At 70.4% G+C, this 111,812-nt stretch carries 101 protein-coding genes, 3 tRNA genes and 3 pseudogenes (1 of these 107 cut by a window edge); 56 read left to right on the forward strand and 51 right to left on the reverse strand.

The window, feature by feature from the left end; translation table 11 throughout:
• The 3 genes and pseudogenes from AB0L75_RS08825 to AB0L75_RS08835 form a co-directional block, all read right to left on the reverse strand.
• On the reverse strand, positions 1 to 1,460 hold the 5' portion of the coding sequence (locus AB0L75_RS08825) for a sodium:solute symporter family protein (RefSeq protein ID WP_365177328.1). 94 nt of this gene lie to the left of the window's left edge; the window shows 1,460 of its 1,554 coding nt (coding positions 1-1,460); its start codon is at positions 1,458 to 1,460; its stop codon lies beyond the left edge, outside the window.
• A 127-nt stretch (positions 1,461 to 1,587) separates the two neighbouring features.
• A complete protein-coding gene (locus AB0L75_RS08830; RefSeq protein WP_365177331.1) occupies positions 1,588 to 2,376 on the reverse strand; it encodes an SDR family oxidoreductase in 789 nt (262 codons plus the stop codon).
• Positions 2,377 to 2,480: 104 nt separating this feature from the next.
• A pseudogene (locus tag AB0L75_RS08835) lies at positions 2,481 to 3,073 on the reverse strand (transposase); the annotation flags it as partial.
• A gap of 102 nt (positions 3,074 to 3,175) precedes the next feature.
• Here AB0L75_RS08835 and AB0L75_RS08840 point away from each other — a divergent pair.
• Entirely contained in the window at positions 3,176 to 4,015 is an 840-nt protein-coding gene (locus AB0L75_RS08840) for a hypothetical protein (RefSeq protein ID WP_365177333.1), read from the forward strand.
• Positions 4,016 to 4,056: 41 nt separating this feature from the next.
• Here the strand turns inward: AB0L75_RS08840 and AB0L75_RS08845 are convergent, their stop codons facing one another.
• A complete protein-coding gene (locus AB0L75_RS08845) occupies positions 4,057 to 5,955 on the reverse strand; it encodes an MFS transporter (protein ID WP_365177336.1) in 1,899 nt (632 codons plus the stop codon).
• 198 nt (positions 5,956 to 6,153) lie between these two features.
• Positions 6,154 to 8,478: a D-alanyl-D-alanine carboxypeptidase gene (locus AB0L75_RS08850; protein ID WP_365177338.1), complete on the reverse strand. Its 2,325-nt coding sequence runs from the start codon at positions 8,476 to 8,478 to the stop codon at positions 6,154 to 6,156.
• A gap of 181 nt (positions 8,479 to 8,659) precedes the next feature.
• Here AB0L75_RS08850 and AB0L75_RS08855 point away from each other — a divergent pair, with 181 nt between their 5' ends.
• From AB0L75_RS08855 to AB0L75_RS08865, 3 genes are all read left to right on the forward strand, one after another.
• Positions 8,660 to 9,415: a GPP34 family phosphoprotein gene (locus AB0L75_RS08855; RefSeq protein ID WP_365177341.1), complete on the forward strand. Its 756-nt coding sequence runs from the start codon at positions 8,660 to 8,662 to the stop codon at positions 9,413 to 9,415.
• A gap of 256 nt (positions 9,416 to 9,671) precedes the next feature.
• Entirely contained in the window at positions 9,672 to 10,529 is an 858-nt protein-coding gene (locus AB0L75_RS08860; protein WP_365177344.1) for a helix-turn-helix transcriptional regulator, read from the forward strand.
• A gap of 189 nt (positions 10,530 to 10,718) precedes the next feature.
• A complete protein-coding gene (locus AB0L75_RS08865; RefSeq protein WP_365177347.1) occupies positions 10,719 to 10,910 on the forward strand; it encodes a DUF397 domain-containing protein in 192 nt (63 codons plus the stop codon).
• Positions 10,911 to 11,036: 126 nt separating this feature from the next.
• Here the strand turns inward: AB0L75_RS08865 and AB0L75_RS08870 are convergent.
• The 3 genes and pseudogenes from AB0L75_RS08870 to AB0L75_RS08880 all read right to left on the reverse strand — a co-directional run.
• Positions 11,037 to 11,228: pseudogene (locus tag AB0L75_RS08870) on the reverse strand (hypothetical protein); the annotation flags it as partial.
• A 148-nt stretch (positions 11,229 to 11,376) separates the two neighbouring features.
• Entirely contained in the window at positions 11,377 to 11,865 is a 489-nt protein-coding gene (locus AB0L75_RS08875) for a glutathione peroxidase (RefSeq protein ID WP_365177350.1), read from the reverse strand.
• Complete coding sequence (locus tag AB0L75_RS08880) at positions 11,862 to 12,890, reverse strand: winged helix-turn-helix domain-containing protein (RefSeq protein WP_365177353.1); 1,029 nt, start codon at positions 12,888 to 12,890, stop codon at positions 11,862 to 11,864. Before AB0L75_RS08880 ends, AB0L75_RS08875 begins: the two co-directional genes overlap by 4 nt.
• A gap of 106 nt (positions 12,891 to 12,996) precedes the next feature.
• Between AB0L75_RS08880 and AB0L75_RS08885 the strand changes: the two genes are divergently transcribed.
• Complete coding sequence (locus tag AB0L75_RS08885; protein ID WP_365177355.1) at positions 12,997 to 14,193, forward strand: MFS transporter; 1,197 nt, start codon at positions 12,997 to 12,999, stop codon at positions 14,191 to 14,193.
• On the opposite strand, the gene AB0L75_RS08890 is transcribed toward AB0L75_RS08885, so the two are convergent.
• Complete coding sequence (locus AB0L75_RS08890; RefSeq protein ID WP_365177358.1) at positions 14,132 to 14,965, reverse strand: slipin family protein; 834 nt, start codon at positions 14,963 to 14,965, stop codon at positions 14,132 to 14,134. The genes AB0L75_RS08885 and AB0L75_RS08890 overlap by 62 nt on opposite strands.
• Positions 14,966 to 15,126: 161 nt before the next feature.
• Between AB0L75_RS08890 and AB0L75_RS08895 the strand changes: the two genes are divergently transcribed.
• From AB0L75_RS08895 to AB0L75_RS08910, 4 genes are all read left to right on the forward strand, one after another.
• Positions 15,127 to 16,545, forward strand: coding sequence for a protein kinase (locus AB0L75_RS08895; RefSeq protein WP_365178053.1), 1,419 nt, complete (start codon positions 15,127 to 15,129; stop codon positions 16,543 to 16,545).
• Positions 16,546 to 16,621: 76 nt separating this feature from the next.
• The gene (locus tag AB0L75_RS08900; protein WP_365177361.1) at positions 16,622 to 17,374 is read left to right on the forward strand and encodes a CPBP family intramembrane glutamic endopeptidase; all 753 of its coding nucleotides are present in this window, start codon (positions 16,622 to 16,624) and stop codon (positions 17,372 to 17,374) included.
• 24 nt (positions 17,375 to 17,398) lie between these two features.
• Positions 17,399 to 18,676, forward strand: a complete 1,278-nt coding sequence (locus AB0L75_RS08905; protein ID WP_365177364.1) for a histidine kinase — start codon at positions 17,399 to 17,401, stop codon at positions 18,674 to 18,676.
• Positions 18,628 to 19,272, forward strand: a complete 645-nt coding sequence (locus AB0L75_RS08910) for a response regulator transcription factor (protein ID WP_365177367.1) — start codon at positions 18,628 to 18,630, stop codon at positions 19,270 to 19,272. Before AB0L75_RS08905 ends, AB0L75_RS08910 begins: the two co-directional genes overlap by 49 nt.
• 60 nt (positions 19,273 to 19,332) lie before the next feature.
• Here the strand turns inward: AB0L75_RS08910 and AB0L75_RS08915 are convergent, their stop codons facing one another.
• Positions 19,333 to 19,647 carry a hypothetical protein gene (locus AB0L75_RS08915; RefSeq protein ID WP_365177370.1) on the reverse strand — a complete coding sequence of 105 codons (315 nt, stop codon included), beginning with the start codon at positions 19,645 to 19,647 and terminating at the stop codon, positions 19,333 to 19,335.
• A 465-nt stretch (positions 19,648 to 20,112) separates the two neighbouring features.
• Between AB0L75_RS08915 and AB0L75_RS08920 the strand changes: the two genes are divergently transcribed.
• On the forward strand, positions 20,113 to 22,608 hold the full coding sequence (locus AB0L75_RS08920) for a peptidoglycan recognition protein (RefSeq protein WP_365177373.1): 2,496 nt from the start codon (positions 20,113 to 20,115) through the stop codon (positions 22,606 to 22,608).
• A 123-nt stretch (positions 22,609 to 22,731) separates the two neighbouring features.
• Here the strand turns inward: AB0L75_RS08920 and AB0L75_RS08925 are convergent, their stop codons facing one another.
• Positions 22,732 to 23,319 (reverse strand): rhodanese-like domain-containing protein, encoded by a 588-nt coding sequence (locus AB0L75_RS08925; RefSeq protein ID WP_365177375.1) that lies wholly within the window; start codon positions 23,317 to 23,319, stop codon positions 22,732 to 22,734.
• A gap of 91 nt (positions 23,320 to 23,410) precedes the next feature.
• On the opposite strand from AB0L75_RS08925, the gene AB0L75_RS08930 reads away from it, so the two are divergent.
• Positions 23,411 to 23,698 carry a metal-sensitive transcriptional regulator gene (locus tag AB0L75_RS08930; RefSeq protein WP_365177378.1) on the forward strand — a complete coding sequence of 96 codons (288 nt, stop codon included), beginning with the start codon at positions 23,411 to 23,413 and terminating at the stop codon, positions 23,696 to 23,698.
• Between the two features lie 10 nt (positions 23,699 to 23,708).
• On the opposite strand, the gene AB0L75_RS08935 is transcribed toward AB0L75_RS08930, so the two are convergent.
• The 3 genes from AB0L75_RS08935 to AB0L75_RS08945 are packed head-to-tail and all read right to left on the reverse strand — an operon-like array spanning position 23,709 to position 26,251.
• On the reverse strand, positions 23,709 to 24,455 hold the full coding sequence (locus tag AB0L75_RS08935; protein ID WP_365177381.1) for a sulfite exporter TauE/SafE family protein: 747 nt from the start codon (positions 24,453 to 24,455) through the stop codon (positions 23,709 to 23,711).
• Complete coding sequence (locus AB0L75_RS08940; protein ID WP_365177384.1) at positions 24,452 to 24,826, reverse strand: rhodanese-like domain-containing protein; 375 nt, start codon at positions 24,824 to 24,826, stop codon at positions 24,452 to 24,454. The genes AB0L75_RS08935 and AB0L75_RS08940 overlap by 4 nt, the downstream gene beginning before the upstream one ends.
• 60 nt (positions 24,827 to 24,886) lie before the next feature.
• Complete coding sequence (locus tag AB0L75_RS08945; RefSeq protein ID WP_365177387.1) at positions 24,887 to 26,251, reverse strand: MBL fold metallo-hydrolase; 1,365 nt, start codon at positions 26,249 to 26,251, stop codon at positions 24,887 to 24,889.
• Between the two features lie 276 nt (positions 26,252 to 26,527).
• Between AB0L75_RS08945 and AB0L75_RS08950 the strand changes: the two genes are divergently transcribed.
• Positions 26,528 to 27,802 carry a hypothetical protein gene (locus AB0L75_RS08950; RefSeq protein ID WP_365177389.1) on the forward strand — a complete coding sequence of 425 codons (1,275 nt, stop codon included), beginning with the start codon at positions 26,528 to 26,530 and terminating at the stop codon, positions 27,800 to 27,802.
• Positions 27,803 to 27,998: 196 nt separating this feature from the next.
• Here the strand turns inward: AB0L75_RS08950 and AB0L75_RS08955 are convergent, their stop codons facing one another.
• Positions 27,999 to 29,426, reverse strand: a complete 1,428-nt coding sequence (locus AB0L75_RS08955) for an FtsW/RodA/SpoVE family cell cycle protein (RefSeq protein ID WP_365177392.1) — start codon at positions 29,424 to 29,426, stop codon at positions 27,999 to 28,001.
• Positions 29,427 to 29,548: 122 nt separating this feature from the next.
• On the opposite strand from AB0L75_RS08955, the gene AB0L75_RS08960 reads away from it, so the two are divergent.
• Positions 29,549 to 30,496: a heavy metal transporter gene (locus AB0L75_RS08960; RefSeq protein ID WP_365177395.1), complete on the forward strand. Its 948-nt coding sequence runs from the start codon at positions 29,549 to 29,551 to the stop codon at positions 30,494 to 30,496.
• Between the two features lie 28 nt (positions 30,497 to 30,524).
• Here AB0L75_RS08960 and AB0L75_RS08965 read toward each other — a convergent pair whose 3' ends face one another.
• A complete protein-coding gene (locus AB0L75_RS08965) occupies positions 30,525 to 32,162 on the reverse strand; it encodes an LCP family protein (protein ID WP_365177397.1) in 1,638 nt (545 codons plus the stop codon).
• 294 nt (positions 32,163 to 32,456) lie between these two features.
• On the opposite strand from AB0L75_RS08965, the gene AB0L75_RS08970 reads away from it, so the two are divergent.
• Positions 32,457 to 32,753, forward strand: coding sequence for a twin-arginine translocase TatA/TatE family subunit (locus AB0L75_RS08970; RefSeq protein WP_365177400.1), 297 nt, complete (start codon positions 32,457 to 32,459; stop codon positions 32,751 to 32,753).
• A 63-nt stretch (positions 32,754 to 32,816) separates the two neighbouring features.
• On the opposite strand, the gene AB0L75_RS08975 is transcribed toward AB0L75_RS08970, so the two are convergent.
• On the reverse strand, positions 32,817 to 33,251 hold the full coding sequence (locus tag AB0L75_RS08975) for a Sec-independent protein translocase subunit TatB (protein ID WP_365177403.1): 435 nt from the start codon (positions 33,249 to 33,251) through the stop codon (positions 32,817 to 32,819).
• Positions 33,252 to 33,448: 197 nt separating this feature from the next.
• On the opposite strand from AB0L75_RS08975, the gene AB0L75_RS08980 reads away from it, so the two are divergent.
• Positions 33,449 to 34,234, forward strand: a complete 786-nt coding sequence (locus AB0L75_RS08980; protein ID WP_365177406.1) for a hypothetical protein — start codon at positions 33,449 to 33,451, stop codon at positions 34,232 to 34,234.
• A gap of 50 nt (positions 34,235 to 34,284) precedes the next feature.
• On the opposite strand, the gene AB0L75_RS08985 is transcribed toward AB0L75_RS08980, so the two are convergent.
• Positions 34,285 to 34,551: a GlsB/YeaQ/YmgE family stress response membrane protein gene (locus AB0L75_RS08985; RefSeq protein ID WP_365177409.1), complete on the reverse strand. Its 267-nt coding sequence runs from the start codon at positions 34,549 to 34,551 to the stop codon at positions 34,285 to 34,287.
• Positions 34,552 to 34,786: 235 nt separating this feature from the next.
• On the opposite strand from AB0L75_RS08985, the gene AB0L75_RS08990 reads away from it, so the two are divergent.
• From AB0L75_RS08990 to AB0L75_RS09005, 4 genes are all read left to right on the forward strand, one after another.
• Complete coding sequence (locus AB0L75_RS08990; protein ID WP_365177413.1) at positions 34,787 to 35,878, forward strand: TerD family protein; 1,092 nt, start codon at positions 34,787 to 34,789, stop codon at positions 35,876 to 35,878.
• A 100-nt stretch (positions 35,879 to 35,978) separates the two neighbouring features.
• Positions 35,979 to 36,341 (forward strand): metalloregulator ArsR/SmtB family transcription factor, encoded by a 363-nt coding sequence (locus tag AB0L75_RS08995; protein ID WP_365177416.1) that lies wholly within the window; start codon positions 35,979 to 35,981, stop codon positions 36,339 to 36,341.
• Positions 36,342 to 36,408: 67 nt separating this feature from the next.
• A complete protein-coding gene (mgtA, locus tag AB0L75_RS09000; protein ID WP_365178056.1) occupies positions 36,409 to 39,021 on the forward strand; it encodes a magnesium-translocating P-type ATPase in 2,613 nt (870 codons plus the stop codon).
• 70 nt (positions 39,022 to 39,091) lie between these two features.
• Complete coding sequence (locus AB0L75_RS09005) at positions 39,092 to 39,769, forward strand: lytic transglycosylase domain-containing protein (protein WP_365177418.1); 678 nt, start codon at positions 39,092 to 39,094, stop codon at positions 39,767 to 39,769.
• A gap of 68 nt (positions 39,770 to 39,837) precedes the next feature.
• Here the strand turns inward: AB0L75_RS09005 and rodA are convergent, their stop codons facing one another.
• The 6 genes and pseudogenes from rodA to AB0L75_RS09035 all read right to left on the reverse strand — a co-directional run bounded on the left by rodA (position 39,838) and on the right by AB0L75_RS09035 (position 44,825).
• Positions 39,838 to 41,037: a rod shape-determining protein RodA gene (rodA, locus tag AB0L75_RS09010; RefSeq protein WP_365177421.1), complete on the reverse strand. Its 1,200-nt coding sequence runs from the start codon at positions 41,035 to 41,037 to the stop codon at positions 39,838 to 39,840.
• 471 nt (positions 41,038 to 41,508) lie between these two features.
• Positions 41,509 to 41,813 (reverse strand): annotated as a pseudogene (locus AB0L75_RS09015) (HD domain-containing protein); the annotation flags it as partial.
• A 418-nt stretch (positions 41,814 to 42,231) separates the two neighbouring features.
• Positions 42,232 to 42,294 (reverse strand) — tRNA-OTHER (locus tag AB0L75_RS09020).
• Positions 42,295 to 42,437: 143 nt separating this feature from the next.
• Positions 42,438 to 43,190: a hypothetical protein gene (locus tag AB0L75_RS09025; RefSeq protein WP_365177424.1), complete on the reverse strand. Its 753-nt coding sequence runs from the start codon at positions 43,188 to 43,190 to the stop codon at positions 42,438 to 42,440.
• 202 nt (positions 43,191 to 43,392) lie between these two features.
• Positions 43,393 to 44,070 carry an AAA family ATPase gene (locus tag AB0L75_RS09030; RefSeq protein ID WP_365177427.1) on the reverse strand — a complete coding sequence of 226 codons (678 nt, stop codon included), beginning with the start codon at positions 44,068 to 44,070 and terminating at the stop codon, positions 43,393 to 43,395.
• Complete coding sequence (locus AB0L75_RS09035) at positions 44,067 to 44,825, reverse strand: GntR family transcriptional regulator (protein ID WP_365178058.1); 759 nt, start codon at positions 44,823 to 44,825, stop codon at positions 44,067 to 44,069. The genes AB0L75_RS09030 and AB0L75_RS09035 overlap by 4 nt, the downstream gene beginning before the upstream one ends.
• Positions 44,826 to 45,524: 699 nt before the next feature.
• On the opposite strand from AB0L75_RS09035, the gene AB0L75_RS09040 reads away from it, so the two are divergent.
• The 12 genes from AB0L75_RS09040 (at position 45,525) to AB0L75_RS09095 (ending at position 55,029) form a co-directional block, all read left to right on the forward strand.
• Positions 45,525 to 45,788, forward strand: coding sequence for a DUF6284 family protein (locus AB0L75_RS09040; RefSeq protein ID WP_365177430.1), 264 nt, complete (start codon positions 45,525 to 45,527; stop codon positions 45,786 to 45,788).
• Positions 45,785 to 46,789, forward strand: coding sequence for a DUF2637 domain-containing protein (locus AB0L75_RS09045; protein ID WP_365177433.1), 1,005 nt, complete (start codon positions 45,785 to 45,787; stop codon positions 46,787 to 46,789). Before AB0L75_RS09040 ends, AB0L75_RS09045 begins: the two co-directional genes overlap by 4 nt.
• Positions 46,789 to 47,172 carry an RRQRL motif-containing zinc-binding protein gene (locus AB0L75_RS09050; protein ID WP_365177435.1) on the forward strand — a complete coding sequence of 128 codons (384 nt, stop codon included), beginning with the start codon at positions 46,789 to 46,791 and terminating at the stop codon, positions 47,170 to 47,172. The genes AB0L75_RS09045 and AB0L75_RS09050 overlap by 1 nt, the downstream gene beginning before the upstream one ends.
• A 23-nt stretch (positions 47,173 to 47,195) precedes the next feature.
• Positions 47,196 to 47,690, forward strand: coding sequence for a hypothetical protein (locus AB0L75_RS09055; RefSeq protein ID WP_365177438.1), 495 nt, complete (start codon positions 47,196 to 47,198; stop codon positions 47,688 to 47,690).
• Between the two features lie 17 nt (positions 47,691 to 47,707).
• The gene (traA, locus tag AB0L75_RS09060) at positions 47,708 to 48,331 is read left to right on the forward strand and encodes a plasmid transfer protein TraA (protein ID WP_365177441.1); all 624 of its coding nucleotides are present in this window, start codon (positions 47,708 to 47,710) and stop codon (positions 48,329 to 48,331) included.
• A gap of 12 nt (positions 48,332 to 48,343) precedes the next feature.
• Positions 48,344 to 50,395, forward strand: coding sequence for a plasmid transfer protein TraB (gene traB, locus AB0L75_RS09065; RefSeq protein ID WP_365177444.1), 2,052 nt, complete (start codon positions 48,344 to 48,346; stop codon positions 50,393 to 50,395).
• 169 nt (positions 50,396 to 50,564) lie between these two features.
• The gene (locus tag AB0L75_RS09070) at positions 50,565 to 51,023 is read left to right on the forward strand and encodes a hypothetical protein (protein WP_365177447.1); all 459 of its coding nucleotides are present in this window, start codon (positions 50,565 to 50,567) and stop codon (positions 51,021 to 51,023) included.
• A gap of 85 nt (positions 51,024 to 51,108) precedes the next feature.
• Complete coding sequence (locus AB0L75_RS09075; RefSeq protein WP_365177450.1) at positions 51,109 to 52,011, forward strand: bifunctional DNA primase/polymerase; 903 nt, start codon at positions 51,109 to 51,111, stop codon at positions 52,009 to 52,011.
• Positions 52,008 to 52,361 (forward strand): hypothetical protein, encoded by a 354-nt coding sequence (locus tag AB0L75_RS09080; RefSeq protein WP_365177452.1) that lies wholly within the window; start codon positions 52,008 to 52,010, stop codon positions 52,359 to 52,361. The genes AB0L75_RS09075 and AB0L75_RS09080 overlap by 4 nt, the downstream gene beginning before the upstream one ends.
• Positions 52,358 to 53,506 carry a DUF3631 domain-containing protein gene (locus AB0L75_RS09085; protein ID WP_365177455.1) on the forward strand — a complete coding sequence of 383 codons (1,149 nt, stop codon included), beginning with the start codon at positions 52,358 to 52,360 and terminating at the stop codon, positions 53,504 to 53,506. Before AB0L75_RS09080 ends, AB0L75_RS09085 begins: the two co-directional genes overlap by 4 nt.
• Before the next feature lie 180 nt (positions 53,507 to 53,686).
• Positions 53,687 to 53,884, forward strand: coding sequence for a helix-turn-helix domain-containing protein (locus AB0L75_RS09090; protein WP_365177458.1), 198 nt, complete (start codon positions 53,687 to 53,689; stop codon positions 53,882 to 53,884).
• Positions 53,884 to 55,029, forward strand: a complete 1,146-nt coding sequence (locus AB0L75_RS09095; RefSeq protein ID WP_365177461.1) for a site-specific integrase — start codon at positions 53,884 to 53,886, stop codon at positions 55,027 to 55,029. Before AB0L75_RS09090 ends, AB0L75_RS09095 begins: the two co-directional genes overlap by 1 nt.
• Before the next feature lie 67 nt (positions 55,030 to 55,096).
• Here the strand turns inward: AB0L75_RS09095 and AB0L75_RS09100 are convergent.
• The 3 genes from AB0L75_RS09100 to AB0L75_RS09110 form a co-directional block, all read right to left on the reverse strand.
• A tRNA-Arg gene (locus tag AB0L75_RS09100) sits at positions 55,097 to 55,172 on the reverse strand.
• Positions 55,173 to 55,395: 223 nt separating this feature from the next.
• Positions 55,396 to 57,009 (reverse strand): IclR family transcriptional regulator C-terminal domain-containing protein, encoded by a 1,614-nt coding sequence (locus AB0L75_RS09105; RefSeq protein WP_365177463.1) that lies wholly within the window; start codon positions 57,007 to 57,009, stop codon positions 55,396 to 55,398.
• A gap of 166 nt (positions 57,010 to 57,175) precedes the next feature.
• The gene (locus AB0L75_RS09110) at positions 57,176 to 58,411 is read right to left on the reverse strand and encodes a M6 family metalloprotease domain-containing protein (protein WP_365177466.1); all 1,236 of its coding nucleotides are present in this window, start codon (positions 58,409 to 58,411) and stop codon (positions 57,176 to 57,178) included.
• 540 nt (positions 58,412 to 58,951) lie between these two features.
• Between AB0L75_RS09110 and AB0L75_RS09115 the strand changes: the two genes are divergently transcribed.
• Together AB0L75_RS09115 and AB0L75_RS09120 are read left to right on the forward strand one after the other, a co-directional pair.
• The gene (locus AB0L75_RS09115) at positions 58,952 to 59,599 is read left to right on the forward strand and encodes a helix-turn-helix domain-containing protein (RefSeq protein ID WP_365177469.1); all 648 of its coding nucleotides are present in this window, start codon (positions 58,952 to 58,954) and stop codon (positions 59,597 to 59,599) included.
• 276 nt (positions 59,600 to 59,875) lie between these two features.
• Entirely contained in the window at positions 59,876 to 61,414 is a 1,539-nt protein-coding gene (locus AB0L75_RS09120; protein ID WP_365177471.1) for an MFS transporter, read from the forward strand.
• A gap of 50 nt (positions 61,415 to 61,464) precedes the next feature.
• On the opposite strand, the gene AB0L75_RS09125 is transcribed toward AB0L75_RS09120, so the two are convergent.
• The gene (locus AB0L75_RS09125; RefSeq protein WP_365177474.1) at positions 61,465 to 61,974 is read right to left on the reverse strand and encodes a MarR family transcriptional regulator; all 510 of its coding nucleotides are present in this window, start codon (positions 61,972 to 61,974) and stop codon (positions 61,465 to 61,467) included.
• 105 nt (positions 61,975 to 62,079) lie between these two features.
• Between AB0L75_RS09125 and AB0L75_RS09130 the strand changes: the two genes are divergently transcribed.
• Positions 62,080 to 62,871 carry a class III extradiol ring-cleavage dioxygenase gene (locus AB0L75_RS09130; protein ID WP_365177477.1) on the forward strand — a complete coding sequence of 264 codons (792 nt, stop codon included), beginning with the start codon at positions 62,080 to 62,082 and terminating at the stop codon, positions 62,869 to 62,871.
• A gap of 141 nt (positions 62,872 to 63,012) precedes the next feature.
• Here the strand turns inward: AB0L75_RS09130 and AB0L75_RS09135 are convergent, their stop codons facing one another.
• On the reverse strand, positions 63,013 to 63,531 hold the full coding sequence (locus tag AB0L75_RS09135) for an N-acetyltransferase family protein (RefSeq protein WP_365177480.1): 519 nt from the start codon (positions 63,529 to 63,531) through the stop codon (positions 63,013 to 63,015).
• 192 nt (positions 63,532 to 63,723) lie between these two features.
• Between AB0L75_RS09135 and AB0L75_RS09140 the strand changes: the two genes are divergently transcribed.
• Positions 63,724 to 64,722 (forward strand): sigma-70 family RNA polymerase sigma factor, encoded by a 999-nt coding sequence (locus tag AB0L75_RS09140; RefSeq protein ID WP_365177483.1) that lies wholly within the window; start codon positions 63,724 to 63,726, stop codon positions 64,720 to 64,722.
• Positions 64,723 to 65,387: 665 nt separating this feature from the next.
• Here AB0L75_RS09140 and AB0L75_RS09145 read toward each other — a convergent pair.
• Positions 65,388 to 66,521 carry a MerR family transcriptional regulator gene (locus tag AB0L75_RS09145; RefSeq protein WP_365177485.1) on the reverse strand — a complete coding sequence of 378 codons (1,134 nt, stop codon included), beginning with the start codon at positions 66,519 to 66,521 and terminating at the stop codon, positions 65,388 to 65,390.
• Positions 66,522 to 66,673: 152 nt separating this feature from the next.
• Here AB0L75_RS09145 and AB0L75_RS09150 point away from each other — a divergent pair, with 152 nt between their 5' ends.
• Positions 66,674 to 67,555 carry a TetR family transcriptional regulator gene (locus AB0L75_RS09150; protein WP_365177488.1) on the forward strand — a complete coding sequence of 294 codons (882 nt, stop codon included), beginning with the start codon at positions 66,674 to 66,676 and terminating at the stop codon, positions 67,553 to 67,555.
• Between the two features lie 93 nt (positions 67,556 to 67,648).
• Here the strand turns inward: AB0L75_RS09150 and AB0L75_RS09155 are convergent, their stop codons facing one another.
• Positions 67,649 to 68,611 carry a YafY family protein gene (locus AB0L75_RS09155; protein WP_365177491.1) on the reverse strand — a complete coding sequence of 321 codons (963 nt, stop codon included), beginning with the start codon at positions 68,609 to 68,611 and terminating at the stop codon, positions 67,649 to 67,651.
• A 242-nt stretch (positions 68,612 to 68,853) separates the two neighbouring features.
• Here AB0L75_RS09155 and AB0L75_RS09160 point away from each other — a divergent pair, with 242 nt between their 5' ends.
• The 5 genes from AB0L75_RS09160 (at position 68,854) to AB0L75_RS09180 (ending at position 75,194) form a co-directional block, all read left to right on the forward strand.
• Complete coding sequence (locus AB0L75_RS09160) at positions 68,854 to 70,299, forward strand: MFS transporter (RefSeq protein WP_365178061.1); 1,446 nt, start codon at positions 68,854 to 68,856, stop codon at positions 70,297 to 70,299.
• Between the two features lie 289 nt (positions 70,300 to 70,588).
• On the forward strand, positions 70,589 to 71,350 hold the full coding sequence (locus AB0L75_RS09165; RefSeq protein ID WP_365177494.1) for a DeoR/GlpR family DNA-binding transcription regulator: 762 nt from the start codon (positions 70,589 to 70,591) through the stop codon (positions 71,348 to 71,350).
• Positions 71,347 to 72,294 (forward strand): 1-phosphofructokinase, encoded by a 948-nt coding sequence (gene pfkB / locus AB0L75_RS09170; RefSeq protein WP_365177497.1) that lies wholly within the window; start codon positions 71,347 to 71,349, stop codon positions 72,292 to 72,294. Before AB0L75_RS09165 ends, pfkB begins: the two co-directional genes overlap by 4 nt.
• A 283-nt stretch (positions 72,295 to 72,577) precedes the next feature.
• Entirely contained in the window at positions 72,578 to 74,824 is a 2,247-nt protein-coding gene (locus tag AB0L75_RS09175) for a fructose-specific PTS transporter subunit EIIC (RefSeq protein ID WP_365177500.1), read from the forward strand.
• 118 nt (positions 74,825 to 74,942) lie between these two features.
• Positions 74,943 to 75,194, forward strand: coding sequence for a hypothetical protein (locus tag AB0L75_RS09180; protein ID WP_365177503.1), 252 nt, complete (start codon positions 74,943 to 74,945; stop codon positions 75,192 to 75,194).
• A gap of 74 nt (positions 75,195 to 75,268) precedes the next feature.
• Here AB0L75_RS09180 and AB0L75_RS09185 read toward each other — a convergent pair whose 3' ends face one another.
• From AB0L75_RS09185 to AB0L75_RS09200, 4 genes are all read right to left on the reverse strand, one after another.
• Positions 75,269 to 76,015, reverse strand: a complete 747-nt coding sequence (locus AB0L75_RS09185) for a DUF6227 family protein (RefSeq protein WP_365177506.1) — start codon at positions 76,013 to 76,015, stop codon at positions 75,269 to 75,271.
• Between the two features lie 169 nt (positions 76,016 to 76,184).
• On the reverse strand, positions 76,185 to 77,402 hold the full coding sequence (locus AB0L75_RS09190) for an Ig-like domain-containing protein (protein ID WP_365177509.1): 1,218 nt from the start codon (positions 77,400 to 77,402) through the stop codon (positions 76,185 to 76,187).
• Between the two features lie 199 nt (positions 77,403 to 77,601).
• The gene (locus AB0L75_RS09195) at positions 77,602 to 78,627 is read right to left on the reverse strand and encodes a P1 family peptidase (protein ID WP_365177512.1); all 1,026 of its coding nucleotides are present in this window, start codon (positions 78,625 to 78,627) and stop codon (positions 77,602 to 77,604) included.
• Positions 78,628 to 78,664: 37 nt separating this feature from the next.
• Positions 78,665 to 79,903: a low temperature requirement protein A gene (locus AB0L75_RS09200; protein ID WP_365177515.1), complete on the reverse strand. Its 1,239-nt coding sequence runs from the start codon at positions 79,901 to 79,903 to the stop codon at positions 78,665 to 78,667.
• A gap of 168 nt (positions 79,904 to 80,071) precedes the next feature.
• Between AB0L75_RS09200 and AB0L75_RS09205 the strand changes: the two genes are divergently transcribed.
• A complete protein-coding gene (locus AB0L75_RS09205) occupies positions 80,072 to 80,248 on the forward strand; it encodes a hypothetical protein (protein ID WP_365177518.1) in 177 nt (58 codons plus the stop codon).
• Positions 80,249 to 80,266: 18 nt separating this feature from the next.
• Here the strand turns inward: AB0L75_RS09205 and mscL are convergent, their stop codons facing one another.
• The 6 genes from mscL to AB0L75_RS09235 form a co-directional block, all read right to left on the reverse strand.
• Positions 80,267 to 80,725, reverse strand: coding sequence for a large conductance mechanosensitive channel protein MscL (mscL, locus tag AB0L75_RS09210; RefSeq protein WP_365177521.1), 459 nt, complete (start codon positions 80,723 to 80,725; stop codon positions 80,267 to 80,269).
• A 138-nt stretch (positions 80,726 to 80,863) separates the two neighbouring features.
• Complete coding sequence (locus AB0L75_RS09215; protein WP_365177524.1) at positions 80,864 to 81,523, reverse strand: hypothetical protein; 660 nt, start codon at positions 81,521 to 81,523, stop codon at positions 80,864 to 80,866.
• A 222-nt stretch (positions 81,524 to 81,745) separates the two neighbouring features.
• Positions 81,746 to 82,579: an S-methyl-5'-thioadenosine phosphorylase gene (locus AB0L75_RS09220; protein ID WP_365177527.1), complete on the reverse strand. Its 834-nt coding sequence runs from the start codon at positions 82,577 to 82,579 to the stop codon at positions 81,746 to 81,748.
• A gap of 99 nt (positions 82,580 to 82,678) precedes the next feature.
• A complete protein-coding gene (locus AB0L75_RS09225) occupies positions 82,679 to 82,978 on the reverse strand; it encodes an FmdB family zinc ribbon protein (protein WP_365177530.1) in 300 nt (99 codons plus the stop codon).
• Between the two features lie 196 nt (positions 82,979 to 83,174).
• On the reverse strand, positions 83,175 to 84,479 hold the full coding sequence (locus AB0L75_RS09230) for an MFS transporter (protein WP_365177532.1): 1,305 nt from the start codon (positions 84,477 to 84,479) through the stop codon (positions 83,175 to 83,177).
• 277 nt (positions 84,480 to 84,756) lie between these two features.
• Positions 84,757 to 86,343: a potassium/proton antiporter gene (locus tag AB0L75_RS09235; RefSeq protein ID WP_365177535.1), complete on the reverse strand. Its 1,587-nt coding sequence runs from the start codon at positions 86,341 to 86,343 to the stop codon at positions 84,757 to 84,759.
• Positions 86,344 to 86,529: 186 nt separating this feature from the next.
• Between AB0L75_RS09235 and AB0L75_RS09240 the strand changes: the two genes are divergently transcribed.
• On the forward strand, positions 86,530 to 89,364 hold the full coding sequence (locus AB0L75_RS09240) for a penicillin acylase family protein (RefSeq protein ID WP_365177538.1): 2,835 nt from the start codon (positions 86,530 to 86,532) through the stop codon (positions 89,362 to 89,364).
• Between the two features lie 115 nt (positions 89,365 to 89,479).
• Here the strand turns inward: AB0L75_RS09240 and AB0L75_RS09245 are convergent, their stop codons facing one another.
• Positions 89,480 to 90,061 carry a 5-formyltetrahydrofolate cyclo-ligase gene (locus tag AB0L75_RS09245; protein ID WP_365177540.1) on the reverse strand — a complete coding sequence of 194 codons (582 nt, stop codon included), beginning with the start codon at positions 90,059 to 90,061 and terminating at the stop codon, positions 89,480 to 89,482.
• 133 nt (positions 90,062 to 90,194) lie between these two features.
• Here AB0L75_RS09245 and galU point away from each other — a divergent pair, with 133 nt between their 5' ends.
• The 7 genes from galU (at position 90,195) to AB0L75_RS09280 (ending at position 95,861) form a co-directional block, all read left to right on the forward strand.
• On the forward strand, positions 90,195 to 91,106 hold the full coding sequence (galU, locus tag AB0L75_RS09250; protein WP_365177543.1) for a UTP--glucose-1-phosphate uridylyltransferase GalU: 912 nt from the start codon (positions 90,195 to 90,197) through the stop codon (positions 91,104 to 91,106).
• Positions 91,103 to 92,425, forward strand: a complete 1,323-nt coding sequence (gene glp / locus AB0L75_RS09255) for a gephyrin-like molybdotransferase Glp (protein ID WP_365177546.1) — start codon at positions 91,103 to 91,105, stop codon at positions 92,423 to 92,425. Before galU ends, glp begins: the two co-directional genes overlap by 4 nt.
• Positions 92,426 to 92,554: 129 nt before the next feature.
• The gene (gene moaC / locus AB0L75_RS09260; RefSeq protein WP_365177549.1) at positions 92,555 to 93,034 is read left to right on the forward strand and encodes a cyclic pyranopterin monophosphate synthase MoaC; all 480 of its coding nucleotides are present in this window, start codon (positions 92,555 to 92,557) and stop codon (positions 93,032 to 93,034) included.
• A complete protein-coding gene (locus AB0L75_RS09265) occupies positions 93,031 to 93,531 on the forward strand; it encodes a MogA/MoaB family molybdenum cofactor biosynthesis protein (protein WP_365177552.1) in 501 nt (166 codons plus the stop codon). Before moaC ends, AB0L75_RS09265 begins: the two co-directional genes overlap by 4 nt.
• Positions 93,532 to 93,551: 20 nt before the next feature.
• Positions 93,552 to 94,271: a GNAT family N-acetyltransferase gene (locus AB0L75_RS09270; protein ID WP_365177555.1), complete on the forward strand. Its 720-nt coding sequence runs from the start codon at positions 93,552 to 93,554 to the stop codon at positions 94,269 to 94,271.
• A 173-nt stretch (positions 94,272 to 94,444) separates the two neighbouring features.
• A complete protein-coding gene (glpR, locus tag AB0L75_RS09275) occupies positions 94,445 to 95,701 on the forward strand; it encodes a gephyrin-like molybdotransferase receptor GlpR (RefSeq protein WP_365177557.1) in 1,257 nt (418 codons plus the stop codon).
• Between the two features lie 86 nt (positions 95,702 to 95,787).
• A tRNA-Ala gene (locus AB0L75_RS09280) sits at positions 95,788 to 95,861 on the forward strand.
• Positions 95,862 to 95,933: 72 nt separating this feature from the next.
• Here the strand turns inward: AB0L75_RS09280 and AB0L75_RS09285 are convergent.
• Genes AB0L75_RS09285 through AB0L75_RS09305 form a run of 5 tightly spaced genes read right to left on the reverse strand, consistent with a single transcriptional unit; the run spans position 95,934 to position 99,238 of the window.
• Entirely contained in the window at positions 95,934 to 97,157 is a 1,224-nt protein-coding gene (locus AB0L75_RS09285) for a site-specific integrase (RefSeq protein WP_365177560.1), read from the reverse strand.
• Complete coding sequence (locus tag AB0L75_RS09290) at positions 97,154 to 97,360, reverse strand: excisionase family DNA-binding protein (RefSeq protein ID WP_365177563.1); 207 nt, start codon at positions 97,358 to 97,360, stop codon at positions 97,154 to 97,156. The genes AB0L75_RS09285 and AB0L75_RS09290 overlap by 4 nt, the downstream gene beginning before the upstream one ends.
• A complete protein-coding gene (repSA, locus tag AB0L75_RS09295; protein ID WP_365177566.1) occupies positions 97,357 to 98,778 on the reverse strand; it encodes a replication initiator protein RepSA in 1,422 nt (473 codons plus the stop codon). The genes AB0L75_RS09290 and repSA overlap by 4 nt, the downstream gene beginning before the upstream one ends.
• On the reverse strand, positions 98,775 to 98,978 hold the full coding sequence (locus AB0L75_RS09300; RefSeq protein WP_365177568.1) for a hypothetical protein: 204 nt from the start codon (positions 98,976 to 98,978) through the stop codon (positions 98,775 to 98,777). The genes repSA and AB0L75_RS09300 overlap by 4 nt, the downstream gene beginning before the upstream one ends.
• Positions 98,979 to 98,980: 2 nt before the next feature.
• A complete protein-coding gene (locus AB0L75_RS09305; protein WP_365177570.1) occupies positions 98,981 to 99,238 on the reverse strand; it encodes a hypothetical protein in 258 nt (85 codons plus the stop codon).
• Between the two features lie 181 nt (positions 99,239 to 99,419).
• On the opposite strand from AB0L75_RS09305, the gene AB0L75_RS09310 reads away from it, so the two are divergent.
• Complete coding sequence (locus AB0L75_RS09310) at positions 99,420 to 99,779, forward strand: winged helix-turn-helix domain-containing protein (protein WP_365177573.1); 360 nt, start codon at positions 99,420 to 99,422, stop codon at positions 99,777 to 99,779.
• A 125-nt stretch (positions 99,780 to 99,904) separates the two neighbouring features.
• Here AB0L75_RS09310 and AB0L75_RS09315 read toward each other — a convergent pair whose 3' ends face one another.
• Positions 99,905 to 101,122: a helix-turn-helix transcriptional regulator gene (locus AB0L75_RS09315; protein WP_365177576.1), complete on the reverse strand. Its 1,218-nt coding sequence runs from the start codon at positions 101,120 to 101,122 to the stop codon at positions 99,905 to 99,907.
• An 803-nt stretch (positions 101,123 to 101,925) separates the two neighbouring features.
• Entirely contained in the window at positions 101,926 to 102,402 is a 477-nt protein-coding gene (locus AB0L75_RS09320; protein WP_365177579.1) for a GNAT family N-acetyltransferase, read from the reverse strand.
• 83 nt (positions 102,403 to 102,485) lie between these two features.
• On the opposite strand from AB0L75_RS09320, the gene AB0L75_RS09325 reads away from it, so the two are divergent.
• Positions 102,486 to 103,289: an exodeoxyribonuclease III gene (locus AB0L75_RS09325; RefSeq protein ID WP_365177582.1), complete on the forward strand. Its 804-nt coding sequence runs from the start codon at positions 102,486 to 102,488 to the stop codon at positions 103,287 to 103,289.
• Between the two features lie 59 nt (positions 103,290 to 103,348).
• On the opposite strand, the gene AB0L75_RS09330 is transcribed toward AB0L75_RS09325, so the two are convergent.
• The gene (locus AB0L75_RS09330) at positions 103,349 to 103,984 is read right to left on the reverse strand and encodes a MerR family transcriptional regulator (protein WP_365178064.1); all 636 of its coding nucleotides are present in this window, start codon (positions 103,982 to 103,984) and stop codon (positions 103,349 to 103,351) included.
• 242 nt (positions 103,985 to 104,226) lie between these two features.
• Between AB0L75_RS09330 and AB0L75_RS09335 the strand changes: the two genes are divergently transcribed.
• From AB0L75_RS09335 to AB0L75_RS09350, 4 genes are all read left to right on the forward strand, one after another.
• Positions 104,227 to 105,837 carry an NAD(P)/FAD-dependent oxidoreductase gene (locus AB0L75_RS09335; protein ID WP_365177584.1) on the forward strand — a complete coding sequence of 537 codons (1,611 nt, stop codon included), beginning with the start codon at positions 104,227 to 104,229 and terminating at the stop codon, positions 105,835 to 105,837.
• Positions 105,834 to 106,775: an alpha/beta hydrolase gene (locus tag AB0L75_RS09340; RefSeq protein ID WP_365177587.1), complete on the forward strand. Its 942-nt coding sequence runs from the start codon at positions 105,834 to 105,836 to the stop codon at positions 106,773 to 106,775. The genes AB0L75_RS09335 and AB0L75_RS09340 overlap by 4 nt, the downstream gene beginning before the upstream one ends.
• A complete protein-coding gene (locus AB0L75_RS09345; RefSeq protein WP_365177589.1) occupies positions 106,772 to 107,656 on the forward strand; it encodes an SDR family oxidoreductase in 885 nt (294 codons plus the stop codon). The genes AB0L75_RS09340 and AB0L75_RS09345 overlap by 4 nt, the downstream gene beginning before the upstream one ends.
• 117 nt (positions 107,657 to 107,773) lie before the next feature.
• Positions 107,774 to 108,031, forward strand: coding sequence for a hypothetical protein (locus AB0L75_RS09350; protein WP_365177592.1), 258 nt, complete (start codon positions 107,774 to 107,776; stop codon positions 108,029 to 108,031).
• 135 nt (positions 108,032 to 108,166) lie between these two features.
• Here the strand turns inward: AB0L75_RS09350 and AB0L75_RS09355 are convergent, their stop codons facing one another.
• Positions 108,167 to 111,721 carry a S41 family peptidase gene (locus tag AB0L75_RS09355; RefSeq protein ID WP_365177595.1) on the reverse strand — a complete coding sequence of 1,185 codons (3,555 nt, stop codon included), beginning with the start codon at positions 111,719 to 111,721 and terminating at the stop codon, positions 108,167 to 108,169.
• Positions 111,722 to 111,812 lie beyond the last annotated feature (91 nt).

Genomic DNA, 111,812 nt, shown 5'->3' on the forward strand with positions numbered 1-111,812 from the left:
TCCGGCGTGTCCTCCGGCTTCACATAGCCGATGGCGATGTACAGGACCAGGGACACCGCCAGCGGGACCGAGACCTGGTACTGGAGGGGGACTCCGCCGGAGACGTTCCAGTTGACGGGGTAGTTGACCAGCCAGAACGCCAGCAGCCCCGCCGCCCAGCTGGTCAGCGCCGCCGTCGGGCCCGAGCGGCGGAACGGGCGGAGCAGACCCAGCATCATCGGGATGGCGATCGGCCCCATCAGACCGGCGACCCACTTGATGACGACCGTGATGATGTCCTTGAACGCGGGGGAGTTGACCTGGGTGGCCACAGTCATCGACAGGCCCAGGAAGAGGACCGTCGTCACGCGCGCCGCGATCAGTCCCGAGCGCTCGCTCCAGGCCCGCGCGCGAGCGGACAGCACCGGTGCCACGTCCCGTGTGAACACCGCCGCGATCGCGTTCGCGTCGGAGGAGCACATGGCCATCGTGTGGGAGAAGAAGCCGACGATGACCAGGCCCAACAAGCCGTGTGGCAGCAGCTGTTCGGTCATCAGGCCGTAGGAGTCGGAACCGTCCGGCTTCTGGGCGTGGACCAGGAGCGGGGACATCCACATCGGGAAGAACAGCACCACCGGCCAGATCAGCCACAGCGCCGCCGACAGGCGGGCCCCGCGCTCGGCGGCGCGGGCGCTGCCCGTCGCCATGTACCGCTGCGCCTGGTTGAGCATGCCGCCGTTGTACTCGAAGAGCTTGATGAACAGGAACGCGAGGAGGAAGACGGTGCCGTAGGGGCCCACCAGCGGTCTGCCGTGGCCGTGCAGCGCCGGTTGGTTCCAGGCGCCGAGGAAGCCGATGTGCTTGTCGTTCAGCTTCAGTACGACGGCCACGAACATGGAGATTCCGGCGAGCAACTGGATGGCGAACTGGCCGAGTTCGGTCAGCGCGTCCGCCCACAGGCCGCCGATCGTGCAGTACACGGCCGTGATCGCACCGGTGATGAGAATGCCCTGGTTCAACGACACGCCCGTGAACACCGACAACAGGGTGGCGATGGCCGCCCACTTGGCGCCGACGTCCACGATCTTCAGCAGCATGCCGGACCAGGCGAGGGCCTGCTGGGTGGGCAGGTTGTAGCGGTTCTTCAGGTACTCCAGCGGCGAGGCCACATGGAGCCGGGAACGCAGCCGGTTGATGCGGGGCGCGAACAGCCTGGACCCGATGGCGATGCCGAGCGCGATGGGGAAGGACCAGGTGACGAAGGAGGTGACGCCGTAGGTGTAGGCGATACCCGCGTACCCGGTGAACATGACCGCGCTGTAGCCCGACATGTGGTGCGAGATGCCGGAGAGCCACCAGGGCATCCGGCCGCCGGCCGTGAAGAAGTCGGAGACGTTGTCCACGCGCTTGTGCGACCAGACGCCGATCGCGACCATCACACCGAAGTAGCCGATGAGCACGGCCCAGTCGAGACTGTTCATGTGCTCGATCGTGGGTGCGGTCACATGAACACGACAAGCAAGCGTAAGGTCAAGTCACAGCAAAAATGTTCTACTTGATGACTCGTGTTCATCTACATGAACAGCCACTCGCTGGGTGCGAGCGAGGTCAGCGCATCAGCTCTCCCGCGTTGACCAGGAGCGACTGGCCCGTGATGGCGCGCGCCCGGTCCGAGGACAGGAACACCGCCGCGTCCGCCACATCCCCGTCCGTCGCCAGCTCCGGCAGCGCCATCCGCTCGGTCAGCCGCCCGAGCACCTCCTCCTGCGGCACCCCTTCCGCCTGCGCGGTGAACGTCACGTACGCCTGCACCGGCGGCCCCCACATCCAGCCCGGCAGTACGGTGTTGACGCGGATCCGGTGCGGCCCGAGTTCCCGCGCCAGCGAGTACATCGCGCTGGTCAGCGCCCCCTTCGACGCGGCGTACGCGGCCTGCTTCACCTGGGAGGGCGCGGCGAGGGCCGACTGCGTCCCGATGAAGACCACGCTGCCGCCCCCGCCCGCCTTCAGCGACGGCAGGCACGCCCGCGTCATCCGCAGGGTGCCCAGCAGGTTCACGTCGATGACCGACTGCCAGGTCGTGAAGTCCGCGTCCTCGACCCCGCCGAAATGGGAGTCCCGGGCCGCGACATGGACCACCGCGTCGATGCCGCCGAACCGCTCCCGCGCCAGCGCGGCCAGCCGCTCGCACTGCTCCTCGTCGGTGATGTCCGTCGCCCGGTACGCCGTACGCGCACCCGCCGGATCGATCTCGGCCGCGCTCTTGGCGAGGTTCGCCTCGGTACGCGCCCCGAGCACCGCGTTCCCGCCGTCCCGTACGACGGCGGCGGCGACCTGATGGCCGAGCCCGGCCCCGACCCCGGAGACGACGACGGTCTTGTCTGCGAGCAGAGACATTCCGGCCTCCCGGCACCTGGTGCTATATCTGACGGAGCGTCAGAGTATGGGTGACCGCAGGAAAGGGGAACCGCTTGACTTCGTCCCCCTCCGAAGGAGGGTTCCTACGGCTCGCGCTGCAGGGGTTCCCGCTTCATCGCCGACTGCCCGCCCGGAGAACTCCGTTGAGGTCTTGCACCGGTTCCACAGGCCGACACCGCCAGCCCGGCGGCCAAGGTGTTCCGCGCCGCATTCACGTCGCGGTCATGGGTGATGCCGCACTCGCAGGTCCAGGTGCGAACGTTCAGCGGCATCTTGTCCTGCAGGCTTGCGCAGTTCGAGCACAGCTTGGAGGAGGGGAACCAGCGGTCGACCGCGATCACTTCGCGGCCGTACCACTGGGCTTCGGCGAGGTGTGCCCGGTCGCGCCGCTCGTGCCGAGGGTTGGTGATCTTCTCTCCGGTGGACAGGGTCATCAGGTGGTCGAGCCCGGCGTCCACGCCGACGGCCGCATCCGTGGCGGGCAGCGGCTTGATGCTGGGGTCCTCGACCAGGAGGGACACGAACCCGCGACCTGGACTGGGGCGTCCCGGTCCCGGCGGACACCTGGCCGGAGCTGGCGGCGCAGGGCCTGTTGGAGTGGGACGGAGGAGACGTCGTTGAGGTACGCGAGTTCCTCGGTCTTCTTCCATGCGGTCAGCATCGCCGAGGTGGCGTTGTTTTCCCGGTCGGTTCCGGCAGCGCACCGGCCATCCCCTCCTTGCTCAGCAGGATCCGTTTCCTCCCCGGCTATAGGCCGGGTGTCCACGGAGGAGAGTCGATGAACGACGACACCCGCAGCGAGACGTACGCCGAACTGGCCGCCGTAGGCCCGTACGGCGTCCGCCCCGGCCATGCCCTGATCACCATGGTCGAGCCGCACCCCGGCCACGAGTACGCCTACAACCGCTGGTACGAGGACGACCACTACTACGCCGGCGCGATGGCCATGCCCTGGATGTACGCGGGCCGCCGCTGGGTGGCGACCCGGGAGCTGCAGCTCCTGCGGTATCCCGAGAAGTCAGCCGTCGCCCGGCCGGTGACCGCCGGCTGCTACCTCTCCACCTACTGGATCACCGACGGCCGCTACGCCGACCACATGAAGTGGACCGTCGCCATCAACAGGCGCCTCAACCGCGACGCCCGCGTCTACCACGACCGCACCCACGTCTTCACGGCCTTCCAGGACCACGAGACGACGGTGTACCGGGACGGCGCGGCCGGGCCCAGGGACTTCCACGCCCTCGACCACCCGTACGCCGGGCTGGTACTGGAGGTGATCGACAGCGAGTCGGCCGGGCAGCGGGCGGAGCTGCTGGACTGGCTGCGCGCCCGCCGTCTGCCCAGGCGCCTCGCCGCCTCCCCGGCCGCGCTGGTGACCGTGTTCCGGCCCACCCCGCTGCCCGGCGACCGGATGACCTACGTCAAGCAGGTCGAGGGCGTCGACACCCGGCTGACCCTGCTGTGGTTCCTGGAGAAGGACCCGCGGGAGTGCTGGGAGGAGCACTTCACCGGGCTCGACGCGGACGTCTCGGACTCCGGGCTGGGCAGGGTGGAGCTGGTGGCGCCGTTCATACCGACCATCCCGGGCACGGACACCTACGCCGACCGGCTGCGCTGAGCGGGCTCAGGGTTCGGGTCCCAGGGCTCAGGGCTCAGGGCTCAGGGTGACTTGAGCGCGTCCGGGCAGGGGGTTCCCCGGGGCAGCTGGTACGGCGCCGCCAGCCGGTAGGTGCCGGGCTTCGGCGCCAGCAGCATCGTCCACTTGTCGCCCTTGGCGTCCTCCGGCGTCTCCATCAGGCAGCCGTTGGTGTTGACGTACGTCTTCGCCGACGTCTGCTGCGGAGCCTTCAGGCTCTTTCCGTGCTCGTCGACGATGCTCAGCCACGGCGAGTACGGGATCCTGATCAGGATCCGCCCGGCCCTGTGCACCTGAAGCGTCATCTCGCCCTGCCCGGCGCGGTCCACCACCGTGTCGGGCTCGGCGAGCGGCGTCGCGTCGGTGACCTGGAACAGCTGCCAGTTGGTGTCGCCCCAGACCTGCTTCAGATACGGCATCCCGCGCCGCAGCAGCTGCCGCTCGCGCTCGCCGCCGTCGCCGTCCGGGTTGTCCTTCGGCAGGACGACGAAGTGGATCGCCCAGCGCTGCAGCCACTCGTGGTAGTTCGCCGAGTTCAGGGTGTCGTCGTAGAAGAGCGGGTTGCGCTCCATGTCGGCCTGCCGGTTCCAGCCGCGGGCCAGGTTGACGTACGGCGCGAGCGCGGAGGCCTCGCGGTGCGAGCGGGCCGGGACGACCTCGACCCGGCCCTTCTCGGCGCCGGCCTTCTGCAGCTGGTGGACGAGCGGGGCCAGCTCACGGGCCCAGGACGCGGCCGGGGTGGTGTGGATGATGTCGTCCACCGACTTGAAGCCGATCCAGCCGGCGAAGCCGAGCAGCGCCAGCACGGTCGCGTACCACTTGCGTGACTTCCGCACCGTGAACGGCAGCGCGGCCACCAGCGTCGCACCCGCGAACACCATCGGCAGCCGGGAGATGTTCGAGCCGATCTGCGAGTTGATCAGCCACACCAGGACCACGCCAAGGCTGTAGACGGCGGCCGTCAGCCGGACCGTCACCCACTGCCTGGGCACGAGGAACAGGCACAGCAGGCCGTACGACAGGGGCAGGATCACCGAGCCGATGGTCATCGGCTGGGTGCCGGAGAAGGGGAAGAGGAAGTACGAGGCGGCGACCACGAGCGTCGGGGCGAGCCCCAGCGCCCAGGCGCCCGGCCGCCGCTTCTGCAGGAACAGCGCGACCGCGACCAGGCCGACGAACAGCCCCGAGACCGGCGAGGCCATGGTGGACAGCCCGGCCAGCGGGGCGGCCACCACCGCCTTCGCCCAGCGTTTGTGCCGCCACCGGTACGGCCAGCAGAAGACGGCCGCGACGGCACCGAGCGCGAACATCGTGCCGAGCCCGAAGGTCACCCGGCCCGAGATCGCGTTGCACAGCAGCGCGACGACCCCGGTGAGCGATGCCCACAGCGGGTTCTTCACGGCCCGGCTGCGGATCAGGACCAGCGTCAGCAGGCCCGCCGACACCGTCCCGGCGATCATCATCGTCGTACGGACGCCGAGGACGGCCATCAGATACGGCGACACCACGCTGTACGACACCGGGTGCATGCCGCCGTACCAGGCGAGGTTGTACGCCGAGTCCGGGTGCCGGCCGACGAACTCCGCCCAGGCGTCCTGCGCCGCGAGATCGCCACCGCTGTTCGCGAACGTGAAGAACCAGATGATGTGCAGGACACCCGCGAGGGCCGTTATGCCCAGCACCGGGTGCTGCAGCAGCCGCCGGCGCAGGGGCTCGGCGGCGACGAGCAGCCGCGCGAGCACGCGCGGGCGTACGTCGTCACGGTCACCGCCGGTAGGGCTGTCCGGGGGACCGCCGTCACCGGCGCTACCGGTGCGGTCCTCCGGTTCGGCTTCGGACAGGCGTATTCGCGGGCCGGATCCCGAGCCGGATCCCGAGCCCGGATCGGCGTCGTCGGCGCGTGTCGGCTCCGCTGTGGCCACCTGAAGGCACTCCCCGTGTCCCGTCTTCTGTTCTCGGCCGTGTTCCACGGAGTTTCCGGCCGCTTCCCGTCCAGTTCGCGGCCCTGTCCCGTGACCGGCGACCTGCCCCGATTCGTGACGCTAGCACGCACCCCGCCACGGGGCCCCCGGGTGGGGCCCCGCCGACGGGGTGCGCGGGGCGGGCCGGCGACGGTGCGATCAGCCCAGGCGGGTCAGCTTGGCGCCGAAGCCGGGCTCGGCCAGATCCTGCTGCAGGGCCACCGGGACCTTCACGGCACCGCCCGAACCGTCACCCACGGTGAGCGAGCCCACCCGGGTGCCGGCCGTCGCGGTGTGCGGCACCTTGCCCGCGGCGAAGGACAGCTTCACCTTCAGCCCCGACCAGCCGACCGCGACGACGTCCTTGGTCACCACGATCGGGGTCTGGCCGCCGAGCTGGTCGTCCACATAGCCGACCACGTCGCCCTTCTTCAGGATCTTCGCCGAGGTCAGCGCGGACTGGGCGGCGAGCAGCGCGGTCTTGCTGACCGTGTTGACCGTTTCGATGATGCGCGGCTTGTGCTGGCCGAGGATCGCGCCGACGATCGTCACGGTCTGCCCGCCGACCGTCTTGCGGGAGGCGAAGAGCAGGTTGCCGCCGGCCGCGGTGGTGCTGCCGGTCTTGATGCCGATCGCGCCCATGACGTACGGCAACTGGTTGACGTTGGGCCAGTTGTGGCCGGAGGGGTCCGTCCAGCTGGCCGCGCTGGTGATGGCGACCAGGGCGGGGTTCTTGACGACCATGCGGCCGAGCTTCACCTGGTCCTCCGCCGTGGAGACGGTGGTCTCCTTCAGACCGGAGGGGTCGGTGTAGGTCGTGTTGGTCATCCCCAGTTCCTTGGCGGTGGCGTTCATCTTCTCGACGAACGCCGCCTCCGAGCCCGCGTCCCAGCGCGCCAGGAGCCGGGCGATGTTGTTGGCGGAGGGGATCATGACGGCCGACAGGGCCTGCTTCTCGGTGAGGGACTGACCGGCCTTGACGGTGTTGAGGGTGGACTCGTCGCCGCTCTTGTCGTAGCCGCCCTCCTTCTCGGCCTGCGGGTCCACCTTGATCCTCGCGCCTTCCTGGCCCGGCTTGAGCGGGTGGTCCCGGAGGATGATGTACGAGGTCATGGTCTTGGCGACCGAGCCGATGGCAACGGGCGTCTGCTTGCCGAAGCTGCCCATCGTGCCGATGCCGTCGCCGTCCATCCACCCCTGGCCCTCGTTCGGCCAGGGCAGGTTCACCGTGCCGCCGCCGAACGTGTAGCTGTCCTTGGCGCTGAGCGCGAGGGCGGGGGAGGGCAGCGGGCGCATCGCCTGCACGACCGCGAAGACGATCGCCAGGAGCAGGACCAGGGGGGTCCAGATCTTGACCCGGCGCACGATCGTACGGACCGCGGTCTCCGGGGGCGGGGGCGTGTTCGTCAGCTCCGCCAGGAGGTCCAGCGGGGGCTTCGGGGGAAGGGGCTGCTGGGTGGTGCGCTCGGGGCCGACCTGGGGGACGGGGGTGGTGGCGTCCGGCTTGGAAGTCGGCTTGGGGGCCGGCTTGGGAGCGGCCGGCTTGGGAGCCGGCTTGGCAGCCGGTGCCATGTCGTTCTTGAGCGCGACGAACTTGCTGGTGCGCTCGGAGTCGGACTCGGGGGCCTTGGGGGCCTTGGGCGCGTTCGGCTTGCCGCCGAGCTTGAGCATGGTCGTCGGCTGGTCGACCTGCGGGGCGCGCTTGGGCTCTACGGTCTTGAAAACGGCGGTGGGCTGATCGACCGGCCCCGCCTCGGCTCCGCCCTCGGCGTCCTTGCCGCTGCCACCCTCACCGTCGGCGTCCGCGCCTCCGGTCTCCGACCCGTCCTTGGCCTCCGGCCCGTCTCCGGTCTCGGGGGTGTCCTTGGCCTCCGGCGTGGCCTGGGGCTTCGGCTTGTCCTCGGTCTTTGGACCGTCCTTGGCGTCCGAGGCGTCCTTGCCCTCCGGACCCTTCTCGGCCCCCGGTGCCTCAGCTTCGGCTTCCGCTTCGGCTTCGGCTTCGCTCGCCTCTGCCTTCGGGTCTGCCTTCGCCTCGGCGTCACCGTCCGACGCGTCCGCGTCCGCCTTCGCGTCGGCGTCCGCCGCCTCGGTGTCGGCCTCGCCGTCCTCTGCCGCGCCCTGCTCGGTCTCGGCGGTTGCCGTCGGCTCTGTGGTGGCGTTGTTTGCAGGTGTGTCGGAAGTGTCTGCGGGGGCGGCCGTGCGCACCCAGGCCGATACCGCCTTGCGGAGGGCGACGTCCTCCGCCGGAGTCTCCTCGTCTTCCGGATCTTCCGGCTTCGGCGCGGTGGCCTTCACGTCCGATATCGACAGGATCTTCGTCGCCGTATCCACACCCGTCGGCGAGGAATCCTTTTCGCGGGTGACCGCGAGCCGCGGATCATGCGCCTCGGGAACCGGACCCGCGCTCCCCGACGTCGGTTCTGCCGACGACTCGCGCTGCTTCGACCTGTCGGGGGACTCGCCCGCCACCGATGCCTCCTCCATGCGCCGCACGCCTACGCGCGCGCCCTGTCCGAACCATGTACCAGTGTCCTGTGTGAGGGCTTGGCCCCTGCGGTAGACGAGAACGACATACCTACCGGTTCCCTCACGAACCGGTCACGCACCCTCGACAGACCAATGTGAGAGGGGTCACCCTGTCATTCATCCACGCGGGGAGGCATGGATGGGCAGGAGCCGCAGAACACTTCCGGAGGAGCTTCTGCTGCTGGCACTGGACCCGGCCACGGGTACCACTGCACAGCCGCAGTCGCTCGACCTCGGTCTGGCCGGTGCACAGCTAGTGGAGCTGGCGCTGGCCGGACGGATAGCCCCAGACGGGGATCGTATCGCCGTGGTGGTACCACGGCCGACAGGAGATCCGACTCTGGACTGTGCGTTGGAGTTGCTGCGCAGGCGCGGCGCTCCGGTACGGGCCGTCCACTGGATCGGAGGGCCCCGGCTGGGGCTCAGGCAGACCTATCTCTCGCATCTGGAGCGGTGCGGCATGGTCGCCGCCGTGCCGGGACAGATGTGCGGGGTGCTGCCGACGACGCGCTATCAGGCGACGGACACCGCCATCAGCCGGGAGATCCGAGCCCGGCTGGATTCCGCGATCCGCACCGGCGTACCGCCGGACCCGCGGACCGCGGCGCTCGCCGCCCTGGCGCACGCCGTCGGACTCGGCAAGCATCTGTATCCCGGGAACGAGGGCCGGTCCTCCAGGTCCCGGTTGCGGGATCTGATCCGGCACGACCCCATGGGCGGTCTTGTCGCGCACGCCGTGATGGACGTGCAGAACGGTGCGGTCGCGCAGCCGCGCCGGGGACCGGCCGCCACCGGCCGGCAGGGCGCGGCGGGCGCCCGGACCGCGGCGGAACCGGCACGCGGGGTTCCGATGCAGCCGCACCGCGGATCCATGGCCCGCGCCGTGGCCCACTGAGCAGCAATAACCCCGGTCCCCACAGAACCGGTTCGGGAGCCGCTGGTCGGAGCGGGGCGATGAGACGCGTGTGGTCTCATCGCCCCGCTCGACTGCGTCCAGGGCACCCCATCGGGTGGCGTGCCCTGGCGAACTGACGCGTACGCGCCGCATATCCACCATTTCCCAGCGGTAGAAAGCACCTTGGTGGCAGTCTGCTCAGCAGCAGATACGGAAAGTGTTAAGGAACAGGCAGGCAGCCGGAGGTGCACGTCCCGTGGCGTCCAATGTCAATCCCACCGTCAGGCGACGCCGGCTGGGCCAGGAGCTGCGCAGGCTCCGTGAGCTCAAGGGCATGACGGCCGAGGAAGTGGCCGAGCGACTGCTCGTGTCGCAGTCGAAGATCAGTCGGCTGGAGAACGGCCGCAGAAGTATCAGTCAGCGCGACGTGCGTGATCTGTGCGGCGTGTACGAGGTCGAGGACCAGCGGATCGTCGACTCGTTGATGGAGATGGCCCGGGATTCCAGGCAGCAGGGGTGGTGGCACACCTTCGGGGACATCCCGTACAGCGTCTACATCGGGCTGGAGACCGACGCCGAGTCGCTGCGGGTCTATGAACCCCAGCTGGTGACGGGTCTGTTGCAGACCCGCGCCTATGCGGAGGCCCTGGTGCAGGGTGCGTTGCCGGAGACGTCGACGAACGAGATCGAGAAGCGTGTGCAGGTGCGCATGCGCCGACAGGAACGTATCACCGCCGAGAGCAACCCGCTCCGGCTGTGGGTGGTGCTGGACGAGGCGGCGCTGCGCCGGGCCGTCGGCAGCAGGCTGGTGATGCGCGAGCAGCTGGACCATCTGATCGAGATGTCCCAGCTGCCGCACGTCACCGTGCAGGTGCTGCCCTTCGAGGTGGGCGCGCATCCGGGGCTCAACGGTCAGTACGCGATCCTGGAGTTCACCGACGCGGCCGACTCCAGCGTGGTCTATCTGGAGGGCGTGACGAGTGACCTGTACCTGGAGAAGGCCCAGGACGTACAGAAGTACGCCGTGATGTACGAGCATCTGCGGGCACAGTCCCTCAATGTGGAGCAATCCCGACAGTTCATTGCGAAGGTGGCCAAGGACTACGCCGAATGAGCTGCTGTCACAGAGGGCGCCGGATTTTACACCGTCGGTCCGCCCGAGTGGAAGGCTCCTCTGGAATATGCCATCCGGTTGAGTGAACGACTACTCCAGCGGGGGCAGTTGCCCGGTAGCGTCGATCACGCCAATCAGACGACAAGGTTGGCGTGAACCGCACTACCGCAACTCGCAACAGGAGTGGACATGGCACTGATTCAGGGCGCTTCGGAGACGTGGATGAAGTCCTCCTATTCCGCGGGCAACGGCGCCTGCGTCGAGGTCAAGTCGCCCACCGCCGCGGAACTCGCCGTCCGCGACTCCAAGGTCACCGAGGGCCCGGTCCTGGCCTTCCCCGCCGGCGCGTGGAACGCCTTCGTGGCCTCGGTCAAGGCCTAGGGAGCCCTCCCTGACCTTCGTCCGTAAAGAGCCCCGACGAAAACAACTTCACAAGCACCACCAGAAGAGCCCTCTCGACCAGTCGCCGTCCTTGCCGAGAGGGCACCTTCTGTAACCGGGGTACGGTCACGCCGTCCCCGTGGAGCGCACCACGGGGAACGCCACATCCCACACCGGGTCGTGCGGGCCCGCCGCGTCCCAGTCCGCGAAGTAGATCTCGCGGGAGGGCCCGGCCATCTCCAGGCCCTCGCTCTCCATCGACACCTCGGAGTGGTAGACCACCAACGGCGCGCCGGTCATGCCCCCGCACGGTTCCTGTTGGCACCGGTCACATCAGCCGACCTGAAGGGGCGCGGGGCTGTGTCTCAGGCGCCCGGCCAGCGGTCCGGAGGACTCGGCAAGGGTCCGCATGTCCGGCTGCCGCAGCAGGGCCACCAGCCGGGCACGCGCGGCGAACGCGCAGTGCTCAGCCGAGCTGGGCCTCGATGGCCGTGACGACCACGTCCGACTCCGGCTCGGTCTGCGGCGAGAAGCGGGCGACGACCGCGCCGTCCCGGCCGATCAGGAACTTCTCGAAGTTCCAGCGGATGTCGCCGCTGTGCCCCTCGGCGTCGGCGAAGCCCACCAGGCGCTCGTAGAGCGGATGCCGGCCCTCGCCGTTCACCTCGACCTTCTCGGTGAGCGGGAAGGTCACGCCGTACGTCGCCGAGCAGAACTCCGCGATCTCCTCGGCGCTGCCGGGCTCCTGCCCGAGGAACTGGTTGCAGGGCACGCCGAGCACGGTGAAGCCGCGCTCGGCATAACGCTCCTGGAGCTTCTCCAGGCCCGTGTACTGGGGGGTCAGGCCGCACTTGGAGGCGACGTTGACGATGAGGACGGCTTTCCCGGCGTACCGGGGGAGGTCCGCGGGGCCGCCGGTGAGGGCGTCGATCTCGACATTCAGCACGTTGGTCATGCCTGGATGCTAGGCGCTGTGCGGGTCGGGCCGTCAGCGGCGGTCCTTCGACTGCCGGCCCGCCCCGGTGCCTCCACCAGGACATCCCCGGCCGCCGTCCTCGCGTACAGCACCGACCGCCCGGCCCTGCGCCGCTCCACCAGGCCCGCTTCCCTCAGCACCTTCAGATGGCGGCCCACCGAGCCCAGCCCCTGCCCCGTCACCGCCGTCAGCTGGGTGGTGCTCATGGGGGAGGCGAGGAGGGTCAGGACCTCGGCCCGGGTCGTGCCGAGGAGCGCGTCCAAGGCGTACGGCACGGTCCTCGTACCGGCGTCGGCGAGGGCGCCGGAGCAGGGGTAGACCGCGGCGTACCGCACCCCGTCCTCCCAGGCCACCCACCCCGCCCGCTGCACGGTCACCGGTACGAGGAGCAGCTCGGCGCCGGAGATCTCGCGGGGCGGGTACTCGTGCAGATTGATCTGCAGCAGGTTCTTGCCGAGCCAGCGGGTGCGTCCGGGCCGCAGGTCGTCGAGCACACTGGCCCAGCCGCCCCGGCTCACCTGCGCGGTGCGCGCGACCACGTCCGCCTCCAGCACCCGCCGGCGCCGCTCCCAGGACGGCTCTACGGTCGCCTCCCACACCCGCTCCAGGAGTACGGCCGCCCGTTCGGGCAGGTCGTCGCGGTCCAGCTCGGCGGGGAGCGGACCGGCGAGCGCGGTGCGCAGATGGGCGCGGGCGATATCCGGGTGGGTCGCCCGGACCCGGGCCACCCCGTCGCCGAACCCCTCGCCGTCGCGGGGCGTGGGCGTCAGGAAGTCGGCGATCCACTCCCGCCCGAGTCCCGCCCGCACCAGCCGTGCCGTCACCGGTTCGGCCGCGAGCCACGCCCGGTAGGCGGGCAGATGGGTGCGCAGCCACTCGTGCTCACCGGGATGCGCCGGGTCCCCGGCGTGCAGCAGCTTCAGGCACGCGAAGGTCTCCGCGAGCGGCGAGATGACGAACCGGCTGCGGGCGAGCGTGTCCGCGTTGAGCCGCCACAGCCCCACCCCGGCACCTCCCCCTCACGGCCGTACGACCTTTCGCGCCGTACGACCTTTCGCGCTGCGGCGAAACAATAACGAGCCCGCCCGTGGGCCGCCGAGACTCCCCGGCATGTCCAGCTATCGATCCCTGTTCCGCACCCCTGAGTTCACCCCGCTCTTCCTCGGCTCGGCCGCGCAGACCGCCGCACAGACCGTCGGCGGGCTGGCCCTCGCCACGCTCGTGTTCCGGGCGACCGGGTCGCCGCTGCTGTCGGCGGTGAGCATGTTCGGCCCGTCGCTCGCCCAGGTGCTGGGCGCGACGGTCCTGCTGTCCGGTGCCGACCGGCTGCCGCCGCGTACGGCGCTGTCCGCGATCGCGCTGGCCTTCGCGGCCGGTACGGCGGTGCAGGCGCTGCCCGGTCTGCCGGTGGGCGCGGTCTTCGCGGTCGTACTGGTGCTGGGGCTCGTGGCCTCGCTGGGCGGCGGGGTCCGCTGGGGCCTGCTGAACGAGGTGCTCGACAACGGCGGCTATCTGCCGGGGCGTTCGCTGTTCAACATGATGAGCGGGCTCATGCAGATCGCCGGGTTCGCCACCGGCGGCGCCCTGCTCGCCGCGCTCTCCCCGCGGGTGTGCCTGCTGCTGGCGGCGGCCCTGTATCTGGCGGCGGCGCTGGTGCTGCGGCTCGGTCTGACCGCCCGCCGGCCGCGGACCGCGGGCCGTCCTTCGGCGGCGGCGACCTGGCGTACGAACGCCCTGCTGTGGTCGTCCCGCCCGCGCCGCCTCACCTATCTGGGCCTGTGGCTGCCCAACGGCCTGGTCGTCGGCTGCGAGTCGCTGTACGTCTCGTACGCGCCGCACGCGGCCGGCACCCTGTTCGCCTGTGGTGCGCTCGGCATGTTCGCCGGGGACGTGACGGTGGGCCGGCTGCTGCCGCCCGCGGTACGCCGCCGCCTGGCCACGCCCCTGCTGCTGCTCCTGGCGACCCCGTACCTGGTGTTCTGCGCGCACCCGCCGCTGCCGGTGGCGGCGGTGTGCGCGACGGTCGCCTCGGCGGGCTTCGGCGCGAGCCTTGTCCAGCAGGAGCGGCTGATGGAGCTGACGCCGGACGAACTGGCCGGTCAGGCGCTCGGGTTGCACTCGGCGGGCATGCTGACCCTGCAGGGCGTGAGCGCGACGCTGGCCGGTGCGGTCGCCCAGCTCACCTCGCCCGCCGCGGGGATGACCGCGCTGGCGGCGGGCTCGGTGTGTGTGACGCTGGCGTTGGCTACGGCTGCTCGGCGCTCTCCGCGGCCGCGGCGGGAGCCTGCTCCTGCCGAGGCGCACTGAGGTCGCTGCCGATCTTCTGCGCAGCCCGGTCGAAGTAGCGCAGCAGCTCGACGGGGAACGGCATGACGAGGGTCGAGTTCTTCTCGGCGGCCACCTCGACGACGGTCTGCAGCAGGCGCAGCTGCATGGCCTCCGGGGTGTCGGACATGATCCGGGAGGCGTTGGCGAGCTGCTGCGCGGCCTGGAACTCACCGTCCGCGGTGATGACCCGGGCCCGCCGCTCCCGCTCGGCCTCGGCCTGCCGCGACATGGAGCGCTTCAGTGACTCGGGCAGCTGGACGTCCTTGATCTCGACGCGGTCGATGTGGATGCCCCAGCCGGCGGCCGGGCTGTCGATCATCAGCGCGAGCCCCTCGTGCAGCCGCTCCCGGTCGCTGAGCAGGTCGTCCAGATCGCTCTTGCCGATGATGGACCGCAGCGAGGACTGGGCGACCTGGCCGACGGCGAAGACGTAGTCCTGCACCTCGATGGAGGCGCGGATCGGATCGATCACCCGGAAGTAGACGACCGCGTCGACCTTGACTGACACGTTGTCCTTGGTGATGCCCTCCTGGGTCGGCACCGGCATCGTCACGACCTGCACGTTCACCTTGCGCATCCGGTCGGCGAACGGGATCAGGAAGGTGACGCCGGGCTCCCGGTGGCCGGGCAGCGCCTTCCCCCACCGGAACACGACCCCGCGCTCCACCTGGTTGACGACCCGCATGCCGCTCTTCAGCACGAGCAGCACGAGCACGGCCACGATCACCACTGCGACGACGGTGCCTTCCATGGCACTCCCATCTCCGACGCTCATTCGTCCGGTACAGGACAAGGTGGAGGACACCAGGGCGGGGGCCGACGGATGCGGCCCCGACGTCAGAGAAACGTAAAGAAACCTCGCGCCGTAAGCTGCGCCGGGTTTCTGATTCACGGGAGGCTTGGGTGGGGGATATGGTCCTCGGCGGCCGGTACGAGCTGGCCGAGAAGCTCGGTCAAGGTGGCATGGGAACGGTCCATCGCGGGGTGGACCGCCGGCTGCGCCGCACCGTCGCGGTGAAGCTGCTCTCCTCGGTGCTGGCCCATGACCCGCAGTCGCGAGCCCGTTTCCGGCGTGAGGCGCACGCGGCTGCCGCGCTGAACCATCCAGCGGTGGCCACCATCCACGACGTCGGCGAGGAGCCGCATCCGGATGGCCCACGGCCCTACCTGGTCATGGAGTACGTCCAAGGCGCCACTCTCGCCGAGGTCCTGCGAGAGGGCCCACTGCCTGTCGTCGACGCCGTCAACGCGGCGTGCGCGGTGCTGGACGCGCTGGCGCACAGCCATGAGTGCGGAATCGTGCACAGGGACATCAAGCCCTCGAACATCATGCTCACCGGGCCCGACACCGTGAAGGTCCTCGACTTCGGCATCGCCAAGGCCTTCACCGAGACCGCCACCCGTATCACCGGCAGCGGTGCGGCGATCGGCACTCCCGCCTACCTTTCCCCCGAGCAGATCAACGGCTCGGAGATCGACCACCGGGCCGATCTGTACGCGATGGGATGTCTGCTGCACGAACTGCTGACCGGGCAGCCCCCGTTCCGCGGCGAATCGCCCTTCGCCATCATGCATCAGCACCTGTTCGCCACACCCGAGCCGGTCACCCGGATCAGGCCGCAGATACCGCCGGCGGTGGAGGCGGTGATCCTGCGCGCCCTCGGCAAGGACCCGGAGGAACGGTTCGCCGATGCCGGGCAGATGCGCGCGGCCCTCGCCGACGCCCTGACCCAGACCTTCATGCCGACGGTCCAGGCCACCGCGCCCGCGCCCGCGCCCCCGGCGCCGCCGACCGGCGGCCGGACCGCTCTGCGGGACAAGTTCCGTATCTCACTGCGCCCTTCCACCGACAGCGCTCTGGCCCTGCTCGGATGCCTCCTTTCGCTGCTGTGCGCACGCGGCCAGCTGGTGGACACCGCCCACTTCGGCCGGGTCGCCATCGCGGCGGGAGTGCTGGGTCTGGTGACACTGCCGTGGTCGACACGCCTGTCGTGCGCGCTGGGCTGGGGGCCGGTGGCCGAGGCCGTGGCGGTCAACTCCGAACTGCGGCGCGCCGACATCGGGTGGTACCACTCGTACGTCGCCCTCGCCGCCCTGCTGGCAATGACCGCCGCCTGCTGCCTCGTCAGCGCGGCACGCGGCCGGGAGCGCGGCGCCGGCGCACTGGTCGCCTTCTGGTTCAGCGCCACCGCGTCGATCTGGTACTTCCTCGACGACCTGCGCAAACTCTTCGTCTTCTACCTGCTCCTTGCGCTGGTCGCCCTTGCCACCGTGTCGTGGGAGACCCTCGAACGCGTGCGCCGACGGGCCGCCGGATCACCGGCACGATGAGGCATGTACCTGAGTACACCCCCTTCGGTATCCAGGTGCAGTTCGCGCGCCCGGGCAGCCCGGCATCGTCAAGGTCATGCGGACGACAAGAACGAGAGCAGCGGTCTATCTGACGGTGGCCTTCCTGGCGGCCGGAGCGCTGGGGGCCCTGCAACCCGCGACGGGGATCCCGACCGAGGTGGTGCAACTCACCCAGTTCGGCCCGGCGCTGGCGGTGGCCGTTGCGGCTCTGCTGTGGCCGGTGGGCACGCGGGCGCTGGTCCGCGGGCCCCGGGCACGGCCGACCCCCGCATGGCCGCTGCTCGCCGCGCCCTTCCCGATCATCCTGCTGTCGGCGGGGCCGTACGCCCTGCTGACGGGCGCGCCCCACGCCACCGACCCGCGCACGCTGCACCACTCCTTCCTGCTCATCGCCCTCGCGCAACTCGTCGGCGCGTGCGGTGAGGAGATCGGCTGGCGCTGCTTCCTGCAGCCTCTGCTGCGCACCAGGTTCGGCCCACTCACCGCTTCGGTGACGGTCGGGGCGGTGTGGGGCCTGTGGCACGTCCAGGTGCTGACCGAGGCCCCGGCGTACGCGGCGGGCTTCCTGCTGGCCACGATCGCCATGTCCGTCGTCCTGGGCCTGGCCCTGGAGGAGACGGGCGGCCTGGCCCGGCTGCTCCTGGCGGGCGCCTTCCACGCCCTGGTGAACCTCGGGATGCTCCTGTTCATGGACGAGGAGACGGGCCGGACGGAACCGATGGTGCTGTTCGGGGTCGCGTCCGCGCTGCTAGCGGGGGCATGGGTGCGGGGACGCGGGACGGTTACGATCCCCGCGGCGGTGGAATGAGGGGGCGGGGGCAGGGGCTTGAGGGTGAAGGCGTCGTGGCGCGGCGACGCGGTCGCGCTGGGCCGATGCCAACTGACCGGCCTGTCGGGCTTCGAGGCGGCCGGCGCCGGGCTGCTGGCGGGCCTCGCCCTGCTGCTCGTGCCCATCGGCCTCGGCCTTCGGCTGCTGCCACCCGCCGCCGCCTTCCTGCGCCGCGTCGCCGACCGCCACCGCACTCGCATCGCCCATCGGAGCGGCCGCCCCCTCAGCCCGCCCGAGCCTCTGCCCGACGGCACGTCGGCGCGTCGCACCGGCGCCGCGATCCTCGGCGACGACGGCTTCTGGCACGATCTGCGCTGGGCCTGGCTCGAACCGTTGACGGGCGGCCCGCTCGCCTCGGTGCCGCCGGCGCTGGTCGGGTACGGGGCGTTCGGCGCTCTGGTCCAGCCGTTCCTCTGGCGGCGGCTGGGCGACGGCGACTGGTACGCCTTCGTACCGGTCACCTCCACACCGACGGCGCTGGCGGCACTGCTGCTGGGCCTGGCCTTCATGGCAGCGGGCCTGCGCCTTTCGGTTCCCGTCCTGGCCCTGCACGGCCGTCTGGGCCGCCGCCTGCTCTCCGCCCCGCGTACGACGGAGTTGGCCCGGCGGGTGGCGCGGCTCACCGACAGCAGGACCATCGCCCTGGATGCGCACGCGGCGGAGATCACCCGTATCGAACGCGATCTTCACGACGGCGCGCAGGCACGGCTGGTGGCCCTCGGGCTGACCCTGGAGCAGGCGACCGGAATGCTCGACACCGACCCGGCGACCGCCCGCGCCCTGCTCCTGGAGGTCCACGCCGCCTCCCAGCACGCCCTGCAGGATCTGCGCGACCTGGTGCACGGCATCCACCCGCCGGTCCTCGCCGACCGGGGCCTGACCGACGCCGTCCGCTCCCTCTCCCTGGCCCTGGACAGTCACTTGGACGTCGAGGTCCTCGCGAGCCCGCCCCCGCCACGCCTGCCCGCTCCCGTCGAATCGGCGGCCTACTTCGCGGTGTCGGAGCTGCTCGCCAACGCGGCCAAGCACGCGGAGGCGACGAGGGCGGACATCACCCTGGCCCATGACGGCACGCACCTGCGCATCACGGTCACGGACGACGGCCGGGGCGGTGCCGACCCGGCCGGTGGCACCGGGCTGACCGGACTGCGCCGCCGGTTGGATACCTTCGACGGCACGCTCGCCCTGCACAGCCCGCCGGGCGGACCGACCACCGCGACCCTGGAGATCCCGTGCGCGTCGTCCTCGCCGAAGACCTCTTCCTCCTCCGCGACGGCCTGACGCGCACCCTGCGCGAACACGGCTGCGAGGTCGTCGCCTCGGTGGACAACGGCCCCGAGCTGCTGCGAGCCCTCACGGACAGGGAGTTGGACGTGGCGCTGATCGACATCCGCCTGCCGCCGACCCATACGGACGAGGGTCTGAAGGCGGCGCTGGAAGCCCGCCGCGCCCGCCCCGGCCTCCCGGTGCTGATCCTCTCCCAGTACGTCGACCAGCTCTACGCTCAGGAGTTGCTGTCCTCGGGAGAGGGCGCCGTCGGCTACCTCCTCAAGGACCGGGTCACCCGTAGCGCCCAGTTCCTCGACGCCCTGCGCACGGTCGCCGCCGGCGGCACGGTCATGGACCCCCAGGTGATCGCCAAGCTGCTGTCCCGCAGCGAGAAACGCGGTCGCATCGACTCGCTGACCCCCCGCGAACACGAGGTCCTCGCCCGCATGGCCGAGGGCCACTCCAACGCGGCCATCGCCCGCACCCTGCACATCAGCGAGAGCGCCGTGGCGAAACACATCGCGTCGATCTTCGGAAAACTGCGTCTGGAACCCTCGCCGGAGGCGAACCGCAGAGTGCTGGCGGTGCTGGCCTACCTGAGGAGCTGAGGAGCTGAGGAGCTGAGGACCGGCGCCGGGCGTGTGGCTCGGCGCCGGGACCCCTGTGAGCTACTTGCCGAGGACGATGGTGTTGTCGCATCCCAGGGTCGAGCCGACGTTGGTGCTCTGCGTGCCGGGTGAGCCCTTGCCGTGGGACTTGTTGCCCTGCATGCCGTTCTCGAACCCTGACTCGCCCTGTACGTCGGTGTTCTCATCCTCCGTGGAGCATGTGGTGCTCTGGTTCATGACGATCGTCTTGGTCTCTCGACCCTTGCGCTCGTGACCGTGCCCGTGCCCTCCGTGGGCGTAGGCGGTGCCGGCACCGAGGAAGCCGACGGTGCCGAGGAGGATGGCCACGACAGCGTTCTTGCGAGTCTTGCGCATGTCTTCTCCGAGCGTTGAAGCGGACGCGTACGCGTTCCGCCACGTCATAAGGTGACGAGAGGTTAATTCGCAAATGTCCGATATCTGCTCGTCGGCACGCCGGATCGTCCGATCAGTAAGTGCGGGCATATGCCCGGTAGAACACCCCAAGTCCCTTTTGCGATCAAGGAATCCGGGCGCCGAACGCGGACGTAGGCACTCCGCGCAGAACCACCCGTGTGGCCGCGCCGCGAGCGTGCGGCGGCCTGGGCCATTCGGCGCTGAACGAGGGGCGCCGGCGAAACTCCCGTGCGGCGCTGCCGAGTTCGCCTCGCGACGTCGCGGCCCGCCCCTGCCCTGGTCCGGGACTTGTGACGCTTGAACGTCCGGATGCGCTGGTATTCCAGGGCACTCCTGTGACAGCTGTGCCCTGTCAATGGCTGTGATGACAACGATGACAACGGCAACGGGGTTTCAGGGTGGGGCATGAGAACTGAACACGGAGTTCGGCGCGGTCGTCGTCGAGCCGGTCTGAAAATACGCACGTGGCTGGCGCTGGGGGCGGTCGTCGCCGGCGGCGGCGTGGCTGTGGCGACCGTCGCGATGGCCGGATCGGGAGGCCGTGCCGGGGCGTCGGCCGCGCAGGGACCGGTCAAGACGCATGTCCACTCGCTGTCCTTGACCGGGGCCAGTGCGTCGCTCAAGACGCTGGGGGCCCGGTCCACCGCTCCGTTCAGCATGGTGGGTGTCACCTGGAACGGCGCGCACGCCAAGCTGCGCGGCACGGTGGAGGTGCGGACCCGTTCCGCCGCCGACGGGCACTGGACACCGTGGCTGAGGATGCAGCAGCCGGACGACCTCCCCGACGCCGCCGAGCTGGACCGTCCCGGGGTGCGCGGCGGCATGTCGCCGATGTGGTCCGGGCCGTCGAACGGAATCCAGGTCCGCGCGACCGGCGCTGGCAAGGCGACCGTGCTGCCCGGCGGGCTGCGGGTGGACCTGGTCGACCCGGGCAAGCCCACCGCCGGCGGGACGCGGGACTCCGGCATGGGCCTGGCGGGATACGCCATGGACGCGACGGCCACCGACACCGCGACGCCGACGGACAGCGCGACGGCCCCGGCGGGAAGCGACACTTCGGGCACCCCGATCCCGACGGACTCCGCCCCGCCGACGGACACCCCCACCCCCACGGACACCCCCACGGCCACGGACTCGGCATCCGTCGCGCCGTCCACCGGGACGTCCGTCTCCGTCTCCGCCTCCCCCTCCGCCTCCCCCTCCACTTCGCCCAGCGCGTCCCCGACGTCCTGGCCGAGCCAGCTTCCGTCGCTGTCGGAGGCGTATCCGTCCTGTGCGGCCTCCTCCAGCAGCCCCTCCGCGTCGTCGTCGCCGACCCCGCCGGACCCGATGCCGGCCGGGACCGCCTCGACGGTGGCGCCGCCCACCGTGGTCACCCGGGCGGGCTGGGGCGCGGACGAGTGCGCGCGGGAGTCGGGTTACCCGACGTACGGCTCGGGGGTGAAGGTGATGTTCGTCCACCACACGGACACCACCAACGACTACTCGTGCGCCGACTCCCCGGCGATCGTGCGCGGCATCTACGCCGAGCACCTCAACCAGGGCTGGCGCGACCTCGGTTACAACTTCCTCGTCGACAAGTGCGGCACCGTCTTCGAGGGCCGCTTCGGCGGGATGGAGCTGCCGGTCGTGGGCGCCCAGACCTACGGGTTCAACACCAACAGCATGGGCGTGGCCGCCATCGGCACGTACACCGACCTCAGCGGCGGCGACTCCACGGCCAGCACCTTCCCCGGGGCCGCACCGAGCCAGGCGATGCTCGGCTCCATCGCCCGCCTCGCGGCCTGGAAGTTCGGCATGACCGGCGTGAACCCCGGCACCGGTACCGCGTCGCTGCCCGAGGGCGCCTCCGACAGCTACGGCTTCACCCTGGGCAACAGCTACAGCTTCAACGTGGTCTCCGGGCACCGTAACGGCTTCGCCACCGACTGCCCCGGCAATCAGCTCTACAACGCCCTGAGCACGATCCGCTCCTACGCGGCCGGCCCGGTCGGCGCGGTCTCCGTGACCGGGATGTCCGGCGGGGCGGCCAAGTCCGGGACGAGCTACTACACCAAGGGCGCGGCCACGGTGAGCTGGACGACCGCCACGCCGTCCGCGGTGATCTCCGGCTTCGATGTCCTGGTCGACGGCAAGGCCGTGGCGCAGGCCTCCGGATCCGCCCGCTCCGCCTCGATCTCGGTCGCCTCCGGCAGCCACACCGTCCAGGTCCGCGCCACCCATGTCAGCGGGTCGACCACGCTGTCCGGCCCGGTCACCCTGGTCGGCGACACGACCGCGCCCACCTTCCCGACCGCTCCCGGCGTACAGCTGCGCACCGGCACGGTGAACTCCACCGTGGTCCCGGTCACGGTGACCTGGAAGGCCGCCGACAACGCGGCGCTCGCCAAGGTCATGGCGACCTCGCCGTCCTCGGCCACCTTCGGCCCGACGGCGACCTCCTGGCCGGCCGGCGCCAAGCCCGGCTCGTCGGACCTGTTCGCCCTGAAGGCGTACGACGTGGCCGGCAACACCGGTGGCGCCTCCGTCTACCGGACGCCGAACATCATCCAGGAGACCTCCACCACCCGGACCGGCACCTGGAGCCACCGCAGCGGCACCAGCTACCTGGGCGGCTACTCCTACAGCTCCTCGTCCGCCGGGGCCTCCATCAGCTGGACCTTCACCGGGCGCTCGGTGGCCTGGATCGTCTCGCGGGCCTCGACCTCGGGCCAGGCGTACATCTACGTCGACGGTACGAAGGTCACCACGGTGGACCTGAAATCCTCCACCACCCTCTACCGCCAGGCGATCTGGACCAAGACCTGGTCCGGCTCCGGCAAGCACACCCTGAAGGTCGTCGTGGTCGGCACCTCGGGCCGCCCGGCCGTCACCACCGACGGCATCGCGACCATCGGCTGACCGGTCGGCCGCACCTCACCCAGGAGCCCTCTGCCCGCGAGAAGTCCGCGGACGGAGGGCTCCGCCGTATGCCGCTTGCCTCGGCCGTGGTGGTCTTCCGGGGTCGGACCGGGCCGCTCGGGCTCAGCGCCCGCGCAGCGCGCCGAGCGTGGCGTCGAAGTCGGCCGCGCGGGGGCGGTTGTGCGGCAGCTTGCCGAGCATGACCGCCATGCCGCAGGTGTCGGTGAGGGCGGAGAAGACGAGACCGCCCGCGATGCCGGCCGACAGCAGCTGGAGAGCCGGGTGCACGAGCAGGCCGAGGAGCAGGCCCAGCAGCACCAGCGTGCCCGCGGTGAAGCGGACCTGCCGTTCCATGCTCCAGCGGGCCCGGGTGTCGCAGGCCGCGGGCCGGTGCAGGTCATGCCCCTGCGCGGCCCAGCCGGTGGTGCCGCCCGCGAGGGTGGCGGTCGGTATGCCCTGTTCGGCCAGGGCCTTGCAGGCGTTCTCCGAGCGGGCGCCGGAGGCGCACACCACGAGGACGTCGCCGCGTCGGGCCGCGTGCCGGATCTCTGGCAGTGCGCGGCGGATCCGGTCCAGGGGGATGTTGAGGGCGCCGGGCAGGTGGCCGGAGGCGTATTCGCCGGGGGTGCGGACGTCGATGACGGTGAGTTCGTGCAGTCGCTCGCGGGCCTGGTCGGTGCCGAGCGTGGTGGGGGTGACGGGGCTGGTCATGACAGCTGTGATCCTTCGTCGTACGTGATGGTCGCCGCCGTCCCGAACCGGGACGTACAGTACCCCTAGGGGTATATGCAGAGGAGTGATCGTGGAGCTGGAGCTTGAGGGCACGTCCCTGAAGGCCGTGCTGAATCGGCTGCGCCGGGCGCAGGGGCAGATCTCCGGGGTGATCCGGATGATCGAGGAGGGGCGGGACTGCGAGGACGTCGTCACGCAGCTGGCCGCGGCCTCACGGGCGCTGGACCGGGCGGGTTTCGCGATCATCGCCACCGGGCTGCAGCAGTGCGTGGCGGACATCGAGTCGGGCAGGAGGAACGGCGAGGACGCGGAGGCGATGCGCGCGCGGATGGAGAAGCTGTTCCTGTCACTGGCGTGAGGACGGCCGTTCACGCCACCGCGTCCACCAGCATGAACCCGGCCACCGCCAGCAGGACGAGGGCGAACACCCGCTGAAGGGTGTGCCCGGGCAGCTTCGCCGCCAGGCGCTTGCCGTCCCACGCGCCCAGGATCGCCGCCCCGGCGAACGGCCCTATGACAGCCCAGTCGAGGCCGCTCGCCGTTCCGGCGCGCATGGCCAGCGCGGCGAGCGAGTTGACGGTGATGACCAGCAGGCTGGTGCCCACCGCCGCCCGCATCCGCATGCCGAGGACGTTGACCAGTGCTGGTACGGCGAGGAAGCCGCCGCCGACACCAAGGACGCCGGTGACCGCGCCGAGCCCGGCACCGGCGGCCGCCGCCCGGACGGGCCGTACCGGCACGGCGGTCCGCGGCGCCGGACGGGGCCGCAGCATGCGGATCGCGGCAACGGCCGCGACCACGGCGAAGGCGACGGCCAGCGCGGCTGCCGGCAGACGCCCGGCGAGCGCTCCGCCCAGCATCGCCGGACCGACCCCCGCCGCCGCGAACAGCAGCCCCGTACCCCAGCGGACGTGGCCGTCGCGGGCGTGCGCGGCCAGCGCGGTGGCGGAGGTGACGGTGACGATGACCAGGCTGGCGGTGGTGGCCGCGACCGGAGTGAATCCGAGCAGGTAGATCAGGGCGGGGACGGCCAGGACGCTGCCGCCTCCCCCGAGCGCGCCGAGAGCCAGACCGATGACGGCTCCGGCGATCAGGGCGACCATCACGGCACTCATGCGACGGTCCCGTCCCTGCCGTGCGCGTCCACCACCGGCAGTCCGGCAGCGGCCCAGTCCCGCATGCCGCCGATCACATCGACGGCCTCCGCGCCTCTGGCGTGCAGCAACTCGGCCGCCTGCTGCGAGCGGTTGCCCGAACGGCAGATCACGACGACGGGCCGGGCCTGTGCCCCGGCGGGCAGCCCGGCACCGGCGGCGAGCGCCGTGAGGGGCAGGTGGACGGCGCCGGGCGCGTGCCCGGCCTGCCACTCGTAGGGTTCGCGTATATCGAGCAGCAGGGCGTCACCGCCCCCGGTGGCGGCGTGCCCGGTGCGGACCGCAGCTTCCTGCACCGTCACCCGCCCCGGGACGCTTCCGCTGCTTCGCATGCTTCGAATGAGGCTCATCGTGGTTCTCACTCCTGTGCGTCCTCGGTTCCCGGGCCCTGGTCAGAGGGTGCTGACGGTGAGCCCGGCCTTCTCGGCCGAGTCGAAGGAGTCGTCCACGGCCACCACCTCCCGGCCGGCCGCGTCCAGCAGGGACGCGGCGATGGCGGCGCGCATACCGCCCGCGCAGTGCACCCAGACCTGACCTGCGGGAATCTCGTCGAGACGGTGACGCAGGGCATGGACGGGGATGTGGACAGAGCCCTCGACGAAGCCGGTCGCCCGTTCCGAGGCCCGGCGAACGTCCAGGACGACGACGTCGTGCCGGGACTGCCCTGCGAGGTCGGCGAAGGTGGCCCGCCGGAAGGAGGCGAGGGGCAGCCCCTCACGCGTCCACCCGGCCGGCTCTCCGGTGGCCGCGGCGGCCGGGCGATCGATACCGACGCGGACCAGCTCGCGCTGGGCGGCGGCGAGTTGCTCGGGTGACTCGGCCAGCAGGGTCACCGGCTTGCCCCACGGGATCAGCCAGGCGAGGTAGGTGGCGAGCTGTCCTTCGGCCTCGAAGTTGAAGGTCCCCGCGACATGGCCCTCGGCGAAGGCGATGCGGTTGCGCAGGTCGACCACCCACTCGCCGGCGGACAGCCGGTCGGCGATCTCCTCGGCGTCGGCGACGGCGGGCGGGGTGAGGTCGACCGGAGCGGGCCCGGCGGCGTTGGCCGGACCCATGTGGGTGTAGTAGGCGGGGATGTCGTCCAGCCCGGCCAGCAGGCTAGCGACGAAGGTGTCCACATCCTGGGCGAGCGCCTCGTTGGCCGCCTTCTCCTTGCCGATCGTGGTGGACTCTCCCGCCGCCTGGGACGAGGAGCAGAAGCTGCCGAAGCCATGGGTGGGCAGCACCGCCGTCTCGTCGGGCAGCTCGGCGGCCAGCCGGTGCGCGGAGGCGTGCTGGGCGCGGGCGAGGTGCTCGGTCAGCCGCGGTTCGACCAGGTCCGGCCGGCCGACGGTGCCGATCAGCAGCGAACCCCCGGTGAACGCCGCGACCGCCGTGCCGTCCTCCTCCAGGACGTAGGAGGTGTGGTGGGGGGTATGGCCAGGGGTGGTCAGCGCCCGCAGGACCAGTCCGGCGGTGGCCTCGATCTCCCAGCGGTCACCGTCGTGCACGGGTACGCGCTCGTAGGAGACGTCGGCCCCGGCCGGAACGAGATAGGCGGCGCCCGTGACCCGGGCCAGCTCAAGGCCGCCGGTGACGTAGTCGTTGTGGACGTGCGTCTCGACCACGTGGGCGATCCGCACCCCGCGCCGCGCCGCCGCCGCGATCACCTGCTCGATGTCACGCGGCGGATCGACCGCCACCGCCGTCCGCTCACCGCCGGCCAGGTAGCTGCGGTTGCCGAGACCGGCGATCTCAAGGGTGTCGACGAAGAACACGTGATGCTCCCTCCAGTGAAAGATTTACCCCCGGGGGTATACGTTCGACAGTAACACGAATACCCCCGGGGGTATTCCGAGGAGGGTGTGCCTGCGTGTGCATGGCTATGGCGCCATGCCGCTCGTGCGGGACGCGTGAGGCGGGTGATCCGCGGCGGCGGTCAGGATGAACCGGAGAAGGCAGAGGCATCTGTGGCCTGAGTCGCCGCAAGCCAGGCCGCAGCAGGCGACTACGCAGTCAGGTTGTGTACAGGTTTGTCGAGCCAACCTCGTCGCATGACAACGACAAGCGAGGCCCGCACGCGCACCGGGAGACTCCTGCTCAACAAGGTTCCCGAGGTCACCGTCTGGTTCTGGGTGATCAAGATCCTCTGCACGACCGTCGGTGAGAGTTTCGCCGACTGGATCAACATGAAGCTGGGCGTCGGCCTGGTGAACACGGCCTGGATCTTCACCGGGGTGTTCGTGGTGGTCCTGGGCGTCCAGCTGCGGCTGAAGCGGTACGTCCCGTTCCCGTACTGGCTGACCGTGGTCGTTGTCAGTGTCACGGGCACGCTGTACACCGACATCCTGACCGACCAGCTCAACGTGCCGCTGTGGATCAGCTCCGCGGTGTTCTCGGCCCTGCTCGCCGTGGTCTTCGGCGTGTGGTGGCTGCGCGAGCGCACCCTTTCGATCCACTCGGTCACGAAGCTGTCGCGTGAGTCGTTCTACTGGCTCACCGTTCTCGTCACCTTCGCGCTCGGCACCGCGACCGGCGACTGGACCCTGGAGCTGACCGGCTGGAGCCCGGGAGCCTCGGTCCTGCTGCCGCTCGGCCTCATCGCGGCGATCACGCTGCTGTGGAAGTTCGGCGCGAACCCGGTGCTGTCCTTCTGGCTCGCCTACATCCTGACCCGCCCGCTCGGGGCCAACATCGGCGACTGGCTCGCCTCCCCGAAGGTCGCCGAGAACCCGGGCGACCCGACCGGTCTTGCGCTGGGCACCTTCACCACCAGCCTGATCTTCCTCGGCCTGATCCTGGCGACTGTCATCTACCTGACGGTGACGCGCTCCGACGTGACCGAGACCTACGAGGCGGCGCACGCCCCGCAGAACACCGCCGACCCGCGCAGGGAGCGCATCGGACTGGCGGGCTTCGGCCTCCTCGCCGTTGCCACCGGGGGCCTGCTGGTCTGGGCTCACAGCCAGCCGCACGTCGGCCCGGCGCCGGAGACCGACGCCACCTCCACCGTTCAACTCGCCCCTGGCCAGGCCGTGAAGAAGTTCCCTCCCGCGAAGGTCGACGCGCTGAAGGCACTCGCATCGACCTCGCTCAGGGACGCACGCTCGGGGAACGCGACCGGGGCCCACGCCGCCGCCCAGTCCCTGCGTGATCTCTGGGACACCGACCAGGCCTCGTTGCAGCCGCTGGACAACACCGGCTGGACGTTCATCGACGCCCAGATGGACCGCGTCCTGAAGACCTTCGGCATCGACCACCCGAACCCGCCGATGCCGCCGTCACAACAGGAAGCCGAACTCAACACCCTCCTCACGGACCTGCGCTGACGGACCTGATCGGCACGGGAATCGCAGCCGCCGGCCTTGAACGGCGGGCCGTATTCACTCAGGCGCGGCGGCGGTGCGCGATCAGGGCCGGTCCGACGCCGAACTCGTCCACGCCGTCGACGACGGCACCTAGGAACTCGCCACCGCCGGTGTGAGTGGGGCAGCGGCGCCGGACTCCCCGAGAGAGGACGCGGTCTTACGGCCGTACGAGCTGGGTGTCGGCCGCGCTGACGTCGGCGGCCGGGACCGGCGGGGGCCGCCGGGCCGTGTCGCTGACCTTGATCAGAACGGCGACCAGCAGCCAGTTGGCGACCATGGACGAGCCGCCCTGGGCGAGGAACGGCAGGGCCTTGCCGGTGAGCGGGATGAGCCCGGTGACCCCGCCTACGACGACGAAGACCTGGAGGACGAGCGCCGAGGCCAAGCCGCCGGCGAGCAGCTTGCCGAACGGATCGGTGACGGTCAGGGCCGTGCGCAGGCCGCGCTCGGCGAGCAGTGCGTAGAGCAGGATGACGAGCGTCACGCCGACCAGGCCGAGTTCCTCGCCGACCGTGGTGAGGATGAAGTCGCTGCGCCCGGCGAAGCCGATGAGTTCCGGGTGGCCCTCGCCGAGGCCGCTACCGAGGATGCCACCCGAGCCGAAGCTGAACAGGGCCTGGGCGGCCTGGTCCGAGACCAGCCCCGGCGGGCGCTTGTCGGGTGGGAGGAAGATGTCCATCGGGTGCAGCCAGGCGACGACACGGCCATGGACGTGCGGTTCGAAGGAACCGACGATGAAGGCGCCGACGGCGAACATGACGACGCCGAACACCACCCAGCTGGTCCGCTCGGTGGCGACGTACAGCATGATCACGAACAGGCCGAAGAAGATCAGCGAGGTGCCGAGGTCCCGCTCGAAGATCAGCACGAGCAGGCTGAGTATCCATACGGCCGCGACCGGGCCGAGCTGCCGCCCGCGCGGCAGATACATGCCCATCAGACGCCGTCCGGCGAGCGCGAGGGCGTCCCGGCGCATCGTCAGATACCCGGCGAAGAACACGACGATGACGATCTTCACGAACTCGCCGGGCTGGAAGGACAGCGGACCGATGAAGATCCACCGCTTGGCGCCGTAGACATCGCCGGGATAGAACGCCGGCGCCATCAACAGGACCAGTCCCACGGTGATCGTGACGTACGGATAGCGCTGAAGCCTGCGGTGGTCCTTGAGCAGCACCACTGCCCCGGCGAACACCGCCACCGCGATGCCGCACCACATCAACTGCCCCGGTGCCGCAGTCGCCGAGTGGTGGTAGTGCGCCGCGTAGGCGATGTCGAGACGGTGGATCAGGACCAGCCCCAGACCGCTGAGCAGGGTGGCCAGCGGCAGGATCAACGGATCGGCGTGCGGCGCGAACCGGCGGACGGCGAGATGGCACACCGCGGGCAATACGGCTGCGGCGAGGCACGTCAGTGCCATACTCGGCGGCAGCTGCCCGCTGACGGCGAGGCCCGTCTCGGCATATCCGTAGCAGCAGATGATGATGGCGCCGAGCAGCAGGACCAGCTCCAGGTTCCGGTCGCTCAGGCGTCCTGACCGGCCTGGCAGCACTGCCAGCTTCGCCGGTCCCCGCCGACCAGTCATGTGCCTCCCCCTTCGGTCGGGTCTACCGCCGGGATCCCGCTCCGGCCACAGACAGCAAGGTTATATGGTTGCGCAATAACGCAACTGAACTGTAGCTGAGGGTGGGTAAGAGGAGGGTCGGCGTGGCGGCAGCACGCAGGTGGGGGCGCCGCAGGCGGTGGCCGGTGGTGATCGGGGTGGGCGTGGTCCTCGCGCTCGTGGGCTATCTCGCCGTGAGGTTCATCCGTTCGGCGACGTCCGACGAATGCACGGCGCGCGGTACGGACGGTACGACCGTCACGCTCGATCTGGACCAGGCATCCCATGCCGCGACCATCGCGGCGGTGGCCCACGCACGCGGTCTGCCGGAGCGGGCCGTCACCATCGCCCTGGCGACCGCGATCCAGGAGTCCAAACTCCGCAATCTCGCGAACGGGGACCGGGATTCCCTCGGCCTGTTCCAACAGCGCCCGTCCCAGGGCTGGGGAAGCCCCGCCCAGATCCGCGACCCCGTCTACGCGGCGGGCAAGTTCTACGACGCACTGGTCAAGGTGCCGGACTATGTCGACCTGCCGGTCACTGTTGCCGCGCAGAATGTCCAGCACAGTGGTTACCCGGAGGCCTACGCATCACATGAGGCCACGGCGGCGACGCTGGCCGACGTGCTGACGGGACAGGACGGGCCCGCACTGACCTGCACGGTGAGCGGCGAGGGCAGGAGCGATGCACATACCGTCCGGGCCGACGGAGGAAGCGGCACCGACGACGCCGGGGCGGGTCGGGGCAGTGGTACGGCGGGTGTCCTCCGTGAGGGCGGCGACGGCGGCAGTGTCGCCGCAGCGGTCCGGCGGGAGTTCGGCAGAGTACCCGCCACCGTCCCCGCGGCCGGCGACAGCGTCAGCTACCCGGTCTCCGGGACGGCCACAGGTTGGTCCCTCGCCCTGTGGCTGGTCTGTCACGCCGGCGCGCTGCACGCCACGTCGGTCACGTTCGACAACCGCCGGTGGAGCAGTGGAGCGTCGGACCATGGCTGGACGCGCATCTCGCCCCCGTCGGCGGCGTCCGCGACGGTGGCGGTGAGAATGAGCTAGGACGTGGACACCAGCGGCGACGACCGGTTCAGGAGTCGGAGTCGGGCTGGTTGCGGGCGGCGGCGTATGCCTGGGCGGGGGTCATGCTGACGCCGTTGAGGGAGACGGTCCTGTAGGGGCTGACCTGGGCGCAGCTCTTGGACTGGTCGGCCGTCTGGGCGTGGGCGTTGGAGACCGCGGCGTGGGTGTCGGCGGGGGCGGGTGACGAGGTCCCGGCGCTGCTGCTGTTGCGGGGGTAGCTGGTGCCGCCGGGCCAGTCAGCGCCGATGACCAGGGTCAGACCGCTACCGCCGCCCTGTTTGAGGTGTGAGGAGGGCAGGCCGAGGGCGTCGGCCACCGCCTGGGCTTCGGGTTTCTGCCCGGTGCCGTAGGTGAGGGTGGTGGTGGCCGCGGTGGCGGGGGCGTTGGCTGTGGTGGTGCCCTGGCTGAAGCCCTTGTCTGTCAGGGCGACGGCCAGCTCGGAGGCGCGGCCGCCGACGGTGGTGCCGTTCTCGATGGTCACGGCGATCCGGGAGGGGGCGACGGCCTGGGCGGTGGCGGAGGCCACTGCGGACTTCTCGCCCGAACCGGTGGTCAGCGACTGATCGTTGGCGATGGCCGCGAACAGTGACTTCGCTCCGGCGCCCGGTACGACGCGTTCGCTGTTGCTGGGGTCGGGGGCGGTCTGCATGGTGGTGAAGGTGATCCGCTTGGAGGGGACCTTGTCCAGGTCGGAGGCGAGACCCACCAGCTTGGCGACACTGCCGAGGCCGTCGTCGACGGTGAGCGCCTTGGTGGCCGCGTCGGCGAGGTCGTAGACCTTCGTGGGGTCGGTCAGAGTGCCGGCACTCTTGAACTTGCGGATCATCGCGCCGAGGAACATGTGCTGCGAGACGGTACGACCGAGGTCGCTGCCGTCACCGAAGCCGTGCCGGGAGCGGACGAATTCCAGGGCCGCGACGCCCTTGAGGGTATGGGTGCCCTTGGACAGCTTCAGGTGCGAGTAGGTGTCGTAGACGTTGTCACTGACGCACACGTCCACGCCGCCGACCGCGTCGGACATGCTGACCACGCCGGAGAAGTCGAGCTTGACGAAGTGGTCGATCGGGACGCCGGTGAGCTGGTGGATGGTGGCCACCTGGCAGGCCGGGCCGTACGAGAGGGCGCTGTTGATCTGTCCGTAGTAGCCGGCGGTGGACTGCTTCGACGTGGGATCGGTGCAGGCCGGGACGTTGGTCATGGTGTCGCGGGGGATGCTCATCACGGTGGCGTTGGAGCGGTCGGCGGCTATGTGGACGACCATCTCCACGTCCGCGTTGCCGTTGCCGGTCTGCACGCCGGTCTTCGCGCAGCCGCCGCCCAGCTTGCAGTCGGCGGCGCTGGTGCGGGCGTCCGAGCCCATCACCAGGATGTTGATCGGTGTGCGGCCGAAGGCATCGGCCTTCTCGCTACCACCCTTCCCGTCGAGCGCGATGCTGTTGATGTTGCCGTTCAGGTGCTCGTAGAACCACCAGCCGACGCCGGCCGTCACCAGGATCAGGAAGGACAGGCATGTCCCGGCGATCCGCAGTGCCCGCCTGCCCCGGCGCACCGGCCGGACACGGCGGCGTGAGTTCCCACGGCCGGAGGGGCGGGAGGCTGCCCGTACCGCCGCCCGGCCGGCGGAACCGTCCCTCAGGTCACTCATCTCCCACTCCCACGAACGGTCGGGCCCAGCAGGCCCTCGGGTGTTCGGCAGCGGTCTGCGGCCGGTCCGTCGGGCGAAGTGGGGCGGCACCTCGATTGCGTGATTGCGCAATCTAGCAAACATGTGCGCCACTACTCGCCCGCCTGGAGCGATTCACAGGTGACTGGTCCCATGAGAGGGGGGATGGAGACGGCGAGGGCGTGCTGGTGGTCGGCGTAGCCTCACCCCACGGTTGTACAGTTGCGCAATATGGCAATTACAGAAGCTGCTCGGTGAAGAGGAGGGGGGAGTCGGGTGCTCGGTAACGGGCTGGAACCCTGGCAGCTGCTGATCGTAGCGATCGTCGTCATTCTTCTCTTCGGTCCCAAGGAGCTGCCCGGCACGGCCCACGGGCCGGGCAGGTTGATGCGCATTCTCCAGGGCAAGGCCAGATCCGCGAAGGGCGAGGGCGGGGCACGGTCCGTCGGCGCCTCGATCGAGAGTATGACGACGCCCGCCTCCACGGAGAGCGCTGGCCGCGTCCTTCGGGCGGCCGTTCCGAGTGGCACCGCCACGGTCCGTCCGGTCACCAAGGGGCGCAGGGCGCGCTGAGTCTCGCGTGGTCGAATTGCCGCGGTGGTAGTGCGCGCCACTCGGGGGGCTTGCAGCCGCTGCTCAGGTGGCGTCAGGGTCGAACACCGCGTGCGTGTCCGGTTCTGCCGCCGTGTCCTTCGGCAGTGGTGTCCGGCTCCCGGTCGCCGGCGTCGCGCTCTGGCTTCCGTTCGCTGCACCGTGCACTGCGTCGGCGACTTCCGAAAGCGCGTCCCTCGGGTCCAGCGCGCTGCGGATCTCGTCGATCCCGAGGTCGTCGCCATCGAGCACGTGCTTGCGGATGAACGTCTTGGGGTGCAGGTCCTCGAACTCGAAGTCCTTGAACTGAGGCCCCAGTTCGGAGCGGACCTCGTGTTTGGCGCTCTCCGAGAACTCCCGCACCTTGCGCAGGAACCCGACGACGTTCTGGATGGCCTCGGGCAGCTTGTCCGGGCCGAAGAGCACAACCACGAGGATTGCCAGCGTCAGGAGATCCAAGAGGCTGATGTTGGGGAACATCCCGCGCCCTCACCTTCGCGTCGGTCGGCCCGCCCCGTGCGGGGCCAGTCCCGGAAAACTTTAGAGGTTGCGCAATCATCGGAACCATGGCGGGGCGCTGCCTGCGCGGCATCGCGGGCTGACGCCGGCATCGACATCCGAGGGAAAACAGTTGCTGACTTGCGTAATGCTGCAATCATCTGGCGAGAATGAGGCCCATGACCGCCCATGACACTCCGCCTCCGCAGCGCCCCGGCCCCGAGCACTGGACCGAGCTGCTGCACATCCGCCTGGAACGGATCGAGGGCCTGCTCGTCCCGGCCGATCAGGCAACCGCGTCCGAGCGTCCCGCGTGGCAGCGGCACACCCGGGGCGAGCAGCGCTGGGCTGTGATGGCGGCGCTGCTGGTCGCCGTCTGGGTGCAGTGGGCGCTGCCGGCACGGCTCAGTATCCACCCGCACTGGCTGCTTCCCGCCCTGGAGCTGGTCATGATGGCGGCGCTGTGGGTGGCCCATCCGCACCGGCGGATCGAGTACAGGTCCCGCCTGCTGCGCGTGCTGGGCCTGCTGCTGGCCGGTGCGGTCAGCCTCGCCAACGGCTGGTCGGCCGTCATCCTGGTCCGCGACCTGCTGCACGGCACCGAGGGCTCCAATGCCGCGGCGCTCCTGACCGCCGGCGGCGGCATCTGGCTGACCAACGTCATCGCCTTCAGCCTCTGGTACTGGGAGTGGGACCGAGGCGGTCCGGCGGCCCGCGCCCTGGGCGCGCACCAGCACCCGGACTTCCTCTTCCCCCAGATGCAGCAGGAGGGCATCGCGCCCGACGACTGGGAACCGCAGTACATGGACTACCTCTACGTCGCCCTCACCAACGCCACGGCCTTCAGCCCCACCGACACCATGCCGCTGTCCCGCTGGGCGAAGCTGCTGATGGCCATGCAATCCACGATCTCACTGCTGACCCTGGCGCTGATCATCTCGCGCGCGGTCGGGGTCCTGCAGTAATCCCGGCAGGGCTGGTCAGCAGCCCGTTCCCGGCCCGCTCGGCGCTCGGGTCAGTCGCGGGAGTTGCCGAAGAGGATGCGGTAGCCGATGAGGAGCACCAGGGAGCCGGCGATCGCCGCGCCCCAGGTGTAGAGGTCGAAGAAGTGCTTCTCCACCGAGCGGTGGAGGAAGCGGGCGGAGAGCCAGCCGCCGAGGAAGGCGCCTGCGATACCGATGAGAGTGGTGCCGATCAGGCCGCCCGGGTCGCGGCCGGGCAGCAGGATCTTGGCGATCCCGCCGGCGAACAGGCCGAGGATGATCCAGCCGATGATGCCCACTTCGTTGTCCTCCAGTCGGATCGGGTCGGGCGGGGTCCGCCGGACGCCGGTGCTTCGGATTGCTTGTTTGCGCAAGCCTATGGAGGGCTGCGGGAAGCCACCAGCGCCTGTGTGCGATTGATGATGAGCCGTTGAAGTGCTGTCACTCGTTCATAACATTGCGCAAGTCGGGAACTGGAAGGCTTGGGTTCACGTTGATGACGACGGGAAGCGGAAGCAGCTGCGGAGGACGTGCATGAGTATGTCCCTGACCAAGGGCGGCAACGTGTCGCTCAACAAGCAGGCCCCCGGCCTGACCGCGGTGACGGTCGGGCTGGGCCGGCAGGCGAACACCGGCTACGAACTGGACGCCAGCGCGCTGTTGTGCGACCAGTCGGGGAAGGTGTTGTCCGACGAGCACTTCGTCTTCTTCAACAACCTGACCAGCCCGGACGGTTCGGTCCGTCACTCCGGCAGTGGCAGCCCCGCCGGCGCGGACCGCCAGCAGATCCATGTCGACCTCATGCGGGTCCCCGCGCAGGTCGAGAAGATCGCCTTCCCGGTGTCTCTCTACGAGGCGGCTTCCCGCAGACAGACCTTCGGGCAGGTGTCCCGGGCGCACATCCGCGTCCTCGACCAGGACAGCGGCACCGAACTGGCCCGGTACGACCTCGCCGGCGGTGGCCTGTCGAGCGAGACGGCGCTGGTCTTCGGCGAGCTGTACCGGTACGGCGCGGAGTGGAAGTTCCGTGCGGTCGGTCAGGGCTATGCCTCCGGGCTGGCCGGGATCGCGACCGACTACGGGGTGGATGTCCTGCGCGAGACGGCCCCGGCCGACCCGGCCCCGGCCACCCCGCCGCCGGTGAGCACGCGGACGTACGCTCCGTCGACGTCCACAGCACCGCCGCCGACCGTCGTCTCCCCGCCCACCCCGGCGCACGCAGGATCACCGCAGCCCGCAGGGAGTCCTTCCGTGACGTGTTTCTTCGACCCCGACCACGGTCCGGGCATGACGACGGTGACCTGGTCCCCGCAGTGGGGCGTGGCCCGGCCGGTGCAGGCGTGCGACGGCTGTGCACAGCGGATGCGGACCACGGCGCCGCCCTTCTACACGCCCCCTCAGCAGGGGTATCCGCAGGCGACGGCGCCGCAGGGGTATCCGCAGCAGGGGCACGGACAGCCGTACCAGGACCACCACGACCACCAGCAGCAGGGTGGTGGCCGCCGGTTCGGTGCGGGCGCGCTCATCGGCGCCGGCGCGGCCGGTCTCATCGGCGGCGCGCTGCTGAACGAGGCGTTCGACGACGATGAGCCGGACGTGGTGGTCAACAATTACTACGAGGACTGAACCGCTGCGCGCCTCGGTGCGGGGACGCCCGGCATGCAGCCGCCTACACTGGGTGGGCGCATGGGTGTCGGCAGCGCAGTGGGCTGGACGGGAGAGGGCTGTGACGGAGAACGTCGGTGGTTACGAGGATCCGTCCGCCGAGGTTCTCGCCCAGGCGGCTGCCGCGTTCGGACTGCTCGCCTCCGCAGCCCGTCTGCATCTGATGTGGGCTCTGTCGCAGGGCGAGAGCGACGTCACGCATCTCGCCGACCGGGTCGGCGGAGCGCTGCCCGCCGTCAGCCAGCATCTGACCAAGCTGAAGCTCGCCGGGCTCGTGAATTCCCGTCGTGAGGGCCGACGTCAGGTCTACTACGTCGACGATCCGGACGTCGTCACCCTGGTGCGGGTGATGGTCGGACAGCTGACGGCACGGTCGCAGTACGCCCTCGCGCCGGTGCGCGAGCTGCGCGGGACCGGTGGCTGAGACCACCGCGGCACCGGGGCAGGACGCCGAGCCGCCTGGCCCGTCGGCCGCATTCGCTTCCGACGAGGTGGCCCCGCCGGTACTGTCCACGCCGACCGTGCTGGAGACGTTTCGCGGGCTGGACAGCGGGCCACGCGGCCTGACCGAGGCGCAGGCCGAGGAACGGCTGGCCCGGCTGGGGGAGAACATCGGCCCGGCCTGGCGGGAAGCCTCCTGGCCACGACTGTTCCTGAGAAGCCTGCGGGACCCGTTCACCGCGGTGCTGGCCTGCCTCGGCCTGGTTTCGGCGGCCGTCTTCGCCTGGAGCACCGCCTCGGTGATCCTGCTGCTCGTCGTGGTGAGCTGTGTCCTGCGGGCCTCCGGGGAGCACCGGGCCGACCGGTCCACGGCCGCGCTGCGTGAACTGGTCGCCACGACCGCCACCGTGCTCCGTCGGGCCGACGAGGAGGCCGCAGCGGCGACCCGCGAGCTGCCCGTGGCCGAGCTGGTCCCGGGCGACGTGATCCGGCTGGGGCCGGGCGACCTGGTCCCGGCGGACGTACGACTGCTGCGGGCGAGCGGCCTGAGGGTGCACCAGGCGGCGCTGACCGGGGAATCCGCACCCGTCGCCAAATCGGCTGACGACCTGACTTGTGCGGTCGGCGGCGGGCTGTTCGAGCAGCCGCAGCTCTGTTTCCAGGGCAGCAGCGTGGCGTCCGGCAGTGCCACGGCGGTCATCACCGCGACCGGCGCGCACACCCGGTTCGCCGCGGCGCACGAGCGTAGGGCCGTCCGGCCGGAGGCCAGCGCCTTCGACCGTTCCGTCCACGGCATCTCCTGGATCCTGATCCGGTTCATGCTGATCACCCCGCCGCTGGTGTTGATGTCGAACGCGGCGCTGCGCGATCGCGGCCTGGAGACGCTGCCGTTCGCCGTGGCGGTCGCGGTAGGTCTGACCCCGGAGATGCTGCCCGTCCTCGTCACCCTCTGCCTGGCCCGTGGAGCCTCGCTGCTGGCCCGCACACACGGAGTGATCGTCAAGCGTCTGCCGGCCCTGCACGACGTCGGTGCCGTCGACGTGCTGTGCCTGGACAAGACCGGCACCCTCACCCAGGACCGTCCCGTCACCGATCGCGCCCTCGGACCGGACGGCCAGGACGACCCCGAGGTCCTGCACTGGGCCGCCGTCAACGCGTGGTGGACCCTCCAACTCGCCGACCTGCCGGAACCTGACGCCCTCGACGAGGCGATCCTGGACGCGGCCGACGAGGACGCGCTCACGGCGTACGACGGTGTCGCGGCCGTGCCCTTCGCCCCGGACCGCAGGCTCGCCGTGGCGGTCGTGCGCACTCCTGGCCGGCTCGGCATGTACACCCTGGTCGTCAAGGGAGATGTCGAGGCCGTATTGGATCGCTGTGCCCTCGCGGACGGGGAACGGGACCGGCTGCGCTCTCTCGCCGCGCGGCAGGCCGAAGGGGGGTTGCGCGTTCTGGCGGTCGCCACCGTGGAGCGCACCTCCCGCCGGCGCGACTACACGCTGACCGATGCGCGCGGCCTGGCCTTCCGGGGCCTGATCACCCTGCGGGACGCGCTCGCGCCCACCGCCGCCGACGCCTTGAAGGTCCTCACCGACCGAGGTGTCACCGTCAAGGTCCTCACGGGCGACCATCCGGGAACGGCGGTCCGCGCCTGCCTCGATCTGGGCATCGCGCTGACCGATGACGCAGTGCTCACCGCCGACGGCATCGACCTCCTCACGGACGCCGAACTCACCGAGGTTGCCGCCCGTACGACCGTCTTCGCGCGCTGCACTCCGGAGCACAAGGCCCGGATCACCGAGGCCCTGCGCACCGCCGGGCACACCGTGGGCTTCCTCGGCGACGGGGTCAACGACCTGCCCGCGTTGCGCGCCGCCGATGTCGGCATCGCTCCCCGGGATGCTGCCGATGTGGCCCGGGAAGGCGCGGACGTGGTGCTGGCGGAGAAGGACCTCACCGCGATCGCGCACGCCGTCGCCGCTGGTCGGCATGCGGGCGGCAACATCGTCACCTATCTGCGCATCACGCTGTCGTCCAACCTGGGCAACGTCCTCGCGATGCTCTCCGCCGGACTGCTGCTGCCCTTCCTGCCGATGCTCCCGGCCCAGGTCCTGCTGCAGAACATGTGCTTCGACGCCGCTCAGCTCGCTTTCGCCCACGATCGTCCCGACCCTGCCGCGCTGCGCCGGCCGGCCGTGCTGGACCCACGGGAGCTGCTGCGCTTCATCACCGGCTTCGGCGTGCTCAACGCCGCCGCCGACCTGGCCACTTTCGGTGTCCTCGCGCTCGCGGCGCACGGGCCGGGAACGGGGGGCGAGGAGGCGGTGTTCCACTCCGGGTGGTTCACCGAGAACCTGGTCACCCAGGCCCTGGTCATGGTGCTACTTCGCGTCGGCCGCCGTACGGCTGAATTCCGCAGGCCGGGTCCGGTCGCCTGGGCCGCGCTGACGCTGGCCGTCATCGGCGTGGTGCTTCCCCCCTCACCGCTGGGGCCGATGCTCGGCCTGACGGCTCTGTCTGCCGTGTACTACGTGCTGCTCACCGCTGTTCTGATCCTCTACGCCGCAGGTCTTCTGGCGGCCAGGGCACGCCTCGGGCGTCGTGGCGGCAGCGGTTCCGCTCCGGCGGACCGACCCAGGCGATCACCGATGCCCGGTGGCTGACTCACGCCCGTCTTAGTCTTCCTGCTGTACAAGGTTGTCGGCCGAAGGCGGGGTAGGAGAGAGGCGCGATATGACGGAGTCCCGGGCCCCGAAGCGCCGACGGTGGCTGCCCGTGCTGGTCTTCGGCCTGGTCGTGTACGTCATCGTGCGCGCGGCCGACACCTCGCAGGGAGATCCGCCGCCCCACGGGAAGGCGTCCGCCTCGCCATCGACCCCGTCGGCCGGCCCCACCGCCCCATCCGCGTTGCCTACGACCTCGTCGTACGACCCCGCCGACTACGCCGCCTCGGTCCGTACCCGGGCTCGTCAGACCGGCGTGAGCGCCCAGTTGGTGATGGCGATCCTCTACAACGAGGCGTACAAACCACATGACGCGTCCTTCGAGCGCGCATGGCAGAAGTACAAGCCGGATGCGGCCTTCGGCATCGCCAACATGCACCGCGCCACCTTCGACGAGGTCAAGAAGGGCCGGGACTTCGCCGACCGCCGTTGGGAGCAGCTGCCGGACGACCGGGACCTCGCCGTTGAAGCCGAAGCCTGGTATCTGCACGACCTGACGGAACAACTGCCTGCCCACTGGACCGCCCACTACACGCAGAGCGACCTGCTGGCCCTCGGGTACAACACCGGCGTGGGCAACATGCTCGCCTTCGCCCGCGGTGCGACCCCGGACAGCCAGGCCCGCTCGTACCTTGAACGGCTGCATGCGAGCTGGGCCAAGGCGGGAAGGGCTGCAGAGGCATCCTGATGCACCTGGCTTGCGGACTTGCGCACTAACATGCGGACTCGCGCAATAAACTGCTTGCCCGCCGTCTTCTAGGCCGACGCAGGACGCTGGACCTTGATCGACTGCAGGAGCCCCACGGCCACCCACACCGCGAACATGGACGAGCCCCCGTAGGAGACGAACGGCAGCGGGATGCCCGCCACCGGCATGATGCCGAGGGCCATGCCGATGTTCTCGAACGACTGGAAGGCGAACCAGGCGACGATCCCGGCGGCGACGATCGTGCTGTACAGCTCGGTCGACTCGCGCGCGATCCGGCAGGCCCGCCACAGGATGACCCCGATCAGGGCGATGATCAGGATGCCGCCGGCGAAGCCCAGCTCCTCCCCGGCGACCGTGAAGACGAAGTCGGTCTGCTGTTCCGGTACGAACTGCCCGGTGGTCTGCGCGCCGTGGAAGAGTCCCTGCCCGGTCAGTCCGCCGGAGCCGATGGCGATCCGGGCCTGGTTGGTGTTGTAGCCCACGCCTGACGGATCCAGAGTCGGATCGGCGAAGGCGGCGAAGCGGTTGATCTGGTACTGGTCCAGCAGATGAAACTGCCAGATGGCGATCGCGCCACCGACGCCGACGGAGAGCAGCCCGAAGATCCACCGGTTGGACGCGCCCGAGGCGAGCAGGACACCGAGGATCGTGACGGTCATGACCATGGTCGAGCCGAGGTCGGGCATCATCATCACGACCATGATCGGTACGGCGGCCAGGCCCAGCGCCTGGATCACGGTGCGGTTGTCGGGGTACGTCCGGTCACCCGCGTCGACCTGGGCCGACAGCAGCATCGCCATGCCCAGGACGATCGAGACCTTCACGAACTCCGAGGGCTGGAGCGAGAATCCGCCGCCCAGCACGATCCAGTTGCGGTTGCCGTTGATGGTGGCACCCAGAGGCGTGAGTACCAGCAGCACGCCGAGGACGGAGACACCGTAGAGGACCGGCACGGCGTTGCGCAGGGCCCGGTGGCCCAGCCAGATCGTGCCGGTCATCAGGGCGAGCCCTATGCCGAGGTTCATCAGATGCCGGATGAGGAAGTAGTGCGGATCGCCCTGGTTGATCTGAGTGCGATTGCGGGTGGCGGAGTAGACCAGGAGAGAGCCGATGCATGACAGGGCCACGGCCGCCAGCAGTATCGGCCAGTCCAGACGGCGAACCAGCGAGTCGCGGGCGTAGAGCCGCGTCCACCTGGACCGCTCGGGGCCGTACCCCGAGACGGAGAAGCTCTTCACGCTGGTCATGTCGGCATCCTCCGGCTTCCCTGCCGCTGTGGTCGCCTGTGGGTGGTTCGGTTGCCAGGTCGCCGGGGGGGGGACTTGAGCCCTCGGCACCGCCCGTCCAATTTTCAGAGACCGGAAGAGCGCCTGCCGAGATATTAGCTGCATAGTTGCGCAATGCGGCAACTGCGCCCGTGCTCGCGACACAGTAGTGGTGTTCGTGGCCAAGTGCCTCGTCGGCCGGTGCGGTACGAGCATCCGCGGGTGGGCTGCTGTCCGCGTACGATCACGTCAACCGAGACCAGAACTGAAGCCGCGGAACCAGAGGTTCGAAGCGGCGCAAAGACTCGTGACCGGCTGGCCCGGTGAGGGCTTGGGCGACCTGCCGGGGCCGAGCGGACCGCCTCGACTGGCTTCGACGAGTACCACGTGACCATGGCGAAGCGACCTGACAGGGGCGGCCGAGGGCTGAGTACCGGTAGCCGCCGCACGAGGTCAGCCCTGCGTCTCCCCAAGGGCTGCGCGCAGCCAGCCCAGAGAACCGGTCGCAAGCACCCCGTCGGCGAGATCGTCGGCCGACTTCGCCGTAAGTCGGCGACGGCTGTTGCCGATCCAGCGCAGCGCTGCGCTGCGCGTCTTCGTAGCCCTGCGCCTTGTACGCGATGCCTTGGATCACGCACTCCAGCTTGTCTGCGTCCCGGGCACAGACGGCCTCCGGGGACTTCCTTCGCCTCGTACTCCGCGACGAGCTCGCGCACCGCGGTGGCCAGCGCCTCGGACACGCCCGCGACCTGGTCCGCGAGGCCACCGAGGCGGTAGCGGCCCTGGAGGACGATGCCGCGTGATGCGTGCCGGATCCGTGCCTGATCCGTGCCGGGGAGCCGCAACCGAAGGGGCCGCCCCACCGCGCTGATGCGGTGGGGCGGCCCCCTGCGTTTTCCTCGGCTCAGGTCAGCCGCGCGGCCGGTGGCTCTCCTGCCGTGCCCGGTCCATCGCAGCAGCGGCCGCATCGCCGGCCAGCCCCTCGATCTCCTCGGGCGCCTCCCGCTCGCCGAGCACGAAGAGCCCACCGGCGCCTGGCCAACCCGTCCCTGACGGGCATCCCGCACAGCTCCCCACCATCCGTGCGCACGGCGCGTGTGCCATATGCGTGCTGCAAGCGCAGAGGCCCTCCCGCCCGCTGGACGGAAGGGCCTCTGACCAGGTGTTGCCCTGTGCCCCCGGCAGGATTCGAACCTGCGACACCCGCTTTAGGAGATCATCCGGGCGATCCATTGATCAGGGATGCGGCCTTCCTTGCCTGCTCTGCCTGGTCCGCTGCTGGTTCTCCTGATACGGCAATGTGCGCCAGTGTTGCCGTCAAGAAGTGCCGTCAAGCCAGCGCGGTGGGCTGCGGTTTCGCCCGTGAGGCCCCGCTGCGCCAGTCAGCTACCCGTAGGCTGCCATCGCCCGCACCCCTCGCTGTCGAAGGAGTAGTCGTTAGCGTGGATGGTCACCTGGACCCGCTTCGCTGCAGTGACAAAGTTGTTGTCGATCGTCTCCCCGTTGCCGTCGGTCCGCTCCCAGTAGCACCCCTCAACGTCAGTGACGTAGTAGGTTCCCGGCTTGATCTCAGAGCCAACGCGGTAGACACCATCGCCGAAGACCCGCCCCTCGTCTTCAAGTTTGTTGCGATTCGCAGCGCTTCCAACCAGCTTTTCGACCTTGCTCTTGTCCGGGTGGTCCGGGCACAGGAGCAGGGCGCCTCGCACTTCCGCAAGCTGCTCCTTGGAACCTGCCTGCTGTAGGTACGACCAGCTGTCCGAGCCGGACTGCGCACAGATTCCGTACAGGGTGGCAAGGCTGTCGAGGTCTCCCTCATCGCCGTATGCGACCTGCAAGGCTTTCTCTTCCCTCTTGCTCATCTCCGTCCCGCTGAGGGTCGCATCGCACAAGTCCTGCTCGTCCGCCCATGCGTCCTCAACGGTGGAGTAGTACTCACCGGAGCAGTCGATCTCGTCTAGCGCGATGGGATCCGATGCATCGGCGGTCTCGGTGTCCTCAGTCGGGCTCTCAACGGCATTGGTAGCGACTGCGCTTGACGCCTTCTTTGAACCCGTGTGCGGAGTCTTTTCCGACGTGCTGGAGCACCCCGCAAGCAGCAGACTTACTGCCGCAACAATCATGATCTTTTTCATTGTTCCGCCCCCACTTGCGCACCGGGGCACTCATGCTTCCCCTGCTGGCGCCCCGGTTACGCTGCACAGTAGACGACGAGGGACTGATCGACGAGACCTTGCCAGTTCCTTCACCGTCCTAAGCCGTGCGGCCGCTTGAGAGACAGCGCGGTAGCCCGCCCAGATCGATCCGGAACGGGCTACCGGTGTGAGGCTGAGGAACTCAGGGGCGCGTGGTGTCCAGAGCCGCAATGACGGCCTTGGGGTCGCCGTCATATGTGACGTGGGGTTCGTCGGATTCCGGGGGCACGAAGCGAGTGCGGTACCGCTGAAGGTCACTCTCGGAGAAGTAGATCGAATTGGGATCGTGCGCGTGGTCTTCGTTGCGCTTTTTGATCCTCGACCAGAGTTCATCGTGGCTTGCTGCGAGATAGACCAGCACCGGAGTTGCCCCGGCGTCGGAGGCGATGGCTCGCCATCGGGCGCGATCGTCCGGGGTCCAGAAACCATGGTCAACTACGACGTCCTTCCCTGCGTTGAGCTGCTCCCGAAGCTCAACCGCCACGTCCTCAAGGACTGGACGCTCAAGGGTCGGGAAGACGCCCCGCGGGAAGTCCACCCCGTACACGCCGTGGCGGCGATACATCTCCTCATCCGGGCAGAGGCGAACGAACCCGCGAGCCGTTAGCGCACGGGAAAGCGTGGTCTTGCCTGAGCCGGGGAGACCAGCCATGAGGACACAGAACGGCGGGCGTGAGGACATTGGTCTCGTCAGGGTCCGGGAGATCGCAGACATCTCCGCTTCGGCTTCGGGGGTAAGCGGCTCGGCACGGTGAGCGGCAAGCAGTGCGTCCATGCGGTCTTCAAGCACGCTCAAGAGCGTGTCGTCGACGGCCGTCACTGGGAAACCTCCGATTCCGTCCGCCATGTACGGCCAGGGCCCCCGAGGTCGACACCGTACTCCACGACGTTGCCTTCACTGTCGATGAACTTCGCTGTCATCACGACCACCGGTTCCGCCGGCGGGTTCTCAGCTTCCAGCTCCAAGAGCTGTGCGTCCTCTGCCGTCAGCAGGCGCGCCGAGGCCGTGTCGATCCGATGGCTGATCGGGAGGCCGGTCGCCTCCGCAATGAGCTGGAGCGATGTACCCCCCGTCAATCGCTCGCTGTTTGCCAACTGGGGGATGAGCTTCCCGTACTGAGCCGGGATCCATGACGTGCTGTGCGCCACGATGCCGTGTCGGTCCCGGTACACCCGGCGTCGGCGGATCACGTCGGAACGAGGATCAATACCCAGGGCTTGGGCCACGTCTGGGGGCGCAGGAACAACTGCGGCCTGGTGGGAGTCGGACCGTTCCCCTGATCCCCAACTTGATCCGGTACGGCGGCCCCGGTCCTGACGCTGAGATCCCGAAGACATCGGAGCGGGACGGTCGAGGACCTCTGTCCCGATCCCGTGGATGCCCCTAACTAGCCCCTCGTTGCGCAGCTTGCGCAGCGCCTTCTCGGCCGTCGCGGTGCTTACGCCCCACTCCTCCGAGAGGTTCTTGATGCTCGGTAGCAGCGATCCCGGTTGTAGCTGACCAGACGTGATCAGCTCCGTGTAGTGGGCGGCAATCCGCGCGTACGGCGCTCGATTGTCGGCTTGACCAGCCATTTCGTGGGCTCCCTCGTCTTCCCTCATCTCCGGTTCCCTGCGGTTCCCTAGCTTACCGCTTGACACCGCAGGGAACCCTAGGGAACCCTAGGGATGTGCCCGCCGGTCGGGTCGGTGGCCGAAGGTCACCGCACCCCGGTGTGCCCGCGGTCAACGCGGGTGTGCCGGTCCGGAGCGGCACTAGCGCTCGGAGGAAAGCCCCGCCGGGGTCAGTACGAAGACAGCGTCCGTTGATTGAGAATTCAATAGGGCTTCAATTTGGCGGGGGCCTTGAGTCCCCGTCCCCGCAACGGCCTGGGTGATGGCCGTCGGCGGCCACTTCGCGGCGGGTGAACCTGTCCCGCCCTGCGTGCCGGCTCTGGATGAACACCGCGGGGATCATCCCTCCATTGCTGGAGGTCAACCCCGCGTGTGCCACCTGGTACGCGCCGCCCTGCTGGCGTCAGAGCAGTGATGATGACGCACCCGATTCCCCGGCTCGGGATTGGTGCTCCGTGGCAACGGCGCATCGGTGAAGCCCGGTCTCGCTTCCTTCTGGCTTCGCAGTGTCGATCGCTGCGGCCGGTTGCCTCCGCTGCTCGTCTCGTACGAGCAGCGCTGAGGGGAGCCGGATCTACCGACTTCAACGGCGTGAGCCCCCGGAGGTGCAACTCCGGGGGCTCTGTTCGGGCCGTTCACCCTTCGAGAGGAACACGACCCATGGACCACATCGTGACTGTTCAGGACGTTGTTACCGCGTTCGCCGACTGGAACGAGCCGACGGATGTTGAGCTGGACGCGATCGACCGAGAGATGCCGGTCATCCTCGCGGACATCGACCTGTTGGACGCGTACATCGTCACCCTCGACCGCACGCCGACCGAGCTGGACGAGCGGCGCCTTCGCCGTGCCCGTCGCCGGGCGCTGGCCGCGCGGGTGGAGCTGACCAACCACGCGGTCACGGCCGCGGGGGTCGGGGCGTGAACGCCGTTCAGATCCGTTCAGCCGAGCGCGCGTTGTCGGTCGGCACGTGGCTGATCGTCGCGGGCGCCATGCTCTATTCGATCCTCACCGTCACCCCCCTGGCCGCCGCGCACACGCCGCACAAGTGGGAGTGGACGGCGCCGATCCTGCCCCTAGTGGTCGATGCCGCGGTGGTGATCGTGGTCCGGCTCGATGCGGTGCTGGCCCGGCTCGGGGGACACGGTGGCCGGTGGCCGATCGTCCTGCGCTGGATGACCGGCTGCATGACCCTCGCCCTCAACGTCGCGGACTCCGCGCTGCAAAAAGACCTGGTGGGCGTGGCCGTGCACGCTGTCGCACCGCTGCTGCTGATCGTCACTGCGGAAACCGGCCTGGCCTACCGGCGTGCGATCGCCGCGGCCGTGACCGCGCTGGAGGAGCGGCAGCAGGCACAGCGCGAAGCCCGCGAGCAGGCGGCTGCCGAGCGCCGCGAGACGGCCGTACGGCTGGCCCGTGAGGAGCGCGAGCACGCCGCCCTGCTCGCGCGTGAACAGCGTGAACACGAAGCCCGCCTGATCCGCGAGCAGGCCGAGCGCGACGAACGGGCGCGCCGCGAGGAACGCGAGCAGGCCGCTGCCCGTGAGCAGGCTGAGCGGGCCGAGCGTGAACGGGCGGAGCGCGAGCGTGAACAGCAGCGGCTGGAACGTGAACGCGCTGAGCGCGAGGAGGCCGAGCGCCGCGAGCGCGAACGGCAGCAGCGCATCGAACGTGAACGCCGTGAACAGGCCGAGCGTCAGGCACGGGCCGAGCGTGAACGCGCCGCGCTGCTGGCCGCCGGGCCCGCGGCCGAGAAGCTCCCGGAGGAGCAGGCGCGGACAACCGTCCAGGCCGCGTTCGAGGCAGGGCTGTCGGTCCGGTCCACGGCCGAATTGTGCGGCTGGTCGGTCGGGTGGGTCTCCACCCGCTACCAGGAGCTGCGGGACGCCGGCCACCCCACGTTGGCTGACAGGGCGATGGCCTGATGCCCACCGCCTACACGAAGTGCTTCGACCCGAACGGGGCCCGCTACGGCATACCCACCTACCCGTGGCGCATGGCCCCGGACGGCTACGCCACCCGCCGGCAGCTCCGCGCCCGGGGCTTACGGCCCGGCGGACAGCCGGTTGCCGCACAGCTCATGCTCATCAACCGCCGGGCTGGCTCGCCGCGGGTCGCCTACCTGTACCGGCTCGACCTGGCGAAGCCGGTTAGGCCGATGACGTCGCGTAAGTGGGGCGCTCTGGCGCTGGCGATGCTCGCCCGCCGTACCTGCCCCCGCTGCCAAGTCACCTTCAGCTACTGCCTGTCGACCCGGCACGGCGTCTGCGGCCTTTGCCTGGCCACTGAGGAACAGCGCGCCGCCTGACCCTTCAACCTGGGAGTTTCGCTGTGTCCAGCCGAACCCGTTCCCGTGGCATAAAGACGGCCGCGGGCATCCACACCGTGCACATCCCGCGCCAGCGCGGGCGCCGTTCCCAGCCGTTCGTGGTCGTCGTGCCCGAGCACCCCTCCCTGACGCGCGAGGCACTCGGCTTCCTGGGACGCCTGCTGTGGCGCTTCCGCGGCGCCCTGGCTCCGACCGGCCTGGCGCTGCTGGCGTGGCCGCTGACCGCGCTCCTGCACGCCCTCGCCTGGTGGTCCGGTCTCCTGCTCGCCCCGGTCGCTGCCGCGCCGCTGCTGTGGCTGGGCATCATGCAGCGCCGCCACCCTGCCCGCACGTCCGTGCTGGCCTGGCGTAGCGGCCTGACCGTGCTCGTCACCGCCGCCCTGGCCTGGGTGGCGTTCGCCGCGGGGTTCGGGCCGCTTGCGGGTCCCCTGCCGCTGATCTGGCTCCTGGCCTGGCTCACCGCGCAGACCGCCTGGCTCATCGTCCGCTCCCGCTGATCTGAGGAGATCGCCTGATGGCGCAGAACACCAACGGCCGTCCGTGGAAGCCCATGGACGACCCGAGCAACCAGTACTCCATGGGCTACGCGCAGGGCGTGGCTTCCGGCGCGGGCGTACAGCCTCAGCGCGGACCCGCGCCCGGTGCCAACGGCTCGCAGGCCAAGGTGAACAGCAAGAACTTCGGCGCGTCGTTCGCGCCTGGCTTCACGATCAACGTCAACGCGGGCAACAAGACCACCAACGGCGGGGGCGGCTCCGGCGGTCGTGGTGGCGGCTCGCGGGGCGAATCCCTGCTGCCGCCCCCGGAGTTCGGCTCCCCGGCGCAGGTGCGGCAGTACTGCAACACCCTGCGCGCCGCCGCGGTGACGCTGTCCATCGAGGTCGCGATGGGGGCGGAGATCCTCAAGGGCGTGCTGACCGCGGTGCCGGACCCGCAGGGCCGCATGGGCGGCTCGCGGGTGCGCGCCAACAAGGTCGCCCGCAAGATGCGCCGCTCCGCCGACGCGCTGCGGGACGCCGCGAAGAACGCCGCAGCCGCCTACTCCACCTTCCAGCAGGAGTACGAGGAAGAGATCAACCGCGTCCGTCACCGCGCCCGGAAGCCGCAGCAGCCGGTCATCAACTGGGCTCAGCAGTAAGGAGGTTGTTCGATGGCTGAGCGCAACGCACAGCAGCAGCTTGCCGAGCTGCTCGAAGTCCAGTTGCAGGGCGGTTCGGACGCCGGCGGGGTCGGCAAGTACCTGCTCCACCGCGCCAAACCCCACATCCCGCCGTGGCTCGGGTGGGCCGGTACCGGTCTGGCCGGGGTCCTGGGTCACCTGCGGTGGGCCGAGAGCACCGGGGCGGCCGTCGGTCTGACGCTGGGGTCGGTAGCACTGAGCGGCGCCACCTGGCTGATCGGCAAGAACACCAGCCAGCAGCGGCGCTTGCACTCAGCCATCACCGTGGCCGCGGGCTCCGCCTGGCTGACCGCGGCCTGCCTCGCCGGGCCCACCGCCGGACCGATCGACGACCTGTACCTGATGGGCGGGCCCGTCATCGCGCTGTCGTGGAACGTGCGGATGGTGCTGCGGCACAACCCGGACGCGGCCGGTGAAGGCTCGGACAAGGGCCTGATGGAAAAGATCGGGCTCGCGCGGGCGCAGATCGGCGCGGCGAAGGTGGAGCCGAACCGGGTCACGGCGCCGGTCGCACTGGAGGCGGGGACACAGACCAACGACGACATGGCGAAGGCACTGGGGAACATCGCCTCTGCGCTGGATCTGCCGACGTCGGCCGTGCGCTACACCCCGGATCCCGGCTCCGCCCGGCGCGGGGAACTGGTCATCGTGCCGGAAGACATGCTCGCTGAGGTCGTCGAGTGGGCAGGCCCGTCCAACTTGGGTGGGTCGATTGCCGAGCCTCTGGTCATCGGCCGCTACGACGACGGCTCCGCGCTCGTGATGTGGCTGCCCGGTGACCCGGACGCCGGACGCAACTCCACGCACGTCCTGGTGGCGGGCGGGACCGGCTCTGGCAAGGGCGACGCCGCCCTGAACCTGCTCACCGAGGTCCTCTCCCGTCGGGACGTCATCGTGTGGTTCTCCGATCCGAAGGCGTTTCAGGACTTCGCTACCCTGCGCCCCGGTCTGGACTGGGCCGCGGAGGGCGGCACCCAGACGGAGGTCATGGTGGCGGCCGTCGAGGCCGCGATTCCGGCGCGTACGCGCTGGCTGGGTGCCCACAGCTACCGACAGTGGGTCCCCTCCGCGGCGCAGCAGCAGAACAGCCCCGAGCACACCTGCCGCAGCGACGGGCGGGCGTGCGGCTGTGAGGGAATGCCGTTCCTGGTGGCCTGGTTCGAGGAGGCCGCCAACACCCTGCGGGCGCTGGGCGATGACGCGTTCACCGGCATCGCCCAGGAGGCCCGGTCGGCGGGTATCTCGCTGATCGTGTCGCTGCAGCGGCCCTCCTACGACCAGATGTCCACCTCCACCCGCGCCTCCCTGCCGTCCGTCATCGCGCTCGGCTGCGACCCGCGCGACGAGGGGTTCTCACTGCCGGATGAGGTGCTCGCCGCGGGCGCCCACCCGGGCGCGTGGGGCAACCGGCGCCCTGGCTACTGCTACGTCGTCTCGCCCGGCATCCCAGAGGACCGCTACCCCTCCCCGGGCCGTACCCGGCGCTTCACCCACCGGGCCGTGCCGGTCATGGAGCTGCTCGCCACCTGGGCACAGCGCAACGGCGCAGCCGCCGACCCGATCACCGCCGGAGCCGCCTCCAGCGTCGCTGGACGGGCCTACACCGGCCGCCCTGCGGTCGGCACAGAGCAGTCGACCGCGCTGCGGGCCGTCGAGCAGGAGGAGGAGGACATGGAACAGGCTGCCGGTCCGCTGGTCGACCTGGAGGACCAGGACATCGACCCGGAGGCAGAACTCCCCGGCCCCGAGGACGGCGACGACACCCCGCTGTTCGGGCAGGAGGCCGGTCGCAAGCCGTCGCCGGAGGAGGCTAGGCGGCTGTTCGCTCAGGCGCTGGAGGAGTTCGAGCACGAGGGCCGGATGATCGTGGGCCCGAAGGACTTCACCGACTGGTGCGACCGCCACGGCCTCTCCCGCTCCTGGGTGTCCAAGCGGCTCAAGGACGCCGCGCAGGAAGGGCGGCTGACCGCGACCAACACCACCGGCCGGTGGCGCATCGTCCCCGCCCTCACGGCCGCCTGACACCCGTCACATGTGACGGGCCCGTCACACCCAAACCCCTAGGCAGGCACGCGTGTGACGCGCCCTAACAGCGGCCCGTCACATCGCATCACACCTGCACATCACACCCGTCCGCGGGCCCGCGCACACCCCTCACGCGCGGGCCGCACCCGTCCCGAAGGGAGCCCTCGTGGCCCACCTCGAACGGCCCGGAGCCCTTGCAGTCCACCAGCCGCAGCCGATCACCGTGCACTCGCCCGCCGCGCCCCTGGTGCCGGTGCAGCCGGGCCCGCCTCCGGCCGTGCAGAGCATCGTGCTGCCAGACGGCCGCGTCGTCACCGGCTACGCCCTCACCCCCGCACCCACCCCGCTCCCGGCACCGGTCGACACGCGGCCGGCCGTCTCGCGGACTGCGGTGAACATCGCGCTCGGGGGCATCGGGTTCGGCGCGGTGTGCGGCGGGCTGGTCCTGCTCACCTCGTTCATCGCGGCACTCGCCGCGTTCATCCACCAGCTCATCATCCTCGCCGCGGTCATCTTCGGCGGGTGGATCGCCGTGCAGGTCTTCGGCTCGAGCCACTCCGGCGGGGGCGGGACCACGGTCAACATCCGCAAGGCCGTGATCAAGCGCAGTCACTTCCACGGCTAGCTACGCCTAGGGCGGCCCGCTTCTCGCCAAAGTCCCGGGCCGCCCTGGTCTCCAGTCCTCAACAGACCTATTGGAGGTCTCCAGCATGACCCATGACGCCCGTTCCGCGCTGCTGCGCGCGGCACTGGACGCCGCCGCACGCGGCTGGCACGTCTTCCCCCTCCGGCCCGGCACCAAGCGCCCTGCCCTGCACGGTGAGGCCTCCTGCTCCCTCACCGGGGTGTGCGCGAGCGGCCACCAGAAGTGGGAACAGCGCGCCACCACCGACCAGGACCGCATCCGCGCTACCTGGTCGCGTGCCCCGTTCAACGTCGGCATCGCTACCGGCCCGTCCGGGCTGGTCGTCGTCGACCTCGACATGCCCAAAGACAAGGGCAGTTCGGACGCGCCTAGCGGCGCGGCAACCTTTGAGGCGCTCTGCGAGCGCGCCGGCCACGCCGTCCCCGAGACCCGCCGGACCCGGACCGCGAGCGGTGGACAGCACCTCTACCTCGCCGCCCCGTCCGGCGTGCGGCTGGCCAACACGGCAGGCTCGCTTGCCCCGTTGGTCGACACCCGGGCGTGGGGCGGTTACGTCGTTGCCGCAGGCAGCATCACTCCCGCCGGACGATACGAGACCGTGAGCGGCTCCCCTACAGCGGCGCTGCCTGTGTGGCTGCTGCGGCTGCTCGAACCGGCTGCCGTACAACCGGCCGCGCCGTTGCGGCTCCCGGCGGTCAGCGGCTCCCGCGCCGCCGTGGCCGCGCTGGAAGCCGAGTGCGCTGAGGTGAGTGCCGCGCCGGAGTCGCAGCGCAACATCACGCTCAACCGGTGCGCCTTCAAGGTGGGGCGCTTCGTCGCATGGGGCGACGTCCCCCGGCACGTGGTGGAGGAGGCCTTCCAAGCGGCGGGGGAGGCGCACGGACTGACCGTTGCGGAGTGCCGCGCCACGATCCGCAGCGCCCTGGACGCTTCCATCCGCAAGGCCCGGCCCCGGGATGCGGCATGACTGCCCGACCCCGCCTCCCCTTGGAAGGCCAACAGGCCACGACGACCGGCCCGCACGCCGCCGGACGGGCCGTGCCACAGGCGGCCGTGGGCGCCCGAAGGGTCGTCGCCGAAGGCGTCCCTTCATCTCTTCGCCCTAACCCGCCGCAGGGTGACGGCCGGTACCCCGTGGCGTGGCTGCGCATCACCGCCCCGCGCGGCGCGGTGCCCACGGCCACCTCGACGTGCCTGTGCGGCAGGGACCGCAGCGCCGTCGGTCACGGCAAGGTGCTCGCCCTGCTCGCCGACCACGAAGCCCACCGCGACCTCTGCCCGCTCCGCACTCCCCAGGAAGGGAGGGCCGCCGCATGACCGACACCATCGACGGTGCCGAACTGCTCGACGAGGTGGAAGCCTTCCACCGCCGCTTCAACGTCTTCCCCACCGAGGCCGCCTACGTCGCCGTCACGCTGTGGGACGCGCACGCTCACCTGCTCGACTGCTTCGACTCCACCCCGCGTCTGGCGTTCCTCTCGCCGGAGCCGGGGTCGGGGAAGTCGAGGGCGCTGGAGATCGTGGAAACCCTCGTGCCGCGCGCCATGGCAGCCGTGGACGCCTCCGCCGCCGCGCTGTTCCGGTCCGTCTCAGGCGTCGACGGCGGCCGTCCCACGATCCTGTTCGACGAGATCGACACCATCTTCGGCCCCAAAGCCGGAGAGAACGAACAGCTCCGAGGCTTCATCAACGCCGGACACACCCGAGGCAGGGACGTATACCGGTGCGTCGGAGACGGCGCCAACCAGCAGGTACAGGGCTTCCCCGCCTACTGCGCCCTCGCCGTCGCAGGACTCGGCAACCTCCCCGACACGATCATGACCCGGTCCGTCATCATCCGCATGCGCCGCCGGGCCAGGAACGAGAAGGTCGAGCAGTTCCGCACCCGCATCCACGTGCGGGAGGGCAACCAGCTCCGCGACCGGCTCGCCAAGTGGGCTGAGACGGTGCAGGAGCAGGTCACGGACGTGTTCCCCGAATTGCCCGACGGGGTCGCCGACCGGCCGGCGGATGTGTGGGAACCCCTGATCGCGATCGCCGATGCGGCAGGCGGGGACTGGCCGCGCCGGGCCCGCGAGGCATGCGTGACCATGGTCAAGGCGTCACAGGTCAACGACAAGGGCAGCATCGGCATCCGTCTACTGACCGACCTGCGCGACCACGTCATGGTGGGCATCGACCGTCTGCCCACCGTGGCGATCCTCGACCGGCTCAACGCCCTCGACGACGCCCCGTGGGCCGACCTGCACGGCAAGCCGCTGGACAACCGGCGCCTGTCGAAGATGCTCGCGGAGTACATGACGGCGGACAACGAGCCGATCACCTCCCGCAACATCAAAACCGCCGGAAGTGTCCTCAAGGGCTACTACGCCACCGATCTGCACGACGCGTGGGCCCGCTACTGCCCCCCACCCCCGGAAAGTCCGCTACCTCCGCTACCTGGCACGGAAAACGTGGCCTGACCTGCACCAACGGGGTAGCGGCAACCGGCATCCGGAGCCGCTACCCCGCCGCTACCCATCCGCTACCGCTACCCCTTCCCGCTACCTCGAACAGGCCTCTGACCTGCGCGGTAGCGGCGGTAGCGGAAGTAGCGGCCCTCAGAGAGGCACCCCGAAGGACCGCCCCCGAGGAGTCACCGCATGAGCTCCCCCCTGCCCACAACCCACCAGGCACTGACCGTGCCTGAGGTCATGAGCGCACTCCGGATGAGCCGATTCAAGGTCTACGACCTCATCCGGTCCAAGCGGCTCCCGAGCTTCACCGAAGGGCGTTCCCGCCGCATCCCGGCAGACGCTCTCGCCACGTACATGAAGAACCGACTTGAGGAGGCCGCCTGATGGCAGGCAAGCGAAACCCGAATGGTGCAGGAAGCATCTGGCGCCGGAAGGACGGCCGTTACGAGGCCCGCGTGTACGTTCCCCAGCCGGACGGCACCCGCGCCCGCAAGACGGTCTACGGCAACACGTGGGAGGAGTGCGACGAGAAGCGTCAGGAGCTGGTGCGCCGCGCCCGTCAGGGCATCCCGACGCCCACCCGCTCAGCCAAGCTCTCCGAGTGGCTGCCGTACTGGCTGATGCACTACGTCGAGCCGCGCCGCAAGCTGAGCACGTACGACAAGTACGAGATGCATGTGCGCCGCTACCTGATCCCTCTGCTGGGTACCAAGCGGCTGGAGACGCTCAGCGTCGCGGACGTGCGCCGCTTCACCACCCGCATGCAGAGCGCCAACACGGCCGCGACCGCGAAGGAAGCGCACCGCGTGCTGCGCACGGCGCTCACGGCGGCCGTGCGCGAGGAACTCATCACGCGGAACGTCGCATCGCTCGTGGAGCCGCCGCGGGTGAAGCAGCGCGACATCAGCCCGTGGTCCCTGGAGGAGACGCTGACGTTCCTGGAGGCCGCACGGCGCGACCCGCTGTACGCCGCATTCGTCCTGGCGATCGCCATGGGCCTGCGGCGCGGGGAACTGGTGGGCCTGCGCTGGTCGGATGTGGACCTGGACAACCGGGTGCTGCACGTGCGCCAGCAGACCCAACGACGGCGCGGCACGCTGTACGACGACGATCCCAAGAGCCGCCGTCGGCGTGTAGTCCCGATGCCCGCGTTGTGCATCGCGCCTCTGCGCTGGCATCGGCTGCGGCAGCGTGAGGCGTACGCGCGAACAGGCGTCGAGTGGTCGGAGAAGGGCTACGTCTTCGCGACGCGGAATGGTCGACCGGTGGAGCCTCGGAACGTCTACCGGTCGTTCACGCGAGTGGCTGCCGATGCGGGGCTGCGGGTGGTCCGGCTGCATGATGCTCGGCACGGCTGCGCCACGCTGTTGACGGCGGCCGGCGTCGCGCCGCGAGTCATCATGGAGATCCTCGGGCACAGCCAGATCAGCATCACGATGGACGTCTACACGCACGTCGTGCACGACACCCAGCGGGAGGCGATCAGCCACATGGACCGGTTGCTCAAGCGCCGTCTTCCGGGTGCCTGAGAGGCGACTGCCGTCAAATGGTGCCGTCAAAAAGGCCCGGACCATGATCGGTCCGGGCCGTTTTGCCTGGTGCCCCCGGCAGGATTCGAACCTGCGACACCCGCTTTAGGAGAGCGGTGCTCTATCCCCTGAGCTACGAAGGCATTGCTGATCAGTGGCGGGAGAGCCACCGCCGACAGTGTAGCGGGTGCCTTCGTGGGCCGTGCCGGTATGGCGGGCCGTGGAAGGCCGGGGCAGGACGGGGGATTGCCGGGGCCAGACCGAGGGCGTCCGGGGCCAGGCCGAGGGCGTCCGGGGGGGGCAGGACGAGGTGCGGCCGGGACAGGACGACGGGTGGCCGGGGGCAGGGCGACGGGTGGGATGGGGTCAGGTTGGGGGGATGGGGGTGTAGCGGGAGGCTGTGTGGAGGTCTGTTTGGATGTGGGCTGCTGTTGTGCGGAGGGCGGGGAGGACCTCGTGGACGCAGTCGTCGAGGGTGCGGCGGGCCGCGTGGGTGGCCACGTTCAGCGCGGCGACCGCCCGGCCGGACCGGTCCCGTACCGGTACGGCGATGGACCGCAGGCCCGACTCCAGCTCCTCGTCGACCAGGGCGTACCCGTGCGCGCGGACCTCGGCGAGGGCCGGGGGGAGGGGTGAGGAGGTGTCCGCGAGGAGGACGCGGCCGAGGGAGGTCGCGGCGGCGGGCAGTCGGGCGCCGACGGTGATGTGCACCGTGAGGACGCGGCTCGTACGCGCACCGGCGGTGTACTGGATCTCCGTCCCGTCGGCCGTCAGCACCGCCAGTGCCGCCGGCTCGTGCAACCGGTCCGCGAGGGCCCGTAGATGCGGTTCGGCCAGGTGGGGCAGGGTGGTGCGGGACAGCGGCGGGTAGCCGAGGTCCAGGACGCGCGGGGTGAGGCTGAAGGTGCGGTCGGGGCGGGCGAGTACCAGGCCGAGGTGCTCGTAGGTGAGCAGTGCGCGGCGGGCCGTGGCCCGGGCCAGGCCGGTCGCCCGGGCCACCTCGGTCAGGGACAGCGCCGCGCGGCCCTCGCCGAAGGCGGCCGGCACGGTCAGGCCGCGCGCCAGCGACTCCACGAAGTCCCGGCCCAGCTGGTGTTTGGACGCAGTCGTCCAGGTCGCGAGGCCCGAGGGCGGCGAGCCGGGCCGCGCCGGCGGTGCGGTGCGCAGGTCGGACTCCATCGCCGCCACCGCCGTACGCAGGCGGGGGAGCAGGGTGGTGCGCAGGGCGGTCGCCGAGCGCCGGCTGGTGTGGCTGACCACGCTCGCCACGCAGGCCGGACGGCCGGTGCCCGGATCCCGCACCGGCACGGAGACCGCGACCAGGCCCGGTTCGATCAGCTGGTCGTCCACCGCCCAGCCGTCCCGGCGCGCCCGCTCGACTCGCTGCGCGAAGGCGGAGTCGTCGGCGGGTGTCTGCCGGGGTGGTACGGCGGGAAAGGTCGCGTCCGTCGGGTCCGCCGCCCGGCGGGCGCGCCAGCGGTCCCAGTCCGGCTCCGTCCACTCGGTCGCGAACAGCGGGCCGGGTGCGGTGCGTTCGGCCGGGAGCAGGTCGCCGATGCGGAAGCTCACGGACATCGCGCGGCGCCGGGTGGCCTGGTGGACGAAACGGATGCCGTCGAGGTCGGCGACGGCGAGCGACACCGACTCGTCCAGCTCGTCGGCGAGGGCGTCGGCGCGTGCGCCGAGCAGTGCGGGCAGGCGGAGAGCGGCCAGGTAGGCGTTGCCCAGCTCCATCACGCGAGGGGCCAGGACGATGTCCCGGCCGTCCAGGCGTACGTAGTCCATGCGGGCCAGGGTCGCGGTGATCCGGTCGACCGTGGACCGGGCGAGCCCGGTGGCCCGCTCCAGCGCGCTCGGGCTCAGCGTGCCGCCCGCCTCGGTCAGCCGCCGCAGTACACCGACCCCGCGCACCAACGGCCCGACCGCGTCCCCCGCTTCGCCACGGGCGTCGGCATCCAGTGCGGTCGTCTTGACGGGCATCGGCTCTCCGGTACGGCATACGGGCACGCCTACGGTAAACCCCGTCGGATGCCCTTCGGGCGCCCGTCGGACGCCCGTCCTCTCCCTGTCTCTACGTCGTCTCTACGTCGCCCCTGCGCCGCCCCTTTATCCCTGCGTTGCTCTCCCTGCGGCCGGCCCCGTCCCCCTACCCCCGAGTCACCCGCACCCGGTAGTTCTCGTCCGCGTCCGTGTCGAGTACCTGCACGGTGATGCCGTGGTGCGGGTCCTTGAAGGTCTCGCCGGGGGTGAAGGTGGCGTCGGAGAGTTCTGCGTGGACGTTGGGGCTGCGGGTGCAGCCTCCGCTGCCCCGGTGGCTGTCGTAGACCGTGACCGGGCCGCGTCCGGTGTCGATCGTGCCGTCCACCTTGTAGATCAGCACGCCGGGCTGGCACACCGACTCGTCGTTGCCGCCCTGTGCGCGCACTTCCACCGCGTAGGAACTCTGCTCGTTGACGGGCACGAGGACCAGTTTCCCGCCGCCGGGCTTGTACAGCGGCGTCAGCTGGTACTCGGTGCTGCCGCGGGTCGCCGCGCAGCCGACCTGGGAGCCGTCCAGCCAGCCCAGCTTCCACTTGTGCCAGCCGAGCAGATCGTTGTCGACCCCCCAGTCCTCGCTCATGATGTCCCAGTGCCCGACCGCGCCCCCGCCCTCCTGCGTGTACAGGTCGGGCAGTCCGAAGGTGTGGCCGTTCTCGTGCGGCAGCACCCGGTAGCCGGTACGGGAGTAGGAGCCGGAGCCGTCGTCCTGCCGTGAGTAGATGAACGACGCGTTGGCGACGGGGACGCCGTCGGCGATCGGGGCGTCGCCGTTGCCGGCGAAGGTCACGGACAGGACCGTGTCGAGTGCGGAGGGGCCGGCGTTCGGGGTGACCAGGATGTTCAGGAGGTCGTACGAGCGGAAGTCCACCGTCGGGTCGGCCGCGGCCACGATGTCCTGCACCAGCTGCCGGTAGCCGGGGTCGAAGGGAGCGCCGCGCTCTATGCCGTACTCCTTGAACGGTTTCGGCATCCTCAGCCAGTTGCTGATCGGGGTCTCCGGCCGGTAGTCCAGGCGGCCGTACGACGCGGTACGGAACCACTGCTGGGTCTGCGGGAAGAACTCGTGGAAGCGGTCCATCGCGTTGCCCCGGCCGGGCGCGTCGGAGAAGTCGACCATCAGGGTCAGGGCGTGGACCGTGCCCGTGGAGCGGGCGTAGCCGTGCGGGGTGGGCAGGCCCTCGGTCATCTGCACGTCGAGACCGCCGTGGACGGTGCAGGGGGCGAGGGCGGAGGAGCGGGCCAGGCCGATGGGCCCGGCGGTGGTGGGCGCCGACAGATGTCCGGTCCCGGCCGAGGTGCTGACCGCGAAGGTCAGCACGGTCACCGTGGCGAGAGCGGCCACCCGGCGCGGGCGTATGCGCCGGTGCGGGCGTATGCGTCGAAAGGGGCGTGTGTGTCGGTGGGGGCGTATGCGCCGGCGTCCGTGACAGCGCTTTCTGGATGAGCGCCCGTCGGGGAAGGGGGACGGGTGTCCGCCGGGGAAGGGGGACGGGTGCCCGTCGGGAAGGGAGGGGGAGGAGGAGAGGGAGGAAGGGGAGCCGTCAGGCGGGGAGGGGGAGAGGGATATCGGGAGGGGCGGCTCCCGATCCGGCTGCGGCTGCATGCATGGACCTCTCGCTCCACGGCAGCCCCCGGTCTCCGGCTGCGCCCTTGCGATCACCCTGTGACCGCAGGGTGCGGGACGCGCGCTGGAGGAGACCGATCGTGGGAATGCCGGTCCGCAAGGGGGTGAATCTCGGCAGAAGGTGAGTGTGTCTCAGGTCACAGGGGTTCTTTTCGCGGGCGGGAAATAACCGGGGAACCTCTCCCCGTTTAGACCTGTGTCCGAGCGAAACGGGGACTGCCTCCCCGGATCGCCCTCATCGCTTCCGAGGAGTCCACCGTGCCGACCGCGATCGCCCCCGCACCGCGCAAGGTGCCCCGGCCCCGCGCCGACGCCGTGCGCAACCGGGAGCGCATCGTCACCGCCGCCCGGGAGATGTTTGTCGAGCACGGCCCGGATGTGCCGCTCGACGAGATCGCCCGCCGGGCCGGCGTCGGCAATGCCACGGTGTACCGCAACTTCCCCGACCGTGAGGCCCTCGTCCGCGAGGTCGTCTGCTTCGTGATGGACCGCACGGCCGAGGCGGCCGAACTGGCCCTCGCCGAGACCGGGGACGCCTTCGCCGCACTGGAGCGCTTTGTGCACGCCTCCGCCGACGAGCGGATCAGCGCGCTGTGCCCGATGATCTCCAGCACCTTCGACCAGCACCACCCCGACCTGGAATCCTCCCGTGAGCGCGTCGAGCGGCTGATCGAGGAGGTCGTGGGCCGTGCCAAGGCGGCCGGGCAGCTGCGGCCCGACGTCGGTGTCGGCGACCTGATGATCGTCGTGGCCCAGCTGAGCCGGCCCCCGGCCGGCACGGACTGCCTGCGCGGCGACCGTTTCGTGCACCGTCACCTTCAGCTGTTCCTCGACGGGTTGCGGGCGCCCGCCCGCTCCGCCCTGCCGGGTGCGGCCGTGACTCTCGAGGAGCTGCGCGCGTGCTGACCGATGAGTTCGGCCCCGCATCCCAGTCCACCCCTACGCCCGACCCGCCTCCAGGCCTGACCCGCCTCCAGGCCTTTCCCGCCTCTACGCCTGACCAGTCTCTACGCCTGATTCGCTCCTACGCCTGACCAGCCTCTACGCCTGACCTGCGGCCGTCACCGTCGACCAGCCGCGTCCACCGTCTTCCGTTTTCTCGCGCCACTCCCTCCTTTTTCGATCTCTTTTTCGATCTCCCTCGCACGCTTTCCGTCACGAAGTCCCGAAGTGGGTACCTCCATGTCCGAAACAGCCCTCAAGGCTCGCGGCGCCGCCGTACCGAACGGCGACGCCAACCGCTGGAAGGCGCTTGTCTTCATCGCGCTCGCCCAGCTGATGGTCGTCCTCGACGCCACCATCGTGAACATCGCCCTGCCCCACGCCCAGACCGACCTCGGCATATCCGACGGCAACCGGCAGTGGGTCGTCACGGCCTACGCCCTCGCCTTCGGCGGTCTGCTGCTCTTCGGCGGCCGGATCGCCGACAAGTGGGGCCGCAAGCGCGCCTTCGTCATCGGCCTGGCCGGCTTCGCCCTCGCCTCCGCGCTGGGCGGCGCCGCCACCACCGGCCCGATGATGTTCGGTGCCCGCGCCCTCCAGGGCGTCTTCGGCGCCCTGCTCGCCCCGGCCGCGCTCTCCCTGCTCGCGGTGATGTTCACCGACGCCAAGGAGCGCGCCAAGGCGTTCGGCATCTACGGCGCCATCGCCGGTGGCGGCGGTGCCGTCGGCCTGATCCTCGGCGGCTTCCTCACCCAGTACCTGAACTGGCGTTGGACCTTCTTCGTGAACATCCCGTTCGCCGTCGTCGCCGCGCTCGGTGCCTGGTTCGTCATCCGTGAGCCGGAGGGCGGCCGCAACCGCGCCCCGCTCGACATCCCCGGCGTGTTCCTGTCCACCCTCGGCCTGGTCGCCCTCGTCTACGGCTTCACCCGCGCCGAGTCCGACGGCTGGGGCGACGCGGTCACCGTGTCCATGTTCGTCGCGTCCGCGGTGCTGCTGCTCGCCTTCGTGGTCGTCGAGTCCCGCCTCAAGGCGCCGCTGCTGCCGCTGCGCGTGGTCAGCAACCGCAACCGCGGCGGTATCTACCTCTCCCTCGGCCTCGCGATCATCGGCATGTTCGGCCTGTTCCTCTTCCTGACCTACTACCTGCAGATCGTGAAGGGCTACTCGCCGGTCAAGACCGGCTTCGCGTTCCTGCCGATGATCGCCGGCATGATCACGGGCTCCACCCAGATCGGCACCCGCCTGATGACCCGGGTCGCGCCCCGGCTGCTCATGGGTCCCGGCTTCCTGGTCGCCGGCCTCGGCATGCTGCTGCTGACCCAGCTGAAGATCGACTCCTCGTACGGCATGCTCCTGCTGCCCGCGATGCTGCTGCTCGGCCTCGGCATGGGTACGGCGTTCATGCCGGCCATGTCCCTGGCCACCATGGGCGTCGAGCCCCGGGACGCCGGTGTCGCCTCCGCGATGGTCAACACCTCGCAGCAGGTGGGCGGCGCGATCGGCACCGCCCTGCTGAACACCATCGCCGCGTCCGCGAAGACGTCGTACCTCAAGGACCACATCGCTGGTGCGGCCACCAAGCCGCAGCAGCAGCTGGTCGGGCTCCAGGCCATGGTGCACGGTTACAGCACCGCGATCTGGTTCGCCGTCGGCATCCTCGGGCTCGCCGCCCTGATCGCCTTCACCTTCGTCAACGCCGGCCGTCCGGGCGGCACCGAGGTGATCCGCGGCGAGGGCGTCGAGGACGAGGTGCCGGTGCCGGTGGTGGCCCACTGAGCGCCCGTACGGTGACCGACCGGCGGCCCGCCCGCTGATGTTCCGCTGATTCAGCGGAGCCAGGGCAGGTCCGCACCCGCTTCGTTGGGCTGGAGGCCCTCGGCGACGATCTCCATGATCTCGCCGAGGGCCTTCTGCTGCTGAGGGGTGAGCCGGTCGAACACCGCCTGCCGTACGGCGTCCACATGGCCCGGCGCGGTGCGTTCGAGCACCTCCAGGCCCTCGTCGGTGAGTACCGCGAACTGGCCGCGCTTGTCGGAGGGGCAGTCCTCGCGGCGCACCCAGCCGTTCTTCTCCAGCCGTGCGATCGCGTGCGAGAGCCGGGAGCGGGTGATCTTCGCCCTCATCGCCAGCTCCGTCATCCGCAGCCGGCGGCGCGGGGCCTCGGCGAGGCCGACGAGAAGGCCGTAGTAGATGTGCGGCATGCCCGCGTCGCGCTGCAGCTGCCGGTCGAGATGGTCCTCGAGGAGGGTGGTGGCGTGCAGATAGGCGCGCCAGACGCGCTGTTCCTCGTCGGTCAGCCAGCGGGGCTGTGCGGCGGAGTCGGATGCCGTGTTCATGTGTCCCACTGTACGAGTCGGCTCCTTGAAACTTGAACAAGTCGGGCGTATGCTCTGCCGTGGAACTTGAGAGTTAAAGCATTCGGATGACCGGGAGTCGTAGCCATGTCCGCCGCCACCCAGGAGCGCATGCCCGCCCTCTATCTCAGCCACGGCGCGCCTCCCCTCGCCGACGACCCCATCTGGCCCGGCCAGCTCGCCGCCTGGTCCGCCGGTCTGCCCCGTCCCAAGGCGATCCTCATGGTCTCCGCCCACTGGGAGGAGGCGCCGCTCGCCCTGGGCGCGGTGGAGACCGTCCCGCTCGTCTACGACTTCTGGGGCTTCCCCGAGCACTACTACCAGGTGCGATACCCGGCCCCCGGCGCCCCCGGGCTGGCCGAGTCCGTCCGCAGGCTGCTGCGCGCCCCTGGCACCCCGGTCCAGGACATCCCCGACCGCGGCCTCGATCACGGCGCCTACGTCCCCCTCGTCGAGATGTTCCCGGCCGCCGACATCCCGGTCCTGCAGATCTCCATGCCCACGCTCGACCCGGTCCGCCTGATGGACATAGGCCGCAAGCTCGCCCCGCTGCGGGACGAGGGCGTGCTGATCGTCGGCTCCGGCTTCTTCACCCACAACCTCGCCGCCCTGCGCCACGCGGGCCGCGGCGTGCCCAGCTGGTCCTCCGAGTTCGACGACTGGGGCCGGCGTGCGCTGGAGGCCCGCGACTGGGACGCCCTGCTGGACTTCCTGGGCAAGGCCCCGGCCGGCCGCTACGCCCATCCGCGCACCGAACACTTCGCCCCGCTCTTCGTCACCATGGGCGCGGCGGAGGCGGGCGGCGAGCTGGACGCGCAGAAGTCGGTGATCGACGGGTTCTGGATGGGCATGGCGAAGCGGTCGGTCCAGTTCGGCTGAGGCGAGGCGAGGCGAGTCGAGTCGAGGTGAGTCGAGTCGAGGTGAGTCGAGGCGGGCTGCGGTCGGCCGGGTGGGGGTCCGGGTCTACGGGTCCTCCGAACGAGAGCCAGGGGCTACAGGTCCTTCAGGGGCTAGAGGGGGCTAGAGGTCCTTCTCGTACCAGGCCACGTCCCAGTAGCGGCCGAACTTGCGGCCTACCTCGCGGTACGTGCCCACGTGCCGGAAACCGAAGCGGGCGTGCAGCCGCTCGGAGGCCTCGTTGGGCTGGGCGATCCCGGCGTAGGCGCGGTGCACGTCCTCGTCGGCCAGCGCCTTGAAGAGGGCGTCGTAGAGCAGCGTGCCGACGCCGCGCCGGCCGGCGTCGGGGGCGACGTACACCGAAACCTCCACGGACGTCACGTACGCAGGCTTCGGCCGGTAAGGGCCGGATGTGGCGTACCCCAGGATTTGCTGTGATTCCGCTTCCGTGGCAACCATCAGCCGGTGCGGGCCGTCTTCCGGGTGGGAGAGCAGCCAAGGGCGGCGCTCTTCCGCAGAGAAGATCGCGGTATCGAATGTGATGGCCGTCTCACGTACATAGTGGTTGTAGATCGCCGTGAGGGCGTCGAGATCTCCCTCGGCTCCCGGCCTGACCTGCACGTCTGTGTGTCCCGTCGGCATCCCGCCTCCCAGCGTGGCGGACAGGGTACTGCATGATCAGAAAAATTGGGGGGCGGGTTGGGAATTCTGTCCGGATTCCAGTCGTTGTTTCCCACGGATGCAGGGCACTGAGAGAGAGTCCCAGCGACACTCCCCCGGATGCCGAGCGTTCGTCAGGACCACCCGCCAGACCACCATCGCAAGGGAGCACGCATGGCAACCCGTGCCGTCGCCCGTCGTCAGTCCGCCACCGGCGAGACGGCCGACTCGGCCCGCAGTGTTCGCGCTCATGGCGGCGAGATCGCAGACCGCGACCTGGTCGGCATGTACCTGGACGAGATCGCGCGCACGCCGCTGCTCGACGCCGCAAAGGAGGTCGAGCTCTCCCAGACCATCGAGGCGGGTGTCTTCGCGCAGCAGGTCCTCGACGGCGAGGAGGAGTCCAAGTCGGACGCCAGCCGCGAGGAGCTTCATGCGCTGGTCGCCGCCGGCGAGCGGGCCAAGGACGTCTTCATCCGTTCCAACCTCCGCCTGGTCGTGGCCGTGGCCCGGCGCTACCCGCGCAGCGGCCTGCCCCTGCTCGACCTGATCCAGGAGGGCAACGCCGGCCTGGTGCGCGCCGTCGAGAAGTTCGACTACCGCAAGGGCTTCAAGTTCTCGACGTACGCCACGTGGTGGATCCGTCAGGCCATCACCCGCTCCATCGCCGACCAGTCCCGCACGATCCGGCTCCCCGTCCACCTGGTGGAGGAGCTGGGCCGCATCCGCCGCGTGCAACGCGAGTTCAACCGTGAGAACGGCCGCGACCCGGAGCCCGCCGAGATCGCCGCGGAGCTGGGCGCGACACCGGAGCGCGTCATCGACGTCCTCGACTGGGCCCGCGACCCGGTCTCCCTCAACATGTCGGTGGACGACGAGGGCGAGACCCAGTTCGGTGACCTGTTGGAGGACACGTCCGCGGTGTCGCCGGAGCAGTCGGTGCTGACGTTGCTCCGCAGTGAGGAACTGGACGGTCTGATCGGCCGCTTGGACCAGCGCACGGCGTCCATCATCAAGATGCGGTACGGCATCGAGGACGGCCGCGAGCGCACCCTGACCGAGGTCGGCAAGGAGCACGGTCTGACCCGCGAACGCATCCGCCAGATCGAGAAGCACGCACTGCTCGAACTGAAGAAGCTGGCCCGGGACACCGGCTTCGACGCGGCGGCGTAACGGGTCACTCGTCACCCGCCCGTCGGTGGCGGCGCGGCTACGGCACGGGAACCGTGCGGCGCCGTCGGGTACTGCCCTGGCGGTATGCCGGGTGCGCCGTGCCCGGCAGGGCCTGGTGCCGGTGGGCGAGCGGAGCGGAACGGTGCGCGGGTACGGTGCTCGGGGCGGGTGGTGCCTATGGGCGTACGGTGCCTGGGGGTCGCGCACGCCGGTGGCGAAAGACGGCGCAAACATGGCGTGGTCCCACCGCTTCAAGTCCCGGACCCGCGGGAACAACCCTTCCGGGTCCAAGAAGCAGCCAGGCCCCGGGAACCGCACTCCCCACGACCGCACAGACCGGCACGTACCGCAGAGACCGGCCGACCCCACGCGCACACCGCGCACGACCACACCACGCAGCCACGTCCCGACGCAATCCCCCCCCGGCGCCGGGACCTCCCCAAGCCGGGCTTCGGCGCCTGTCCCCCCGGGTGCCGAAGCCCGGCTTCCTCTGTGTGTCCGTAAGCCGCCGACGGGACTGCGCTCGGCCAAGGGGGCTTGCTGGCCAACTGCCATGCATTGCCCGCCGGTTGGACCCTCTCCCCGAGCGTTATCGGCCTCTCCCGGCCTCTCCCGGCCGTTCCTGCCCCCTCCCGCCCCCTCCCGCCCCCTCCTGTCCGTCCCTGTCAGGCAGCCGCCCGTGCGCGTAGCGCCGTGGTCGCCCAGTCGATCGCAGGGGTCACGGGTTCCGGTGCCGGCCAGCCGTTGATGCGGGCCAGCAGACGGAGATAGGTGTCCTTGCGGGGCTCACGCGCGTCCTCCAGGCGCCGGAGCAGCCACTCGTGCGGCGAGGTATGGCCCGAGGTGGGGTCGTGGTGTTGCCCGGAGACGAGGGCGCACCGGGTGATCAGGTCGGTGACGACGGGATCCGCTTCCGGTCCGTCGGGCCTGGTGCCGGACGCCAGAGCGGGGTCCACGACATCCCGGGTGACGGCGACGACGTCCGGAACGGGCGGCCTACCGGCCCCGGCCCCGGCGCCAGACCCAGGCTTGGGCTCGGGCAGGTTCCCGGCATGGTCCCGGACCAGGCGTCGTACGGCCGAACGGAACCCGTCGTCGAGCGACAACTCTGCCAGCTCCACCCACGCCGCCATCTGTTCCTCGGTCGGGTCGCCGGGCAACTCGGGGGTGAGGGAACGCCGAAGGGCCACTGCGGAAGGGTGCGGCGCGTCGGACTGCGACGGGTGGGACGCACAGGACGCCGACGGGTCGGGCGCGTTGGACTCCGAAGACTCCGCGGACTCCGACGGGTCGGGTGCGGCGAAGACGGAGTCGAGGAAACCGTCGATCAGGCGTCGCCGTTCCGCCTCGGACAGGGTCGCCAACCGGTGCATGAGTTCCATCTCCTCGAAGCTCGGCGTACGCCTTGCCGCCACGGCGGACAGCACCGCCCGGCGCAGGCGCAGCACACTGATCTGCACGTCCAGCGCGGCGGCCTGCTCGGCCGCGACCCGGCCGAGGTCGAGCGGTCGGTCCACGATCCGCCGGATCACATCCAGGCCGAGGCCGAGTTCGCGCAGCGTCCGTACGAGCGCGAGCCGGGCGACGGCCTCTGGGCCGTAGCGGCGGTAACCGGCCGCGGTACGACCCACCGGCGCCACGAGGCCCTGATCCGAGTAGAAGCGGATCGTCTTGACCGACAACCCGGTACACCGGGCCAGCTCCCCGATCGAACGCGAGGTGCCGGAGGGTGAGGTCCCGGAGGGTGAGGTGTCGGAGGGCGAGGTGCCGCTGTGCGAGGAAGAGATGCCGCCGTGCATGGGCCCACCTTCCGGTCTCCCCTGACGGGAGACTCAAGTCTGCGCGGGCGACGGGCAGGTGACGCATCCTGGAGCGGCGGCCCACCCCGTACCTGAACCCCGGGGTGGACCGCCGGATGGCAGATTCTGCCACATGGGCATAGCCTGCCGGGGTGAGCACCACCCCCAGCCCCGCCCACCAGCAGTTTTCTTCCTCTGCGCCAGTCTCGCTGACCGAACGCCGCAAGGCCGAGACCCGGACGGAGATCGCCCGCGCGGCGGCCGCCCTGTTCGTCCGCCAGGGCCTGCGGGCCACCCGCGCCGAGGACATCGCCCAGGCCGCGGGCATCGCACCGCGCACGTTCTACCGCTACTTCGCCACCAAGGAAGAGGCGGTCGCCCCCCTCTACGCGGCGGGCGCCCAGCGCTGGGCGGAAGCGGTCCGCTCGGCCCCGGCCCACCTCACCGTCCCGGAGGCCCTGGAACACGCGGTCCACCACACGCTCACCCCCGGCGTCGGTGTCTCGGCGGCGTCCTGGGAATGGGTCCGCACCCTGATCCGCCTGGCCGACGCCAGCCCCGCCCTGCGCAAGGTCTGGGCCGAGGTGTGCCAGGCGTCGGACCAGACCCTGGCCGAGATCCTGGCGGCCAGGACGGCTTCAACCAGCCGCAGAAGCACCGCGGTTGCTCCAACGGAAACCGATGGAGCCGAGCCGGACGAGAGAGGCGCAGGACCCAAGGGGCGCGAGGCGCACAAGGGGCACGAGGCCCACGAGGCGAGCAAAGGGCGCGACAACGTTGCCGCAGGCTCCGCACCTACCACGCCCCCCACGGCTCCCACACTCCCCGAGGCTCCCGCCCTGCTGCCTCCGGACCTCCGCTTCGCCGCGGCCGTAGCCGGCGCCGCCGTCCGTGTGGCCGTGGAGTCCTGGGCCGCCACTGCCTCCCCACCCACCGGCGCCGAAGGCCCCGCGGCCCTCGCGTTGCGCAACCTCGCGTCCGTGCGCGGCTTTGACTGGGGCGGGAACGGCCAGGGCCACGCGGGCCGCACCTGATCCGTCACCGCCGGAACCCCCCAACTTCGCCCCCCATCCGATTCCTTCTCCCGCCCCATTCCCTCTCCCGCCCCATTCCCCCTCCCGCTCGATTCACCCGCAAGCCCTGCTCAACCTCCCTCCCAACTTCCGTACGTACTCCACCAGTTCATTCGGCCCCCGCACCGTGAACTCGCACCCCACCATCGCCAGCCGCACCGCCAGCCACTCCACGGGATCGCCGGTGGTGCCCCGCAGGACGCAACCGCCGTCGCCGTCGTCCTCCGGCGCCCCGAGCCAAGCCGGCAGCCGCGTGGAGGCCTGTGCCGCCGGCACGGCGAACCGCACCGCGAACTCGTATGTCTCCTGCCGCCGGTGGATGGACTGCCGCAGATACTCGGCGGCGCTCCCCGTCGGCAACTCCCGTGGCGCGAACCGGACTCCGGTCGCGAACGGCTCGCTCACCCGGTCCACCCGGAAGGTGCGCCAGTCGGCGCGGTCGAGGTCGTAGGCGACGAGGTACCACCGTCGCCCGGTCGACACCAGCCGGTGCGGCTCGGTCAGCCGCCGTGACTCGCCGCCGTCCTTGTCGCGGTAGGCGAACCGCAGCCGCTCATGCCCCGCCACCGTCGAGGCCATCACGGTCAGCGTCTCCGGCGCGATGCTCGGTCCGTCCCCGCTGGTCAGCGGTGTGGTCGCCGCCTGCAGCGTGGACACCCTGTGGCGCAGCCGGGCCGGCAGCACCTGCTCCAGCTTGGCCAGGGCCCGTACGGACGCCTCCTCCACGCCCTCCACCGCATGCCCGGCACCCGCCCGCAGGCCCACCGCGATCGCCACCGCCTCCTCGTCGTCCAGGACCAGTGGCGGCATCGCCTTGCCCGCGACCAGCCGGTATCCGCCGTCCGCTCCCTTCGTGGCCTGTACCGGATAGCCCAGCTCCCGCAGCCGCTCGATGTCCCGCCGCACCGTACGGCGCGACACCCTGAGCCGGTCGGCCAGCTCCCCGCCGGGCCACTCGCGGGGGGTCTGAAGAAGGGACAGCAGCTGCAGAAGCCGAGCCGGGGTATCCGTTGTCATGCATCCGAGCATGCCTTACCACTAGGACACGATCTGGCCTAATGGGCTCCTACGTTGACGGCATGACCCACATCGACAGCAAAGCCACCAAGGAGCGCGGGACCGTGTCCCACGGCGACTCCGCCGCGGGGCGCGACCAGTCACAGCGAACCGGCACCGAGGACGTCACACCGGCCCGCACGGCGCTCTCCGCATCAGCCCCCTCCGGTGGAGCGCGTCGTTGGCTGGCCCTGGCCATCGTCATGACCGCAGCCTTCATGGACCTGGTGGACGTGACGATCGTCAACATCGCCATTCCGTCCATCCGGCGCAGCGCAGGCGCCTCGGTCAGCCAGATCCAGTGGATAACCGCCGGCTACGCCCTGGCCTTCGCCGCCGGTCTGATCACCGGCGGCCGTCTCGGCGACATCCACGGCCGCAAACGGCTGTTCCTGATCGGCGTCGGCGGCTTCACCTTCGCCTCCGCTCTGTGCGGCTTCGCCGCGAACCCGGAGATGCTGGTCGCCTCCCGCATCCTGCAAGGCGGAATGGCGGCGATGATGGTGCCGCAGGTGCTGTCGATCGTGCACGCCACCTTCCCGGCCCACGAACGCGGCAAGGTGTTCGGCATGTTCGGCGCGGTCGTCGGTCTGGGGGCGGTCTCCGGCCCGCTGCTGGGCGCGCTGCTGACGGAGTGGAACCTGTTCGGCCTCGAATGGCGGCCCATCTTCCTCATCAACCTCCCTGTCGGTGTCCTGGCCTGGATCCTGGGCCGCCGGTTCATCACCGAGTCCAAGGCCCCGAAGGCGCTGAAACTGGATCTCGTCGGTGTCGCCCTGGTCTCGCTGGGCCTGCTGATGCTGCTGTACCCGCTCACGCGCGGCCGCGAGCTGGGCTGGCCGCTGTGGGGATACGTCTGCATGGCCGGTGCGCTCGTCGTCTTCGTCGCGCTGGTGTCGTACGAAAAACGGAAGGCGGCCAAGGACGGTTCCCCGCTCATCGAGCTGTCACTCTTCAGGGTGAAGAGCTTCGCCGTGGGCATCGCCGTACAGACCGTCTTCGGCGTCGCGCTCGGCATCTTCTTCCTGGTCTGGACGCTGTACATGCAGATCGGCCTGGGCTGGAGCCCGCTGCGGGCCGGGCTGACCGGCGTGCCGTTCTCCCTCGCGGTGTCGACGGCGGCCGGGATGTCGGTGCAGAAGCTGGTCCCGAGGTTCGGGCGGAAGGTGCTCCAGGCGGGCGCCCTGGTGATGGGCGTGGGCGTGCTGCTCTATCTGTGGGAGGCGCACCAGTACGGCCTCGCCATCGCCTCCTGGCAGATGGCCCTGCCGCTGGTCGTGATGGGCGCGGGCATGGGGCTGATCGTCGCCCCGCTGACCGACGCGGTGCTCTCGCAGGTGCCCCGCGAGCACGCCGGCTCCGCGTCCGGCCTGGTCAACACGGTGCAGCAGATGGGCAACGCGCTCGGCCTGGGACTTGTGTCGGTGGTGTTCTTCGGTGAGATCGGCGACCGGCTGGCCCCGGCACAGATCGGCCCGGCCTTCGTACACGCCTTCCAGCACGCACTGTGGTGGGTCGCCGGGATCATGGGCGCGATCTTCCTGCTGATGTCCGCCCTGCCGAAGCGGCCCGCTCAGCATGTGGAAGGCGCGGTGGAGGCCGTACCCGTACCGCCGGTGGTGGAGAAGGAACCCGAACTGGTGCCCTGAGCAGGCATGACGAGGGCCCGGCGCTGATCAGGTGCCGGGCCCTCGCCCATGTCCTCGCCGTGCCCTCGTCATGCCCCTGCAGGACGTGTCACGGGACTTTCCGCTCCCGACCCCGGAAGCCCGTTCATGTCCGATTGGAATCCGAACCTGTTTACTTTCCGGATATCCCGGCGTAGCCTCCCAGTGAAACCACACGTTCGGGCATCACTCGGAAGTGAACAGACACCGAGAGCGCCGAGAGCACCGAGAGTGCCGGGGGCATCGAGACATCGAGGCGGAGGCCAGCGACATGTACGCACCGGAACGGCAGCAGGAGATCCTCCGGCTGGCACGTGACGGCGGCCGGGTGGACGTGCTGTCGCTCGCCGAGGAGTTCCAGGTCACCGCCGAAACGATTCGTCGCGATCTGAAGGCCCTCGACCGCGCCGGTCTCGTCCGCCGGGTCCACGGTGGTGCCATCCCGGTCGGCCGCCTCGACTTCGAACCCGACCTCGCCGAGCGCGAGTCCACCGCCGCCGACGAGAAGGACCGCATCGCCAAAGCCGCCCTCGCCGAACTCCCGACCGAGGGCACGATGATCCTCGACGCCGGTACGACGGTCGCCCGGGTCGCCGCCGCGATCCCGCTGGAGGCCTCGCTGACCGTCGTCACGCACAGCCTGCCCATCGCCGCCCGCCTCGCCGACCACCCGGGCATCCAGCTCCATCTGGTCGGGGGGCGCGTACGGCATCGCACGCGCGCTGCCGTGGACGCCTGGGCGCTTCGCGCGTACGGCGAGATCCGCGCGGACGTGCTGTTCGTGGCGGCGAACGGCTTCTCCGTCGAGCACGGTCTGACCACCCCGGACCTCGCCGAGGCCGCGGTCAAGCGGGCCGCGGTCGCCGCCGCCCGCCGCGTGGTGCTGCTGGCCGACTCCGCCAAGCACGGTCAGGAGCACTTCGCCCGCTTCGGCGCCCTGAGCGACGTGGACCTGCTGATCACCGACAGCGGGCTGAGCCCTGAAGACGCCGCCGCCATCGAGCGCGGCGGCACGGAAGTAGTGCGCGCATGATCCTCACCGTCACCCCCAACCCCTCCCTCGACCGCACCTACGAGGTGCCCGCCCTGGAGCGCGGCGAGGTCATCCGCGCCACCGGCGAGCGCATGGACCCGGGTGGCAAGGGAGTGAACGTCTCGCGCGCCGTCGCGGCCGCCGGGCAGCGCACGGTCGCCGTTCTGCCCCTGGGTGGTGCGCCGGGGGCGCTCGTCGCCGACCTGCTCGACGCGCAGGGCATCGAGGTCGCGCCGGTCCCGGTGGCCGGCGCCACCCGCTCCAACGTCGCGCTCGCCGAGTCCGACGGGGTGCTCACCAAGATCAACGCGCCGGGCCCGGAGCTGTCGCCGGCCGAACAGGAACTCCTTCTGGACACGGTCCGCGAGCACTCGCGGGACGCCGACTGGATCGCGTGCTGCGGCAGCCTGCCCCGGGGGCTCGCGCCCTCGTGGTACGCCGACGTGGTCACCCGGGCGCACGCCGGGGGCGCGCGCATCGCGCTGGACACCTCGGGGCGCGCGCTGCTCGAAGCGCTGCGCGCACGGCCGGACGTGGTGAAGCCGAACGCCGAGGAGCTGGCGGAAGCCGTCGGGCGCCCCCTGGCGACCGTGGGCGACGCGCTGAAGGCGGCCGAGGAGGTGCGCGGCATGGGCGCACGCGCCGTGCTTGCGAGCCTGGGCGCCGACGGACAGCTCCTCGTCGAGGACGCGGGCACCTGGTTCGCCGCGGCCCGCGTGGACACCGTCCGCAGCAACGTCGGTGCCGGCGACTCCTCCCTCGCCGGCTTCCTGATCGCCGGCGGCAGCGGCCCCGAGGCGCTCGCCTCCGCCGTCGCCCACGGCGCCGCCGCCGTCCAGCTCCCCGGCAGCGTCATGCCGACCCCCGCCGACCTGGACCCGTCGGCGGTGACCGTCACGGCCGAGATCCCGCTCGACCGCGAACTGACGGAGCCGGTGTCATGACCCCGCTCGCGCTCCGCGGCGCACGCCCCGGCACTCGGCGCCTGGGCGCGCGCCCCGGCACCACGCCCCCGGGCGCCCCTACCCGACCGGCCCCGAAGCGGCGGGGCTCCCCGTTAACCGCCGCTGACACCGGGCGGCATCGCAGGCCGAGCCGTCGAGCCGCCCCCAGGAGGCGGGGTTTCCCCGGCCCCGCCTCCCGCCCGACCTCCCTCCCCACCGCACTCCCCGTTCCCCTTTTCGCCCGCTCCTCCCCCCGGGCGATACGCGTGCATAGGAGCCCGCGATGAGTGACATGATCACCGCGGACCTGGTCGACCTCGACCTGTCCGCCGACACCAAGGAAGCGGCGGCGCGCGCCCTCGCCGAACGCATGGTGACCCAGGGCCGGGTGACCGACCTGGAGGGCTTCCTCGCCGATGTGGCCGCCCGAGAGGCCCAGATGCCGACCGGACTCGACGGCGGCATCGGCATCCCGCACTGCCGCAGCGCCCACGTCACCGAGCCGACCCTCGCGTTCGGCCGCAGCACCGCAGGCATCGACTTCGGTGCCGCGGACGGCCCGGCCGACCTGATCTTCCTGATCGCGGCCCCGGCCGGCGCCGACGACGCCCACCTCACGATCCTCTCCTCACTGGCCCGGCAGTTGATGAACGCCGAGTTCACCTCGGCGCTGCGCGCGGTGACCGACGCGGAGACGGCGGCGGCGCTGATCCGCGGGGACGAGACACCGAGCGCGGCGCAGGCGCAGGCGCCGGCGGCGGTCTCGGGGGAGGGCGCGAACACGGAGGTGCGCGCGGGCGCGGGCGGCTCGGCGGGCGCCGGGAGTGCGGACTTGAGCGCAGGCGCGAACACCGCGGCCGACGCTGCTCAGGGCGCTGCGGGCGCCTCCGAAGACACCGCTGCGGCGCCGGTGGCGGCCTCCGCCGGCGCCGCGGCGGGCACTACGGCGCAGGAGTCGGGCGCATCCGCTCCGGCGCAGACGATCGCAGGGGGCGCCGGCTCCGCCTCGGACTCCGGCGAGCGCCCCTTCCGTATCGTCGCCGTCACCTCCTGCCCGACCGGCATCGCGCACACCTACATGGCAGCCGAGTCCCTGGAGAACGCGGGCCGTGAAGCGGATGTCGAACTCGTCGTCGAGACACAGGGCTCGGCCGGCTTCACCCGGCTGGACCCGGCGGTGATCGCGGCGGCCGACGGCGTGATCTTCGCGCACGACGTCCCCGTGCGCGACAAGGACCGCTTCGCCGGCAAGCCGACCGTCGACGTCGGAGTGAAGGCGGGCATCAACCGGGCCGCCGAACTCATCACGGAGGTGCGCGGGAAGGCGTCGCGCGGCGAGACGAGCGCCCCGGCGCACGCGTCGGGCAGCACGCCGGTGGAACGCGCGGGCGACTCCACCGAGGGATACGGCACCAAGCTCCGCAAGTGGCTGATGAGCGGCGTGAGCTACATGGTTCCGTTCGTCGCCGCGGGCGGCCTCCTCATCGCCCTGGGCTTCGCGATCGGCGGCTACAAGATCAACAAGGCGCCGTCGGTGATGGACCACTTCGTGTGGACCCAGGCCGACAGCTGGGGTGCCCTGCTGTTCCAGATCGGCGCAGTGGCCTTCGGCTTCCTGGTCCCGGTCCTGGCCGGCTACATCGCCTACGGCATGGCCGACCGGCCCGGCCTGGTCCCCGGCTTCGTGGGCGGCGCGATCTCGCTGACCATCAACGCGGGCTTCCTCGGCGGCCTGGCGGCCGGTCTGATCGCCGGTGGCGTGGTGATCGCCATCCAGAAGGTCAACATCCCGGCGGCCCTCCGGGGCATCATGCCGGTCGTCGTGATCCCGCTGATCTCCTCGGCGATCGTCGGATTCCTGATGTTCGTCGTCATCGGCAAGCCCATCGCCACCGCCCAGAAGGGCCTCACCGACTGGCTGAACGGCCTCACCGGCACCAACGCGATCCTGCTCGGCGCCCTCCTCGGCCTGATGATGTGCTTCGACCTGGGCGGCCCGGTCAACAAGGTCGCCTACACCTTCGCCACCGCCGGCATCGCGGTCTCGAACCCCAGCGACTCCGCGATGAAGATCATGGCCGCGGTGATGGCGGCCGGCATGGTCCCGCCGCTGGCGATGGCCCTGGCCACCACCGTACGCGGCAGGCTGTTCACCCAGACCGAGCGCGAGAACGGCAAGGCCGCCTGGGTTCTCGGCGCCTCCTTCATCTCCGAAGGCGCGATCCCGTTCGCCGCGGCGGACCCGCTGCGGGTCATCCCGTCCGCCATGGTGGGCGGCGCGCTCACCGGCGCCCTGTCGATGGCCTTCGGCGCCACCCTGCGCGCCCCGCACGGCGGCATCTTCGTCGTCCCGCTGATCGGCAACCCCTTCCTCTACCTCGTCGCCATCGCGGCCGGCGTCTGCGCCACCACGGCCCTGGTCGTCTTCCTCAAGGGCATGCGCAAGCAGACCCCCGAGAGCCCGGCCACCGACCCCGCCGCGAGCACGGCCACCCCGACCAAGGAGACCAAGCAGCCCGTGGCGGCCTGACCAACGCCCCGCCCCGCCGCACCTTGTCCCTTTAGTTCGCTGTGAGTTGTTCACGGCACCTGCGAGATACGTCACGGTCCGGGACCAAAGTCCCGGACCGTGGTGTGTACTGGGACGCATGCCTGAGCACGCTCCGACACTCCAGCTGATCGGCGTGGCCGTCCTCGCTGTGGCCGCCGTCGCCTGGCTGGTCGTCCTGATGCGCCTGCTGCGCCGCACGGCGCCCCAGGCCCCGCCGCAGCGCATCGCCGCCGCACTGTCGGCCCTGCCGCACCAGAGGCGGGTAGGCCCCGCGCTGGAGTCCGTCGAGCTGACCCCCGCCGAACAGGACGCCTTCGCCGGCCTGGCACGGCAACTCGCCAACGGCTGACGGCGAAACGGCACCCGAACCCCCGAAGCGCCCTTCGTACCGGGCGCGCACCACCGCGTGCTAGTGCCCCGGCACTACCCCTGCCGCGCCGCGCGCCGTTCCATGGCGTCCCGGGCCGCGTCCTCCGACATGTACACCTCGCACATGTGCCGCCCGTCGGGCGTCGCCGTGTGCTCGACCTCCCACAGGGAGACCTCGCTGTCGTCCGGCAGCAGGAACGCGTGCTCGTACAGCGCGTAGCTCAGTCCCGCGCGCCCGGCGCGCCCCGGGCGCCCGAACGCCTGCGTGATCTCGTGCGCGGTCGCCGTCGCCAGCAATGCCGCCGTCTCCGCGCCGGGACGGTCCGGGTTCTCCGCGCGGCGCAGAAGCCGACGCGCGTGGTCCGCCGAATCGTCCGAGGCGAACACGTGCCGAGGCTCCGCAATCGCCCACAGCCGCATCAGCGAGGGCAGCTCGAACTCCGGTGTGTCCGGCGGCAACCCGAGCCGTGCCGTGGCCGTCTGCAGCTCCTCCTCGTCGACGTACACCTCGTGCTCCGGGGCTCCGCCCGGCGTGGGGTTGTGTACGAGTTCCCACAGCGTGACCGCGCAGCCGTCGGCGAGCAGCCAGGTGTGCCGGTATGTCTCCCGGTGCAGCCCCGCGCTGTGGTACGCCGAGTGCAGCGAACTGTCGTGCGCCAGCGCGCAGTCGAGCTGCCGTATCACTTCGTCGGGCAGCTCGAAGGAGTTCAGGGCACGGCCGAGGAGTCGCGCGAGATGCTCCTCCGGAGACTCGGGCGACTCGGCTGATTCGTACGCTGCTGTCTCGTACGGAACGCTCAAGGCATCTCCCGGCGTTGCTGCATGTCACCTTGTGGGTGCATACCGTAGCCCCTCGGTCGGACATCGTGTCCTGGAACCGAGAAAACGTACGCCGGGAAAACGCGCGGGCCGCGCGAAAAGTTCCCGCGCGGCCCGGCTCGGCGTCAAAGGCTGCCGTAAAAAACGCCGTTCAGACGGCACTTCCGGCGGTCCAGGCGCTCCACGACATGTTCCAGCTGTTGAGTCCGTTGTCCGGGGCGACCGTCGTGTCGGGGGAGTTCTTCACGATCACGACGTCCCCGACGAGCGAGTTGTCGAAGAACCACTGGGCCGACGTCGCCCCCTGCGCGCCCTGCACATCCGCGAGGCCGATGCAGCCGTGGCTGGTGCCCTGCCGGCCGAAGGGCGGGTTGCCCTTGTTGTACCAGTAGTTGCCGTGGATGAACGTCCCCGACGACGTCAGCCGCATCGCGTGCGGCACGTCCGGGATGTCGTACTCGCCGCCGAACCCGACCGTCGATCCGTTCATGCGGGTCTGCACGAACTTCTCGGCGATCACCATCTGCCCGTTGTACGTGGTGTGCTCCGAGCTGCCCGCGGAAATCGGCACCGACTTGATCGTCTTGCCGTCCCGCACCACCGTCATCGTCTGCGTGTTGACGTCGACCGTGGAGACCTGGGACCGCCCGACGGTGAAGGAGACGGTCTTCTTCTGCACCCCGTGGACGCCCTTCGCGCCCTCGACCCCGTCCAGGTCGATCTTCATCGTGACCTTGGAGCCGGCCTTCCAGTACTCCTGCGGCCGGAAGTCGAGCCGCCGGTCCCCGAACCAGTGCCCGACCACCTGCTGACCACCGCTGGAATCGACCGTGATGTGCGACTGCACGGCCTTCTTGTCGGTGATCGACTTGTCGAACGTGAACGACACCGGCATGCCCACCCCGACCGTGGCGCCGTTGTCCGGCGTGTAGGTGCCGATGAAGCTGTTCGCCGAGGTGACCGTGGTGAAGATGGAGTTGGCCGCCGCGGTACGCCCGTCGGCGTCCTTCGCGGTCGCGTCTATCTCGTACTTCGTCCCGCGCTCCAGCTGCTGCTTCGGCTTCCAGCTGCTGCCGTCCGCCGACATCGCCCCGGCCACGGCCTGCCGCGTCCCCGCCACGGTCATCTTCACCTCGGTCAGCCTGCCGCTGCTGACCTTCACGCCGGTCGCGTTGATGGACGCGCCGGTCGAACCGTCCCTGGCCGAGATCGCGATCTTCGCCGTCGATGTCTTGGGGGAGTCCTTGCCGCCCTTGCCGTCGCTGGTGGCATCGGCGCTGCCACCGCAAGCGGTCAGGGTGAGGGCGCCGACCAGCAGGGCGGCACCGGCGGCCAGTGCGCGCCGCGCTGTGATGTCCGGCGTTGTCACGGGCTGCTCCATGTTCATGTGATGTGCGTGATCCGTTCCAGTGCGTGGGGAAAGAGGGCACTGGAGACAGGGGAGGTTCCCACCCACTCCCGTGAACGTCATTACGTGACAAAACCGCGACAATTCGAACCCGGCGGGCGGGTGCACCCCGGCCCACGGCACACCGCCGCCCCAACACGGCCCGCTGCGCCGACCACCGCTACCGCGCCCCGTACAACTCCCTGTACGACGGCCACGCCCCGCCCGGCCCGTCCACCGACTCGGCGGCGCGCACCCCCCGCACGATCGCGCGCGTCACGACATCCGCGCCGGCGGCGAGGATCTCGTTGAGCTGCATGGGGTGCTCGGCGAGTGAGCGCGCGCCGGTCGCCAGCGCGAACACGGTGTCCCCGTCGTGCATGAGGTGCACCGGCCGTACGGCACGCGCGATCCCGTCGTGCGCCGTGCCCGCCAGTTTCTGAGCCTGCGCCTTGGAGAGCTTCGCATCGGTCGCGACCACCGCCAGCGTCGTGTTGAGCGGAGGTGGCGCGTTCCTGGCGGCGGCTTCGTCGAGGCGCCGGCGCGCGGCCTCGTGCACGCGCTCCTCCGGATACTCCACCCGCCCCTGACACAACTCCCCGTACAGCGACCCCGTCTCTGGTTCGATCACTGACCCCGCGGCGTTCACAACCGCCAGCGCGGCCACGGTGGTCCCCGAGTCGAGCGTCGTGCTCGCGGTGCCCACTCCGCCCTTGATCCGTCCCGCCACGGCGCCCGTGCCGGCCCCGACGCACCCCTGCGCCACCGGAGCGCCCGGCGCACTCGCCGCCGCGGCCGCCACGGCCGCCCGTCCCGTCTCAGCGTCCGGCCGCGCGCGGAACTCTCCGCCGCGCCCCAGATCGAAGACGCACGCGGCGGGCACGACCGGCACGACGTGCGCCGGGTCCGGCCCCACCCGCACGCCGCGCCGCTGCTCCTCCAGCCAGGCCATCACGCCGGACGCCGCGTCGAGCCCGTACGCGCTGCCACCGGTCAGCACCACCGCGTCGACCCGGTCCACGACGTTGCGCGGATCGAGCGCGTCGGTCTCCTTGGTGCCGGGGCCGCCGCCGCGTACGTCCACAGCGACGACCGCACCGCCGTCCGGGGTGAGGACGACCGTGGTGCCGGTGAGCCAGCCGTCCCCGGTGCGCGTGGCGTGCCCCACCCGCACCCCGGCGACGTCCGTGATTGCGTCAACTGTCATGGACGCCAGTTTCGCCCCTCCAGGCGCCCAGGAGGGCTCAGTCGGCCGACGTGGTGGCGCCCACCGCGCGCTCCCGGCCGACCATGTGCGCCGTGAGCGTCACTCCGGTCGCGACCGCGGTCGCGGACACGAGCCCCGCCGCGAGCACCGCCCAGTCGCCGAGGAACGTGCAGCAGATCACCAGTAGCGCCGTCACCGGCAGTACCAGCTGCTGGGCGATGCCGACCTTGAAGTGCCGGGAGTGGAGCGCCCAGACGGTCAGCAGGTACAGCGCCGTCGGCAGTGTCACCGCCGCCGACGCGGACAGTGTGGAGATGTGGGCCTTGCCGACCGCGTGTTCCACGGCGACCTCCAGGCCCGCGCCGATCGCCGCCGCCGAGGCGAAGATCAGGTAGTGGCCGTAACCCCAGAGGAACGCCTGTCCGTTGGAGCGCAGGTGGCCGTGGATGGGCACAACGAAGTAGATCCACCACGCGGAGAAGACGATCAGGAGCCCGCCGGCCGCGATCGGCAGCAGCTCGCCCAGCGCGTTGTGCTCGTCCACGGCCGACTTCACAGCGACGGTGGCCGCGGCGACCGTCTCGCCGAGCACGATGATGGTGAACAGGCCGTACCGCTCGGCGATGTGGTGCGGGTGCCACGACGTCGCATGGCTCCTCTCGGCGAACAGCGGCACGCACATCTCCGCGATCGCCATCACGAGGAACACCCAGGGCCGCGCGGGCCCGGGCAGCAGCAACAGCCCGAGCCAGCCGACCTGGCAGAGCAGGACGCCGCACGCGTACCGCAACGCCATGGTTCTCTCGGCGCCCTCGGCCGATGCGGCGGCTCTCAGCCACTGTGCGGCCATCGCCAGCCGCATGATCAGGTAGCCGAGCCAGACCACCAGGTAGTCGTGGTGCTGAAAGGCCTGGGAGATTCCGGCGGCCAGCACCAGGACGCCGGCGATCTGCACCAGGGTGACGACCCGGTAGAGCCCGTCGTCGTTGTCGTACGCCGAGGCGAACCAGGTGAAGTTCATCCAGGCCCACCAGATCGCGAAGAACTGCATGGCGTAGTTGAGGATGCCGCCGCCCGAGTGCCCCTCGGTGACGGTGTGCACCAGTTGCACACCCGCCTGCGCGATCGCCACGACGAAGCACAGGTCGAAGAAGAGTTCTAGCGGGGAGGAGACCCGGTGCGTCTCGTCGCGCCCGCGCGCGGTGAGCCGCCGCAGCGGTCCGGACGACTTCGGTGCGCCCGAGGGGGCGGGCGCCGGAGCGGAACTCGACGTCATGCCTCCCAGGACAGCAGAAAACCGCCCCAATATCTTGTGAACGGCTTCACAATCAAATGAGGGTCCAAAGTCCTGAACGAATCCCGAGGTCAGCGGGCGCTTCTTCGGGCCCCCGCACCCGGCGGGCACTCCGTCCGGTCGTCCCGGACGGGGCCGTACTCTTGAGGCATGAGCACCGCCCCCGAATCCGAGCCCCGCGACCCGAAGCCCGCGCTGGTCTTCGACGACCCGCTGGAGCAGCAGTCCTCGGACGACACCGATCGCGGCTGGGGCGAGCGCAGGGACGGCGACAGCGCCGCCGACCTGAAGCGCTTCCTCGACGAGAAGCCGCCCCACCACCTCTGAGCCGTCCGAGGAGCGCGGCTAGCGTTCGTCGTGCCCGGACCCGCGCTGTGCGATCAGGGCGTCGCGGATCTCCTTGAGGACCTCCAGCTCGGTCACCTCGATGACCTCCTGCGTGCCCTCGCGCGCCTTCTTGCGGGCCTCCTGCCGGGCCAGGTACTTGGACATCGGCAGGACCATCAGGAAGTACACCACCGTCGCCGTGATCAGAAAGGTCAGGGTGGCACCGAGCACAGAGCCCCACATCAGCTGGATGCCGTGGGTCCCCTTGCACGAGTTGCTGAGACACGTGCTGTAGTCGTCCAGGCTCTGCGTGCCGATCGCGCCGACCAGCGGGTTGATGACCCCCTTCACCACCGAGTTCACGATGTTCGTGAACGCGGCGCCGATGACCACCGCGACTGCCAGATCGACGACGTTGCCGCGCATCAGGAAGGCCTTGAAACCCTGCCAGACGCTCGGTTTCTGCTTCGCGCTCACCTAGGGGACTCTCCTCGCATGCGCAGGGTGCGGAACAAAACGCTCCGCAACCTACGCCACGGTGAGGCCGTTGTGTCCAGTTCCCTTGCCCGATCCAGCGAATGGACAGCAAGCCGCCGAGAAAGCGCGCGAGTCGGTTCAGCACAGCGTCACCGCCAGGCGTGCCGTGGCGCTCGCACCGACGAGCCGTGCCGCCATGGCACGCGGCACCGACAACACGACCAGCGCGCCGCTCTCCGCTGTGCCGTCCAGTGGCTCGGGCACCTTGGTCACCCGCACCCCGCGCGCGAGTACCCGGGCGATGCCACCGGCCGACGCGTCCTCGGCCGCGATGACGTCGACGCGATCGCCGGGCCGTAGAAGCCGGACCGTGGCCGCGTCGGCGATCCGCACCGGCGCCGTCACCGTCTCCACGGCCGTGTGCCGGCGTACGGGTTTCGTGACCGGGTGAGCACGCGCCTGCTCCGCGCGGTGCGGTTCGAGGGCCGCGCGCGGCCCCGCCGCGACGAGCGCGGCCGCGGTCACCGCGAGGCCGGCCGCGATGGCCCGTCCGCGGTGCCGCACGAGCCGCCGCAGCTGATACCGCCCGCCGCGCACACGCACCGGAGGGAACTGCGGGACCTCGCAGGTCGCCGGGGCGTCCGTTCCCAGCGGACGCGGGAGCCGGAGCTGAGGCGAGAAGGGAGAGCGGGTGGGCGAGGGGGCAGGGCGAGAGCGCGGAGAAGGTGGAAGTGGGGGAGAGGGCCAGGGCGAGGTCGGGGACGGGGACGGATGGGAGGACGACGAGGACCGAGGCATGGGAATCACCGCCTGCGACGAGGAATTCGGCTTGCGATGCCACGATGAGGCCTCGCGTCGAATCCCGCCGGAGCCGGTGGATCAGGGCCGGGCTGTGGACAACTCGCCCACTCGAACGGGGAATTCCGCAGGGTTGTCCACCGGCTCGTCCTTCATTCGTCCACAGGGTGCCTATTGGCGGAATGCTTGTTCACGGCACCCCGGGACCTTTTGGCGAGTGGGCTACGGCAGCTCGAAGCCCGGATCCATTCCGCCGAGCGCGTTCATGCACGGACACTCCCGCGCCCTGGTCTCGGGCAGTGCCGCTACCGCGTCGAACAGCACGCCGCGCAGCCGGTCCACGTTGGCCGCGAACACCCGCAGCACTTCTTCGTGCGAGACGCCCTCGCCGGTCTCGGCACCGGCGTCCAGGTCGGTCACCAGGGTCAGCGAGGTGTAGCACAGCTCCAGTTCCCGGGCGAGCGCCGCTTCGGGATGACCGGTCATGCCCACGATCGACCAGCCCTGCGCCTGGTGCCACAACGATTCTGCGCGCGTCGAGAAGCGCGGCCCCTCGACCACGACCAGCGTGCCGCCGTCCACCGGTTCCCAGTCCCGCCCCCGGGCGGCCTTCAGGGCGACCGTCCGTCCGGTGGGGCAGTAGGGGTCGGCCATGGACACGTGCACGACGTTCGGCACGGTGCCGTCGGGCAGCGGCAGCCCGTCGAAGTACGACTGCACCCGGGACTTCGTACGGTCCACGAACTGGTCCGGCACCAGCAGTGTGCCGGGGCCGTACTCGGGCCGCAGCCCGCCGACCGCGCAGGGGCCGAGCACCTGCCGTACGCCGACGGAGCGCAGCGCCCACAGGTTGGCGCGGTAGTTGATGCGATGCGGCGGCAGGTGGTGGCCGCGACCGTGCCGGGGCAGGAAGGCGACCCGCCGGCCGGCGATCTCGCCGAGGAAGAGGGAGTCGCTGGGCGGACCATAGGGGGTGTCCACCTGGACCTCGGTCACGTCGTCGAGGAACGAGTAGAAGCCCGAGCCGCCGATTACGCCGATCTCTGCGTTCGCCATGACCAGCACACTAGCGGGCGGCGCAACAGCGGGGGATCGGGTGCCGGTGAGCGCCGAAGGCCCTGCCGTCGTACGACGGCAGGGCCCAGGGCGGAGATGTCAGGCCGCGGAGCTGCTGGCGGAACTCGACGAGGACGGCTTCGCATCGGACGAGGAGGAGCCGGTCGACGAGGAGGACGTCGTGCTCGACGGCTTCGACGCCGGGCTGCTGCTCGACGTGGAGCCGCGGGAGTCGTTGCGGTAGAAGCCGGAGCCCTTGAAGACGATGCCGACCGCGGAGAACACCTTCTTGAGGCGGCCACTGCAGCTGGGGCACTCGGTCAGGGCGTCATCGGTGAACTTCTGCACCGCCTCGAGGCCCTCGCCGCACTCGGTGCACTGGTACTGGTAGGTCGGCACTGTCTTCCTCCTGGCACTCTCACTCGGTGAGTGCTAACGATCGTCCATATTAACCCGTGCGGCCGACGAACGGAGTAACGTACGTCACCTGCCCACGGGCAGCGGTCAGGGCTTGACCGTCATGAGGGCCTTGTGCCCAAGTGAGAAGCCGCTTGGCGGCGGAGTCACAGTGACGTATTCCTGGGAATTCGACACGTCACATCTCACCGATCGCGGCAGGCTCGCGATGGGCCGCGCCGCGCGTGATCACCTTGGTCGCGCGCGGCGGCACCAGCCGCGAACGCAGCGCCCCCAAGACCAACAGCGCGAGCACGGTGCCGGCCATCGGCACCAGGAACCCGGCGCCGTCCCACAGCCGGTCCTCCAGCTGTCCGGCGACCGTGACGGCGGCCGCCTGCCCCAGCGCGACCGCGCCGGTCAGCCAGGTGAAGGCCTCCGTGCGGGCGCCCGGCGGGACCAGGCCCTCGACCAGCGTGTAGCCGGTGATCAGCGCCGGCGCGATGCACATGCCGACCAGCAGGCCGAGCCCGGCGAGCAGCAGTACCGAGTGCGCCGTCCACAGGGCGGACGCGATGATCGCGAGCGCCGTGTAGCCGACGACCAGGCGGCGCTGGGGGGCGGTCTTCCAGGCGATCGCGCCGCAGACGATGCCGGACAGCATGTTTCCGGCGGCGAAAACGCCGTACAGGACGCCGTTGAGGCCGGGCTCGCCGATCGACTCGGTGAACGCCGCCAGCGACACCTGCATGCCACCGAAGACGGACCCGATACCCAGGAAGGTCACGACCAGCACGCGCACGCCCGGAACGCGCAGTGCGGAAACCTGCTGCACGCGCGCGTGCCCGCTCGCCTCGGTCACCGGCGGCTGGGTGCCCTTCTGCGCGGCGAACAGCAGACCGCCGACGAGGGTCAGCGCGCCCTCGGTGATCAGGCCGGCCGCCGGCGCCACGGTGGTGCACAGCGCGGTCGCCAGCAGCGGACCGAAGACGAAGGTCAGCTCGTCCGTGACCGACTCGAATGCCGCCGCAGTGGTCATCAGGGGCGAGCCCTGCAGCTTCACGCCCCAGCGTGCACGCACCATGGGGCCGACCTGCGGCACCGAGGCGCCGGTCGGGACGGCCGCCAGGAACAGCGCCCACAGCGGCGCGTGCGCCAGCGCGAGCGCTGTCAGGGACAGGCCGGACAGCGTGTGCACCAGAACGCCGGGGACCAGCACGGCGCGCTGGCCGTAGCGGTCGGCGAGGCGGCCGCTGTACGGCGCGAACAGCGCCATGGACACACCGGTGGCGGCCGCGATGGCGCCCGCGGCGCCGTACGAGCCGGTGGTGTGCTGCACCAGCAGCACGATGGAGAGGGTGAGCATCGCGAACGGCTGGCGCGCCGCGAAGCCGGGGAGCAGGAAGGTCCAGGCGCCGCGGGTGCGCAGCAGCTGTCCGTATCCCGGGCGGGACGAGGCCGGCGAGGTCTTCTCCGGTTCGGTGGTGGTGACCGTGGATCCCACGGCCCGTGCCTTTCTGCCGCCTGGTAGCGCGGGCCCCGTGTGGGCCAGGCGCCGAGAGCTGTCCTCTTGCGCGGACTGCGGTAGATACCGGCGCCCACTGCGGGTGGGGGCGACGCGGCCGCCATACGGTCGCGCCAGCTCTGCGTCAGGCAGAGTTGGTTCGATCAGGATGCGCCTTCATGGTACAGGGAGTACCGCCTCTCCTGTCTGTGAAAACGAGCACCATGGCCATGGCCACCTGGGAATTCATGGGGTGTGAACCCAGGGAAACATCTGCTTAACGCGAGCTGCCCGCTCCGTTCGTCCCCAGCCAACCGGCCAGCTTGCCGCCGTGGGCGACCGCGCGCAGGCGTCGTTCCGCCGCGTCGCGCACCGGGTCGGTGGCGACGACGAGCAGTTCGTCGCCCCGGCGCAGCACGGTCGTGGGCAGCGGGACGAACGATTCTTCTTCGCGGACGACGAGGGTGACGGCGGCCCCGGGCGGCAGGCGCAGCTCGCTGATCTCCACGCCGTGCATCCGGGAGCCCTCGGGGATCGAGATGGACAGCAGGTGTCCGCGTAGCCGCTCCAGGGGCGCCGACTCGATGCCGAGGTCGGCGGCCTCGCCCTGCTCGCCCAGGCGCAGCTTCCGCGCCAGCCAGGGCAGGGTCGGCCCCTGGACGAGGGTGTAGACCACGACCAGCACGAAGACGATGTTGAAGATGCGTCGGCTGCCGGTGACGCCGTTCACCATCGGGATGGTGGCCAGGATGATGGGCACGGCGCCGCGCAGTCCCGCCCATGACATCAGCGTCTGCTCCGCCCACGGCATGCGGAACGGCGCCAGGCTGAGCACCACGCTCAGCGGCCGGGCCACCATGGTCAGCACCAGCCCGATGACCAGGGCCGGCCAGACGTCGTCGCCCAGCTCGTGCGGGGTGACCAGCAGGCCGAGCAGGACGAACATGCCGATCTGGGCGATCCAGCCGAGCCCCTCGGCGAAGCCGCGTGTGGCCGGCCAGTGCGGGAGCTTGGCGTTGCCGAGCGTCATCGAGGCCAGGTAGACGGCCAGGAAGCCGCTGCCGTGTGCCAGGGCGCCGGCGGCGTACGCCGTGACGGCGATCGCCATGACCGCGATCGGGTAGAGGCCGGAGGCGGGCAGGGCCACATGCTTGAGCCCCCAGGAGCCGAACCAGCCCACCGCGATCCCTATGGCCGCGCCGATGGCCAGCTCCAGGGCTATCTCGGCCAGCAGGACGTACCAGTGCTCGACCGGGCCGGCCGTGCTGAAGGCGACGACCAGGATGACCACCGGGGCGTCGTTGAAGCCGGACTCCGCCTCCAGCGTGCCCGTCACGCGCGCGGGGAGGGGAACTCTGCGCAGCACCGAGAAGACCGCCGCCGCGTCGGTCGACGACACCACGGCGCCGATGATGAGCGCCTGCCGCCACTCCAGTCCGACCAGATAGTGCGCGGCCGCCGCGGTGACACCCACGCTGACGGCGACGCCGAAGGTCGCCAGGATCGAGGCGGACGAGAGGACCGGCCTGATCTCCTTCCACTTCGTGCCGAGACCGCCCTCGGCGAGGATCACGACCAGGGCCGCGTACCCCATGACCTGGGTCGCCGCGGCGCTGTTGAAGTGGATCTCGCCGATGCCGTCCTGGCCCATGAGGACGCCGATCGCCAGGTAGACGAGCAGGCTGGGGAGCCCGCTGCGGGAGGAGATCCGCACGGCCGCGACGGCGACGAGCAGGACCACGGAGCAGACGAGCAGGAGCTGGTTGAGATGGTGAACAGTCAGCGGCGGTTCCCTTCCTTGGCTCGCGCGCTGCGGCGCGGGCGCACGTACACAAGACCCGAGGCTGCGGCGCACCGCACCCAAGTACTTCGTTACCTTACCTAAGTCTTGACGCTTTCTTGACGCTTGTGGAGGCAAGATCGAACGCTCGTGCACGCTGGTTCCCGACTCCGCGTCAAGCGTCACAGGGCCCTGCGCCTATGGTTGCTCCAGCGCTCATTCAAAGTCACAGCCCGACCTGCCGCTCGCGTTAGGACAGCAAGGACAGCGATGCCCCCCAACACCACCGCCACAACGGGTGACAAGCCCGCCAAGTCCGGCAGGAAGAAGGGGCGCAAAGCCCGATTGGTCGTGCTGGTGCTGGTACTGGCCGTCATCGGAGGCATCGCCTACGGCGGGTACTGGTCGATCAGCACCGTCCGCGCCTCCTTCCCGCAGACCAAGGGCACGATCACGCTCGACGGCCTGTCGGGGCCGGTCGACGTCAAGCGGGACGGCAACGGCATCCCGCAGATCTACGCGTCCTCCGACGAGGACCTGTTCATGGCGCAGGGCTATGTGCAGGCGCAGGACCGGTTCTACGAGATGGACGTGCGCCGGCACATGACCTCCGGGCGCCTGTCGGAGATGTTCGGCAAGAGCCAGGTCAAGAACGACGAGTTCCTGCGCACCCTCGGCTGGGACCGGATCGCCAAGCAGGAGTACGACAGCAAGCTGTCGGCCTCCGCGAAGAAGTACCTCCAGGCGTACGCCAAGGGAGTCAACGCCTACCTTCAGGGCAAGGACGGCAAGGACATCTCCCTTGAGTACGCCGCGCTGGGCTTCACCAACGACTACAAGCCGCAGAAGTGGACCCCGGTCGACTCCGTCTCCTGGCTGAAGGCGATGGCCTGGGACCTGCGCGGCAACATGCGGGACGAGATCGACCGGGCGCTGATGACCAGCCGGCTCGGCCCGCAGCAGATCCAGGACCTGTATCCCGAGTACCCGTACAGCCGTAACAAGCCGATCGTGCAGGAAGGCCAGTACAGCCAGCTGACCAAGTCCTTCCAGCAGAGTGGCGGCACGGGCACCTCTCAGGGCACGGGCACGACGGGTACGTCCGCCACGACCGGTACGTCCGGCACGACCCGCGGCGCCACGGGCGCCTCTGGGGGGACGAAGGGCTCGACCGGCTCCTCCGCCTCGTCCGCCACCGGATCGTCCCTCACGAGCCAGCTGGGAGGCCTTTCCAGGGTCCTGGACAACGTCCCGACCGCCGTCGGCGTGAACGGCCAGGGCATCGGATCCAACTCCTGGGTGGTGTCCGGGAAGTACACCATCACCGGCAAGCCGCTGCTGGCCAACGACCCGCACCTGGCGGCGTCGCTGCCGTCCGTCTGGTACCAGATGGGCCTGCACTGCCGGAGCGTCTCCAGCAAGTGCCAGTACGACGTGACCGGCTACACGTTTGCCGGCATGCCCGGTGTGGTCATCGGTCACAACGCGAACATCGCCTGGGGCATGACCAACTCCGGGGTCGACGTCACCGACCTCTACCTGGAGAAGGTGAGCGCGAACGGCTACCTGTACGACGGCAAGGTCCGGCCGTTCAACACGCGCGAGGAGACCATCAAGGTCGCCGGCGGCGCGTCCAAGACGATCGTCGTGCGCCAGACCCAGGACGGGATGCCGCTGCTGTCCGACCGCGACGACGAACTCGTCCAGGTCGGCAGGAAGGCCGCGGTCAACACCGCCGCACCGGACCGCGGCGACGGCTACGGCATCGCCCTGAGGTGGACCGCGCTCGACCCGGGCACCTCCATGGACGCCATCTTCGCCCTCGACAGGGCGGCCGACTGGAGCGAGTTCCGCCAGGCCGCCTCCCTGTTCGACGTACCGTCGCAGAACCTGATCTACGCCGACACCGACGGCCACATCGGCTATACGCTGCCCGGCAAGATCCCCACGCGCTCCTCGCTCGACGACGGCTCCGTCCCCGCGCCCGGCTGGGACTCGAAGTACCGCTGGACCGGCTTCATCAAGCAGGACGAGCTGCCCTACGAGTACAACCCCAAGCGCGGCTACATCGTCACCGCCAACCAGGCCGTGGTCGACAAGGGCAAGTACCCGTACACGCTCACCGCCGACTGGGGCTACGGCACCCGCAGCCAGCGCATCACCGACCTGATCGAGTCCAAGATCAAGGACGGCGGCAAGATCTCCACCGATGACATGCGGCAGATGCAGCTGGACAACAGCAGCGAGATCGCCAGGCTTCTGGTGCCCAGGCTGCTGAAGATCAACCTCGACGACAAGAACGTGCGCGAGGCGCAGAAGCTGCTGGAGGGCTGGGACTACACCCAGGACGCCGACTCCGCGGCCGCCGCCTACTTCAACGCCGTCTGGCGCAACATCCTCAAGCTCGGCTTCGGCAACAAGCTCCCCAAGGAACTGCGCGTCAGCGGACAGTGCCTGTGGGTCGACAAGATCGACAGCACCGGCCCGGTCGACGACGACACCAAGGTGCGCGAGTGCGGCGAGCGCGACGCCGACCAGGCGCAGCCGGACGGCGGGGACCGCTGGTTCGAGGTCGTGCGCGTCCTGATGGACAAGCCGAACAGCGACTGGTGGAAGACGCCCAAGTCGGGCACCCGTCCCGCGGCCGCCAACATGGACCAGCTCTTCGCGCGCGCCATGATCGACGCCCGCTGGGAGCTGACCGCCAAGCTCGGCAAGGACATCGACACCTGGAGCTGGGGCCGGCTGCACCGCCTGTTCCTGAAGAACCAGACGCTCGGCACCGACGGCCCCACGGTCCTGCAGTACATCCTCAACCGCGGGCCCTGGAAGCTCAGCGGCGGCGAGGCCACGGTGAACGCGACCGGCTGGAACGCCGCCGGCGGCTACAACGTCGTCTGGGTGCCGTCCATGCGGATGGTCGTCAACCTCGCCGATTTCGACAAGTCGAAGTGGATCAACCTGACCGGCGCCTCCGGGCACGCCTTCAACGCGCACTACACGGACCAGACGAGCCTGTGGACCAAGGGCGAACTGCTGCCCTGGTCGTTCTCGGGCGAGGCGGTCGACAAGAACACGAGCGACACACTCGTCCTCAAGCCGTGAGCCTCCCCCAGCGCCTTTAAGGGCCTGGGAGACCTCCGGACGGCACGGGACGGAAAACGGCCCTCCACGCGCACGCGTGGAGGGCCGTTTCGTCGTGGGGTGTGGGGGCGCCCGGTCAGGCACTCGGGAACCGGCGCACGCCGGAGGGTGTCACCACCGCGTGCACCGGCTTGTCGTGCGCCTCCGCCGGGACGTGCGCGACGACCTCCGTGTCGTACAGCAGCACCACGAGCTGGGGGTGTGCGCCCGCGCGCTCCAGGCGGGCCAGTACGCGGTCGTACGACCCTCCGCCGCGCCCCAGGCGCATCCCACGCGCGTCGACCGCGAGCCCGGGCAGCAGGACGACGTCCGCGGCCGTCACGGCGTCCGGGCCGAGGTGTGCGCCGGAGGGCTCGAACAGCGCCATCTTCCCGCCGTGTTGGACCCGCGCGAGGGTGTCCGGGCCGGCGTATTCACCCCAGTCCAGGTCGTTGTCGGGCAGGAGCGCGGGGAGCAGGACGCGCACGCCCCGCGCGCGCAGCGCGTCCAGCAGCGCCGGCGTGCCGGGCTCGCTCCCTACGGAGACGTACGCCGCCACCGTGCGCGCACGCGCCAGCTCGGGCAGTTCCAGGGCGCGCTCCGCCAGCGCGAGGGCCGTCTCGTCGACGTCATCGTCCGTCAACCTGCTCCTCATCGAGAGGAACTCGCGCCGCAACATTCGCTTGTCAGGCTCGCCAGTGCGTCCGTCGTGTTTCACGGGTCGTTCTCGCACCCTTCTTGAATGCAGTCGTAAAGGGCCAATCAACCGGAGTCATAGTTTCCCTAGAAAGGCACCGGATAAGGTTGCGGGCATGACTCAGTCGCACCCCAGGATCAGCAAGGCTGTCATTCCCGCGGCGGGCCTCGGCACCCGGTTCCTGCCTGCTACCAAGGCCACTCCCAAGGAGATGCTGCCGGTCGTCGACAAGCCGGCGATCCAGTACGTGGTCGAGGAGGCCGTGTCGGCGGGGCTCGACGACGTCCTCATGATCACCGGACGTAACAAGCGTCCCCTTGAGGACCATTTCGACCGCAATTACGAGCTGGAATCGGCGCTCGGCAAGAAGGGTGACGCCGAGCGGCTCGCGAAGGTGCAGCAGTCCAGCGACCTGGCGACGATGCACTACGTGCGCCAGGGCGACCCCAGGGGTCTCGGGCACGCCGTGCTGTGCGCCGCCCCGCACGTCGGCCGCGAGCCCTTCGCGGTGCTCCTGGGTGACGACCTGATCGACCCGCGCGACCCGCTCCTGCAGCGCATGATCGAGATCCAGGAGGAGCACGGCGGCAGTGTGATCGCCCTCATGGAGGTCGCGCCCGAGCAGATCCACCTCTACGGCTGCGCGGCTGTCGAGGCGACCACCGACGGCGACGTCGTCAAGGTGACCGGGCTGGTCGAGAAGCCGGACCCGGCGGACGCCCCGTCGAACTACGCGATCATCGGCCGCTATGTCCTGGACCCGCAGATCTTCGACATACTCCGTAAGACCGAGCCGGGCCGCGGCGGCGAGATCCAGCTCACCGACGCCCTGCAGCAGCTCGCGACGGACGAGAAGGTCGGCGGACCGGTGCACGGTGTCGTCTTCACGGGCCGTCGCTATGACACCGGCGACCGCGGCGACTATCTGCGTGCCATTGTCAGACTCGCATGCGAACGTGAAGACCTGGGCCCGGAGTTCCGGACCTGGCTTCGTAGTTACGTAGCCGAGGAGATGCAGCAATCTTGAGCAGCGCCGCGACCCGCCCCGCCGGCCCGGACCACCTGTGGTCGGTGGACGAGCATCTGGAGGACATCCTCGAGACCGTCCGCCCCCTCGAACCCATCGAGCTGCAGCTGCTCGACGCCCAGGGCTGCGTCCTGGTCGACGATGTCACGGTGCCGGTGTCCCTGCCGCCGTTCGACAACAGCTCGATGGACGGGTACGCGGTGCGGGTCGCGGACGTCGCGGGCGCCAGCGAGGAGTTCCCGGCCGTCCTGGAGGTCGTGGGTGACGTCGCGGCGGGCGCGACCGACCCGGTCCGGGTCGGGCCCGGTCAGGCCGCCCGCATCATGACCGGCGCCCCGCTGCCGCCCGGCGCCGAGGCCGTGGTCCCCGTCGAGTGGACCGACGGCGGGCTCGGCGAGGGTCCGGTGAGCGGCATGCGGGCCCGCAGCCTGGCCCCCGAGGGCGCCGAGGGGCAGGTACGCGTGCACCGCCCCGCCGAGGCACGCGCGCACGTGCGCGCCAAGGGCAGCGACGTGAAGGCCGGCGACCGCGCCCTGGAGGCCGGGACGATCCTCGGTCCGCCGCAGATCGCGCTGCTGGCCGCGATCGGCCGCGGCACGGTACGCGTGCGCCCACGCCCGCGCGTGGTCGTCCTGTCCACGGGCAGCGAACTCGTCCAGCCCGGCGAGGAACTGGCCCATGGCCAGATCTACGACTCCAACAGCTTCGCCCTCACCGCCGCCGCGCGGGACGCGGGCGCCATCGCCTACCGGGTGGGCGCCGTCGCCGACGACGCCGAGACCCTGCGCGCCACCATCGAGGACCAGCTCATCCGCGCCGACCTGCTGGTGACCACGGGCGGGGTGAGCGTCGGGGCGTACGACGTCGTCAAGGAGGCGCTGTCGTACGTCGGCGACGAGGGCGAGGCGGGCAGCGGCGTGGAGTTCCGCAAGCTCGCCATGCAGCCCGGCAAGCCCCAGGGCTTCGGGTCCATCGGCCCCGACCACACACCGCTGCTGGCTCTGCCGGGCAACCCGGTGTCGTCGTACGTCTCCTTCGAGCTGTTCGTCCGCCCCGCCATCCGTGCCCTGATGGGCCTCACGGACGTGCACCGGCCCCGGGTGAGGGCCACCCTGAAGGCGGAAAAGGCGCTGCGCTCGCCCAAGGGGCGCCGGCAGTTCCTGCGCGGTGCGTACGGCGACGGTGAGGTGGCCCCCGTCGGCGGTTCCGGCTCGCATCTGATCGCGGCTCTGGCGCACGCCGACGCGCTGATCGCCGTCCCCGAGGACGTGGAGTCCGTCGAGCCCGGCGCCGAGGTGGAGGTCGTGCTGCTCGGCTGAGGCACGCGCGCGCGGCGGGTCCCACGGGGGTCCTGGGCCGGTGCCTGCGCGGACATGGCGGTACCGTGTCGCGCACAACAGGCCCGTGCACCGCACTGCGACGGGCCCGGACCGGGAGCGGCACACAGCATGAGTACGCAGGACGGACTGACACACATCGACGAGGCGGGCGCGGCCCGCATGGTCGACGTATCGGAGAAGGACGTGACCGCGCGCACGGCCCGTGCCAGCGGGCGCGTCCTCGTCTCACCCCGCGTGGTCGAGCTGCTGCGCGGCGAGGGAGTGCCCAAGGGGGACGCTCTGGCCACCGCGCGCATCGCCGGCATCATGGGCGCCAAGCGCACCCCGGACCTGATCCCGCTGTGCCACCCGTTGTCGGTGTCCGGTGTGAAACTGGACCTGTCGGTCGCGGACGACGCCGTGGAGATCCAGGCCACCGTGAAGACGACGGACCGTACGGGCGTCGAGATGGAGGCCCTCACCGCCGTGACGGTCGCCGCGCTCACCGTGATCGACATGGTCAAGGCGGTCGACAAGGGAGCGGTCATCACGGACGTGCGGGTGGAGGAGAAGACGGGCGGCAAGTCGGGCGACTGGAGCCGGGCATGACCTATCGGGCTCTGGTGGTCACCGCCTCCAACAGGGCTGCCGCGGGCGTCTACGAGGACAAGGGCGGCCCCTTGGTCGCCGACGGCCTGAAGGGCTTCGGGTTCGATGTCGACGGCCCCCAGGTCGTCCCGGACGGCGAGCCCGTAGAGGCGGCCCTGCGCGCGGGAGTCGACGCGGGGTACGACGCCATCGTCACCACCGGCGGCACCGGGATCTCGCCCACCGACCGCACGCCCGAGGCGACCCGCGCGGTGATCGACCGCGAGGTGCCGGGTGTCGCGGAGGCCATCCGGGCGTTCGGGCGGGAGAAGGTTCCGACCGCGGCGCTCTCGCGGGGCCTGGCCGGGGTGGCCGGGCGGACCCTGATCGTCAATCTGCCGGGCTCCACGGGCGGGGTGAAGGACGGCCTCGCCGTGCTGGAGTCTCTGCTGGTCCACGCCGTCGACCAGATCCGCGGCGGCGACCACCCCAGACCCAGTAGCGGGGGTGCGAGCTGAACAGCCCTTCCTGGCCCGTCGTGCTGGCGGACGGAGATGTCGTCCTCCGGCCGATAAGGCTGCGCGACCAGCGGGCCTGGCGCGAGGTGAACCGGCGCAACCGGGACTGGCTGCGCCCCTGGGAGGCTACCATCCCGCCGCCCACGCCGAGCGGACCGATCGCGCACCGGCCGACCTATCGCCAGATGGTCCGGCACTTGCGTTCCGAGGCCAACGCGGGCCGGATGCTGCCCTTCGTCATCGAGTACCAGGGGCGGCTCGTCGGGCAGTTGACGGTTGCCGGGATCACCTGGGGATCGATGTGCTCGGGGCACATCGGCTACTGGGTGGACGAAGCGGTGGCGGGCCGTGGTGTGATGCCGGCGGCAGTCGCGCTCGTGGTGGACCACTGCTTCCACACCGTCGGCCTGCACCGCATCGAGGTCTGCATTCGGCCCGAGAACCGGCCCAGCCGGCGGGTCGTGGAGAAACTCGGTTTCCGCGAGGAGGGGCTCCGGCCGCGTTATCTGCACATCGACGGGGCGTGGCGCGACCACCTGGTGTTCGCGCTCACCGCGGAAGAGGTGCCCGACGGGTTGCTCGCGCGGTGGAAGCGGGCACGCTCTCAGGCAGAGCGGCGCACCGGGCGCGCGGACGGTGGAGAGGGCGCGGACGGCGCTTCGGGTGCGCCGGGCGCACCCCGCCCGGCGCGCAATCCGCAGAACACGCCGGGGAATCCTTCCCAGCCCCGCAAGAATTGAATATGTGTTCGAAATTGATCGGGCGTCGACCGTCTCGGGGCATTGAATTTCGCCGCCGCGGCGGCCTGCTGATCACATCGGTCGCAAAAAAAGCTGGAAATATCAGCCAGATCGTGCGACACACCGGCCCAATTGGCGGATGGCCTCACGCAAACCCCTCTACGGTGTGAGACGTGAGCAGCAGCGGCCTCATCTACGCAGTCATTGTCGGGGCCTGGGCCGCCTACTTGGTGCCGATGTGGCTCCGTAGGCAGGACGAGCTGAACGAGGCCCGTCCGACGGAACGCTTCAGCACCGCCATCCGGCTGCTGTCCGGAAGGGCGGGAATGGAGCGCCGGTACGCCAAGGACCTGCGGGCGCGCTCCACCCAGGAGGGGGAGCCGGACGCCGGCGATCCGGACGCCGTCACCGACTCGGTGGACGTCCGGGCCTTCGCCATGCCTCCGACCCGCCGTCAGGTGCGCGCCGAGGAGGAACCCCAGGCGTCCGCGAGGACCGAACCGGCACGCGAACAGGCCGCCACCCCGGCGCCCAAGTCCGCGCCCGCAGGGCCGAAGTCCGTGCCCGTATCCGGTTCCGCGCCCGCGTCCGCACCCGGTTCCGCGCCGGCGTCGAAACGGGTGCCGTCCGCGCGGCGGAGCCCGTCTTCGCAGGCGGCCGCAGCGCGTGCCCGGCGCTCGAAGGTCCTTGCGCGCCGTAGGCGCACCACCGTGTTGCTCTTCATCGTCTTCACGCTGGGCGCCGTCGTCACTGCCGTCGGCGGGCTCGCCTTCCTGTGGGTGCCCGCTGTGCCGGCCGTGCTGCTCAGTGCGTACATCGCGTATCTGCGCTCCCAGGAGCGCCGTCGCTTCGCCTACCAGATGGACCGGCGGAGTGCCGAGGTCGCGGCACAGCGGCTGCGGGAGCGGGAGCGCCAGCCGCGTCGGCGCGCGCCCCTGGACGCGAGCCCCGGCGCGGACGAACCGGAGGATGCCTCGGAGGCCGAGACGGACAGCGGTCTCGCCGCGCTCGCCGCGGACCGGCGCGCCCTGGTCGAGCAGACGGACCATGCCGAGTGGGTCGACCAGCAGCGCGAACGGCAGCGGCGGCCCGGCGGGGACAGCTGGGACCCGGTGCCGGTACCCCTGCCGACGTACGTGACCGCGCCGGTCGCGCCGCGCGCCACGTCCGACGTGGATCTCGGGGCGCCCGACACATGGAGTTCGGCGCGCTCCAGCTCCGTCGCCCCGGAGGCCGAGGCGGACGAGCGGGCGGCCGCGTCCGGAGGCAGGCCGGCGGACGGCCGCGGCGACGGGCTCCCTCATGCCCGCACGCGTTCGCGCGGGGGGACCTCCGGCGGAGCGTCCGCTCGCCGGGCGCGTGAGCGCGGCCGCACGCCCCTCTTCGATCAGTACGAGGACGGCGACCGCCCGCGCGCGGCCAACGAGTGACCCCGCCCCACCCTCCCCGGCGTGACCAGTGAGGGAGCGGATTTCCGAGCACCGCGATCGGGATGCTAAAGTTTCACTCGTTGCAAGGGCCTGTGGCGCAGTCCGGTAGCGCACCTCGTTCGCATCGAGGGGGCCAGGGGTTCAAATCCCCTCAGGTCCACGCAGCTCAAAGCCCCTGTTGGTGATCACCAGCAGGGGCTTTGGCATGCCGTACAGCAGCGAAGTACAGCAACTACTTTGGATCTTGCTTCCCAAGGTGCTTGCCGAGCTTGCGCAGTGCCCGACGGGTCGACTCCGACGGGACGTGCGTGTACACCTCCATCGTCACTGCGATCTTGCTGTGGCGAAGGATCTGCATTGCGACCCTGGGGTGTACGTCGAGGGCGGCGAGCAGCGAGCCGCACGTGTGCCGGGTGTCGTGCAGACGGATACGGCGGACGGCCGCCCGGTCCGACCGAGCGACGAACAGCCGGTTGAAGTTGCGGGGTTCGTACGGCGTGCCGTAGCGCGTAGTGAACACGAAGTCCGATTCCGTCCACAGCTCACCAGCGGCTTGCTTCGCCAACTCCTGCTCCTTCAGACGGAGTTGAAGCGCCGTGGCACAGATCTGCGGCAGCGGGAGCGTGGCCGTCGACGCCTCGGTCTTGGTCTCGTCATGGACCAAGCGCCGGTTGATCCGCTGTAGCTGCATCTGCACTGTGACCTCTCCCGCGTCCAGGTTCACGTTCTCCCAGGTCAGGCCCAGCACCTCACCGCGCCGGAAGCCCAAGACCAGGATGAGCACGTAGGCCGCGTACAGCGGGTCACGCGCCGCGCTGGCCGCTTCGAGGAACTGCCGAGCCTCTTCCACGGACCACGGGTGCCGCTTCTTCTTCCGCGCCGACCGAACCTTGACCAGGCCTGCCACGTTCTTCGAGATCAGCTCTTCCGTCATGGCGTTGGTCAGGGCCGACCGCAGGACCGCGCGAGCATCCTGCACCGTGCGCCGTGACGGGATGCGCTCACAGCATTCGCCAGCGGCGCAGCAACGCGGCTCATCCCGCTTCGCATCGAGACCCTGGGCGCAGCACTGGCACTGTTCCAGGAGGGTGTTCACCCAGTTCCGCACGTCTCGAACGGTGAGCTTGTCGAGCCGCTTCGAGCCCAGCCCCGGCGCGATGTAGAGCCGGACATGCATCGCGTACGTCTCGGCCGTCTTGGGCTTCAGGTCCGGCTCTACGACCTCCCGAAGCCACCGCGCGAGGTACTGAGCCATGGTCGGCGTGGACGTCGCTACCGGCCCCTCCTTGGCCTCAGCGTGGAGTTTGATCCACTTGTCGTGGACCTCATCGCGGGTCTTGCCGTACACGTACTTGCGCTTGCGCTTGCCCTCCGGAGTGTCGACCCACACGTATGCGGCGAAGCCGTTCTTGTACGCGTAGATCGAACCCTCGCCGTTCCCGCGCTTGCCGCTCATGCCGACACCGCCCCGGCATCAGAAGTGACGCGCTCGACGTACTCATCAACCCACTCCGGCAGGATGCGACGGTTGCGGCCGATCTTCACCGAGCGGATCTCTCCGGTGAGCACCAGCATCTTGGTCTTGGAGAGGCCGAAGCCGAGCATGGCCGCGACCTCCGCCGTGCTGTGCCACTTCGGTTGGATCACGGTCATAGTCATGCTGCGAGTTCCTCCCATTCGAGTTGGTCTTGCAGTGCTTCGCGTGCTGTCTCTCGGTTCAGTCGGATGTCCTTCGCGATCGTGGCGGCGAGCCAGGACTCGCCGGGGGTGTGGCCTTGTCCGGCGTAGGTCCAGTGGGCGAGCACGAGCGTGGAGCCCTCCGTGTCGTCGAGATCTTCGGAGAGCCCGCGTTCGCGGCGTTCCTGCCGGGCCCGGTAGTCGGCGCGGACCTGGCGCAGCGCGCCGAGGGTGGTGGAGTACTGGCGGGACTTGGTGGAGAAGTGGCCGCGGAAGCCGAGCATGTGAGCCCAGCGCGCCAGCATCCGTTCCGGGTAGGCGTCATCCAGGTCCCAGCATGCTTCGATCAGGCGCCGGGTGTGGCCGGGCAACGGAAGCTTGTCGAGTTCGGAGAGCTCCCCGATGCGGTGATCCACGGTGCCGGTGGTCTCGGCCGCCTTGGTGGCGTACTTGGCCACGTAGGAGGCGACGGCCTGTTCCGTCAGTTCCTCGTGCCCGAGGGCGCCGATGGGCTGAACGTCGACCTGGGAGCCCCACCGCAGGGTCCGGGCCGGGTGGTCGTCGGACGCTGGCACAGGTACCGAGACTCGGCCGGCGGCAGCCCTGATCGAGTCGTCCAGGAGGGCGACCGTGGCCCATGCCGGCGGAGCCGTGTCCGGGCCGTCCGGACCATCGAGGCGGACCACGGCGTGGAAGTGGACGGACCCGCGCTTCTGGAACTCGGCGACCTTGCCGAAGGAGACCCGGCACACCTCTTTCAGCTCTGCCTGTGTCAGGCCCGCAAGGGCGGCGAGTTCCCGGCGCAGGTAGATGGTGAAGCGTCGCCACAGATCCCCGGCGTAGTTGTTCCACAGCACCGCACCGGCGTAGTCGTAGCGCTCCGGGTGCAGGGCCGTGCCCAGGGCCGAGTCATCCTCGGTGTGGCGGGTGCCGCAACGGCAGCGGCCGGTGTCGGGCCGGTTGTGGACCGGGCCGAAGGAGGGGGCGGTGAGGGTGGCGAAGACGCGGGGGTGATCCCGCACGGTGGCGGGGACGTCCTTGTGTTCGTCGCCGGTGATCCCGGCCCGGATGAGGTGGTAGGTGTCTCCGGCGTAGGTCCAGGCGCAGGCGGGGCAGCGGGAGGCACGGCGGTTGCCGCAGGCGACCCGGAGCATGCCACCCGGTTCGTTCGCGGTGCTGTACGAGTAGAGGACGTCACCAGTCGCGCGGTCGCGGGTGACGGTCTCGCCCCGCAGGCGGATCGGGTGGGAACAGCCGCCGGTACGGCGTACCTGGTCCTGCCACCGGTCGAAGCCCGGCGAGTTCGCCACCCGAAGCAGGTCGGCCAGGGTGATCGGGTCGGTGCCCAGAGAGGCCGCAGCACCAGCCACGGCCTCAGGGGCGACGGGGAAGACCGTCACACGTCCTCCCTCGGGTAGCCGTGCCCCGCGGGCGGGTAGGCGCCGCGCAGGCGGGCGGTGTCCTCGGCGAACAGGGCGTCATCCACCGTCCGGTAGAAGGCGTCACGCGGGCTGTTCTCGTGCCGGATCAGGTAGGCGCCGATCCTGTCGCTCAGGCGCCTGTCGAGGGCCCAGGGGGTACGGGCGTCGCGGTAGCTCATGCTCAGACCTCCACCACGCCGGTACCGACGCAGATCGGGCACCAGATGTCGAAGCCGGTGGTGTCGTAGCCGGAGCCGCCGCAGTCGGCGCACTCGCCCCACGAGCGGTTCGCGTACTCGTTCGCACACTCGGTCGGAGCGGAGCAACGCCGTTCGGCGCAGATCGGGCAGGCCCGACCCCCGCGCACCAGGCGAACCGGTGCTGCGGCCGGACCGAACACGGACGGAGCGGCGGGCGTGATCACAGCAGAACGGGGCATGATGGAAGCTCCCTCAGGGGACGAGGGGGCGGCGGTTCTTCTTGGCGGATGAGCGCCGCCCCCGGCTTAGACAGGCGATCGACCTATCTAACTTCTCTTGTGTTACCTAGATTAGTTGGCGCGGGGCCGTGCGCAAGACCTGGGGGCAGATTTCTTTAGGTCACTTAGGTAACCTGGATGCGTGACCGTGAGCCAGGACGACCCTCGCACCGCGTACGGGCAGGTAGCCGACGATCTCCGCAGGAGGATCGCTTCGGGAGCGCTTCAGCCTGGGCAGAAGCTCGACGGAAACGCCAAGATGGCGGAGCACTACGGCGTTGCCGCAATGACCATCCGCCATGCGCTGGACATTCTTCGGGGCGAACGACTGATCGTCAGCCAGCAAGGGCGCGGAACGTTCGTGGCTAGCGACCCTGTCACCTCGGACTCAGTCGAGGCTGACGGCTCCATGGCCGACGAGCTGAGCGAGATCAAAGCCGCCCTGGAGCTAATCAACTCGCGGCTTGATCGGCTTGAACATCAGGTTCGCGAGCGTCCTTGATCGAGGAGGACAGCCGGTCAATCCGCTGGGTGGCTTCGGCGAGCTTCCTCCTGATGTCGTGCAGCTCCACTAATAACCGTGCCCTGTCCGCGACCTTCACGACTGCCTCCCCCTTTCAGTAGCGATCAGCCCAGCTTCATGCTCGTGGCGAGACGCCTGATCTCCGCCGAGTGCGGATGCCGGTCCGAGGACCTGAGGTCATCAACGAGGTTGCGAGCAATCGGCCTGTTCCGCACGTGCTGAGGGGCGATCGCGTCGGCCTTCAGGATCGCGTCAGCCGCAAGGGCAGGTTTGCCGTTCATCATCTGCCCAGCGGCGGTGCAGACCCAGAAGTGAGACTGCCGCTCACCCGATGCGATGCGCTCGATGCTGACCAGCTCAGCGCGCGAGAGCACGTCACGCGGATGCCCCAGCTCCAAGCTCACTTCCACGGAGTGGATCTCCGTGTTAACGGCATTGAACTGCGTCTGGAAGACGTTCCCGTCCTCGACTACGCCAGCGGCTACCTGCCGGGCCTCAGCCAAGTGTGACTCTGCCTCCGGGCGGTCCCAGAGTCGAGACCACGCGACCGCCGCGCGAAGATGCATGGCGCCCCACAGGGAGCGCACCGTCGGATCAGCCGTGGACATATGCGGTTCGAGGTCATCGAGGGCTTTCCGAGCCATGTCGCGCGCCGCGCCGAGTTCGCCCTCATGCAGCCAGACACCACACAGATCCCAACGCGCGGCGGCGCGAAGGATCGGCGAGTCTGCCCGCTCAGCGGCCACAAGTTCACGCTGCACGGCGCTCCACCCAAGATCATGATGCCCGAGCAGGTTGGAGGAAACCCGCGCCATGTGGCTTGCCCTGAGCATGAGCGCTTCGGCCCGAGCCACGTCCTCACCGTCGGTCCCGTCACAGAGGACAACCAGATCACGGAGAATCTGCGGAAGGACGTCTCCCAGCGCCGTGAACTTGGCGTCTTGCCTCAGCCGCTCCGCAGCCTCCACGCGGGCCGTGAGATCACGGAGCGTGGGGGTGTGGGTGGGGATGATCAGGGCCGCGCCGCCGGGCATCGTCGCTTGTTGGAGAGCGAGGCGGAGGCCGGGGATGGAAGCGTGTCCGGAGTCGAGTTCCGCAGTCTCGTGCCGGTAGGGCTGTCCAGTGAGTTCTATGACCTCCACGCCGAGGACTTCGGCAAGCTGACCGAGAACGCTCATACGGTCAAGAGGCAGGCGCCCGGTTTCGATCTTGGACACCCAGCTCACGGAGCGCTCGACAGCAGCGGCCAGTTGCGCTTGATCCCAGCCGAGGCGGCGCCGGGCCCTTGCTACGCGCTGCCCCGTGGTCAGTTCCCTCATCATGGGTTCCCTTCGACACTACGAAGGTACCCACCCCGATTCGTGGCGCTGTCAGTAAAAGTGACAGTGGACGCTCGAACGGCCTCCAGGCGGGCCGGAGTTACGGATTTCTCTACCTCATCAAGCCCCGGCTGCGCTCCGCTCCGCCGGGCGCGCTCCCGGCTCCGCCGCGGGCGACGCTCCTGCCTCCGGCCCGCTCCGCCCGCGCTGCGCCGACGCGCGCCCACTGATGGATAGGGCCGGTGGCCATGAGTCGAGCACCGTACGACCCGTGGGCAGGCCGGTCGGCTCCGAGACTTTAGGCAGCCACCATGGGGCGAGCCTCGAAGATCATGGCCCCAACGTCGTGCTTTACCGGGCAGGTCCACAGACTGCCCGACTCGCCATCAGCTTACGGGGCCATGATCACTCGCCCCATGGCAGCTCCAGCCCAAAGTCTCGGAGCCGACCTCTCGCCGTCGTCGGCCTCCGGCCAGCGGAGGCGAAAGGGGGAGGGAGATGGGAGGGACGGGGAGGAGTGGGGGGAGTGAAGGGGTGCGGTACAGCAGAGAAGTACAGCAACCGTGGCGACCACAGGTGACCAAGCTCGACCGCTAGCAGCCTCGCGACCAGGCCGGATGACCTCAGCGACCTTCCCGCCCGTAGTTCGCATCGAGGGGGCCAGGGGTTCAAATCCCCTCAGGTCCACGCAGCATGGAGCCCCTGTCGGCAGTAGCCGACAGGGGCTCCATCGTTATGTGCGCGACCGTGGCTCGCGTACAGGCCCGCCGGGTTCAAGCGGGCCTGGTGTGATCCGAGTTACACCCTCAGAGCGCCTTCGCGAAGCAGCGACTCTCCTCGTAGTGGCGGTAGTAGCCGAACTTGGTGCACGGTTCGTAGCCGCTGGAGGTGTACAGGGCGATGGCCTCCGGCTGCTTGGTGCCCGTCTCCAGGACCATGCGGAGGCGGCCGGCGGCGCGGGCGTCCTCCTCCAGGGCGGTGAGCATGCGGCGCGCGAGACCCCGGCCCCGCATGTCCGAGATCACATACATGCGCTTGAGTTCGGCGTCGCCGTTCTCGTTGCCCTCGTCATTGCGGTTCTGGCTGCGCCAGCCGCCGGTCGCGACGGGGCGGTCGTGCTCGTCGTACGCGATCAGATACACGCCCCGGGGCGGGGCGAAGTCGGCGGCGTCGAGGGTCGTGGCGTCGCCGCCGTCGCCGTAGCGCAGGTGGTACTCGGCCTGGACCTCGTCGTTGAGCTTGACTGCGTCGGGGTGATCGAAACGAACGCGACGTATATTCATGCTGGGCATCGTACTTCTATGCAGACGGTGATCGTCGGGATTGTGCGGGCGGACCTCGACCAGTGTGCCGGTATCGTGCCCTGGTGCTGACTGTGACCTCGGTGAACGTGAACGGGCTGCGAGCCGCCGCCAAGAAGGGCTTCGTGGAGTGGCTCGCGCAGACTTCCGCGGACGTCGTCTGCCTGCAGGAGGTGCGCGCGGAACCGCATCAGCTGCCCGAACAGGTGCGACAGCCCGACGGCTGGCACGTCGTGCATGCCCCGGCGGCCGCCAAGGGGCGCGCGGGCGTCTCCCTCTACACGCGGCGCGAGCCCGACCGTGTCCGGGTCGGTTTCGGCTCGGCCGAGTTCGACGGCAGCGGGCGCTACGTCGAGGCCGACCTGCCCGGCGTCACTGTCGCCTCCCTCTACCTGCCCTCCGGTGAGGTCGGTACCGAGCGGCAGGACGAGAAGATCCGCTTCATGGGAGAGTTCCTCGCTCATCTCGAGGCGCTGCGCAAGCGGGCCGCGGCCGACGGCCGCGAGGTGGTCGTCTGCGGCGACTGGAACATCGCCCACCAGCAGGCCGACCTCAAGAACTGGCGCGGCAACACCAAGAACTCCGGCTTCCTGCCCGAGGAGCGGGAGTGGCTCGGCCGGGTGTTCTCCGCCGAGGAGGGCGGCTACGTCGACGTCGTGCGGACCCTGCATCCCGAGGTGGAGGGGCCGTACACCTGGTGGTCGTACCGCGGGCGGGCCTTCGACAACGACTCCGGCTGGCGCATCGACTACCACGTCGCCACGCCCGGTCTCGCCGGCAAGGCCGTCAAGGGCTCTGTCGAGCGCGCGGCCACGCACGCCGAGCGCTGGTCCGACCATGCGCCGGTGACGGTCGTCTACGACCTGTAGGCGCGCGACCCGGGGCGCGCAAGCTAGGGGTGCGCCTCGTGTGGTGCGCCGGGGCGCGATCAGGTGTCCTTGGCGCCCGTCTCTTTGCTGAGGCGGCGGTCCAGGGCCAGGGAGAGTTCCGCCTCCACCACGCTGCGGGCGAGGGGGCGCAGGCGGTGGAGGTCCTCCTCGGGGGCGTGGCGCAGGATCAGGGCGGCGAAGAGTTCGGCCAGGGCGTCGGCGTGTTCGCGGACGCGGGTGGCCGCCGTGAGGACCTCGCCGAGCGGGATGCCCTCGCGGACCAGCGCGGAGGAGACGTCCAGCAGACGGCGGCTGATGTGGACGATCTCGTCGCCGTCGGTGCCGAGGTAGCCCAGTTCCATGGCGGCGGCGAGGTTCTCGGGGGTGACCTCGCCCTCGAAGCGGGCGGCGAGTTCCTCGGGCGTGAGGCGGACCGGTTCCTCCTCGGTGGGGGTGCCGACACCGAGCAGGTCGGCGACGTTCCGGCCCTGGTCGAGGGCCTCGGCGAGTTCCGCGATGCCGTTCAGCGTGTGGCCGCGCTCGAGCAGGGCGGCGATGGTGCGCAGGCGGGCCAGGTGGTGGTCGTCGTACCAGGCGATACGGCCCTCGCGGCGGGGTGGCGGGATCAGCTTGCGCTCGCGGTAGAAGCGCAGTGTGCGCACGGTGATGCCGGCCAGTCGCGCCAGCTCCTCCATGCGGTACTCGCGCGGTCCGGTGTCGTGCGCGCCGTGGTGCGCGCCGTGCGCGCCGTCCCCTTCTTCGCGCCGGCCGCCCTGATCCGCCTTGCGTGCCCCGTCGTCTCCCACGCCCGCAGCCTATGTTGTACCGCCGGTAACTTTCCCTTCCCGCCCCCTACCGCTCGGTACGGAGCTGCTCTACAGTCCCATTGCGCCAGTGTTCACTGGCAGAGTCCAAGGTGATGCGTGGAGGCTTCGGGATGGCCGAGCACGAACATGTACGGGTGGCGGTGATCGGGTCCGGGTTCGGTGGTCTGGGGGCGGCCGTGCGGCTGCGCCGCGAAGGGGTCACCGACTTCGTCGTCCTGGAGCGGGCGGACACCGTCGGTGGCACCTGGCGGGACAACAGTTACCCCGGGTGCGCCTGTGACGTGCCCTCCCACCTCTACTCCTTCTCTTTCGCGCCCAACCCCGACTGGCCGCGTACCTTCTCCGGGCAGCGGCACATCCGCGCCTACCTGGAGCACGTCACCGACCTCTTCGGACTGCGTCGGCACATCCGCTTCGACTCCGAGGTCAAGCTGATGACCTGGGACGCCGAGAACCTGCGGTGGAACATCGAGACCACGCGCGGGTCGCTCTCCGCCGACGTGGTCGTCTCCGCGACCGGGCCGCTGTCCGACCCGAAGATCCCCGAGATCCCGGGCCTGGAGTCCTTCCCCGGCAAGGTGTTCCACTCCGCCCGCTGGGACCACGACTACGACCTGCGCGGCAAGCGTGTCGCCATGGTCGGCACCGGCGCGTCCGCCATCCAGATCGTGCCCGCGATCCAGCGCGAGGTCGGCCGCCTCACCCTCTTCCAGCGCACCCCGCCGTGGGTGATGCCCCGGGTCGACCGTGCGATCAGCGGCGCCGAGCGCTGGCTGCACCGGTCCATGCCCTTCACCACCCAGCTGAGGCGCGGCCTGCTGTGGGGCATCCGGGAGCTTCAGGTGCAGGCGTTCACCAAGCACCCCGACGAACTCGGGCTCGTCGAGCAGCTCGCCAAGCGCAACATGGCCCGCGCCATCAAGGACCCGGCCCTGCGCGCCAGGCTCACCCCCGACTACCGCATCGGCTGCAAGCGGATCCTGCTGTCCAGCGAGTACTACCCGGCGCTGGCCAAGCCGAATGTGGACGTCGTCGCCAGTGGGCTCAGTGAGATCCGCGGGTCGACCGTCGTCGCGGCCGACGGCACCGAGACCGAGGTCGACGCGATCATCTTCGGTACGGGCTTCCATGTCACGGACATGCCGATCGCGGAGCGGGTGGTCGGGGCGCAGGGGATCACGCTCGCGGAGTCCTGGAAGAACGGTATGCAGGCACTGCGCGGCGCGGCGGCCGCCGGGTTCCCGAACTGGATGACCATCATCGGGCCCAACACCGGCCTCGGGAACTCCTCCATGATCCTCATGATCGAGTCCCAGCTGAACTACATGGCCGACTATCTGCGGCAACTGGACGTCCTCGGGGGCCGTACGGCTCTCGACGCCCGGCCCGCGGCCGTCGAGGACTGGAACCACAAGGTCCATGAGCGCATGAAGCGCACCGTGTGGAACACCGGCGGCTGCACCAGCTGGTACCTGGACGCGAGCGGCCGCAACACCACCATCTGGCCCGGTACGACTTCCGAGTTCCGGCGCGCGACCCGACGGGTGGATCTGGGGGAGTACGAGGTCATCCGCAAGCCCGGCGTGAAGGGCACGGGTGCGGGAGCGGGCGCGAAGAAGACGAGTGAGCCCGCGCGTACTGCCAAGCGACCCGCGCGCGCCACCGACGAGCACGCGCCCGCGCACGCCAGCAGCGCTCAGCAGAGCGAGGGCGCCGCGTGAGCCGTATCGCCCCCGTGGCCTTTGGACCGTACGCCCCGCCCACCCCCGCCCACGTACTCACCGTGGTCTCCGCCGACGGCGCGCAGCTGCACGTCGAGGTGCACGGGCCCGAGAGCGCGCCCCCCGTCGTCCTCTCCCACGGCTGGACCTGCTCGACCGCCTTCTGGGCCGCGCAGATACGGGAACTCGCCACCGATCACCGCGTGATCGCGTACGACCAGAGGGGGCACGGGCGCAGTCCCGCCGGCTCCGCGTGCACCACCCGCGCGCTGGCGGACGACCTGGAAGCGGTGCTCGCGCAGACGCTCGCGCACGGAGAGAAGGCAGTGATCGTCGGCCACTCCATGGGCGGTATGACGGTCATGGCCGCGGCCAGGCGGCCCCGCTTCCGGGAACACGCCGCCGCCGTCCTGCTCTGCAGCACCGGCAGCGCGCGGCTGGTCGCGGAGGCGCGCGTGGTGCCGTTGCGCGCTGGGCGTGTGCGCACCTGGATCACCGGGCGCATTCTCGGTTCGCGCGCCCCGCTCGGACCGGTCACGCCGGTCGCGAAGAGCATCCTCAAGTACGCCACCATGGGCACCGGTTCCGCCCCGCACATGGTGGAGGCCTGCGCGCGGATCGTGCACGCCTGCCCGCGTACCGCGCGCCACGCCTGGGCCCGCGTGCTCGAAGCGCTCGATCTCGACCACGGCGTACGGGAGTTGCACGCGCCCACCGCAGTGATACACGGCGCGTCCGACCGGCTCACACCCCCCGTGCACGCCCGCGCGCTGGTCGCCACGCTGCCGCAGTGCATCGGCCTCACCGAGCTGACCGGCGTCGGTCACATGACCCCGATCGAGGCCCCCGACCTGGTGACCGGCAGGATCCGGGACCTCGTCACCACCTACGTCACCCGCAAGAAGGCCACAGGCGTGCAGATCAAGGAGGGCGCATGAGCAGGGTCAGCCTCGAAGGGCAGGTCGCGGTCGTCACCGGAGCGGCGCGCGGTGTCGGTGAGCTGCTGGCGCGCAAGCTCTCCGCGCGCGGCGCGAAGGTCGCGCTGGTCGGGCTGGAGGAGGAGGCGCTCAAGGAGGTCTCCTCGCGCCTGCACAGCGAGAGCGCCCACTGGTACGCCGATGTCACCGACCACGAGACGATGAGCCGGGTCGCGCAGGAGGTGAAGGCGCGGTTCGGGAAGGTCGACATCGTGGTGGCCAACGCCGGTGTGGCGACGGGCGGCCCGTTCGCCGACTCCGATCCGCAGGCCTGGCGGCGCGTGATCGAGGTGAACCTGATCGGTTCGGCGGTGACCGCGCGGGCGTTCCTGCCGGTGTTGACGGAGAGCCGGGGCTATCTGCTCCAGATCGCCTCGCTCGCCGCGATCACCCCGGCGCCGATGATGACGGCGTACTGCGCGTCCAAGTCGGGCGTGGAGGCGTACGCACACAGTCTGCGCGCCGAGGTCGGCTACCAGGGCGTGCGCGTCGGCGTCGCGTACCTGTCCTGGACCGACACCGACATGGTGCGCGGCGCCGACCAGGACGACGTCATGCGTGAGCTGCGGCAGCGGCTGCCGTGGCCGTCCAACAAGACGTATCCGCTGGGGCCGGCGGTGGACCGGCTGGTCGCCGGGATCGAGCGGCGCTCGTCCCATGTGTACGGGCAGTGGTGGTTGCGCGGTATGCAGGGCGTGCGCGGTTATCTGCCGGCGCTCATCGCAACGGTCGGGCAGCGCGAGATGAAGCGGTTCGCGCCCCGTCTGCAGGGGATGCGCTCGGGGCTCGTGGGTGCGGGCGGGGAGGCCGACGAGGCGGCGCGGGCCACGCGGCGTAACTGATCCACATGCGGCCCGTGGTCGCCCGTGTGAATCTGGTCGAGGCCCCACCGATGGGCCCCGCCGAGGGGCCTCGTGAAGGGGCATCCCCACCCTCACTCACCACAGGAGTGAACCCACATGGGTACGAAGGACCAGTCCAAGGGCCAGGCCAACGAGTGGCAGAACAAGGGCAAGGACAAGCTGAACGAGGGGCGTGAGCGGGCCGGCCAGCGCGGTCAGCAGCCGCAGCGCGGCGGTCAGCAGCAGCGTGGCCAGCAGCAGCGGGGACAGCAGGGCCAGCAGCCGGCGTCCGAGCGTGGGCGGCAGAACATGCGCGACATCGAGGACACGGAGCAGGAGATGGAAGACCGCTTCGACCGGGACTACGACGCGTAGTCGCTGCGCTCGGCTTCGGCCGGTTCGTCGGTTCGTCGGCGCAGGGCGCCCTTCTTTGCGGAGGGCGCCCTGCGCTGTTGTGTGCTGGGGGCGTTGAGGGTTGTGGGGGCTTGTCGCGCAGTTCCCCGCGCCCCTTCATGCCGGGCGTGGGGGGAGGCTGGGGCGGGTGCGGTTGGGGGTGTCGGTGTAGTCGGGGGGGATGGCGGCGGGGGTGGTATCCAGGAGGTCCAGGGCCAGCTGGATCGCGTCGTCCATCTGGGCGTGCCGGCCTTCCGCCCAGTCCAGCGGGGTGCGCATGATCTCCAGGTCGGGGGCGACGCCGTGGTTCTCCACGGACCAGCCGTAGGCGTCGAACCAGGCCGCGTTCATCGGGACCGTGATGACCGTGCCGTCGCCCAGCCGGTGACGGCCTGTCATGCCGACCACACCGCCCCAGGTGCGCTGGCCGACCACCGGGCCGAGCTTCAGCAGCTTGAAGGCCGCCGTGATCATGTCGCCGTCGGAGGACGTCGCCTCGTCCGCCAGCGCCACCACCGGGCCCCTCGGGGCGTTCGAGGTGTACGACACCGGTTGCGCGTCCCTCGTCAGGTCCCAGCCCAGGATCGTCCGGGTCAGCTTCTCGATGACGAGTTCGCTGATGTGTCCGCCCGCGTTGCCGCGCACGTCGACGATCAGGGCGGGCCGGGACACCTCCATGCGCAGGTCGCGGTTGAACTGGGCCCAGCCGGAGCCGCCCATGTCGGGGATGTGCAGATAGCCGCACTTGCCGCCGCTCAACTCCCGTACGACCTCGCGGCGTTTGGCGACCCAGTCCTGGTAGCGCAGCGGCCGCTCGTCGATGAGCGGGACGACGGCGACCCGGCGGGCCCGGCCCGGCTCCCCTTCGGCCGGGGTGAACGTCAGCTCCACGGTCGTGCCCCCGGATCCGGCGAGGAGCGGGAACGGGCCGGTCACCGGGTCGACCGGGCGGCCGTCGACGTGGGTCAGGACGGCGCCCTCGCGGATGCCCATGCCGGCCAGCGGTGAACGGGCCTTGGAGTCGGAGGAGTCGCCGGGCAGGATGCGCTTGACCAGCCAGTGGCCGTTGCGGCGGACGAGGTTGGCGCCGAGGAGGCCCTGCCAGCGCTGGTAGTGGGACGGGCCCTCGTTGCGGCGGGCGGCGGTGACGTAGGCGTGCGAGGTGCCGAGTTCGCCGAGGACCTCGCGGAGGAGGTCCGCGAACTCGTCGGGCGAGGCGACCCGTTCGACGAGGGGACGGTACTGGTCGAGCACCGCGTCCCAGTCGATGCCGCACATGCCGGGGTCCCAGAAGTAGGCGCGGATGAGCCGGCCGGCCTCGTCGTAGGCCTGGCGCCACTCGGCGGGCGGGTCGACCTCGTGCAGGATGCGCCGCAGGTCGATCCAGACGGTCGTGTCACTGTCGCCCATCTCCGTGGAGGGCACCGCGCGCAGGTCGCCCTCGTCCACGACGACCAGCCGGGTGCCGTCGCCGCTGACCGCGAACCAGTCCAGGTGGTCGACCAGTTCGGACTTCTTCGCCTTGGTGATGTTGAAGTACTCCAGGGTCGGCCGGCCGCTGATGTCGGCCGGGTTGACGAAGGTCTCGCCGAGCGCGCCGGAGATCGGCCAGCGCAGCCAGACCAGTCCGCCGCCGGCGACCGGGCACAGCGCGGAGTACTTCGAGGCGATGACCGGGAACGGAGTGACCCTGCTCGCCAGGCCCTCCACCTCCACTGTCACCGTGCCGGCCTCGCCCGTCTCCTCGTCCTCGACCGGGTCGAGACCGCCGGCCGCGGGACGGCCCTCGGGGTTCAGGGCGAAGGGGGAGGGCGTCGCCGAACTCAGCGGGACGAGATACGGGCGGCAGCCGAGCGGGAAGGACAGGTCACCGGTGTGGACGTCGTACACCGGGTCGAAGCCGCGCCAGGAGAGGAAGGCGAGGTAGCGGCCGTCGCGGGTGAAGACGGGGTTCTCGTCCTCGAAGCGGCCGTTGGTCACGTCCACGACCAGCCGGTCCTTGATCCGGGCCAGCTTGATCTGGCGCAGGGATCGCCCGATGCCCGGGTGGGACCAGGTCAGCCAGGCGCCGTCCGGCGAGAAGGCGAGGTCGCGGACGGGGCCGTTGATGGAGCGGATCAGCTCGGTGACCTGGCCTTCGGCGGTCAGCGCAGGGCCGGCGCCTGGCTCGTCGGCACCTGCGGCAGCTCCCGCGCCCTCGCTGCTCGTGGCGCCCTGTTCGTCGGCGCCTGCCGTGGCTACGGTGCCTTCGCCGTCGCTGCTGGTGCCTTCGCCGTCGCTGTTCGTGGCGCCCTCGCCGTTGCTGCCGGCGGCACCCTCGCCGGTGCTGTTCACAGTGCCGCCGTCGCTGCTGGCGGCGCCCTGCTCGTCAGTGCCTGGGGTAGCTCCCGCGCCCTCGCTGTCGCCGCTCCCGGCGCCCCCGCTGTCCCCCTCCCCGCCCCCGCCCTCTCCCTCACTCTCCCCCTCGCCCACATCGATCAGCAGCAGCCGTCCGTCGTGCGAGGCGACCGCCAGCCGTTCGCCCTCCGGGTCGGAGACCATCTCCAGGACGCGGCCCAGTGCGCCGGAGGCGAGCCGGCGGGGTGCGCGGTCGCCGGTCGCGCGGGGCAGTTGGGCGATCTGGACGGCGTCCTCGCCCTCGGCGTCCGTCACATAGGCCACCTGGCCGGTCGTGCCCAGCATCTCCGGCAGCCGTACCCGCACGCCGGGCGTGTCGGCGATCGTACGGGCCGGGCCGTCGCGGTGGGTGAGCCAGTACAGGCTGCCGCGTACCACGACGGCGCTGGCCCGGCCGGTCTCGTCCACGGAGATGCCGTCGACGTTCTGCGCGGCCGGTACCTGGTACCGGCGGCGCCCGGTGGCGGGTCCGGCGAGGCGGATGTCCAGCTTGCGCGGTACGGCGTTCGGGGAGAGGTCGTCCACCAGCCACAGGTCGCCCGCGCACTGGTACACCACCCGGGTGCCGTCGCTGGAGGCGTGCCGGGCGTAGAAGGCGTCGTGGTCGGTGTGGCGGCGCAGGTCGGTGCCGTCGTGGGCGCAGGAGTAGAGGTTGCCGACGCCCTCGTGGTCGGAGAGGAAGGCGATCCGGCCGGCGACGAACATGGGGCAGGCCAGATGGCCGCCGATGTCCGGCACGAGTTGTCGCCCGTGCAGCCAGAGCCGGCCCATGGCGCCGCCGCGGTAGCGCTTCCAGGAGGCCGGTTCGTGCGGTGGGGTGCCGGTGAGCAGGAGCGTCTTGTGTTCGCCCGCGACGTCGGCGACCTGGATGTCGGAGACCGGGCCCCAGGGCAGCTTGCGGCCCGGGTCGCCGTCGGTGGACACCTTGTAGGCCCAGGTGAAGTACGAGAAGGGCTGGCTGTGGGAGGCGACGGCCAGGATGTCGCCCTCCGGTGTCCAGCCGCACACCTGCGTGTCGGAGCTGCCCCAGTACGTCAGCTGGCGCGCGGGACCGCCGTCGACGCCCACGAGGTGGATCTCGGGCGCGAGGCTGCGCCAGGTCGTGTACGCGAGGTGGCGTCCGTCGGGCGAGAAACGCGGGTGCCCGGTCTTCGTACGGTCCGCCGTGAGCCGCCAGGCCCGGCCCGGGGCGTCGAGGGGGGCCAGCCAGAGGTCGTCCTCGGCCACGAAGCAGAGCAGGTCGTCGCTGAGGTGGGGAAGGCGCAGATAGCTCACCTCCCCATGCTTTTCCGCCCGCTGGAGCCCAGCAACTTATGCGCCCCTGACGTTCGTGACGCAGCACACGTACGAAACGGTTTCGTTTCGT

Source organism: Streptomyces sp. NPDC052101 (assembly GCF_040680235.1).
GTDB lineage: Bacteria > Actinomycetota > Actinomycetes > Streptomycetales > Streptomycetaceae > Streptomyces.

What these genes read in the sequence shown, in the direction of transcription:
- AB0L75_RS08830 (WP_365177331.1), bottom strand. Translation starts at nt 2,376, where the DNA reads ATGTCTCTGCTCGCAGACAAGACCGTCGTCGTCTCCGGGGTCGGGGCC.
- AB0L75_RS08840 (WP_365177333.1), top strand. Translation starts at nt 3,176, where the DNA reads ATGAACGACGACACCCGCAGCGAGACGTACGCCGAACTGGCCGCCGTA.
- AB0L75_RS08850 (WP_365177338.1), bottom strand. Translation starts at nt 8,478, where the DNA reads ATGGAGGAGGCATCGGTGGCGGGCGAGTCCCCCGACAGGTCGAAGCAG.
- AB0L75_RS08855 (WP_365177341.1), top strand. Translation starts at nt 8,660, where the DNA reads ATGGGCAGGAGCCGCAGAACACTTCCGGAGGAGCTTCTGCTGCTGGCA.
- AB0L75_RS08865 (WP_365177347.1), top strand. Translation starts at nt 10,719, where the DNA reads ATGGCACTGATTCAGGGCGCTTCGGAGACGTGGATGAAGTCCTCCTAT.
- AB0L75_RS08875 (WP_365177350.1), bottom strand. Translation starts at nt 11,865, where the DNA reads ATGACCAACGTGCTGAATGTCGAGATCGACGCCCTCACCGGCGGCCCC.
- AB0L75_RS08885 (WP_365177355.1), top strand. Translation starts at nt 12,997, where the DNA reads ATGTCCAGCTATCGATCCCTGTTCCGCACCCCTGAGTTCACCCCGCTC.
- AB0L75_RS08890 (WP_365177358.1), bottom strand. Translation starts at nt 14,965, where the DNA reads ATGGAAGGCACCGTCGTCGCAGTGGTGATCGTGGCCGTGCTCGTGCTG.
- AB0L75_RS08895 (WP_365178053.1), top strand. Translation starts at nt 15,127, where the DNA reads ATGGTCCTCGGCGGCCGGTACGAGCTGGCCGAGAAGCTCGGTCAAGGT.
- AB0L75_RS08900 (WP_365177361.1), top strand. Translation starts at nt 16,622, where the DNA reads ATGCGGACGACAAGAACGAGAGCAGCGGTCTATCTGACGGTGGCCTTC.
- AB0L75_RS08915 (WP_365177370.1), bottom strand. Translation starts at nt 19,647, where the DNA reads ATGCGCAAGACTCGCAAGAACGCTGTCGTGGCCATCCTCCTCGGCACC.
- AB0L75_RS08920 (WP_365177373.1), top strand. Translation starts at nt 20,113, where the DNA reads ATGAGAACTGAACACGGAGTTCGGCGCGGTCGTCGTCGAGCCGGTCTG.
- AB0L75_RS08925 (WP_365177375.1), bottom strand. Translation starts at nt 23,319, where the DNA reads ATGACCAGCCCCGTCACCCCCACCACGCTCGGCACCGACCAGGCCCGC.
- AB0L75_RS08935 (WP_365177381.1), bottom strand. Translation starts at nt 24,455, where the DNA reads ATGAGTGCCGTGATGGTCGCCCTGATCGCCGGAGCCGTCATCGGTCTG.
- AB0L75_RS08940 (WP_365177384.1), bottom strand. Translation starts at nt 24,826, where the DNA reads ATGCGAAGCAGCGGAAGCGTCCCGGGGCGGGTGACGGTGCAGGAAGCT.
- AB0L75_RS08950 (WP_365177389.1), top strand. Translation starts at nt 26,528, where the DNA reads ATGACAACGACAAGCGAGGCCCGCACGCGCACCGGGAGACTCCTGCTC.
- AB0L75_RS08955 (WP_365177392.1), bottom strand. Translation starts at nt 29,426, where the DNA reads ATGACTGGTCGGCGGGGACCGGCGAAGCTGGCAGTGCTGCCAGGCCGG.
- AB0L75_RS08965 (WP_365177397.1), bottom strand. Translation starts at nt 32,162, where the DNA reads ATGAGTGACCTGAGGGACGGTTCCGCCGGCCGGGCGGCGGTACGGGCA.
- AB0L75_RS08975 (WP_365177403.1), bottom strand. Translation starts at nt 33,251, where the DNA reads ATGTTCCCCAACATCAGCCTCTTGGATCTCCTGACGCTGGCAATCCTC.
- AB0L75_RS08980 (WP_365177406.1), top strand. Translation starts at nt 33,449, where the DNA reads ATGACCGCCCATGACACTCCGCCTCCGCAGCGCCCCGGCCCCGAGCAC.
- AB0L75_RS08990 (WP_365177413.1), top strand. Translation starts at nt 34,787, where the DNA reads ATGAGTATGTCCCTGACCAAGGGCGGCAACGTGTCGCTCAACAAGCAG.
- AB0L75_RS09005 (WP_365177418.1), top strand. Translation starts at nt 39,092, where the DNA reads ATGACGGAGTCCCGGGCCCCGAAGCGCCGACGGTGGCTGCCCGTGCTG.
- rodA (WP_365177421.1), bottom strand. Translation starts at nt 41,037, where the DNA reads ATGACCAGCGTGAAGAGCTTCTCCGTCTCGGGGTACGGCCCCGAGCGG.
- AB0L75_RS09025 (WP_365177424.1), bottom strand. Translation starts at nt 43,190, where the DNA reads ATGAAAAAGATCATGATTGTTGCGGCAGTAAGTCTGCTGCTTGCGGGG.
- AB0L75_RS09035 (WP_365178058.1), bottom strand. Translation starts at nt 44,825, where the DNA reads ATGGCTGGTCAAGCCGACAATCGAGCGCCGTACGCGCGGATTGCCGCC.
- AB0L75_RS09040 (WP_365177430.1), top strand. Translation starts at nt 45,525, where the DNA reads ATGGACCACATCGTGACTGTTCAGGACGTTGTTACCGCGTTCGCCGAC.
- AB0L75_RS09050 (WP_365177435.1), top strand. Translation starts at nt 46,789, where the DNA reads ATGCCCACCGCCTACACGAAGTGCTTCGACCCGAACGGGGCCCGCTAC.
- traA (WP_365177441.1), top strand. Translation starts at nt 47,708, where the DNA reads ATGGCGCAGAACACCAACGGCCGTCCGTGGAAGCCCATGGACGACCCG.
- traB (WP_365177444.1), top strand. Translation starts at nt 48,344, where the DNA reads ATGGCTGAGCGCAACGCACAGCAGCAGCTTGCCGAGCTGCTCGAAGTC.
- AB0L75_RS09075 (WP_365177450.1), top strand. Translation starts at nt 51,109, where the DNA reads ATGACCCATGACGCCCGTTCCGCGCTGCTGCGCGCGGCACTGGACGCC.
- AB0L75_RS09080 (WP_365177452.1), top strand. Translation starts at nt 52,008, where the DNA reads ATGACTGCCCGACCCCGCCTCCCCTTGGAAGGCCAACAGGCCACGACG.
- AB0L75_RS09085 (WP_365177455.1), top strand. Translation starts at nt 52,358, where the DNA reads ATGACCGACACCATCGACGGTGCCGAACTGCTCGACGAGGTGGAAGCC.
- AB0L75_RS09090 (WP_365177458.1), top strand. Translation starts at nt 53,687, where the DNA reads ATGAGCTCCCCCCTGCCCACAACCCACCAGGCACTGACCGTGCCTGAG.
- AB0L75_RS09095 (WP_365177461.1), top strand. Translation starts at nt 53,884, where the DNA reads ATGGCAGGCAAGCGAAACCCGAATGGTGCAGGAAGCATCTGGCGCCGG.
- AB0L75_RS09105 (WP_365177463.1), bottom strand. Translation starts at nt 57,009, where the DNA reads ATGCCCGTCAAGACGACCGCACTGGATGCCGACGCCCGTGGCGAAGCG.
- AB0L75_RS09120 (WP_365177471.1), top strand. Translation starts at nt 59,876, where the DNA reads ATGTCCGAAACAGCCCTCAAGGCTCGCGGCGCCGCCGTACCGAACGGC.
- AB0L75_RS09125 (WP_365177474.1), bottom strand. Translation starts at nt 61,974, where the DNA reads ATGAACACGGCATCCGACTCCGCCGCACAGCCCCGCTGGCTGACCGAC.
- AB0L75_RS09130 (WP_365177477.1), top strand. Translation starts at nt 62,080, where the DNA reads ATGTCCGCCGCCACCCAGGAGCGCATGCCCGCCCTCTATCTCAGCCAC.
- AB0L75_RS09135 (WP_365177480.1), bottom strand. Translation starts at nt 63,531, where the DNA reads ATGCCGACGGGACACACAGACGTGCAGGTCAGGCCGGGAGCCGAGGGA.
- AB0L75_RS09140 (WP_365177483.1), top strand. Translation starts at nt 63,724, where the DNA reads ATGGCAACCCGTGCCGTCGCCCGTCGTCAGTCCGCCACCGGCGAGACG.
- AB0L75_RS09145 (WP_365177485.1), bottom strand. Translation starts at nt 66,521, where the DNA reads ATGCACGGCGGCATCTCTTCCTCGCACAGCGGCACCTCGCCCTCCGAC.
- AB0L75_RS09155 (WP_365177491.1), bottom strand. Translation starts at nt 68,611, where the DNA reads ATGACAACGGATACCCCGGCTCGGCTTCTGCAGCTGCTGTCCCTTCTT.
- AB0L75_RS09160 (WP_365178061.1), top strand. Translation starts at nt 68,854, where the DNA reads ATGACCGCAGCCTTCATGGACCTGGTGGACGTGACGATCGTCAACATC.
- AB0L75_RS09165 (WP_365177494.1), top strand. Translation starts at nt 70,589, where the DNA reads ATGTACGCACCGGAACGGCAGCAGGAGATCCTCCGGCTGGCACGTGAC.
- pfkB (WP_365177497.1), top strand. Translation starts at nt 71,347, where the DNA reads ATGATCCTCACCGTCACCCCCAACCCCTCCCTCGACCGCACCTACGAG.
- AB0L75_RS09175 (WP_365177500.1), top strand. Translation starts at nt 72,578, where the DNA reads ATGAGTGACATGATCACCGCGGACCTGGTCGACCTCGACCTGTCCGCC.
- AB0L75_RS09180 (WP_365177503.1), top strand. Translation starts at nt 74,943, where the DNA reads ATGCCTGAGCACGCTCCGACACTCCAGCTGATCGGCGTGGCCGTCCTC.
- AB0L75_RS09195 (WP_365177512.1), bottom strand. Translation starts at nt 78,627, where the DNA reads ATGACAGTTGACGCAATCACGGACGTCGCCGGGGTGCGGGTGGGGCAC.
- AB0L75_RS09200 (WP_365177515.1), bottom strand. Translation starts at nt 79,903, where the DNA reads ATGACGTCGAGTTCCGCTCCGGCGCCCGCCCCCTCGGGCGCACCGAAG.
- AB0L75_RS09205 (WP_365177518.1), top strand. Translation starts at nt 80,072, where the DNA reads ATGAGCACCGCCCCCGAATCCGAGCCCCGCGACCCGAAGCCCGCGCTG.
- AB0L75_RS09215 (WP_365177524.1), bottom strand. Translation starts at nt 81,523, where the DNA reads ATGCCTCGGTCCTCGTCGTCCTCCCATCCGTCCCCGTCCCCGACCTCG.
- AB0L75_RS09220 (WP_365177527.1), bottom strand. Translation starts at nt 82,579, where the DNA reads ATGGCGAACGCAGAGATCGGCGTAATCGGCGGCTCGGGCTTCTACTCG.
- AB0L75_RS09240 (WP_365177538.1), top strand. Translation starts at nt 86,530, where the DNA reads ATGCCCCCCAACACCACCGCCACAACGGGTGACAAGCCCGCCAAGTCC.
- AB0L75_RS09245 (WP_365177540.1), bottom strand. Translation starts at nt 90,061, where the DNA reads ATGTTGCGGCGCGAGTTCCTCTCGATGAGGAGCAGGTTGACGGACGAT.
- galU (WP_365177543.1), top strand. Translation starts at nt 90,195, where the DNA reads ATGACTCAGTCGCACCCCAGGATCAGCAAGGCTGTCATTCCCGCGGCG.
- moaC (WP_365177549.1), top strand. Translation starts at nt 92,555, where the DNA reads ATGAGTACGCAGGACGGACTGACACACATCGACGAGGCGGGCGCGGCC.
- AB0L75_RS09265 (WP_365177552.1), top strand. Translation starts at nt 93,031, where the DNA reads ATGACCTATCGGGCTCTGGTGGTCACCGCCTCCAACAGGGCTGCCGCG.
- AB0L75_RS09285 (WP_365177560.1), bottom strand. Translation starts at nt 97,157, where the DNA reads ATGAGCGGCAAGCGCGGGAACGGCGAGGGTTCGATCTACGCGTACAAG.
- AB0L75_RS09290 (WP_365177563.1), bottom strand. Translation starts at nt 97,360, where the DNA reads ATGACTATGACCGTGATCCAACCGAAGTGGCACAGCACGGCGGAGGTC.
- AB0L75_RS09300 (WP_365177568.1), bottom strand. Translation starts at nt 98,978, where the DNA reads ATGAGCTACCGCGACGCCCGTACCCCCTGGGCCCTCGACAGGCGCCTG.
- AB0L75_RS09305 (WP_365177570.1), bottom strand. Translation starts at nt 99,238, where the DNA reads ATGCCCCGTTCTGCTGTGATCACGCCCGCCGCTCCGTCCGTGTTCGGT.
- AB0L75_RS09315 (WP_365177576.1), bottom strand. Translation starts at nt 101,122, where the DNA reads ATGATGAGGGAACTGACCACGGGGCAGCGCGTAGCAAGGGCCCGGCGC.
- AB0L75_RS09320 (WP_365177579.1), bottom strand. Translation starts at nt 102,402, where the DNA reads ATGAATATACGTCGCGTTCGTTTCGATCACCCCGACGCAGTCAAGCTC.
- AB0L75_RS09330 (WP_365178064.1), bottom strand. Translation starts at nt 103,984, where the DNA reads ATGGAGGAGCTGGCGCGACTGGCCGGCATCACCGTGCGCACACTGCGC.
- AB0L75_RS09335 (WP_365177584.1), top strand. Translation starts at nt 104,227, where the DNA reads ATGGCCGAGCACGAACATGTACGGGTGGCGGTGATCGGGTCCGGGTTC.
- AB0L75_RS09345 (WP_365177589.1), top strand. Translation starts at nt 106,772, where the DNA reads ATGAGCAGGGTCAGCCTCGAAGGGCAGGTCGCGGTCGTCACCGGAGCG.
- AB0L75_RS09350 (WP_365177592.1), top strand. Translation starts at nt 107,774, where the DNA reads ATGGGTACGAAGGACCAGTCCAAGGGCCAGGCCAACGAGTGGCAGAAC.